The sequence below is a fragment of the Enterobacter sp. 296B2 genome (genome assembly GCF_034106185.1).
In the GTDB taxonomy this organism is placed as follows: domain Bacteria; phylum Pseudomonadota; class Gammaproteobacteria; order Enterobacterales; family Enterobacteriaceae; genus Enterobacter; species Enterobacter cloacae_N.
This window is the reverse complement of the sequence record NZ_JAWNCA010000017.1, coordinates 1-103,427: the sequence shown is the minus strand read 5'-3', so window position 1 is coordinate 103,427 and position 103,427 is coordinate 1. Positions and strand designations below refer to the sequence as shown.

The 103,427-nt window shown below is 54.4% G+C and carries 97 protein-coding genes and 1 pseudogene; 46 read left to right on the top strand and 52 right to left on the bottom strand.

The window, feature by feature from the left end; translation table 11 throughout:
• Window positions 1-257: 257 nt before the first annotated feature.
• The 4 genes from glmM to rlmE all read right to left on the bottom strand — a co-directional run bounded on the left by glmM (window position 258) and on the right by rlmE (window position 5,198).
• Window positions 258-1,595 (bottom strand): phosphoglucosamine mutase, encoded by a 1,338-nt coding sequence (gene glmM / locus URZ40_RS14145; protein ID WP_316379851.1) that lies wholly within the window; start codon window positions 1,593-1,595, stop codon window positions 258-260.
• Complete coding sequence (gene folP / locus URZ40_RS14140) at window positions 1,588-2,436, bottom strand: dihydropteroate synthase (protein WP_163329748.1); 849 nt, start codon at window positions 2,434-2,436, stop codon at window positions 1,588-1,590. Before folP ends, glmM begins: the two co-directional genes overlap by 8 nt.
• A gap of 98 nt (window positions 2,437-2,534) precedes the next feature.
• Window positions 2,535-4,469, bottom strand: coding sequence for an ATP-dependent zinc metalloprotease FtsH (ftsH, locus tag URZ40_RS14135; protein ID WP_013098921.1), 1,935 nt, complete (start codon window positions 4,467-4,469; stop codon window positions 2,535-2,537).
• A gap of 102 nt (window positions 4,470-4,571) precedes the next feature.
• The gene (rlmE, locus tag URZ40_RS14130) at window positions 4,572-5,198 is read right to left on the bottom strand and encodes a 23S rRNA (uridine(2552)-2'-O)-methyltransferase RlmE (protein WP_003861812.1); all 627 of its coding nucleotides are present in this window, start codon (window positions 5,196-5,198) and stop codon (window positions 4,572-4,574) included.
• A 127-nt stretch (window positions 5,199-5,325) separates the two neighbouring features.
• Between rlmE and yhbY the strand changes: the two genes are divergently transcribed.
• Window positions 5,326-5,619, top strand: a complete 294-nt coding sequence (yhbY, locus tag URZ40_RS14125) for a ribosome assembly RNA-binding protein YhbY (RefSeq protein WP_003861814.1) — start codon at window positions 5,326-5,328, stop codon at window positions 5,617-5,619.
• A 151-nt stretch (window positions 5,620-5,770) separates the two neighbouring features.
• On the opposite strand, the gene greA is transcribed toward yhbY, so the two are convergent.
• Window positions 5,771-6,247: a transcription elongation factor GreA gene (gene greA / locus URZ40_RS14120; protein ID WP_006812122.1), complete on the bottom strand. Its 477-nt coding sequence runs from the start codon at window positions 6,245-6,247 to the stop codon at window positions 5,771-5,773.
• Window positions 6,248-6,475: 228 nt separating this feature from the next.
• On the opposite strand from greA, the gene dacB reads away from it, so the two are divergent.
• Window positions 6,476-7,909 (top strand): serine-type D-Ala-D-Ala carboxypeptidase, encoded by a 1,434-nt coding sequence (gene dacB, locus URZ40_RS14115; RefSeq protein WP_192983864.1) that lies wholly within the window; start codon window positions 6,476-6,478, stop codon window positions 7,907-7,909.
• A gap of 43 nt (window positions 7,910-7,952) precedes the next feature.
• On the opposite strand, the gene opgB is transcribed toward dacB, so the two are convergent.
• Entirely contained in the window at window positions 7,953-10,289 is a 2,337-nt protein-coding gene (gene opgB / locus URZ40_RS14110; protein WP_320720709.1) for a phosphatidylglycerol--membrane-oligosaccharide glycerophosphotransferase, read from the bottom strand.
• Between the two features lie 207 nt (window positions 10,290-10,496).
• Here opgB and pmrA point away from each other — a divergent pair, with 207 nt between their 5' ends.
• Window positions 10,497-11,159 (top strand): two-component system response regulator PmrA, encoded by a 663-nt coding sequence (gene pmrA, locus URZ40_RS14105; RefSeq protein ID WP_028014555.1) that lies wholly within the window; start codon window positions 10,497-10,499, stop codon window positions 11,157-11,159.
• Entirely contained in the window at window positions 11,156-12,199 is a 1,044-nt protein-coding gene (pmrB, locus tag URZ40_RS14100) for a two-component system sensor histidine kinase PmrB (RefSeq protein ID WP_116343507.1), read from the top strand. The genes pmrA and pmrB overlap by 4 nt, the downstream gene beginning before the upstream one ends.
• 34 nt (window positions 12,200-12,233) lie before the next feature.
• Here pmrB and cgtA read toward each other — a convergent pair whose 3' ends face one another.
• From cgtA to rplU, 4 genes are all read right to left on the bottom strand, one after another.
• A complete protein-coding gene (gene cgtA, locus URZ40_RS14095; protein WP_014885381.1) occupies window positions 12,234-13,406 on the bottom strand; it encodes an Obg family GTPase CgtA in 1,173 nt (390 codons plus the stop codon).
• Window positions 13,407-13,421: 15 nt separating this feature from the next.
• On the bottom strand, window positions 13,422-14,387 hold the full coding sequence (locus tag URZ40_RS14090) for a DMT family transporter (RefSeq protein WP_116343508.1): 966 nt from the start codon (window positions 14,385-14,387) through the stop codon (window positions 13,422-13,424).
• Window positions 14,388-14,482: 95 nt separating this feature from the next.
• Window positions 14,483-14,740, bottom strand: a complete 258-nt coding sequence (rpmA, locus tag URZ40_RS14085; RefSeq protein WP_004385076.1) for a 50S ribosomal protein L27 — start codon at window positions 14,738-14,740, stop codon at window positions 14,483-14,485.
• A gap of 19 nt (window positions 14,741-14,759) precedes the next feature.
• Window positions 14,760-15,071, bottom strand: a complete 312-nt coding sequence (gene rplU, locus URZ40_RS14080) for a 50S ribosomal protein L21 (protein ID WP_003025032.1) — start codon at window positions 15,069-15,071, stop codon at window positions 14,760-14,762.
• 257 nt (window positions 15,072-15,328) lie between these two features.
• On the opposite strand from rplU, the gene ispB reads away from it, so the two are divergent.
• Together ispB and sfsB are read left to right on the top strand one after the other, a co-directional pair.
• Complete coding sequence (ispB, locus tag URZ40_RS14075) at window positions 15,329-16,300, top strand: octaprenyl diphosphate synthase (RefSeq protein ID WP_028014558.1); 972 nt, start codon at window positions 15,329-15,331, stop codon at window positions 16,298-16,300.
• 229 nt (window positions 16,301-16,529) lie between these two features.
• On the top strand, window positions 16,530-16,817 hold the full coding sequence (sfsB, locus tag URZ40_RS14070; RefSeq protein WP_061096952.1) for a DNA-binding transcriptional regulator SfsB: 288 nt from the start codon (window positions 16,530-16,532) through the stop codon (window positions 16,815-16,817).
• A gap of 61 nt (window positions 16,818-16,878) precedes the next feature.
• Here the strand turns inward: sfsB and murA are convergent, their stop codons facing one another.
• From murA to mlaF, 7 genes are all read right to left on the bottom strand, one after another.
• Window positions 16,879-18,138, bottom strand: a complete 1,260-nt coding sequence (gene murA / locus URZ40_RS14065; RefSeq protein WP_320720708.1) for a UDP-N-acetylglucosamine 1-carboxyvinyltransferase — start codon at window positions 18,136-18,138, stop codon at window positions 16,879-16,881.
• Window positions 18,139-18,188: 50 nt separating this feature from the next.
• Window positions 18,189-18,443 carry a BolA family iron metabolism protein IbaG gene (gene ibaG / locus URZ40_RS14060; RefSeq protein ID WP_008501458.1) on the bottom strand — a complete coding sequence of 85 codons (255 nt, stop codon included), beginning with the start codon at window positions 18,441-18,443 and terminating at the stop codon, window positions 18,189-18,191.
• Between the two features lie 126 nt (window positions 18,444-18,569).
• A complete protein-coding gene (mlaB, locus tag URZ40_RS14055; protein WP_320720707.1) occupies window positions 18,570-18,863 on the bottom strand; it encodes a lipid asymmetry maintenance protein MlaB in 294 nt (97 codons plus the stop codon).
• Window positions 18,863-19,498, bottom strand: a complete 636-nt coding sequence (mlaC, locus tag URZ40_RS14050; protein ID WP_320720706.1) for a phospholipid-binding protein MlaC — start codon at window positions 19,496-19,498, stop codon at window positions 18,863-18,865. The genes mlaB and mlaC overlap by 1 nt, the downstream gene beginning before the upstream one ends.
• A gap of 17 nt (window positions 19,499-19,515) precedes the next feature.
• Entirely contained in the window at window positions 19,516-20,064 is a 549-nt protein-coding gene (mlaD, locus tag URZ40_RS14045) for an outer membrane lipid asymmetry maintenance protein MlaD (RefSeq protein ID WP_041911946.1), read from the bottom strand.
• A gap of 4 nt (window positions 20,065-20,068) precedes the next feature.
• Complete coding sequence (gene mlaE / locus URZ40_RS14040) at window positions 20,069-20,851, bottom strand: lipid asymmetry maintenance ABC transporter permease subunit MlaE (protein ID WP_028014564.1); 783 nt, start codon at window positions 20,849-20,851, stop codon at window positions 20,069-20,071.
• A 7-nt stretch (window positions 20,852-20,858) separates the two neighbouring features.
• Complete coding sequence (gene mlaF / locus URZ40_RS14035; RefSeq protein ID WP_116343511.1) at window positions 20,859-21,671, bottom strand: phospholipid ABC transporter ATP-binding protein MlaF; 813 nt, start codon at window positions 21,669-21,671, stop codon at window positions 20,859-20,861.
• 227 nt (window positions 21,672-21,898) lie between these two features.
• On the opposite strand from mlaF, the gene URZ40_RS14030 reads away from it, so the two are divergent.
• The 11 genes from URZ40_RS14030 (at window position 21,899) to npr (ending at window position 29,818) form a co-directional block, all read left to right on the top strand.
• Window positions 21,899-22,876 carry a calcium/sodium antiporter gene (locus URZ40_RS14030; RefSeq protein ID WP_028014566.1) on the top strand — a complete coding sequence of 326 codons (978 nt, stop codon included), beginning with the start codon at window positions 21,899-21,901 and terminating at the stop codon, window positions 22,874-22,876.
• Window positions 22,877-22,889: 13 nt separating this feature from the next.
• Window positions 22,890-23,876: an arabinose-5-phosphate isomerase KdsD gene (kdsD, locus tag URZ40_RS14025; RefSeq protein WP_163329752.1), complete on the top strand. Its 987-nt coding sequence runs from the start codon at window positions 22,890-22,892 to the stop codon at window positions 23,874-23,876.
• Window positions 23,877-23,890: 14 nt separating this feature from the next.
• Complete coding sequence (gene kdsC / locus URZ40_RS14020; RefSeq protein ID WP_116343514.1) at window positions 23,891-24,457, top strand: 3-deoxy-manno-octulosonate-8-phosphatase KdsC; 567 nt, start codon at window positions 23,891-23,893, stop codon at window positions 24,455-24,457.
• Window positions 24,454-25,029, top strand: a complete 576-nt coding sequence (lptC, locus tag URZ40_RS14015) for an LPS export ABC transporter periplasmic protein LptC (RefSeq protein ID WP_320720705.1) — start codon at window positions 24,454-24,456, stop codon at window positions 25,027-25,029. Before kdsC ends, lptC begins: the two co-directional genes overlap by 4 nt.
• Window positions 24,998-25,552, top strand: a complete 555-nt coding sequence (lptA, locus tag URZ40_RS14010; protein ID WP_028014569.1) for a lipopolysaccharide ABC transporter substrate-binding protein LptA — start codon at window positions 24,998-25,000, stop codon at window positions 25,550-25,552. The genes lptC and lptA overlap by 32 nt, the downstream gene beginning before the upstream one ends.
• Window positions 25,553-25,558: 6 nt before the next feature.
• A complete protein-coding gene (gene lptB / locus URZ40_RS14005; RefSeq protein WP_028014570.1) occupies window positions 25,559-26,284 on the top strand; it encodes an LPS export ABC transporter ATP-binding protein in 726 nt (241 codons plus the stop codon).
• 47 nt (window positions 26,285-26,331) lie between these two features.
• A complete protein-coding gene (gene rpoN, locus URZ40_RS14000) occupies window positions 26,332-27,765 on the top strand; it encodes an RNA polymerase factor sigma-54 (RefSeq protein WP_028014571.1) in 1,434 nt (477 codons plus the stop codon).
• Between the two features lie 22 nt (window positions 27,766-27,787).
• Window positions 27,788-28,075 (top strand): ribosome hibernation promoting factor, encoded by a 288-nt coding sequence (gene hpf / locus URZ40_RS13995; RefSeq protein WP_014171818.1) that lies wholly within the window; start codon window positions 27,788-27,790, stop codon window positions 28,073-28,075.
• Between the two features lie 82 nt (window positions 28,076-28,157).
• Window positions 28,158-28,649: a PTS IIA-like nitrogen regulatory protein PtsN gene (gene ptsN / locus URZ40_RS13990; RefSeq protein WP_116343515.1), complete on the top strand. Its 492-nt coding sequence runs from the start codon at window positions 28,158-28,160 to the stop codon at window positions 28,647-28,649.
• A 45-nt stretch (window positions 28,650-28,694) separates the two neighbouring features.
• Window positions 28,695-29,549 (top strand): RNase adapter RapZ, encoded by an 855-nt coding sequence (gene rapZ, locus URZ40_RS13985; RefSeq protein ID WP_014885397.1) that lies wholly within the window; start codon window positions 28,695-28,697, stop codon window positions 29,547-29,549.
• Complete coding sequence (gene npr, locus URZ40_RS13980) at window positions 29,546-29,818, top strand: PTS phosphocarrier protein NPr (protein WP_003861872.1); 273 nt, start codon at window positions 29,546-29,548, stop codon at window positions 29,816-29,818. Before rapZ ends, npr begins: the two co-directional genes overlap by 4 nt.
• 38 nt (window positions 29,819-29,856) lie before the next feature.
• Here the strand turns inward: npr and mtgA are convergent, their stop codons facing one another.
• The 5 genes from mtgA to lptF all read right to left on the bottom strand — a co-directional run bounded on the left by mtgA (window position 29,857) and on the right by lptF (window position 36,116).
• Window positions 29,857-30,582, bottom strand: coding sequence for a monofunctional biosynthetic peptidoglycan transglycosylase (gene mtgA, locus URZ40_RS13975; protein ID WP_320720704.1), 726 nt, complete (start codon window positions 30,580-30,582; stop codon window positions 29,857-29,859).
• Window positions 30,579-31,232, bottom strand: coding sequence for an isoprenoid biosynthesis glyoxalase ElbB (gene elbB, locus URZ40_RS13970; RefSeq protein WP_166712443.1), 654 nt, complete (start codon window positions 31,230-31,232; stop codon window positions 30,579-30,581). Before elbB ends, mtgA begins: the two co-directional genes overlap by 4 nt.
• A gap of 232 nt (window positions 31,233-31,464) precedes the next feature.
• Window positions 31,465-33,798 carry an aerobic respiration two-component sensor histidine kinase ArcB gene (arcB, locus tag URZ40_RS13965; protein ID WP_163329757.1) on the bottom strand — a complete coding sequence of 778 codons (2,334 nt, stop codon included), beginning with the start codon at window positions 33,796-33,798 and terminating at the stop codon, window positions 31,465-31,467.
• A 135-nt stretch (window positions 33,799-33,933) separates the two neighbouring features.
• Window positions 33,934-35,016: an LPS export ABC transporter permease LptG gene (gene lptG, locus URZ40_RS13960; RefSeq protein ID WP_320720703.1), complete on the bottom strand. Its 1,083-nt coding sequence runs from the start codon at window positions 35,014-35,016 to the stop codon at window positions 33,934-33,936.
• Window positions 35,016-36,116, bottom strand: a complete 1,101-nt coding sequence (lptF, locus tag URZ40_RS13955; RefSeq protein WP_320720702.1) for an LPS export ABC transporter permease LptF — start codon at window positions 36,114-36,116, stop codon at window positions 35,016-35,018. The genes lptG and lptF overlap by 1 nt, the downstream gene beginning before the upstream one ends.
• 266 nt (window positions 36,117-36,382) lie before the next feature.
• On the opposite strand from lptF, the gene pepA reads away from it, so the two are divergent.
• From pepA to URZ40_RS13930, 5 genes are all read left to right on the top strand, one after another.
• Window positions 36,383-37,894 carry a leucyl aminopeptidase gene (gene pepA / locus URZ40_RS13950; protein ID WP_116343520.1) on the top strand — a complete coding sequence of 504 codons (1,512 nt, stop codon included), beginning with the start codon at window positions 36,383-36,385 and terminating at the stop codon, window positions 37,892-37,894.
• An 84-nt stretch (window positions 37,895-37,978) separates the two neighbouring features.
• Window positions 37,979-38,422, top strand: coding sequence for a DNA polymerase III subunit chi (gene holC / locus URZ40_RS13945; protein ID WP_003861884.1), 444 nt, complete (start codon window positions 37,979-37,981; stop codon window positions 38,420-38,422).
• The gene (locus URZ40_RS13940; protein ID WP_163329758.1) at window positions 38,422-41,277 is read left to right on the top strand and encodes a valine--tRNA ligase; all 2,856 of its coding nucleotides are present in this window, start codon (window positions 38,422-38,424) and stop codon (window positions 41,275-41,277) included. Before holC ends, URZ40_RS13940 begins: the two co-directional genes overlap by 1 nt.
• Window positions 41,278-41,399: 122 nt before the next feature.
• Complete coding sequence (locus URZ40_RS13935; protein ID WP_116343523.1) at window positions 41,400-41,903, top strand: GNAT family N-acetyltransferase; 504 nt, start codon at window positions 41,400-41,402, stop codon at window positions 41,901-41,903.
• Between the two features lie 83 nt (window positions 41,904-41,986).
• Complete coding sequence (locus tag URZ40_RS13930; protein ID WP_166712445.1) at window positions 41,987-43,006, top strand: NAD(P)-dependent alcohol dehydrogenase; 1,020 nt, start codon at window positions 41,987-41,989, stop codon at window positions 43,004-43,006.
• A gap of 92 nt (window positions 43,007-43,098) precedes the next feature.
• Here the strand turns inward: URZ40_RS13930 and URZ40_RS13925 are convergent, their stop codons facing one another.
• Complete coding sequence (locus tag URZ40_RS13925; protein WP_320720701.1) at window positions 43,099-44,745, bottom strand: glycerone kinase; 1,647 nt, start codon at window positions 44,743-44,745, stop codon at window positions 43,099-43,101.
• Between the two features lie 137 nt (window positions 44,746-44,882).
• On the opposite strand from URZ40_RS13925, the gene URZ40_RS13920 reads away from it, so the two are divergent.
• Window positions 44,883-46,385: a DUF853 domain-containing protein gene (locus tag URZ40_RS13920; protein WP_320720700.1), complete on the top strand. Its 1,503-nt coding sequence runs from the start codon at window positions 44,883-44,885 to the stop codon at window positions 46,383-46,385.
• On the opposite strand, the gene URZ40_RS13915 is transcribed toward URZ40_RS13920, so the two are convergent.
• Window positions 46,365-47,306 carry a TIGR01212 family radical SAM protein gene (locus URZ40_RS13915; RefSeq protein WP_320720710.1) on the bottom strand — a complete coding sequence of 314 codons (942 nt, stop codon included), beginning with the start codon at window positions 47,304-47,306 and terminating at the stop codon, window positions 46,365-46,367. The two genes, URZ40_RS13920 and URZ40_RS13915, sit on opposite strands and share 21 nt — an antisense overlap.
• Window positions 47,307-47,993: 687 nt before the next feature.
• Here URZ40_RS13915 and gltB point away from each other — a divergent pair.
• Both gltB and URZ40_RS13905 read left to right on the top strand, forming a co-directional pair.
• Entirely contained in the window at window positions 47,994-52,454 is a 4,461-nt protein-coding gene (gltB, locus tag URZ40_RS13910) for a glutamate synthase large subunit (protein WP_320720699.1), read from the top strand.
• 9 nt (window positions 52,455-52,463) lie between these two features.
• On the top strand, window positions 52,464-53,882 hold the full coding sequence (locus URZ40_RS13905; RefSeq protein ID WP_116343528.1) for a glutamate synthase small subunit: 1,419 nt from the start codon (window positions 52,464-52,466) through the stop codon (window positions 53,880-53,882).
• A 187-nt stretch (window positions 53,883-54,069) separates the two neighbouring features.
• On the opposite strand, the pseudogene URZ40_RS13900 reads toward URZ40_RS13905, so the two are convergent.
• The 13 genes and pseudogenes from URZ40_RS13900 to zapE form a co-directional block, all read right to left on the bottom strand.
• A pseudogene (locus URZ40_RS13900) lies at window positions 54,070-54,198 on the bottom strand (transcriptional regulator NanR); the annotation flags it as partial.
• A 147-nt stretch (window positions 54,199-54,345) separates the two neighbouring features.
• Complete coding sequence (locus tag URZ40_RS13895; RefSeq protein WP_316379844.1) at window positions 54,346-55,200, bottom strand: StfH/YfcO family fimbrial adhesin; 855 nt, start codon at window positions 55,198-55,200, stop codon at window positions 54,346-54,348.
• A 1-nt stretch (window position 55,201) separates the two neighbouring features.
• Window positions 55,202-55,738 (bottom strand): fimbrial protein, encoded by a 537-nt coding sequence (locus tag URZ40_RS13890; RefSeq protein WP_316379843.1) that lies wholly within the window; start codon window positions 55,736-55,738, stop codon window positions 55,202-55,204.
• Entirely contained in the window at window positions 55,735-56,217 is a 483-nt protein-coding gene (locus URZ40_RS13885) for a fimbrial protein (RefSeq protein ID WP_316379842.1), read from the bottom strand. Before URZ40_RS13885 ends, URZ40_RS13890 begins: the two co-directional genes overlap by 4 nt.
• Window positions 56,214-56,711, bottom strand: a complete 498-nt coding sequence (locus URZ40_RS13880; RefSeq protein WP_316379841.1) for a fimbrial protein — start codon at window positions 56,709-56,711, stop codon at window positions 56,214-56,216. Before URZ40_RS13880 ends, URZ40_RS13885 begins: the two co-directional genes overlap by 4 nt.
• Before the next feature lie 18 nt (window positions 56,712-56,729).
• Window positions 56,730-57,422, bottom strand: a complete 693-nt coding sequence (locus URZ40_RS13875) for a fimbria/pilus periplasmic chaperone (protein ID WP_316379972.1) — start codon at window positions 57,420-57,422, stop codon at window positions 56,730-56,732.
• A 53-nt stretch (window positions 57,423-57,475) separates the two neighbouring features.
• On the bottom strand, window positions 57,476-60,115 hold the full coding sequence (locus tag URZ40_RS13870) for an outer membrane usher protein (RefSeq protein WP_320720698.1): 2,640 nt from the start codon (window positions 60,113-60,115) through the stop codon (window positions 57,476-57,478).
• Window positions 60,116-60,195: 80 nt separating this feature from the next.
• Window positions 60,196-60,756, bottom strand: a complete 561-nt coding sequence (locus tag URZ40_RS13865; protein WP_316379839.1) for a fimbrial protein — start codon at window positions 60,754-60,756, stop codon at window positions 60,196-60,198.
• Between the two features lie 411 nt (window positions 60,757-61,167).
• A complete protein-coding gene (gene sspB / locus URZ40_RS13860) occupies window positions 61,168-61,665 on the bottom strand; it encodes a ClpXP protease specificity-enhancing factor (protein WP_061099617.1) in 498 nt (165 codons plus the stop codon).
• Window positions 61,666-61,670: 5 nt separating this feature from the next.
• Entirely contained in the window at window positions 61,671-62,309 is a 639-nt protein-coding gene (gene sspA / locus URZ40_RS13855) for a stringent starvation protein SspA (RefSeq protein ID WP_014885418.1), read from the bottom strand.
• A 308-nt stretch (window positions 62,310-62,617) separates the two neighbouring features.
• Window positions 62,618-63,010 (bottom strand): 30S ribosomal protein S9, encoded by a 393-nt coding sequence (gene rpsI / locus URZ40_RS13850; protein WP_003860436.1) that lies wholly within the window; start codon window positions 63,008-63,010, stop codon window positions 62,618-62,620.
• Between the two features lie 15 nt (window positions 63,011-63,025).
• Complete coding sequence (gene rplM / locus URZ40_RS13845) at window positions 63,026-63,454, bottom strand: 50S ribosomal protein L13 (protein WP_003860434.1); 429 nt, start codon at window positions 63,452-63,454, stop codon at window positions 63,026-63,028.
• Between the two features lie 289 nt (window positions 63,455-63,743).
• Window positions 63,744-64,868: a cell division protein ZapE gene (zapE, locus tag URZ40_RS13840; RefSeq protein ID WP_302220237.1), complete on the bottom strand. Its 1,125-nt coding sequence runs from the start codon at window positions 64,866-64,868 to the stop codon at window positions 63,744-63,746.
• Between the two features lie 189 nt (window positions 64,869-65,057).
• On the opposite strand from zapE, the gene zapG reads away from it, so the two are divergent.
• From zapG to degS, 3 genes are all read left to right on the top strand, one after another.
• Window positions 65,058-65,456 carry a Z-ring associated protein ZapG gene (zapG, locus tag URZ40_RS13835; protein ID WP_010436126.1) on the top strand — a complete coding sequence of 133 codons (399 nt, stop codon included), beginning with the start codon at window positions 65,058-65,060 and terminating at the stop codon, window positions 65,454-65,456.
• 170 nt (window positions 65,457-65,626) lie between these two features.
• On the top strand, window positions 65,627-66,994 hold the full coding sequence (gene degQ, locus URZ40_RS13830; protein ID WP_116343530.1) for a serine endoprotease DegQ: 1,368 nt from the start codon (window positions 65,627-65,629) through the stop codon (window positions 66,992-66,994).
• Between the two features lie 92 nt (window positions 66,995-67,086).
• Window positions 67,087-68,154: an outer membrane-stress sensor serine endopeptidase DegS gene (gene degS / locus URZ40_RS13825; RefSeq protein ID WP_116343531.1), complete on the top strand. Its 1,068-nt coding sequence runs from the start codon at window positions 67,087-67,089 to the stop codon at window positions 68,152-68,154.
• A gap of 56 nt (window positions 68,155-68,210) precedes the next feature.
• Here degS and mdh read toward each other — a convergent pair whose 3' ends face one another.
• Window positions 68,211-69,149 (bottom strand): malate dehydrogenase, encoded by a 939-nt coding sequence (gene mdh, locus URZ40_RS13820; protein ID WP_014885422.1) that lies wholly within the window; start codon window positions 69,147-69,149, stop codon window positions 68,211-68,213.
• Between the two features lie 397 nt (window positions 69,150-69,546).
• Between mdh and argR the strand changes: the two genes are divergently transcribed.
• From argR to yhcN (URZ40_RS13805), 3 genes are all read left to right on the top strand, one after another.
• The gene (argR, locus tag URZ40_RS13815; RefSeq protein WP_008502836.1) at window positions 69,547-70,017 is read left to right on the top strand and encodes a transcriptional regulator ArgR; all 471 of its coding nucleotides are present in this window, start codon (window positions 69,547-69,549) and stop codon (window positions 70,015-70,017) included.
• Between the two features lie 374 nt (window positions 70,018-70,391).
• Entirely contained in the window at window positions 70,392-70,655 is a 264-nt protein-coding gene (gene yhcN / locus URZ40_RS13810) for a peroxide/acid stress response protein YhcN (protein ID WP_320720697.1), read from the top strand.
• Window positions 70,656-70,765: 110 nt separating this feature from the next.
• A complete protein-coding gene (yhcN, locus tag URZ40_RS13805; RefSeq protein WP_320720696.1) occupies window positions 70,766-71,032 on the top strand; it encodes a peroxide/acid stress response protein YhcN in 267 nt (88 codons plus the stop codon).
• 62 nt (window positions 71,033-71,094) lie between these two features.
• Here the strand turns inward: yhcN (URZ40_RS13805) and URZ40_RS13800 are convergent, their stop codons facing one another.
• The 5 genes from URZ40_RS13800 to aaeX form a co-directional block, all read right to left on the bottom strand.
• Window positions 71,095-71,367, bottom strand: coding sequence for a barstar family protein (locus URZ40_RS13800; protein WP_116343532.1), 273 nt, complete (start codon window positions 71,365-71,367; stop codon window positions 71,095-71,097).
• Between the two features lie 45 nt (window positions 71,368-71,412).
• A complete protein-coding gene (locus tag URZ40_RS13795) occupies window positions 71,413-72,867 on the bottom strand; it encodes an NAD-dependent succinate-semialdehyde dehydrogenase (protein WP_302220247.1) in 1,455 nt (484 codons plus the stop codon).
• Window positions 72,868-72,955: 88 nt separating this feature from the next.
• Window positions 72,956-74,923 carry a p-hydroxybenzoic acid efflux pump subunit AaeB gene (gene aaeB, locus URZ40_RS13790; protein WP_116343534.1) on the bottom strand — a complete coding sequence of 656 codons (1,968 nt, stop codon included), beginning with the start codon at window positions 74,921-74,923 and terminating at the stop codon, window positions 72,956-72,958.
• Window positions 74,924-74,928: 5 nt separating this feature from the next.
• Window positions 74,929-75,861: a p-hydroxybenzoic acid efflux pump subunit AaeA gene (gene aaeA / locus URZ40_RS13785; protein WP_028014599.1), complete on the bottom strand. Its 933-nt coding sequence runs from the start codon at window positions 75,859-75,861 to the stop codon at window positions 74,929-74,931.
• Between the two features lie 7 nt (window positions 75,862-75,868).
• Window positions 75,869-76,072 carry a p-hydroxybenzoic acid efflux pump operon protein AaeX gene (aaeX, locus tag URZ40_RS13780; RefSeq protein ID WP_003860416.1) on the bottom strand — a complete coding sequence of 68 codons (204 nt, stop codon included), beginning with the start codon at window positions 76,070-76,072 and terminating at the stop codon, window positions 75,869-75,871.
• Window positions 76,073-76,251: 179 nt separating this feature from the next.
• On the opposite strand from aaeX, the gene aaeR reads away from it, so the two are divergent.
• The gene (aaeR, locus tag URZ40_RS13775; RefSeq protein WP_116343535.1) at window positions 76,252-77,178 is read left to right on the top strand and encodes an HTH-type transcriptional activator AaeR; all 927 of its coding nucleotides are present in this window, start codon (window positions 76,252-76,254) and stop codon (window positions 77,176-77,178) included.
• Between the two features lie 100 nt (window positions 77,179-77,278).
• On the opposite strand, the gene tldD is transcribed toward aaeR, so the two are convergent.
• The 8 genes from tldD to csrD all read right to left on the bottom strand — a co-directional run bounded on the left by tldD (window position 77,279) and on the right by csrD (window position 89,543).
• A complete protein-coding gene (gene tldD, locus URZ40_RS13770) occupies window positions 77,279-78,724 on the bottom strand; it encodes a metalloprotease TldD (protein ID WP_320720695.1) in 1,446 nt (481 codons plus the stop codon).
• 84 nt (window positions 78,725-78,808) lie between these two features.
• Window positions 78,809-82,606, bottom strand: coding sequence for an AsmA2 domain-containing protein YhdP (gene yhdP, locus URZ40_RS13765; protein ID WP_320720694.1), 3,798 nt, complete (start codon window positions 82,604-82,606; stop codon window positions 78,809-78,811).
• A gap of 42 nt (window positions 82,607-82,648) precedes the next feature.
• Entirely contained in the window at window positions 82,649-84,118 is a 1,470-nt protein-coding gene (rng, locus tag URZ40_RS13760; RefSeq protein WP_320720693.1) for a ribonuclease G, read from the bottom strand.
• Window positions 84,108-84,701 (bottom strand): nucleoside triphosphate pyrophosphatase, encoded by a 594-nt coding sequence (locus URZ40_RS13755; RefSeq protein ID WP_116343538.1) that lies wholly within the window; start codon window positions 84,699-84,701, stop codon window positions 84,108-84,110. Before URZ40_RS13755 ends, rng begins: the two co-directional genes overlap by 11 nt.
• A gap of 9 nt (window positions 84,702-84,710) precedes the next feature.
• Window positions 84,711-85,199: a rod shape-determining protein MreD gene (mreD, locus tag URZ40_RS13750; protein ID WP_008502849.1), complete on the bottom strand. Its 489-nt coding sequence runs from the start codon at window positions 85,197-85,199 to the stop codon at window positions 84,711-84,713.
• Complete coding sequence (gene mreC / locus URZ40_RS13745; RefSeq protein WP_032650442.1) at window positions 85,199-86,215, bottom strand: rod shape-determining protein MreC; 1,017 nt, start codon at window positions 86,213-86,215, stop codon at window positions 85,199-85,201. The genes mreD and mreC overlap by 1 nt, the downstream gene beginning before the upstream one ends.
• Before the next feature lie 61 nt (window positions 86,216-86,276).
• The gene (gene mreB, locus URZ40_RS13740) at window positions 86,277-87,320 is read right to left on the bottom strand and encodes a rod shape-determining protein MreB (protein WP_000913396.1); all 1,044 of its coding nucleotides are present in this window, start codon (window positions 87,318-87,320) and stop codon (window positions 86,277-86,279) included.
• A gap of 282 nt (window positions 87,321-87,602) precedes the next feature.
• The gene (csrD, locus tag URZ40_RS13735; protein WP_320720692.1) at window positions 87,603-89,543 is read right to left on the bottom strand and encodes an RNase E specificity factor CsrD; all 1,941 of its coding nucleotides are present in this window, start codon (window positions 89,541-89,543) and stop codon (window positions 87,603-87,605) included.
• A 182-nt stretch (window positions 89,544-89,725) separates the two neighbouring features.
• Between csrD and URZ40_RS13730 the strand changes: the two genes are divergently transcribed.
• From URZ40_RS13730 to URZ40_RS13665, 14 genes are all read left to right on the top strand, one after another.
• The gene (locus URZ40_RS13730; RefSeq protein ID WP_320720691.1) at window positions 89,726-90,700 is read left to right on the top strand and encodes an MDR family oxidoreductase; all 975 of its coding nucleotides are present in this window, start codon (window positions 89,726-89,728) and stop codon (window positions 90,698-90,700) included.
• 77 nt (window positions 90,701-90,777) lie between these two features.
• Window positions 90,778-91,779 (top strand): protein-methionine-sulfoxide reductase catalytic subunit MsrP, encoded by a 1,002-nt coding sequence (gene msrP / locus URZ40_RS13725; protein WP_320720690.1) that lies wholly within the window; start codon window positions 90,778-90,780, stop codon window positions 91,777-91,779.
• Window positions 91,780-92,379 (top strand): protein-methionine-sulfoxide reductase heme-binding subunit MsrQ, encoded by a 600-nt coding sequence (gene msrQ, locus URZ40_RS13720; RefSeq protein ID WP_233002699.1) that lies wholly within the window; start codon window positions 91,780-91,782, stop codon window positions 92,377-92,379. It abuts the gene before it with no gap.
• Between the two features lie 234 nt (window positions 92,380-92,613).
• On the top strand, window positions 92,614-93,066 hold the full coding sequence (aroQ, locus tag URZ40_RS13715; RefSeq protein ID WP_163329768.1) for a type II 3-dehydroquinate dehydratase: 453 nt from the start codon (window positions 92,614-92,616) through the stop codon (window positions 93,064-93,066).
• A 21-nt stretch (window positions 93,067-93,087) separates the two neighbouring features.
• Window positions 93,088-93,552: an acetyl-CoA carboxylase biotin carboxyl carrier protein gene (accB, locus tag URZ40_RS13710; RefSeq protein WP_008502856.1), complete on the top strand. Its 465-nt coding sequence runs from the start codon at window positions 93,088-93,090 to the stop codon at window positions 93,550-93,552.
• A 10-nt stretch (window positions 93,553-93,562) separates the two neighbouring features.
• Window positions 93,563-94,912 carry an acetyl-CoA carboxylase biotin carboxylase subunit gene (gene accC, locus URZ40_RS13705; protein WP_003860388.1) on the top strand — a complete coding sequence of 450 codons (1,350 nt, stop codon included), beginning with the start codon at window positions 93,563-93,565 and terminating at the stop codon, window positions 94,910-94,912.
• 109 nt (window positions 94,913-95,021) lie between these two features.
• Window positions 95,022-95,264 (top strand): YhdT family protein, encoded by a 243-nt coding sequence (locus URZ40_RS13700; protein WP_116343544.1) that lies wholly within the window; start codon window positions 95,022-95,024, stop codon window positions 95,262-95,264.
• On the top strand, window positions 95,254-96,705 hold the full coding sequence (gene panF / locus URZ40_RS13695) for a sodium/pantothenate symporter (protein ID WP_192983905.1): 1,452 nt from the start codon (window positions 95,254-95,256) through the stop codon (window positions 96,703-96,705). The genes URZ40_RS13700 and panF overlap by 11 nt, the downstream gene beginning before the upstream one ends.
• 11 nt (window positions 96,706-96,716) lie before the next feature.
• Entirely contained in the window at window positions 96,717-97,598 is an 882-nt protein-coding gene (prmA, locus tag URZ40_RS13690; protein WP_233002698.1) for a 50S ribosomal protein L11 methyltransferase, read from the top strand.
• Between the two features lie 138 nt (window positions 97,599-97,736).
• Window positions 97,737-98,477 (top strand): carbonic anhydrase family protein, encoded by a 741-nt coding sequence (locus URZ40_RS13685; RefSeq protein ID WP_316379833.1) that lies wholly within the window; start codon window positions 97,737-97,739, stop codon window positions 98,475-98,477.
• 330 nt (window positions 98,478-98,807) lie between these two features.
• A complete protein-coding gene (gene dusB, locus URZ40_RS13680) occupies window positions 98,808-99,773 on the top strand; it encodes a tRNA dihydrouridine synthase DusB (protein WP_008502861.1) in 966 nt (321 codons plus the stop codon).
• Between the two features lie 23 nt (window positions 99,774-99,796).
• Window positions 99,797-100,093: a DNA-binding transcriptional regulator Fis gene (gene fis, locus URZ40_RS13675; protein ID WP_000462905.1), complete on the top strand. Its 297-nt coding sequence runs from the start codon at window positions 99,797-99,799 to the stop codon at window positions 100,091-100,093.
• Window positions 100,094-100,272: 179 nt separating this feature from the next.
• On the top strand, window positions 100,273-100,437 hold the full coding sequence (locus URZ40_RS13670; protein ID WP_014885446.1) for a DUF2556 family protein: 165 nt from the start codon (window positions 100,273-100,275) through the stop codon (window positions 100,435-100,437).
• Window positions 100,438-100,578: 141 nt separating this feature from the next.
• On the top strand, window positions 100,579-102,660 hold the full coding sequence (locus tag URZ40_RS13665) for a bifunctional diguanylate cyclase/phosphodiesterase (RefSeq protein WP_320720689.1): 2,082 nt from the start codon (window positions 100,579-100,581) through the stop codon (window positions 102,658-102,660).
• On the opposite strand, the gene envR is transcribed toward URZ40_RS13665, so the two are convergent.
• Window positions 102,576-103,292, bottom strand: a complete 717-nt coding sequence (gene envR, locus URZ40_RS13660) for an acrEF/envCD operon transcriptional regulator (protein ID WP_320720688.1) — start codon at window positions 103,290-103,292, stop codon at window positions 102,576-102,578. The genes URZ40_RS13665 and envR overlap by 85 nt on opposite strands.
• Window positions 103,293-103,427 lie beyond the last annotated feature (135 nt).

Here is a 103,427-nt window from a genome sequence, read left to right as displayed (position 1 = left end):
CATAATAGTCAAACGAAATCTTCTTAATCCCTCTTTAAGAGAAATTAAAATTGATATAATGGGAAAAATAGAAAATGGGTATAAGTTTGAAACACATATTAATAAATATGTGTCTTATTATGAATAGTTACACTTTTTCACAAAGCTTTCAACGTTAATATGTTAAGAATTGAACCGACTTCTCATAAGTATTCCCATTCACAATATAAATAAAAAGGGCGATATTCATCGCCCTTAAAAAAATGAGAGTGGTTTAATTATGCAATTTTCACGGCATCCGCGATACGGTGCGCAAATTCGGTGACCTGCGCTTCGTCTTCACCTTCCACCATCACGCGGATCAGCGGCTCGGTACCTGACTTACGCAGCAGCACGCGCCCACGACTACCCAGAGCCGCTTCAACGTCAGCCATTACCGCTTTCACGTTGTCATTTTCCAGCGGATCGCCTTTACCGGCAGTGAAACGCACGTTCACCAGAATCTGCGGGAACATTTTCATCCCGCTGCACAGATCGTGCAGGCTCATATGGTTGCGCGCCATCGCGGCAACCACCTGCAGCGCGGCTACAATACCATCGCCAGTAGTGGTTTTGTCGAGCAGGATCACGTGACCAGAGTTCTCGGCACCAATACGCCAGCCTTTCTCCTGCAGTTTTTCCAGCACGTAGCGGTCGCCCACTTTCGCGCGAACAAATGGAATACCGAGCTGTTTCAGCGCCAGCTCCAGACCCATGTTGCTCATCAGCGTCCCAACCGCGCCACCGCGCAGCTGGCCCTGGCGCAGGCCTTCACGGGCAATGATGTAGAGGATCTGATCGCCGTCGACTTTATTACCTTCGTGGTCAACCATGATCACGCGGTCACCGTCGCCGTCCAGGGCAATGCCCAGATCGGCTTTTTCCGCCAGCACGCGCGCCTGCAGGGCACGCACGTCCGTCGCCCCGACTTCTTCGTTAATGTTCAGGCCATTCGGCTCGCAGCCGATGGCGATGACTTTTGCACCCAGCTCGCGGAACACATTCGGAGCGATGTGATAGGTTGCGCCGTTTGCACAGTCCACCACAATTTTGAGATGCGCCAGGCTCAGCTCATTCGGGAAGGTGCCTTTACAGAATTCAATATAACGGCCCGCTGCATCAACGATACGGTTCGCTTTACCCAGCTCAGCGGAATCAACGCAGGTGATCTCTTTTTCCATTTCAGCTTCAATGGCCTCTTCCACTTCGTCCGGCAGCTTGGTGCCGTCAATGGAGAAGAACTTGATACCGTTGTCGTAGAACGGGTTATGAGACGCCGAGATCACGATCCCCGCTTCTGCACGGAAGGTGCGCGTAAGGTAGGCAACAGCAGGTGTTGGCATTGGGCCTGTAAAGGAAGCTGAAAGCCCGGCAGCCGCCAGACCTGCTTCCAGCGCAGATTCCAGCATATAGCCCGAAATACGGGTATCTTTACCAATAATGATCTTACGTGAGCCATGACGCGCCAGTACCTTGCCAGCAGCCCAACCGAGCTTCAGAACAAAATCAGGGGTGATTGGAGCATCGCCTACGCGCCCACGGATACCATCGGTACCAAAATATTTACGATTACTCATAGCGTTTGTTTTCCTTCGCTGCCAGTGTGGCTTCCACCACACGCATGGCTTCTACTGTTTCTTTGACGTCATGGACACGGATAATGTGCGCGCCTTGCATCGCCGCAATTACCGCGCAGGCCAGGCTGCCACTCAGGCGCTCCCCCGGTCCTACATTCAGCAATTGGCCGATCATTGACTTTCTCGACATCCCTACCAGCAGCGGCAGGTCAAAATGATGAAATTCCGATAAGCGCGCAAGCAACGCATAATTGTGTGAGAGATTTTTACCGAAACCGAACCCCGGGTCGAGCAGCAATTTCTCTTTTGGGATGCCTGCACGCTCACAGCGTTCAATATGCTCAATAAAGAAGCGATTCACCTCGGCAAAGACATCATCATACTTCGGTGCTTCCTGCATGGTTTTCGGTTGCCCCTGCATGTGCATCAGGCATACCGGCAGGCCGGTTTCTGCAGCGGCCTCGATCGCTCCCGGTTCGGTCAGCGAGCGGATATCATTAATAATGTGAGCACCCACTCTCGCCACTTCACGGATCACTTCTGGTTTGGACGTATCGACGGAGATCCACACCTCGAAACGTTGCGCGATGGCCTCAACCACCGGCACCACGCGCGCCAGCTCTTCTTCCACCGAAACATCTGCCGCGCCGGGACGCGTCGATTCACCGCCAACGTCAATGATGGTGGCACCCGCGTTGATCATTAAATTTGCGTGCTTAACCGCGTCGATAAGCGTGTTGTGCGTGCCGCCGTCAGAGAAGGAGTCAGGGGTAACATTCAGGATCCCCATCACATGCGGATGTGAAAGATCGAGATGCGAGTCCTGGGCGAAGAGTTTCATGGTTAAATCCCTGGTTTTAGTATGGTTTAACGGAAAAGAAAAACCCCGGAGCAAGCTCCAGGGTTTGAGGTACAGACAAACGCTTCAACAGCAGTGACTTACTTGTCGCCCAACTGTTCTGACATGGTGTTGCCCGGGTTTGGCGTACGCGGTTCATCGACCGGACGCGGCGCACGCGGGGTGCCATTATTGTCAGAATTGTTGGAAGCGCCTGGGTCTTCCCAGCCCGCTGGCGGACGCACTTCGCGGCGAGCCATCAGGTCGTCAATCTGCGGTGCATCAATGGTCTCATATTTCATGAGCGCATCTTTCATCGAATGCAGGATGTCCATATTGTCGTTCAGGATCTGACGCGCGCGACCGTAGTTACGTTCAATCAGCGCTTTCACTTCCTGGTCGATGATACGTGCCGTCTCATCGGACATATGTTTCGCTTTCGCCACAGAGCGGCCCAGGAATACTTCGCCCTCTTCCTCTGCATAAAGCAGCGGACCGAGTTTGTCGGAGAAGCCCCACTGAGTCACCATGTTACGCGCCAGGTTTGTCGCCACTTTAATATCGTTCGACGCACCGGTAGACACGTGTTCTGGCCCGTAGATGATCTCTTCTGCCAGACGACCGCCGTACAGGGTCGAAATCTGGCTTTCCAGCTTCTGACGGCTGGCGCTGATCGCGTCGCCTTCAGGCAAGAAGAAGGTCACACCCAGCGCACGACCGCGTGGAATAATCGTCACTTTGTGCACCGGATCGTGTTCCGGCACCAGGCGACCGATAATCGCATGGCCCGCTTCGTGGTACGCGGTGGACTCTTTCTGCGCTTCCGTCATCACCATGGAGCGACGTTCCGCACCCATCATGATTTTGTCTTTCGCTTTCTCGAACTCCACCATGGACACCACGCGCTTGTTACCGCGTGCGGCAAACAGTGCAGCTTCGTTGACCAGGTTAGCCAGGTCCGCACCGGAGAAGCCAGGGGTACCACGCGCAATGATTGCCGCGTCGATATCTGGCGCCAGCGGTACGCGACGCATGTGGACTTTCAGAATCTGTTCACGACCGCGAACATCCGGCAGACCGACCACAACCTGACGGTCGAAACGGCCTGGACGCAGCAGCGCGGGGTCAAGTACGTCCGGACGGTTAGTTGCCGCGATAACGATAATACCTTCGTTACCTTCGAAGCCGTCCATCTCAACCAGCATCTGGTTCAGGGTCTGCTCACGCTCATCGTGACCACCGCCCAGGCCTGCGCCACGCTGGCGGCCTACGGCGTCGATTTCATCGATGAAGATGATGCACGGTGCTGCCTTCTTGGCCTGCTCGAACATGTCACGCACACGAGACGCACCGACACCCACGAACATTTCCACGAAGTCAGAACCTGAAATTGTAAAGAACGGCACCTTCGCTTCACCCGCGATGGCTTTCGCCAGCAGGGTTTTACCGGTACCCGGAGGGCCGACCATCAGAACGCCTTTCGGGATCTTACCGCCCAGTTTCTGGAAACGGCTCGGCTCACGCAGGTATTCAACCAGCTCACCCACCTCTTCTTTCGCTTCGTCACAACCGGCGACGTCAGCAAACGTGGTCTTGATCTGGTCTTCCGTCAGCATACGCGCCTTGCTCTTACCGAACGACATGGCACCTTTGCCACCGCCGCCCTGCATCTGGCGCATAAAGAAGATCCAGACGCCGATAAGAAGCAGCATCGGGAACCAGGAAATGAAGATAGAAGCCAGCAGGCTTGGTTCTTCTGGCGGCTCGCCTACCACTTTGACGTTTTTGGTCAGAAGGTTATCAAGCAGCTTAGGATCGTTCACCGGGATGTAAGTCGTGTAACGGTTACTATCTTTCTTGGTAACGTTGATCTCACGTCCGTTGATACGCGCTTCGCGAACCTGGTCCTGATTGACCTCTTGCAGGAAGGTAGAATAATCCACCTTGCGGCCATTCGACTCGCTGGGCCCAAAGCTCTGGAATACTGACATCAGCACAACGGCAATGACCAGCCAGAGTATTAGGTTTTTCGCCATGTCACTCAAGGGATTAACCTCATATTACAACTGTGTTAAAAACAGCGTCAGGATACTCTATATCCAGTTTCATTCAAACTTTCGCCTGAAATCTACCGGTTATCATTTTCGCCCGGTCGCTACAATATACACTTCTCGGGAACGGGCCCGGGAAGAGTCCGGCTTACGAACTTTAACCTTCGCAAACAGGGAGCGAATTTCCTTAAGATACTCCTCGAAACCTTCGCCCTGAAACACCTTCACAACAAAACTACCACCAGGCGCTAGTACATCACGACACATTTCTAACGCTAGCTCCACCAGATACATGGCGCGGGGGATATCCACCGCCGGTGTTCCGCACATATTTGGTGCCATATCCGACATGACAACCTGGACCTTACTGTCACCAACACGATCAAGTAACGCTTTCAGCACTAATTCATCACGAAAGTCGCCCTGAAGGAAGTCGACACCGACGATGGGATCCATTGGTAAAAGATCGCACGCGATGATGCGGCCCGTTCCGCCGATCTGCGTTACCGCATACTGGGACCATCCGCCCGGTGCCGCACCGAGGTCAACAACCGTCATCCCCGGCTTAAAAAGTTTGTCACTTTGCTGTATTTCATCAAGTTTAAACCAGGCACGGGAACGTAACCCCTTTTTCTGTGCCTGTTGAACATATTTATCGCTAAAGTGTTCCTGAAGCCAGCGGCTGGAACTGGCAGAACGCTTTTTACCTGTCATTTAACATTTCCGTCCTGGTTCATCGTTGCTTGCCTGTGACGTAAATTTCTACGCAGCTATTTGGCGATATAAGGGAGATGGCGGTAGAATGAACCGTTTTCAATCCCAACGTAAGCAAAAATATACGATGAATCTGAGTACTAAACAAAAACAGCACCTTAAAGGTCTGGCACATCCGCTCAAGCCTGTAGTGATGCTTGGCAACAATGGTTTGACCGAAGGGGTGCTTGCCGAGATTGAACAAGCGCTGGAACACCACGAGCTGATCAAGGTGAAAATCGCCTCTGAAGACAGAGACACTAAAAACCTGATCGTGGAAGCCATCGTGCGCGAAACCGGCGCCTGTAATGTACAGGTCATCGGTAAAACGCTGGTGCTCTATCGCCCATCTAAAGAGCGTAAAATCTCGCTGCCACGCTAAGGATATCCTGAATCAATCACATTTTCTGTGTGAAACGAGGGATTTCTTTCAGCAGGCGAGCAAAATGCCATGCTCCTTGAGTTGATAAAAGGCCGCTACGCGGCCTTTTTCTTTTCTTTACAATGTATCAACATCTTAGTAGAGAAGCGAATTACAGGTATTCAACCTTAATAATTTCGTATTCCACTTCGCCGCCAGGGGTGCGGATGGTGACAACATCGTCCTGCTCTTTGCCAATCAGGCCACGAGCAATCGGTGAGTTCACCGAAATCAGGTTCTGTTTGAAGTCGGCTTCATCATCGCCCACGATGCGATAGGTCTGCTCTTCGTCGTTGTCCAGGTTCAGAACGCTGACGGTAGAACCAAAGATCACGCGGCCATTGTTAGGCATTTTGGTGATATCGATAACCTGCGCGTTAGACAGTTTCGCCTCGATATCCTTAATGCGCCCTTCACAGAAACCCTGCTGCTCGCGCGCCGCATGGTATTCAGCATTCTCTTTCAGGTCGCCATGCTCACGGGCTTCCGCGATAGCGGCGATGATTTCGGGGCGACGCACGGATTTCAGGAAATCCAGCTCTTCGCGCAGTTTTTCGGCACCACGTAAGGTCATCGGAATAGCTTGCATTTGTTATACCTCTTAAACATTCCTGTTGGGAGCAGTGTTCCCTGCTCCTGCCCCCCTAAGCGGGCAAGAAGCAAAAAGAAAACCGACCCGGGAGCGACGCCCCAGGTCAGCAGCAATTTTTCAATTTGATACGCATTTTACCGCGAAGTTCACTATGGGTCATCGTTTACTTTGCAGTGCTATGCACCGTAGTATGACGGTTTGTTTTCGGGTTGTTAGCGCGAGATTATGCGATTTTCCAGTTTTATCATCGGATTGACTACCAGTATAACGTTCACCGCCCAGGCCGCGAATGTTGATGAGTACATTAATCAGCTCCCCGCAGGCGCGAACCTTGCCCTGATGGTGCAGAAGGTTGGCGCACAGGCTCCCGAGATTGACTATCACAGTCAACAGATGGCGCTGCCTGCCAGTACCCAGAAGGTGATCACAGCCCTCGCCGCCCTGCTTCAGCTCGGGCCTGACTTCCGTTTTACCACCACGCTTGAAACCAAAGGTAACGTCGAGGGTGGCGAACTGAAAGGCGATCTTATCGCCCGTTTCGGTGGCGATCCCACCTTTAAGCGCCAGGATATCCGCAACATGGTGGCGGTGTTAAAAAAATCCGGTGTGACAAAAATCGATGGCAACGTGCTGATCGATACCTCTATTTTTGCCAGCCACGATAAAGCCCCAGGCTGGCCGTGGAACGACATGACGCAGTGCTTTAGCGCCCCGCCTGCGGCCGCGATTGTTGACCGCAACTGCTTCTCGATTTCCCTTTACAGCGCGCCAAAACCGGACGATTTAGCGTTTATTCGCGTGGCATCTTACTATCCGGTGACCATGTTTAGCCAGGTGCGTACGCTGGCTAAAGGCTCCCCGGATGCCCAGTACTGCGAACTGGACGTGGTGCCTGGCGATCTTAACCGCTACACCCTCACCGGCTGCCTGACGCAGCGCGCCGATCCGCTGCCGCTGGCCTTCGCGATTCAGGATGGCGCAGGCTATGCGGGTGCGATTCTCAAGGATGAACTGAAGCAGGCGGGAATAACCTACTCCGGCACGCTGCTACGCCAGACGCAGGTCAACCAGCCGGGCACGGTCATTGCCAGCAAACAGTCACCGCCGCTGCATGATTTATTGCGGATTATGCTGAAAAAGTCTGACAACATGATTGCCGACACCGTATTCCGCATGATTGGTCACGCGCGCTTCGGCGTGCCGGGAACCTGGCGCGCGGGCTCAGACGCTGTTCGTCAGATCCTGCGCCAGCAGGCGGGGATCGATCTGGGTAACACTATCGCCGTCGATGGTTCCGGATTATCGCGCCATAACTTGATTGCCCCGGCCACCATGATGCAGGTGCTTCAGTACATTGCACAACATGACACAGAGCTAAACTTTATCTCAATGCTGCCGCTGGCCGGACACGACGGTTCGCTACAGTATCGCGCCGGGCTTCACGCTGCGGGTGTGGATGGCAAAGTATCCGCTAAAACAGGTTCACTGCAGGGGGTATATAACCTTGCAGGCTTCATCACGACCGCCAGCGGACAGCGCATGGCATTCGTGCAGTATCTGTCCGGCTATGCCGTCGAACCGACCGACCAGCGCAACCGTCGTATTCCACTGGTTCGCTTCGAGAGCAGGCTTTATAAAGATATTTACCAGAACAATTGATGTTCGCGTTGGCCTGCAGTGGATTGCAGGCCATCCCTCACCGTTACTTCCTGTCGGTGGTCTGAATCACTGGCGTAATCTTCACTTCAATCAGTCCGATACCTATCTTTCGCACCGGGGAAGTAAAGCTTTGCCCTAATATGCTTCCCTCTCGGCTAAGCGTGGGCTCAGGTGGGGTAATTACCAGCAAACGGGAATAGAGATCCCCTGTGTAATGAAGGGTAACCCTGGTCGCCTTCTCACCAAAACGCACATACTGCGTCTGTTCGCCAATTGTTATGGCAACGGGGGCATTGATATTTTTGCCATAGGCTTTCGCTTCAATCTCAACATTAAATTCGCGTGGGAACGGTGACTTATAGAGCAACATTACTGAAGGTGAGGTCAACGCGTCTGACCAACGCCCCCAGGACTCCTGGCGACCGATGCCCATCATATTTTCGATAAACACAGGTCTACCGTCTAAGGCAAATTTGAATGTATTCGAGACATAACGAATGTCATCAGGACTCATTTTCATTAGCCCCTGCTCACGTTGATAACGCGCAGTATCTGTTGGGCTATCATCAATGCTTACCTTGCCTTCATATACATCACCGCCTATTTTATCGACCGTAATCTTTCCTCCGGCCTTACCCTGTGTGACGCACCAGTCTTCAGAAAGCACGAACTCGTTCCGCCAGATAGTTGCAGGACGAAAACATTTATCGACCCAGACAAACCCCTCGCCTTCAGGTAAAAATGCCAGTGATTGCCTCAACGAGATATTTCTACTGCCATCGTCAATAACGGGCAGCACTTGATCAGATTTAATGTCAATCAGGATTGGCAAGCTAACGGTATGACCGCTAAACGTAATTTCTTTTTTCTGTGTATTGATCGTAAAATCGTCGATGTGGTCTGGCATTCCCCAAAGTCCACGTATGCTGTCAGCCCATGCATACAGTTTATTTTTGAAATCAGGCACACTTTCCGAGAGCGATTTTTCGCTGACCGAACTCCGCCCCAGGCCTATTTTCTTTTCGCCACCCAGCAGATCCAGCACAGTTGCCCCATTATCAAGAGTACTTCTTGGCTGCGATTTCAGGCCAGGCTTCACCTGCGGCCCGAGGATGAAAAACAGATCCCGACGCTCCAGTTTGTTGAGGTAATCAACAGAAACCGCTGTACTGGGCATGGCCAAATGATCCGATGAGAGAACAATCAGCGTATTTTTGGCCCAGGGGGATGACTGAATCTTTTGTACAAATCGCGAGATGTCTTCCTGGCTGCATAGCACGGCGCTTAATGCTTCAACAGAACGGCCATCAATGGTGTAATTTTTCTGACGGCATCCGGGGGAGATATACCCCCTCGGTGGATGTGTATCGACCGTCAGTGTAAACAGGGCGAAACGCTGTCCGGAAGCGGAAAGCTCGTTAAATTTTTCCCAGGCTTTGTCCAGCACCACGTTATCATAGAGACCCCAGTTATTTTGTAGTTCAAAATTATCCTGCAAGCCAGATTCCGTTAACCCCCATGTATGCTTTATGCCATGCATTTTAAAAAAAGCATCTTTGTCAGCAAAATGAAGATTTGCACCTTGATAAAAATAGGTGTCGTAACCTGACGCACTCAGTATATCTCCCAGGCAATGGCTCTCCGGGTAGAATGTTCCAACCGTATTTTCACCATTAAACGCTGTGGGTTTGAATAATGGTAACCCGCATTGCGAAGCAACTATACCCGCGATGGTAAAATCAGTGGCTGGCATCTGGAAAGTATTAGAAAAATCGACGCTTTTCTCTTTTAATTCCTTTAAATCTGGTAACAAACCCGGAAAGACTTTTTCATCGAAATAAGTACGTTCCAGACTTTCAGCATAGATGTAAACCAAATTGAACTTAGGCTGTTCAATTTTACTGGGTTCATTAATATAATATTCATTAAAATCTGAACCATCCACTGCTTCTGATAACATCATCGTGCCACTAAGTTGCGAAAAAGCAGGTGAAACAAGCAATGCCAGAACACTACAAAAGGTGGACAACACCGCATAAATCCAGTTTTCTTTATTACCTGCACTGCCACTGAATAATACCTTATGAATAACAACAACAACCGCAACACAGAGGAATACTGCTAATATGGATGGCCAAATGTAATCATTTATTTCTCCGCCCTCCATCGTTGTCGTTAACGTGTAAAGAACAGACTCATTGACCCCATCACCGGTAAAATACTGGCAAACAGTCCAAAAACCATCGAGAAAAACGGCGCCAACAGTCGATACAAAAATGAGTACTGAAATGTAAGCATTTTGTTGAGCTTTATACCGATAAATATAAGTTGCAACAATAATACAAACTATCGAAAGCATTAATAAATAAAGAGATTCCATTCTTTTACTCGTTTATCGCAGTACGTCAATGACAACAACTGTGTCAGAAAAAGACTAACATTATATCTGGCGGCCTATGCCCCCACTATTCAATTAAATTTAATTAGGATTTAATTAAGATTAATGATGCAAAATCGTGCGTGCGCCTGTGCACCGCTTTCTGCCATAATCATGACATCGCAAGGATACTGGACCGAACAAACAGAGATGAAACTCCTTATAGTTGAAGACGATCTGTTATTACAGGAAGGACTGGCGCTGGGGCTGGCCAATGAGGGCTATGCCCTGGACTGTGCTGGCACCGCAGCAGAGGCGGATGCCTTGATCCAGAGCGGCGAATACAGCCTGGTGATCCTTGATTTAGGTTTGCCGGACAAAGACGGCGCGACGCTGCTTACCCAGTGGCGTCGCCGCGGCATCGCCAATCCGGTGTTGATCCTGACCGCACGCGACGCCATTGAAGATCGTATTACCGGCCTTGATGCTGGTGCCGATGATTACCTGGTGAAGCCCTTTGCGCTCGCAGAACTTCAGGCTCGGGTGCGAGCGTTAATACGCCGTTATCAGGGCCATAGTGATAACTTACTAACCGACGGGGACATTACCCTGAATCTGCAAACCCAGCAGGTCCTGCGCCAGTCCCAGCCCGTTGAAGTCACACCAAAAGAGTTCGCCTTGCTCACGCGTTTGATCATGCGAAGCGGACAAACGGTACACAGAGAAACCCTTCAGCAGGATATCTACTCCTGGCAGGACGATCCGGGGTCAAATACCCTCGAAGTCCACATCCATAACCTGCGTCGTAAGCTCGGCAAAGACCGGATTAAAACCGTCCGCGGCGTTGGCTACCGTCTGGAGAGCCAGAAATGAACAGCATGCGTCGGCGATTAATGGTGTTGCTGGCGGTCATTCTGTTATTTTTCCAGCTGATAAGCGTCATTTGGTTATGGCACGAAAGCCGGGAGCAGATTGGTTTCCTGGTGAACGAAACGCTGTCGGCAAAATCACGTAACAACCACGTCGAGAAAGAGATCCGCGAAGCGATTGCCTCGCTGCTGGTTCCTTCTCTGGTGATGGTTGGCTTTACGCTGTTTTTCTCGTTCTGGGCGGTCACCTGGATAACCCGGCCGCTGAACAAACTGCGCGTGAGCCTGGCTAACCGTTCGGCGGATAACTTAACCCCGCTTCCTATGTATTCCGACATGGAAGAAATCGGCGCCGTGACCACCTCGCTCAATCAACTGCTCGCCAGGCTGGACAGTACCATCCAGCAAGAGCGTCTCTTCACGGCGGACGCCGCCCACGAACTGCGAACGCCCCTTGCCGGAATCAGACTTCATCTGGAGCTGATGGCGCAGTCAGGCTCCCCGCAGGCCACGGCCTTAATCAGCCGTATCGACCAGCTGATGCACACCGTTGAGCAACTGCTGATGCTGGCCCGTGCCGGCCAGGCGATGGCGAGCGGCCACTATGAAACCATCAACTGGACGGACACAATCATCACGCCTCTTGGTCTTGAGCATGAAGCCAAAGCGCATACGGTGATATGGCCGGACAAAAGTGCGCTCACGGTACAGGGAGACGCGGTACTGCTGCGGCTGATGCTGCGCAACCTGCTGGAGAATGCCGGGCGTTACAGCCCGACAGGCACCACGATTACCGTGACGCTTACCGAGGTCGAAGGCGGTACGCAGCTCAGCGTTATCGATCAGGGGCCAGGTATCGACGAAGCGCACCGACAGTCGATCACGGAGCCGTTCCGTCGCCTCGATCAGCGTTACGGCGGCAGCGGCCTGGGCCTGAGTATCGTACAGCGCATCCTGCAGCTTCATCACGGTAAGCTGATGCTGGAGAATGGCGCTGAAGGCGGCCTGATAGCAAGCTGCTGGCTTCCCTCAACGCTGGAATGAAAAAAGCCCCCTGGATGGGGGCTTCGGACAGATATTAGTGCTTGTAGATGAACTCGACGCCTTCTTCGTCATCTTCATCCCAGTCATCGTCCCAGTCGTCTTCCTCTTCCGCTTCCAGCTCTTCGAGCTGCTGGCGGTGGTAGTCATCCCACATGAATTCGACTTTTTCTGGCTGTTTCGCTTCTTCAGCCTGAACGACCGGGTTCTCGATGATGAAGGTCATCACATCCCAGCAGAGATCTTTCACGCCAACCTGGCTTGCCGCGGAGATAAGGTAGTATTTATCTTCCCAGCCCATCGCTTCAGCAATCGCTTTGGCTTTCGCTTCGGCTTCCGCTTTGTCCATCAGGTCGATCTTGTTGAAGACCAGCCAGCGTGGTTTACTCGCCAGTTTTTCGCTGTATTTTTCCAGCTCGCCGATGATAATGCGGGCGTTCTCTACCGGATCGGAACCATCGATTGGATCGATATCAATGAGGTGCAGCAGGACGCGGCAGCGCTCAAGGTGCTTCAGGAAGCGAATACCCAGGCCAGCCCCTTCTGCAGCGCCTTCGATCAGGCCAGGGATATCAGCCACGACGAAGCTCTTTTCGTTATCCATACGGACAACGCCGAGGCTTGGCACCAGCGTGGTAAACGGATAGTCCGCCACTTTTGGTTTCGCCGCAGAGACAGCACGAATAAACGTCGATTTACCGGCGTTTGGCATACCCAGCATGCCCACGTCTGCCAGAAGCATCAGCTCCAGCTGCAGATCGCGCTTATCGCCCGGTGTACCCATCGTTTTCTGGCGCGGGGTACGGTTAACGGAAGATTTGAAACGGCTGTTGCCCAGACCGTGCCAGCCGCCTTTTGCGACCATCAGGCGCTGACCATGCTTGGTCATATCACCCATGGTTTCACCGGTGCCCTGATCGATAACGCGCGTACCGACCGGAACCTTAATGGTCACGTCTTTACCGCGTTTACCGGTACAGTCACGGCTCTGGCCGTTCTGGCCGCGTTCAGCGCGGAAGGATTTTTCGAAGCGGTAGTCGATCAGCGTGTTGAGGTTTTCATCCGCCTCCAGCCACACGTCACCACCATCGCCACCGTCACCGCCGTCAGGGCCGCCACGAGGAATATATTTTTCACGGCGGAAGCTTACACAACCGTTACCGCCATCACCTGCCACGACCAGAATCGTCGCTTCATCAACAAACTTCATTTTACTCTCCGTAACTCATTCGCCTGAGCGGGGGACTACTACGACCGCTTCATTTTTGCGCCAACGTCCCCAAAGACGATGACCAATGGCGGAATACATCGCGCCCGCAACCACGACAAACGCACCGAGATAGCCCAACAGGTTGAGCATCGGTCTGACGAAGACATCGGGCCAGGCCATTGATAACAAATCTGAAAATAACAGCGTAAACAGCGGGGTAAGCGTGATCAACGCGCTCACCTGTGCTGCCTGCCAGCGCGCCATCGCTTCCGCCAGCGCGCCATAACCGACCAGCGTGTTAAGCCCACAAAAAATGAGGCACGCCAGTTGCCAGTCGCTCAGCTGGGCAATGACGCCCGGCTTCGCTAACGGCAATAATGCCACTGTACACAAAGTGTACAGCAAAAAAAGGATCTGCTGTGAGGCCAGGCGACGCAATAACACCTTTTGCGCGACGCCATAGCTCACCCAGACCGTTGCTGCTCCCACGCCGAAGATCACGCCCCAGGTGTAGTCCGTAAGCCGGGTAAAAATCTCGATCAGGCTGGTGTTGAAAAACATCACCAGACCACAAAGCAGCATGGTTGCCCCGATAATCTGCGTCCCGCGCATCTTCTCTTTGAGGATGAACACGCTGGCAACCATCATACCCACGGGTGAAAGCTGGCCAATCACCTGAGACGCTGTAGGGCTTAAATACTGCAGGGAAGAGCTGAACAGGATGAAGTTACCGAACAGACCGCCCGTCGCAATGGCCAGTAACACCAGCCAGCGAGGTTTACGGAAGAGTCGCAACGGTGGAAGCTTACCTTTAATTGCAAGGATGGTCCCGAGACCGATGCTTGCCATCAGAAAGCGATAAAAGACCACCGTAGGCGGCTCCATCACTTCCAGTACCTGCTTCATTGCAATTGGCAGCGCACCCCAGCACATTGCGGTCGTGAGCGCCAAAAGAATACCAATGCCGGCCTGCTGCTTCATGCCCGTTTTCCCTACAGAAAATTTTCCGGGTTTCCAATGTAAAAAGCCCCGCAACACGTTGCGGGGCTTTAATCCGTTACCGGACCGAGAAAACCTTACTCAGCAACGATGCTGATGTATTTACGGTTGTTCGGGCCTTTAACTTCAAATTTCACTTTACCGTCTGCTTTAGCAAACAGAGTGTGGTCACGACCGCAACCTACGTTGTTGCCAGCATGGAATTTGGTACCACGTTGACGAACGATGATGCTACCCGCCAGAACGGATTCGCCACCGAAACGCTTAACGCCAAGACGTTTAGCTTCTGAATCGCGACCGTTACGTGTGGAGCCGCCAGCCTTTTTATGTGCCATTTAAATCTCTCCTCAGGTCTTAGGCGCTGATGCCAGTAATTTTCACATCAGTGAACCACTGACGGTGGCCCTGCTGCTTACGGTAGTGTTTACGACGACGAAACTTAACGATTTTAACTTTCTCGCCACGACCGTGTGCAACAACTTCAGCTTTGATAACGCCGCCATCAACGAAAGGAACGCCGATTTTGACTTCTTCACCGTTTGCGATCATCAGAACTTCTGCGAACTCAACAGATTCGCCAGTTGCGATGTCCAGCTTTTCCAGGCGAACGGTCTGACCTTCGCTTACTCGGTGTTGTTTACCACCACTTTGGAAAACCGCGTACATATAAACTCCGCTTCCGCGCACGTCCTCGTATGAATCAGAGTGCGCTATAAATATTCACAATAGGGCGCGAATATTACGCAAAACGCGAGCCTTTGACAAGTGCTACCGTCAATACATGAAGAAAAAAAACACAACACGTACGGTAACGTTTATCTGAGCCGTTTTTTCAGTACAATCAGCACTACTATTGATAAACCGAAACCCTTCGTTACCCCATTGAAGATGGGATCAACAGGATAAAAAGCCCGGCTTTTGCGATGAATTTAGAAAAAATCAACGAGTTAACCGCGCAAGATATGGCGGGTGTAAATGCAGCAATCCTGGAGCAACTCAACTCTGACGTTCAGCTGATCAATCAGTTGGGCTATTACATTGTCAGCGGCGGCGGTAAACGCATTCGCCCGATGATTGCCATTCTGGCTGCCAGAGCCGTTGGCTATCAGGGAAATGCCCACGTGACGATCGCCGCGCTGATTGAATTTATTCACACCGCGACGCTTCTGCATGACGATGTTGTGGATGAATCCGATATGCGTCGTGGCAAAGCCACGGCAAACGCAGCCTTCGGGAACGCCGCCAGCGTTCTGGTCGGGGACTTTATCTATACCCGCGCCTTCCAGATGATGACCAGCCTCGGCTCTCTGAAAGTGCTGGAGGTGATGTCAGAAGCCGTCAACGTCATCGCTGAAGGCGAAGTGCTGCAGCTGATGAACGTCAATGACCCGGATATCACCGAAGAAAACTACATGCGCGTTATCTACAGCAAAACAGCGCGCCTGTTTGAAGCGGCCGCCCAGTGCTCGGGCATTCTGGCTGGCTGTTCCGAGGCGCAGGAAAAAGGATTGCAGGACTATGGCCGCTATCTGGGCACTGCCTTCCAGCTGATTGATGATTTGCTGGACTACAGCGCGGACGGCGAAACGCTCGGCAAAAACGTTGGCGATGACCTGAACGAAGGCAAACCGACCCTGCCGCTCCTTCACGCAATGCGCAACGGAACAGCCGACCAGGCGAAAATGATCCGTGAGGCGATCGAACAGGGAAATGGTCGCCATCTTCTGGAACCTGTACTGGAAACGATGGCAATCTGCGGTTCACTGGAATGGACCCGTCAGCGTGCTGAAGAAGAGGCTGACAAAGCCATCGAAGCTCTCCAGGTTATTCCAGACAGCCCATGGCGCGATGCGCTGATTGGTCTTGCCCACATCGCTGTTCAGCGCGACCGTTAATCTTGCCCCACCTCCCCGCTCCCATCGCGGGGAGGTTCAAAAACGCACCAATAAATTCCGTATTCACGTAAATTCATCGGGTTAGAGCCCGCATGAATAAAGCCATGCCTTATTCTGAATATCCCTTCAAGTAACGCGAACTTTTTAGAACACGAATGTGAAATGGGTATAGTAAGCCAGTCGCTTCAGAAGAAACGGCGTAGGTGAATCCGAACTTAAGGACAGCGTTATGGATACGAAATTTATCGACTGGCATACGGCAGATATCATTGCGGCACTGCGCAAAAGAGGTACGTCACTTGCAGCAGAGTCCCGCCGCCATGGTCTGAGTTCTTCCACCCTGGCCAACGCCCTGACCCGCCCCTGGCCAAAGGGAGAATTAATTATCGCGACGGCGCTGGAAACGCACCCGTGGGTGATCTGGCCTTCACGTTATCACGATCCAGTTACTCATGAATTTATCGACAGAACGCGCATGATGCGCCAGAGAAAAGTAAAAACAGAACCGCAGGAATAACGGCTTTTGTGACAGGAATAGCAACCCCCCGGTCATTTCTGGCAGGGGGCTGCCGGAACGATTACTCGCCCTTCACACGCTCGATATTGGCACCCAGCGCGCGCAGTTTGTCTTCGATACGTTCATAGCCACGATCGATGTGATAAATACGATCCACCACCGTAGTGCCTTCCGCGATACAGCCCGCCAGCACCAGGCTTGCAGACGCACGCAGATCTGTTGCCATTACCTGAGCACCGGACAGTTTCTCAACACCGAGGCAAATCACCGTGTTACTTTCGATCTCAGCATGTGCGCCCATACGGATCAGTTCCGGTACGTGCATGAAGCGGTTCTCGAAGATAGTCTCGGTGATCACACCGGTACCTTCCGCCACCAGGTTCAGCAGGGTGAACTGTGCCTGCATATCGGTCGGGAATGCCGGATGCGGCGCCGTGCGCACGGTTACCGCTTTCGGACGCTTGCCGTGCATATCGAGGCTGATCCAGTCTTCACCGGTTTCAACATCGGCACCCGCTTCACGCAGTTTCGCCAGCACCGCATCCAGGGTATCTGGCTGCGCGTTGCGACATACAATCTTACCGCCAGAGATCGCCGCAGCGACCAGGAAAGTACCGGTTTCGATACGGTCCGGCAGTACGCGATACACACCACCGCCCAGACGCTCAACGCCTTCGATGGTGATGCGGTCAGTACCCTGGCCGGAGATCTTCGCGCCCAGCGCCACGAGGAAGTTGGCGGTATCCACGATCTCCGGTTCACGCGCGGCGTTTTCGATGATGGTGGTACCTTCTGCCAGCGTCGCTGCAGACATAATGGTGACAGTAGCGCCAACGCTCACTTTGTCCATGACAATGTGCGCGCCTTTCAGACGGCCATTGACGGAGGCCTTAACGTAACCTTCTTCCAGCTTGATCTCTGCGCCCAGTTTCTCCAGGCCAAAGATATGCAGGTCAACCGGACGCGCGCCGATAGCGCAGCCGCCCGGCAGCGAAACCTGACCCTGACCGAAACGCGCCACCAGCGGGCCAAGCGCCCAGATAGAAGCACGCATGGTTTTCACCAGATCGTAAGGCGCAGAGAAGTTGTTCACGTTGCTGGCGTCAATCCAGACGGAACCGTTGCGCTCAACTTTAGTGCCCAGTTGGGTGAGCAACTTCATGGTGGTGTCGATATCTTTCAGCTTCGGTACGTTCTGAATTTCTACCGGCTCTTCCGCGAGCAGCGCAGCAAAGAGGATTGGCAGCGCGGCGTTTTTCGCGCCAGAAATTGTGACTTCGCCCTGGAGACGCGTTGGCCCCTGTACACGAAATTTATCCATTGTGTGCTCTCTTATAAATTCAACCGTGCTGCGGGCCTGTCGCCCTCAGCTCAAAAACCGTTTAGTTTGCGATCGCGTGCCCACTCTTGCGGGGTGAACGCTTTGATCGACAGGGCGTGGATGCGGTTATCCGCAATATATTCCATCAGCGGCGCGTACACAGCCTGCTGCTTCTTCACACGGCTCATACCGTCGAACATCTCACCCACAGCAATAACCTGGAAGTGACTGCCATCGCCAGTGACGTGGGCTTCCTGAAGGGAGAGTGCATTCATCAGCACTGTCTGGATTTCATGATTTTCCATGGGCTCTTAATCATCTGATAGTGAAAACAAGCCCAACATCTTAGAGCAAAGTGGCGTCGTCTTAAACAAGCAAAAAGCCCCGACGATGAAACTGTCAGGGCTTTCGGAAGTAACGCACTGAAAATATTAACGAGGCAGTACGTCCTGAGGCAGATTGTAGAGTTGCGCAAGGGTAACGACATTATCGCTCGCGCCATGAAGCATGACGCTTGTTCCCTGCTTTTTCCCCACGGCAACCAGATGGGCAAGCAGCGCAACGCCTGCCGTATCCACCCGCGTGACGTCGGTTAAGTCGATAAGCGTCACGCCCTGCATCGCTTCATGACGTTTGCCCCACAGCGGGTTCAGCAGATCCTGGTCCAGTTCACCGGACAGCTTTAACGTCTCACCTTCACGCGACCAGCGAAGTTGCTGCGACATTACTTCTTCTCGTCCAGAGTAATTTTCTGACGAGAAATAGACTGCAGCTGTGCGGTCAGGCCATCAATGCCCTTGGTGCGCAGCAGGTCGCTCCACTCGTTCTGTTTAGTGGTGATCATGCTCACCCCTTCGGCGATCATGTCATACGCCTGCCAGTGGCCGGTCTGGCTATTTTTACGCCACTGGAAATCCAGACGCACCGGCGGACGGCCGTTAGGATCGTTGATCGTCACGCGGATAGGAATGATGGTGGCATCGCCCAGCGGCTGCTCTGGCGCAATCTCATAGGTCTGACCGTGGTACATCGCCAGCGCCTGGCCGTAGGCCTGTTTCAGGTATTCACGGAATGCGGCAAAGTAGGCTTCACGCTGCGCAGGCGTCGCATCTTTGTAATAACGCCCCAGCACCAGCGCTCCCGCATATTTGATCTGCACATACGGCAGCAGTTCCTGGTCAACCACGTCACGCAGATAATCAGGATTCGCGCGAATTTTTGGCTGTTCGTTTTTGAGACGGTCGAAGGTTTTCTTCGCAGCTTCGTTCATCAGTTTGTACGGGTTGCTCTGATCCGCAGCATGTGCCGCAGTGAGAGGGGCAATGACCAGCATGGCAACCATTAACAGTCGTTTAAACATGAATGACTTCTCCTGAATTAATTCGCAGCACCAGGGGTCGGCGCAACGTTGGTATGGTCTTCACTCTGCGCAGGGGCATCGTCAGACTTTTTATCATCCCCTTTACTGTTGTAAAGGAACTGACCAATCATATCCTCCAGCACCATCGCGGACTTCGTATCCTGGATAACGCTACCGTCTTTAAGGATAGTCGTTCCCAGCTCGGGGTCTTCAAAGCCCACGTTAAGTGCCAGATATTGTTCGCCCAGCAGGCCGGAAGTACGGATAGAAAGGGAGCTGGTGTCCGGAATGTGGTTGTAACGTTCTTCGATATCCATCGCGACGCGCGGCAGATACGTTTTTTCATCAAGCGTAATGTCAGATACGCGGCCTATCACCACACCGCCAATGCGGACCGGCGAACGTGCCTTCAGCCCACCGATGTTGTCGAAGGTGGCATAGATACGATACGTCGGCTCAGTGCGTACTGAGGTGATATCTGCCGCTCGCAGGCAGATAAAGAGTGCCGCCAGCAGCGCCAGCAGCAGGAACACGCCGACCCAAATTTCATTTTTTCTCGTTTGCATGAACTCAATTCCCAAACATCAGTGCGGTGAGCACAAAATCCAGACCCAGTACGGCCAGCGACGAATGTACGACTGTACGTGTAGTTGCACGGCTAATGCCCGCCGACGTCGGGATGGCATCGTAACCATTGAACAATGCAATCCAGGTGACCGTAATGGCAAATACCACGCTTTTAATCAGACAGTTAACCAGATCCATGCGCAGATCGATGGCGTCCTGCATTGCGGACCAGAAGAAACCGGCATCAATGCCTTTCCAGTGGACCCCAACCAGCGAGCCGCCCCAGATACCTACGGCGACAAACAGAATAGTCAGTAGCGGCAGCGAGATCACCCCCGCCCAGAAACGCGGCGAGATCACGCGACGCAGCGGATCGACCGCCATCATCTCCATGCTGGAGAGCTGCTCGGTGGCACGCATCAGGCCAATCTCAGCCGTTAATGCTGACCCTGCGCGCCCGGCGAACAGCAGCGCAGCCACAACCGGCCCCAGCTCGCGTAAAAGCGAGAGCGCCACCAGCATCCCGAGGCTGGTTTCCGCACTGTAGGTTGTCAGGACGAGGTAGCCCTGCAGCCCCAGCACCATGCCAATAAACAGACCGGAAACAATAATGATGAGCATCGACAGCACGCCGACATTATAAAGCTGACGCACCAGCAGAGGGGCGTGCTTGCTAAACTCCGGCTTGCCGACCAGCGCGTTGAATAACATCAATCCGGCACGCCCGAACGTCCTGATGGTTTTTATGCCACGGTGTCCGAGAGCGGCCAACGCATTTAACAGCATGAGTGGCTTAACTCCCTATTCCCAGTAAATCGTCACGATAGTCGCCCGCCGGGTAGCGGAACGGTACGGGTCCGTCAGCAATACCGTCAAGGAACTGCCGCACGCGCGGATCGCAATTTTCCTGCAGCGCCTGAGCGCTACCGTGTGCGACGATCTTTTTGTCCGCCACGATATAGGCGTAATCGGCAATGCTCAATACTTCCGGTACATCGTGAGACACCACGATACAGGTGACGCCGAGCGCGCTGTTCAGTTCAGAGATGAGCTTTACCAGCACGCCCATCGTGATGGGATCCTGTCCGACAAACGGTTCGTCGAACATGATTAAATCGGGCTCTAATGCAATGGCTCGCGCCAGCGCGGCGCGGCGCGCCATCCCGCCGGACAGTTCCGAAGGCATCAGCTTCGCGGCCCCGCGCAACCCAACAGCTTCAAGCTTCATCATCACCGTGCTTTTCAGCAGTTCAGGCGGCAGGCTGGTATGCTCGCGCAGCGGATAGGCCACGTTATCAAAGACGTTCATGTCGGTGAACAACGCCCCCGATTGAAAGAGCATACTCATACGTTTGCGGACAGTATACAGGCGCGAGCGCGACATCTCCGGGACGTTTTCGCCATCGAAGAGGATTTCACCGCTATCCGGTGGGATCTGACCACCTATAAGGCGCAGGAGGGTCGTTTTACCGATCCCGGACGGCCCCATGATGGCGGTGATTTTGCCACGCGGTACGGTCAACGAAATATCATCGAATATCAGACGATTGCCACGTGAAAAACTCACACCGCGGACATCGACTAAATTCGCCATCGTTTGGCTCATTTATAGTTCCTTTCTTACCCTGCTCACGTTAAGGCGTACAGCCTGAATCAGCCCTTAACCCAGCATTTTTACAGAATATTAGCCGTTGAGGTTAGCGAAAGCTGGCATTTGTTTTACTTTTCCGGCGCATAAAGTCAAAATTAGGAATTCGTTACGCCTCAGACCGTATGCAGTCCAGCCATTCCCGCGCGATGGACCGACAAGTATACCTGAAGAAAGGACTTTTGATGCTTTTAGCAACAGCACTGTTAATTATTGGTTTACTGTTAGTGGTCTACAGTGCTGACCGTTTAGTCTTTGCTGCATCTATCCTGTGTCGCCTGACGGGCGTACCGCCTGTTGTCATCGGGATGACCGTGGTCAGCGTTGGCACATCACTTCCTGAAATCATCGTCTCCGTCTCGGCGTCGCTGCATGGTCAGTTAGACCTGGCAATTGGCACCGCGATTGGCTCTAACATCGTCAATATATTACTGATTTTAGGCCTTGCGGCACTTCTCCATCCATTTCGCGTGCATTCTGATGTTCTGCGCCGTGAATTGCCGCTAATGTTAGTCGTAAGCCTGCTGGCAGGGTGCGTATTTTATGACGGCGTACTGAGCTACAGCGACGGCATTTTCCTGCTGGCGCTGGCCGTCATCTGGCTGCTGTATAGTGTTAAAATTGCCCGCCAGGCGGAAAAGCAGGGTCAGGACAGCCTGACGCGTGAGCAGGTTGCCGAACTTCCGCGCGAAGGCACGCTACCGGTCGCCCTGCTCTGGCTTGGCGTCGCGCTGATCATCATGCCAATGGCAACGCGCATGGTCGTGGATAACGCGACGGTGCTGGCAAACTATTTTGCCATGAGCGAGCTGACGATCGGCCTGACGGTTATTGCTATCGGCACCAGCTTGCCTGAGCTGGCCACCGCCATTGCGGGGGCGCGTAAAGGGGAAGATGACATCGCCATTGGTAATATTATCGGTTCCAACATTTTCAATATCGCCATTGTGATGGGCCTGCCGGCCCTGATTACGCCAGGGCCCTTTAATCCCCTGGCGTTCTCGCGCGACTACGGCGTGATGTTATTGGTCAGCGTGATATTTGCCCTGCTTTGCTGGCGGCGGCAACGACAGATCGGCAAAGGCGCAGGCGCACTGCTGACGGGTGGATTTATCGTATGGATGGCGATGCTGTACTGGCTCTCGCCTCTTCTCTCTGGGTAAACGGAAACGCATTATGTCGCAAATAGAATTGCAGCCGGGTTTTGACTTTCAGAAAGCAGGCAAAGAGGTTCTGGAGATTGAACGAGAAGGTCTGGCGCAGTTAGATCAGTACATTAATCAGGATTTTAGTCTGGCATGTGAGAAGATGTTCTACTGTGCCGGCAAAGTCGTGGTGATGGGAATGGGTAAGTCCGGCCACATTGGACGCAAAATGGCAGCAACATTTGCCAGCACCGGAACCTCGTCTTTCTTTGTACACCCTGGGGAAGCCGCGCACGGCGATCTGGGGATGGTCACGCCGCAGGATGTCGTTATTGCGCTGTCCAACTCCGGGGAGTCCAATGAAATTCTGGCGCTGATCCCCGTACTGAAGCGACTGCAGGTCCCCCTGATTTGCATGACCAGCCGTCCGGAAAGTAGCATGGCGCGTGCGGCCGATATTCACCTGTGCGTTAAAGTACCGAAAGAGGCCTGTCCGCTGGGCCTGGCGCCGACGTCCAGCACAACTGCCGCGCTGGTCATGGGCGATGCCCTTGCCGTGGCGCTGCTCGAAGCCCGCGGTTTTACGCCGGAAGATTTCGCGCTTTCCCACCCGGGCGGCGCGCTGGGGCGCAAGCTGCTGCTGCGGGTAAACGATATTATGCACACCGGGGATGAGATCCCTCACGTCAGTAAAGAAGCCTCCCTGCGTGATGCGCTGTTGGAAATCACCCGCAAGAATCTGGGTATGACGGTCGTGTGCGACGATCTGATGAAAATTCAGGGGATCTTCACCGATGGCGACCTGCGTCGCGTGTTCGACATGGGTGTAGATGTCCGCACGCTTGGCATTGCCGACGTGATGACGCCCGGCGGCATCCGCGTGCGTCCGGGAACGTTAGCCGTGGATGTGCTGAACCTGATGCAGTCCCGCCATATCACCTCCGTTATGGTTGCCGATGGCGACCAGTTGCTGGGTGTGGTACATATGCATGATCTGCTGCGCGCTGGCGTAGTGTAATAAAGGATAAGACAATGAGTAATGCGGGTGCATCCCTTGCAACCTGTTATGGTCCGGTCAGTACCCAGATGATGGCAAAGGCGGAAAACATTCGTCTGCTCATTCTGGATGTGGATGGCGTACTTTCCGATGGCCTGATTTACATGGGCAATAATGGTGAAGAGCTGAAAGCGTTTAACGTTCGCGACGGCTACGGTATCCGCTGTGCGCTCACTTCGGGTATCGAGGTTGCTATCATCACCGGACGAAAAGCTAAACTGGTAGAAGACCGCTGTGAAACCTTAGGGATTACCCATCTTTACCAGGGTCAATCCGATAAGATGGCAGCGTTCAACGATTTACTGGGTAAACTGGCTATCGCACCGGAGAACGTGGCCTACGTCGGGGACGATCTGATTGACTGGCCGGTGATGGCTAAAGTCGGTCTCAGCATCGCGGTTGCTGATGCTCACCCGCTACTGATCCCGCGCGCTGACTACGTTACCTGCATCAACGGTGGCCGGGGTGCCGTCCGTGAAGTCTGCGATCTGCTTCTGCTGGCGCAGGGCAAGCTTGATGAGGCCAAAGGGCAATCGATATGAGTAAAACCAGACGTTGGGTTATCATTCTGCTTACGCTTGTCGCACTGGTATTGATTGGCGTGAACCTTGCCGATCGCGACGATACGCAAACGGAAGTGGTCAACAATAACGATCCAACCTATAAAAGCGATCACAGCGACACCGTGGTCTATAGCCCGGAAGGTGCGCTGAACTATCGCCTGATTGCCCAGCATGTTGAATACTTTTCCGATGACGGCGTTTCGTGGTTTACCCAACCTGTCATGACCACATTCGATAAAGACAAAGTGCCGACATGGTCAATTAAGTCAGATCGGGCCAAACTGACAAATGATCGTATGCTTTATCTGTATGGCCACGTTGAAGTCAACGCCCTGACCGCTGACTCGCAACTGCGAAAAATTACGACGGATAATGCCCAGATCAACCTGGTAACCCAGGACGTGACGTCGCAGGATCTGGTCACACTGTATGGCACAACATTTAATTCCAGCGGTTTAAGAATGCGCGGGAACTTACGCAGCAAGAACGCCGAGCTGATTGAAAAGGTTAGAACCTCCTATGAAATTCAAAACAAACAAACTCAGCCTTAAAGTAATTATCGCCAGCGCGATGCTGGCGGCCAGTCTCCCCGCGCTTGCTGTAACGGGCGATACCGACCAGCCGATCCATATCGAGTCCGACACCCAGTCTCTCGATATGCAGGGTAACGTCGTTACCTTCACGGGTAACGTCGTCATGACGCAGGGCACCATCAAAATTAATGCCGATAAGGTGGTCGTTACCCGTCCGGGCGGCGAGCAGGGCAAAGAGATCATTGATGGCTACGGCAACCCGGCCACCTTCTACCAGATGCAGGACAACGGCAAGCCGGTGAAGGGCCACGCCTCGCATATGCACTATGAGCTGGCGAAGGATCTGGTCATCCTGACCGGAAACGCCTATCTGGAACAGCTGGACAGCAATATTACCGGTGACCAGATTACCTATCTGGTTAAAGAGCAAAAAATGCAGGCCTCCAGCGAGAAAGGCAAACGCGTAACCACCGTGCTGGTTCCGTCGCAGCTGCAGGACAAAGGCAAGGGCCAGGCCCCGGCACAGAAGAAGAGTAACTAATTCGCTATGGCAACATTAACTGCAAAAAATCTCGCGAAGGCTTACAAAGGCCGCCGTGTCGTAGAAGATGTCAGTCTGACCGTCAACTCCGGCGAAATTGTGGGCCTGCTTGGCCCGAACGGTGCGGGTAAAACCACCACCTTCTACATGGTGGTTGGTATTGTGCCGCGCGATGCCGGCAACATTATTATTGACGATGAAGACATCAGCCTGCTGCCGCTGCACGCGCGCGCGCGCCGTGGCATCGGCTATCTGCCGCAGGAAGCCTCTATTTTCCGTCGTCTGAGCGTCTTTGATAACCTGATGGCGGTCTTGCAAATTCGCGACGACCTGACCAACGAACAGCGTCAGGATCGCGCCAACGAGCTGATGGAAGAGTTTCACATCGAGCACCTGCGCGACAGCCTGGGCCAGGCATTGTCCGGGGGGGAACGCCGTCGTGTTGAGATTGCGCGCGCGCTGGCCGCCAATCCGAAGTTTATCCTTCTGGATGAACCATTTGCGGGCGTTGACCCAATCTCCGTTATCGACATTAAACGCATTATCGAGCATCTGCGTGACAGCGGGCTTGGCGTGCTGATCACCGACCACAACGTTCGTGAAACGCTGGCGGTATGTGAACGCGCATATATCGTGAGCCAGGGCAATCTGATCGCCCACGGTACGCCGCAGCAGATCCTCGAAGACGATCATGTTAAGCGCGTCTATCTTGGGGAAGACTTCAGACTCTGATAGGGTAGAGGTAACGTAACGCCGAACCGGAGAAAAATGCTCTGAACATGAAGCAAGGTTTGCAATTAAGGCTCAGCCAACAGCTGGCGATGACGCCGCAGCTACAGCAAGCAATTCGCCTGTTGCAGCTGTCCACGTTAGAACTTCAGCAGGAGCTCCAGCAGGCGCTGGACAGCAATCCCCTGCTGGAGCAAGCCGATCTTCATGACGAGGTAGACACCCAGCAGTCACAGGATACAGAAGCGCTCGACACCGCGGATGCACTCGAACAAAAAGAGATGCCGGACGAGCTTCCGCTGGATGCCAGCTGGGATGAAATCTATACCGCCGGCACCCCTTCCGGCACGCGTGCAGACTACCAGGACGACGAGCTACCGGTCTACCAGGGCGAAACCACCCAGTCGCTGCAGGATTACCTGATGTGGCAGGTAGAGCTTACCCCCTTCTCCGATACCGACCGCGCCATTGCCACGTCGATTGTCGACGCCGTTGATGACACCGGTTATTTGACCGTCACGCTGGACGACATTCTGGAAAGCATGGGCGATGAAGAGATTGAGATTGAGGAGATTGAAGCGGTACTGAAACGCATCCAGCGCTTCGATCCGGTCGGGGTGGCCGCGAAGGACCTGCGCGACTGTCTGCTGATCCAGCTTTCTCAGTTCAGCAAAGAGACGCCGTGGCTCGACGAGGCGCGCTTAATCATCAGCGATCATCTGGATCTTCTGGCTAACCACGATTTCCGCACCCTGATGCGCGTGACGCGCCTGAAGGAAGAGGTGCTGAAAGAGGCGGTAAATCTGATCCAGTCTCTCGATCCGCGTCCCGGTCAGTCGATCCAGACCAGCGAACCCGAGTACGTTATCCCGGACGTGCTGGTCAGAAAACACAATGACCGCTGGGTCGTTGAACTGAACTCTGACAGCATCCCTCGCCTGCAAATCAACCAGCAGTACGCCTCTATGTGCACCAGCGCGCGCAACGACTCCGACAATCAATATATTCGCAGCAATCTTCAGGAAGCGCGATGGTTGATCAAGAGCCTGGAGAGCCGGAATGATACCCTGCTGCGCGTGAGCCGCTGCATCGTCGAACAGCAGCAGGCATTCTTTGAGCAGGGCGAAGAGTATATGAAACCGATGGTACTGGCGGATATCGCCCAGGCCGTCGAGATGCATGAATCCACCATTTCCCGCGTCACCACGCAGAAGTATCTGCACAGTCCGCGCGGTATTTTTGAGCTTAAGTATTTCTTCTCCAGCCATGTGAACACCGAGGGCGGCGGCGAAGCGTCGTCAACGGCGATTCGCGCACTGGTGAAGAAGTTGATCGCCGCGGAGAACCCCGCGAAGCCACTAAGTGACAGTAAGTTGACCACCATGCTGTCCGATCAGGGTATTATGGTGGCACGTCGTACTGTTGCGAAGTATCGAGAGTCTTTATCCATTCCGCCGTCTAACCAGCGTAAACAGCTGGTCTGACACAACCGATAAGGAAGACACTATGCAGCTCAATATCACAGGACACAACGTCGAGATTACTGAGGCCTTACGTGACTTCGTGAACGCTAAGTTCGCGAAACTTGAACAGTATTTCGAAAGGATCAACCAGGTCTACGTTGTGTTAAAAGTGGAGAAAGTGACTCATATCTCGGATGCGACCCTGCATGTAAACGGGGGTGAGCTCCATGCCAGTGCGGAAGGGCAGGACATGTACGCGGCTATCGACGGCTTGATTGACAAGCTTGCGCGACAGCTCAATAAACATAAAGATAAACTGAAACAACACTAATTGTCCGGGCAGTTAACGGGTGCAGGACGGCCTGTTGTGAAACACAACAGGCCATTTGTACAGTTAGCGCTTAGGTGAAATTATGATAAACAACGATTCCGCTCTTCAACTGAGCAATGTCCTTAACCAGGAATGTACCCGCAGTGCCGTTCACTGCCAGAGCAAAAAACGTGCGCTGGAGATCATCAGTGAATTGGCTGCAAAACAGCTGGGCCTGCCGCCGCAGGTGGTGTTCGAAGCGATTCTGACCCGTGAAAAGATGGGCAGTACCGGTATCGGCAACGGTATCGCGATCCCGCACGGCAAGCTGGAAGAGGACACCCTGCGTGCCGTCGGTGTGTTTGTGCAGCTGGAAACGCCAATCGCTTTTGACGCCATTGATAACCAGCCCGTCGATCTCCTCTTCGCGCTGCTGGTGCCTGCCGACCAGACCAAGACCCATCTGCATACGCTTTCGCTGGTTGCTAAACGTCTGGCGGATAAAACCATCTGCCGTCGACTGCGCTCGGCCCAAAGTGATGAAGAGCTTTATCAAATTATCACTGAAGCAGAAGGCAATCAGGATGACGCATAACCAGGTGATGGCCTTCACATCTGTTGTCCTGAGGAGAAACGGAACATGGTGCTGATGATTGTCAGCGGTCGTTCAGGGTCGGGAAAATCCGTCGCCCTGCGTGCGCTGGAAGACATGGGTTTTTACTGCGTCGATAACCTGCCGGTCGTGTTATTGCCCGATCTGGCACGCACGCTAGCGGAGAGACAAACCTCCGCCGCCGTCAGTATCGACGTGCGTAACATGCCCGAATCCCCGGAGATCTTCGAACAGGCAATGAGTAACCTGCCTGACGCGTTCTCGCCTCAGCTGCTGTTCCTTGATGCCGACCGCAATACCCTGATCCGCCGCTACAGTGATACCCGTCGTTTGCACCCGCTATCCAGCAAGAATCTCTCGCTGGAGAGCGCAATCGATGAAGAGAGCGATCTGCTGGAGCCGCTGCGCTCCCGAGCCGATCTGATAGTCGACACCTCAGAGATGTCCGTCCACGAGCTGGCGGAAATGCTGCGTACCCGCCTGCTGGGCAAACGCGAGCGCGAACTGACGATGGTGTTCGAATCCTTCGGCTTTAAGCACGGTATTCCGATTGATGCGGACTATGTTTTCGACGTGCGCTTCCTGCCGAACCCGCACTGGGATCCCAAACTGCGTCCAATGACCGGCCTGGATAAACCCGTCGCGGCGTTCCTCGACCGGCACACAGAAGTTCACAATTTTATCTACCAGACGCGAAGCTACCTTGAGCTATGGTTACCTATGCTGGAGACAAACAATCGTAGCTACCTGACGGTGGCGATTGGCTGTACCGGCGGTAAACATCGTTCGGTCTACATCGCCGAACAGCTGGCCGACTATTTCCGCTCGCGCGGTAAGAACGTTCAGTCCCGTCATCGCACGCTGGAAAAACGTAAAACATGACCGTAAAACAAACCGTTGAGATCACCAATAAGCTGGGCATGCATGCGCGCCCGGCGATGAAGCTGTTTGAGCTGATGCAGGGTTTCGATGCAGAAGTGCTGCTGCGTAATGACGAAGGCACCGAAGCGGAAGCCAACAGCGTGATTGCGCTGCTGATGCTGGACTCCGCCAAAGGGCGTCAGATTGAGGTAGAAGCCACCGGTCCTCAGGAAGAGGAAGCCCTGGCGGCGGTAATTGCGCTGTTTAACGCCGGGTTCGACGAAGACTAACGTTCCCCCCTCGGCGGGTGGCGCTGCGCTTACCCGCCCTACATAAGATTATTACGCTGCATAAACCCCTCTCCGCCCAGCTGATTCATCTGGCGCATGATCCACGCCTGACGGCTTCGCACGTACCCTGACGGGGCGCTGGCCTTAAAGCGGATAGGATTAGGCAGAACAGCCGCGAGCAGCGCCGCCTCCGACATGCTCAGCCTGCTGGCTGGTTTATTAAAATAGCGTTGTGATGCAGCTTCGACACCAAATACCCCCTCGCCAAACTCGGCGATATTTAGATAAACGGTCAGAATGCGCTTTTTGCTCCAGACCGTTTCCATTCCCAGGGTGAGCCCCGCTTCCAGCCCTTTTCGCACCCAGCTTCGGCCATCCCACAGGAACAGGTTTTTTGCCGTCTGCTGCGACAGCGTTGATGCACCGCGCACGCGGTTTTCATGACGTTCATTGTGGGCCAGCGCCTTTTCAATCGCGGCCACATCGAACCCCCAGTGCTCCGGGAATTTCTGATCTTCCGCCGCGATAACCGCCAGCCCCATGAACGGAGAGATGTCCTCCATGCTCACCCAGTCAGAATGGGCAACATAGCCGAAATCACCGGAGAACCACGCGCTAAGCTGACGCTCAACCATGACCGCTGAAAACGGTACCGGCAAAATGCTGAACACGGCCAGCCCGCCTCCCCAGAACACCGCCAGCATGAGAAAGGTACGTAGAAGAAGGCGTTTCCCCCATGCGACTGCGGAAAACTGACGCCTCATTCTGTCAGCACCAGCACCCGGGCTACCAGCTTTTCAATGCCCACGGCGGCTTCCGCAATATTCTGCGCCAGCATATACGCGGGCGTGGTGACAACCTTGTTGTCTTCATCCACCACAATGTCATCGACCGGGCACGGAACGTGTTCGCCTCCCATTTCCTCGACGATCTCTGCGGTATCAATATCTGTTCCGATCGTCAGCCGTAACGGGAAATCGAAAATGCTTGGCAGCATGGCCGGTGCGATACAGATAAAGCCCAGCGGCTTGCCCGCCGCATGCATTGCCAGCGTCAGCGCTTTTAAATCAGGGTCCACCCTGCACGCGGCGCCTTCGGCGGCAAAGGTGCTGAGGTTTTTCGCGGCGCCGAAGCCGCCCGGAACAATGAGTGCATCCAGCTCAGCGGCCTCTGCCTGCGCCAGCGGATGAATCTCTCCCCGGGCAATACGCGCGGCTTCAATCAGCACGTTGCGCGTTTCAGCCATCGGCTCACCGGTCAAATGGTTAATCACATCCGCCTGATTTTTATCTGGCGCGAAACAAATAACCTCTGCTTCCTGTTTAGCCAGGGCCAGCAGCGTGATTACGGCTTCATGTATTTCTGAACCATCAAAAACACCGCATCCGCTGAGGACGACACCAATTTTTTTCATCTTGACGATCCTTCTTTGCAACTCGCTGAAGCGCATTAATAATTTTGATTAAAACGCTATGCTTCACACATTTCACTGATTCATGTAACAAACCATTTAAGATTTGCTATCTTATCTGCGTGCGGCCTAAATTTTTCCGGCGGCGCCGATTCGAAAATTACTTTAAAAAACAGGCGCAGCCACGATTTCCCTGGTGTTGGCGCAGTATTCGCGCACCCCGGTCTAGCCGGGGTCATTTTTTTCTGGCGTCCACCCAGGCTTTAAGCACCGCAACGTCGTTCTGCCACTCTTGTTTCATCTCTTCAACCCAATCACCCACGTTATCTTCCCATGCAGGTAAATCAGGCGACTGAATCTGTTGGCCCAGCTGCTGCAGGTGGCGTAATCCGACCGAGCCGGCCGCGCCTTTGATTTTATGCCCTTCTTCGACAATGCCCTTCTGGTCACGCGCCGTCAGGTTTGACTCCAGCACGCTCAGATAGCCCGGCATCATTTTTTCAAACACCGCCAGACCGTCGGTAATCAGTTTCGGGCCCACCAGATCGATGTACTGCTCCAGCATCGCGGTATCGAGTATCGTTTGGGCTTTAGCGCTATCAACAGGCGTCATGGTGCTCTCCTCTTCATCGTGGGTATCCCAGAACTTCTTGATCATGGCGGTCAGAGCAGGCACCGCCAGAGGCTTGCTGAGTACATCGTCCATACCGGCGTCGAGATACTCTTTTTTATCTTTCAGTACGTTCGCCGTCAGCGCCACCAGCGGCGGCAGTTCGTCAGCCGCGTACTGACGCGTCAGCTCACGCGAGATATCCAGCCCGGTCATATCCGGCAACTGGATATCCAGCAGAACGAGGTCATATTCGCCCGGTGTAAACATCTCCAGCGCGGCCTTACCGGTCATCGCGACATCCACGCTGTTGCCCAGTTTTTCCAGCACCGAGCGCGCTACAATCACGTTAAGCTCAATATCCTCCACCAGCAGGACGTGCAGCGCAGGTAGCGGCATATCGTCGTTTTCAAAGGTATCCTCTACCTCTTCCGCCACCGCCGGCGCATGCACCGTCAGCGTGAAGGTTGACCCTTTGCCTGCCTGGCTGGCAACGGTGATGTCACCGCCCATGCTCTTCGCCAGCCGTTTAGACACCGCCAGGCCAATACCGGTGCCGGTGGCCGGTTTTCCGCCGTTGCTGTCCTTCACCTGGTAGTACATCGCGAAAATTTTGTCCTGCTCCTCCTGCGGAATGCCAATCCCGGAATCCTCCACCTCGAAGTGCAGCATGTCACCTTCGTCATAGCGGATACGCACCGCCACCTGCCCCTTCTGAGTAAATTTCACCGCGTTGCTGATGAGGTTCCACAGGATCTGACGCAGCCGCGTGCCATCGGTAACGACCTTATGCGGCAGCGGCAGGGTGGGCTCCATGACAAAATTCAGCCCCTTCTGCTGCGCCTGCAGACCAGATAAGTTTTCCAGATCGGCAAGGAAGCTGGTGAAATCAACCGGCTGGTTATCAAGCTGAACCTTACGGCGCTCCATTTTATCCATATCAATAATATCGTTGAAAATATTACCCAGCGTGACCGCCGAGACATGGATAGTCTTGAGGTATTTTTCCTGCTCTGCGGTCAGGTCGGTGTCGAGCAGAATGCGGCTCAGCCCCACAATGCCGTTGAGCGGCGTACGCAGCTCGTGGCTGATGGTGGAGATAAAGGTGGTCTTGTCTCGGCTGGCGCGCTCCAGCGCGTCCTGATAGCGCTTACGCTCGGTAATATCACGGCCGAAGCCCATCAGGCCGTGGCGCTTTCCGACGCGGTCATAGTACGGTACCTTGCGGATCTCAAAACAGGCTTTGCGCCCGTCCGGGTAATCCAGCCACTGTTCGTAGGTCAGCGAGACGTTATGGCGGAACACTTTTTCGTCCGTCTCCATGACCTTGGCGGCCGCTTCTTCGGAGTAAACGTCCTGCGGCTTCAGGTGAATCAGCTGCTTCTCGCTTTTCCCGGTCAGGAGCTCCATCGCCCGGTTACAGCCGGAAAACTCTTTATCTTCGTTACGGTAGAACACCAGATCCGGCGACGCGTCCAGGAACGAACGCAGGAAGGAGGATTGCTGCTCAAGCTGGATCTGCGTCACCTCGCGCTCTTTCATTTCGATTTTCAGCTGTTCCAGCGTGGCCTGACGCTCGGCCTCCGCCTTCTCACGATCTGAAATTTCCTGATTCAGCTGCGCGATGTTGTCTTTAAGCTGAACGTTGAGCTTCAGGTCACGCTCGCGCATCTCCTCAAGCTTATCGACCAGTTTTGATAAGCGCTGACGGGACTCCTCCAGCTGTTCGACCACCACGGAAAGGAAATAGACCGCCCAGGGGGTAATGAGCAAGCCAAAGAAGATAGAGCGGATGACGTCGATACTCTCGACCTGGCCATGCAGAACCATGGTGACGGCCATTTGCACGACAATGGCCAGAACGACCAGCGCCAGCGCCAGCAGCATGGAGAAACGCACCAGCCCAAGCTTCATCATCAGGTCGACGTAGTACTGGGCAAGCATTCGAATTTGCTTCATAGAGGATCCCTTCACGACTTTATCGCTCAATAATACTCAAATTCGAGGCGGGACGTTGAGGGTTGTGAGAAAAAGTGCGGGATGAAACAGGAGATTAGCCTCGCCTCCGGTTCAGCGGAGGCGAGGAGAGGTCAATCAGGAGCGTTTCAGCAGCAGCCAGAGGCTGATCAGGAGGAAACTGGCGCTCGGCAGCAGCGCACCAATAATCGGTGGGATGCCATAAACCAGCGTCAGCGGACCGAAGATCTGATCAAGAACGTAGAACACAAAGCCGAAGCTGATACCGGTCACGACGCGCACGCCCATCGGCACGCTACGCAGCGGGCCAAAGATAAACGACAGCGCCATCAGCATCATCACCGCCACGGACATCGGCTGGAAGATTTTGCTCCACATGTTGAGCTGATAGCGCCCGGCATCCTGCCCGCTCGACTTCAGGTACTTCACATAGTTGTGCAAGCCGCTGATAGAGAGCGCGTCAGGATCCAGCGCCACAACCCCGAGCTTATCCGGCGTGAGGTTGGTCTTCCAGGTGCCGGACACCGTCTGCGAACCGGTGATCTGCTTTGGATCGGTCAGGTCAGATTCATCAACCTGCGACAAACGCCACTGTTTATGTTCCGCGTCAAACTTGGCCGAAGAGGCGTGTCGGACAGACTCCAGACGGCGCTGGCCATTGAAAGCATAGATGCTCACCCCGCCCAGTTCATCATTACCCTTTACCCGTTCGATATAGACGAAGTTTTTACCGTCTTTCGCCCATAAACCTTGCTGAGTCGAGAGCAGTGAACCGCCGTACATTGCCTGAGCACGATAGTTACGCGCCATCTGCTCACCCTGCGGTGCCACCCACTCGCCAATCGCCATGGTCAACAGCACCAGCGGGATTGCGGTTTTCATTACCGACAGCGCAACCTGCATGCGGGTAAAGCCCGAGGCTTGCATAACGACCAGCTCACTGCGCTGCGCCAGCATTCCCAGCCCCAGCAGCGCGCCCAGCAGGGCCGCCATCGGGAAGAAGATCTGCACATCTTTTGGCACGCTGAGCAGGGTGTACATCCCCGCCCCCATCGCGTCATAGCTGCCCTGCCCGGCTTTTTTCAGCTGATCGACAAATTTGATAATGCCGGAAAGCGACACCAGCATGAACAACGTCATCATGATGGTGGTAAAAATGGTTTTACCGATATAGCGATCAAGAACGCCAAACGCCTGCATTAGATGGCTCCTTTACGCGAGAATCGGGCACGTATGCGGCGCACAGGCACCGTATCCCACAGGTTTAATCCCAGCGCCAGTAAGATGTACAGGCTGTTAACGAACCACGTCCAGACCATCGGTTCCAACTTACCCTTCGCGCCGTTAGAGCGAATCGAGGTTTGCAGCAGGAAATAGATCAGGTAAAGCAGCATCGCTGGCAGCATAGAGAGCACACGGCCCTGGCGCGGGTTCACCACGCTCAGCGGAACGACAATCAATGCCATCATAAACACGGTGAATACGAGCGTAATACGCCAGTGGAATTCAGCACGCGCTCTTTCGGTATCGGTGTTCCACAGCGTACGCATATCCATTTGCTCGGTATCCGTTGGATCGAGCGCTACCGCCTGATGGCCGATAATAGCCTGATAGTTCTGGAAATCCGTAATACGGAAGTCGCGCAGCATCGCGGTGCCTTCGAAACGGGTGCCTTTGTTCAGCGTGACTATCTGAGAACCGTCTTTGCGCTGAGCGAGCTGGCCCGAGTCGGCAACCACCACTGACGGACGCGCGTTACCTTTGGGACGCAGCTGCGCCAGGAATACATCGTTGAATTTACTGCCGTCAACGCTCTCGATAAACAGCACGGAGTTTCCGTCAGTTGCCTGCTGGAACTGACCCTGCGCGAGCGCCGCCATGCCGGGGTTTGCTTTCGCCTCGGCCAGCACTTCGTCCTGATGACGGGAAGACATAGGACCCGCCCACATTACATTCACCGCCGCAACAATGCCCGTGAACAGCGCCAGTATCATCGCCGCTTTCACCAGTACGGCTTTACTCAGGCCGCAGGCATGCATCACCGTGATTTCACTCTCGGTATACAGCTTACCGAGCGTCATGAGCAGGCCGAGGAATAGGCTCAGCGGCAGAATAAGCTGCGCCATTTCCGGGATCCCCAGACCAAGCAGGGAAAGCACCAGATTCGTTGGAATTTCGCCGTCAACGGCCGCACCGAGGATCTTAACCAGCTTCTGACAGAAAAAAATCAGCAGCAGGATGAAGAGGATCGCCAGTTGGCTTTTGAGCGTCTCCCGCACCAGATATCTTATGATTATCACTTTAAATACGCCCGTAAAAACCCGTCTCTTTGCAGGAATTTCGCTTGTTTCATGGCTTAAACGTCATTTATTCTCTTGAGTCGTCGAAATCATCGCTAAGATTAAAACATCCAGCGGATTCACGCTTCAGGACTTTTTCTGACGTGTCGAAACCGTAGTAACGTAAGATTAACACGAAGTCACCACAACAGCGGACATGAGTTACGAAAGGTTTCAATTCTATCTGTAGCAGCCGCCGTTGTCTTTAAGATTCAGGAGCGTAGTGCATGGAGTTCAGTGTAAAAAGCGGTAGCCCGGAGAAACAGCGGAGTGCCTGCATCGTTGTGGGCGTCTTTGAACCGCGCCGACTCTCCCCGATCGCCGAGCAACTCGATAAAATCAGTGACGGCTATATCAGCGCCCTGCTGCGCCGTGGCGAACTGGAAGGCAAACCTGGGCAGACGCTGTTACTGCACCATGTTCCGAACGTCCTGTCAGAGCGTATTCTGCTGATTGGCTGCGGCAAAGAGCGCGAGCTGGATGAGCGCCAGTATAAACAGGTCATTCAGAAAACCATTAATACGCTGAATGATACCGGTTCAATGGAAGCCGTCTGCTTCCTGACCGAGCTGCACGTCAAAGGCCGTAACACCTACTGGAAAGTACGTCAGGCAGTCGAAACCGCAAAAGAGAGCCTGTACAGCTTCGATCAGCTTAAGACCAACAAAAGCGAGCCGCGTCGTCCGCTACGCAAAATGGTCTTTAACGTGCCAACCCGTCGCGAACTGACCAGCGGAGAGCGCGCCATCCAGCATGGCCTTGCGATTGCCGCCGGCATTAAAGCGGCAAAAGATCTCGGCAACATGCCGCCAAACATCTGTAACGCCGCCTACCTCGCCTCTCAGGCGCGCCAGCTGGCTGATTCCTACAGCAAAAACGTCATCACCCGCGTTATCGGCGAACAGCAGATGAAAGAGCTGGGCATGCACTCGTATCTGGCGGTGGGTAACGGCTCGCAGAACGAATCCCTGATGTCGGTCATCGAATACAAAGGTAACCCGTCCGAAGATGCGCGCCCTATCGTTCTGGTTGGTAAAGGCCTGACCTTCGACTCCGGCGGTATCTCCATCAAGCCTGCCGAAGGCATGGACGAGATGAAGTACGACATGTGCGGCGCGGCGGCAGTTTACGGCGTGATGCGCATGGTCGCGGAACTTCAGCTGCCGATTAACGTCACTGGCGTGCTGGCAGGCTGCGAAAACATGCCAGGCGGTCGCGCGTACCGTCCGGGTGACGTCCTGACCACCATGTCCGGGCAGACCGTTGAGGTGCTGAACACCGACGCCGAAGGCCGTCTGGTGCTGTGCGACGTACTGACCTACGTTGAGCGCTTCGAGCCTGAAGCGGTGATTGACGTGGCAACCCTGACCGGTGCCTGCGTGATTGCCCTGGGCCACCACATCACCGGCCTGATGTCGAACCACAACCCGCTGGCGCACGAGCTTATCGGCGCGTCTGAGCAAGCTGGCGACCGCGCATGGCGCCTGCCGCTGGGTGACGAGTATCAGGAACAGCTGGAGTCTAACTTTGCGGATATGGCGAACATTGGCGGTCGTCCTGGCGGGGCTATCACCGCGGGCTGCTTCCTGGCGCGCTTCACCCGCAAGTACAACTGGGCGCACCTGGACATCGCCGGCACCGCATGGCGCTCCGGTAAAGCCAAAGGCGCAACCGGTCGTCCGGTGGCGCTGCTGTCGCAGTTCCTGCTGAACCGTGCGGGTTTTAACGGCGACGAGTAAGCCAAAACGGCAGTAAACCGTAGGCCGGGTAAGGCGAAGCCGCCACCCGGCTTAAGCATTTAAAGTGAGCACAAGAAGCCCCATATGAAGAATGCAACGTTCTACCTTCTGGACAACGACACCCATCAGGATGGCCTCAGCGCCGTTGAACAGCTGGTGTGTGAAATTGCCGCAGAACGTTGGCGCGCAGGTAAACGCGTTCTGATTGCCTGTGAAGATGAACAGCAGGCGATTCGCCTGGATGAAGCGCTGTGGGCGCGCCCGCCGGAGAGCTTTGTGCCGCACAACCTGTCGGGCGAAGGTCCGCGAGGCGGGGCCCCGGTCGAAATAGCCTGGCCGCAAAAGCGCAACAGCAGCGCGCGCGATATTCTCATTAGCCTGCGGACAGACTTTGCAGATTTTGCCACTGCTTTCACAGAAGTGGTAGACTTTGTCCCTTACGAAGAATCCTTGAAACAACTGGCGCGCGAACGCTATAAAGCGTACCGCCTGGCTGGTTTTAACCTGAATACGGCAACCTGGAAATAATGGAAAAGACATATAACCCACGCGATATCGAACAGCCGCTTTACGAGCACTGGGAACAGCAGGGCTATTTCAAGCCTAACGGCGACGAAAGCAAAGAGTCCTTCTGCATCATGATCCCGCCGCCGAACGTCACCGGCAGTTTGCATATGGGGCATGCTTTCCAGCAGACCATCATGGACACCATGATCCGCTACCAGCGCATGCAGGGCAAAAACACCCTGTGGCAGGCAGGAACTGACCACGCGGGTATCGCGACCCAGATGGTGGTTGAGCGTAAAATTGCCGCTGAAGAAGGTAAAACCCGTCACGACTACGGTCGCGATGCGTTCATCGACAAAATCTGGCAGTGGAAGGCAGAATCAGGCGGCACCATTACCCGTCAGATGCGCCGTCTCGGCAACTCCGTGGACTGGGAGCGCGAGCGCTTCACCATGGACGAAGGCCTGTCCAACGCCGTGAAAGAAGTTTTCGTCCGTCTGTATAAAGAAGACCTGATTTACCGCGGCAAACGCCTGGTCAACTGGGATCCGAAACTGCGCACCGCCATCTCTGACCTGGAAGTGGAAAACCGCGAGTCCAAAGGCTCCATGTGGCACATCCGCTACCCGCTGGCCGACGGCGCAAAAACCGCCGACGGTAAAGATTACCTGGTGGTTGCCACCACTCGTCCGGAAACCCTGCTGGGTGATACCGGCGTGGCCGTTAACCCGGAAGATCCGCGTTATAAAGACCTGATCGGCAAATTCGTGGTGCTGCCGCTGGTAAACCGCCGTATTCCAATTGTGGGCGACGAACACGCCGACATGGAAAAAGGCACCGGCTGCGTAAAAATCACCCCTGCGCACGACTTTAACGACTATGAAGTCGGTCGTCGTCACGCCCTGCCGATGATCAACATTCTGACCTTTGACGGCGATATCCGCGAAAGCGCAGAAGTATATGACACCAAAGGCAACGAATCCGACGTCTACTCCAGCGAGATCCCGGCTGAGTTCCAGAAGCTGGAGCGCTTTGCCGCGCGTAAAGCGATTGTGGCTGCCGTCGACGCACTGGGCCTGCTGGAAGAGATCAAACCTCACGATCTGACCGTGCCGTACGGCGACCGTGGCGGCGTGGTTATCGAGCCAATGCTGACCGACCAGTGGTACGTGCGTGCCGACGTGCTGGCGAAACCGGCTGTTGAAGCGGTTGAGAATGGCAGCATTCAGTTCGTGCCGAAGCAGTACGAAAACATGTACTTCTCCTGGATGCGTGACATTCAGGACTGGTGTATCTCCCGTCAGCTGTGGTGGGGTCACCGTATCCCGGCATGGTACGACAACGAAGGCAACGTTTATGTTGGCCGTAGCGAAGACGAAGTGCGTCAGGAAAACAACCTGAGCGCGGACGTTGCCCTGCGTCAGGACGAAGACGTGCTGGACACCTGGTTCTCCTCCGCACTGTGGACCTTCTCCACCCTTGGCTGGCCTGAGAACACCGACGCGCTGCGTCAGTTCCACCCAACCAGCGTGATGGTGTCCGGCTTCGACATTATCTTCTTCTGGATTGCCCGCATGATCATGATGACCATGCACTTCATCAAAGACGAAGACGGCAAGCCGCAGGTTCCGTTCCATACCGTCTACATGACCGGTCTGATCCGCGACGACGAAGGCCAGAAGATGTCCAAATCCAAGGGTAACGTCATTGACCCACTGGATATGGTTGACGGTATTTCTCTGGAAGAGCTGCTGGAAAAACGCACCGGTAATATGATGCAGCCGCAGCTGGCGGAGAAAATCCGCAAGCGCACCGAGAAGCAGTTCCCGAACGGAATTGAGGCTCACGGTACAGACGCCCTGCGCTTCACCCTGGCGGCGCTGGCCTCGACCGGCCGCGACATCAACTGGGACATGAAGCGTCTGGAAGGTTACCGTAACTTCTGTAACAAGCTGTGGAACGCCAGCCGCTTCGTGCTGATGAACACCGAAGATCAGGACTGCGGCTTCAACGGCGGCGAAATGACCCTGTCTCTGGCGGACCGTTGGATCCTGGCGGAATTCAACCAGACGGTGAAAGCATTCCGCGAGGCGCTGGACAGCTACCGCTTCGATATCGCGGCGGGCATCCTGTACGAATTCACCTGGAACCAGTTCTGCGACTGGTATCTGGAGCTGGCGAAGCCGGTAATGAACGGCGGCACTGAAGCGGAGCTACGCGGCACGCGCAACACGCTGATTACCGTTCTGGAAGGTCTGCTGCGCCTGGCGCATCCGGTCATTCCATTCATCACCGAAACCATCTGGCAGCGCGTGAAGGTCATTGCGGGCATCAACGCCGATACCATCATGCTGCAGCCGTTCCCGGCATTCGATGCGGCTAAGGTTGATGAAGCGGCGTCTGCGGATACCGAGTGGCTGAAACAGGCGATCGTTGCGGTACGTAACATCCGTGCTGAAATGAACATTGCCCCGGGCAAACCGCTTGAGCTGCTGCTGCGCGGCTGCAGCGAGGCTGCCGTTCGTCGCGTCACCGAGAACAACACCTTCCTGAAAACCATGGCGCGTCTGGAAAGCATCACCGTGCTGCCTGCGGATGACAAAGGTCCGGTTTCCGTGACCAAAATCATCGACGGCGCCGAGCTGCTGATCCCGATGGCAGGTCTGATCGACAAAGACGCCGAGCTGGCGCGTCTGGCGAAAGAAGTGGCGAAAGTCGACGTGGAAATTGGCAAAATAGAAAGCAAGCTGGCGAACGAAGGCTTTGTCGCCCGTGCACCGGAAGCGGTCATCGCCAAAGAGCGTGAGCGTCTGGTTGCCTTCGCCGATGCGAAGACCAAGCTGATCGAGCAGCAGGCGGTTATTGCAGCCCTGTAATGCTTTACCCCTTACGCTTCAGGGCGTAAGGGGTACCCTTCCTGAAAACTCCTCGCTTGCACTCCCTTTTCTGCGGTGCTATTAACAGCAACTGTGTGTCAATTTTTGTAATGAGTAATGCTATGAGCGTGATTACCCCCGTCGCGGCGACGATGCGTCGGATCACTGAGCAGGACAATCCGGCTATCGCCGCCGTTATCCGCACCGTTTCTGCAGAGTATGGGCTGACAGCGGATAAAGGTTATACCGTTGCGGACCCGAATCTTGATGAACTGTTTAAGCTGTACAGCCAGCCGGGCCACGCCTACTGGGTGATTGAGCAGGACGGCCAGGTTGTGGGCGGCGGCGGCGTTGCGCCACTGAGTTGCAGCGAGCCGGATATCTGCGAGCTGCAGAAAATGTATTTCCTGCCTTCCGTACGCGGGCAAGGCCTGGCGAAAAAGCTGGCGCTGGTCGCCCTGGAACACGCCCGCGCTCATGGGTTTAAACGCTGTTACCTCGAAACCACCGCCTTCCTCAAAGAGGCCATCGGCCTGTATGAACATCTGGGCTTTGAGCATATCGATGCGCCGCTGGGCTGTACCGGCCATGTTGACTGCGAAGTCAGGATGCTGAAAAGTCTGTAATTTTCGTTCCTGCCCTCTTCTGTTAAGCGGCTGTAAACTGAATGCTCTACACTCTCAGTTCACACCACAACGGGGGAAACACGATGTCGAAGATAAAAAGCTACGCCGCACCGCAGGCGGGTGCAGAACTTGAGCTGTACGAGTACGATGCGGGCGAACTAAAAGCAGAAGACGTCGAAGTACAGGTTGATTACTGCGGGGTCTGCCACTCGGATCTCTCGATGATCGACAACGAATGGGGCTTTTCCAGCTATCCGCTGGTTGCCGGGCACGAAGTCATTGGCCGCGTCGTGGCGCTCGGTAGCGCCGCGCAGGACAAAGGGCTGAAAGTGGGCCAGCGCGTAGGCATTGGCTGGACAGCACGCAGCTGTGGTCACTGCGATGCCTGTATCAGCGGCAACCAGATCAACTGCCTTGAGGGCGCGGTACCCACCATCCTGAATAAAGGCGGCTTCGCCGACAAGCTGCGCGCCGACTGGCAATGGGTCATCCCGCTGCCGGACAGCATTGATATCGAATCCGCCGGTCCGCTGCTGTGTGGCGGCATCACCGTCTTTAAGCCCCTGCTGATGCACCATATCACCGCCACCAGCCGCGTGGGCGTGATTGGAATCGGCGGTCTGGGCCATATCGCCATCAAGCTACTGCATGCGATGGGCTGTGAAGTCACGGCGTTCAGCTCGAACCCGGCAAAAGAGAAAGAGGTGCTGGCGATGGGCGCGGATAAAGTGGTAAACAGCCGCGATCCTGAAGCGCTGAACGCGCTGGCAGGTCAGTTTGACCTGATCATCAACACCGTGAACGTCGATCTCGACTGGCAGCCGTACTTTGAAGCACTGGCCTACGGCGGTAACTTCCACACCGTAGGTGCTGTGATGAAGCCGCTGCCGGTTCCGGCCTTTACCCTGATCGGCGGGGATCGCAGCGTGTCAGGCTCCGCGACCGGTACACCGTACGAGCTGCGCAAGCTGATGAAGTTTGCCGGACGCACCAAAGTGGCCCCGACCACCGAACTGTACCCCATGTCGAAAATCAACGAAGCGATCCAGCACGTGCGTGATGGCAAAGCCCGCTACCGCGTGGTGTTGAAAGCGGATTTCTGATGTGACATTGCCGGGGAATCTGCGGCCTGATGCCCTCACCCCAACCCTCTCCCACTGGGAGAGGGCGCAAACACTAAAAACGGTAACGGTGGTTACCGTTTTGCTTCTACCATGGCCTTAAACACCTCTGCCACCGCGACCGCCCCTGGGTCCATTACCCCGTCCAGATTCTCTTTATTCACATACGATGAGCGCCCCGCACCGGCTTTCTGCATTTTCGCCGTTGCCTCTGCCCCCTTCTGTGCCGCCTGCGCCGCTGACTGAAGATCCTTTTTCTGCAATGCCTCCAGCGCCGGCTGCAGCGCGTCGATCAGGGTACGATCGCCGAGATCTGCCCCACCGTACTGCTTCATTTGCGCCAGCCCGCTGAGCAATGCCTCGGGTAGCGACTGACCATCGTGAAGCTTTTGCCCCGCTGCGGTAAAGAAGATCGACATCAGCACCCCGCTCGATCCGCCCATCACCGTGGCCAGCCGCTCGCCCACCAGCAGCAGAAGCTTAGGCACATCATTAAGCGGAAGCGCGTTCTCCTCCAGGCGCTGCGCAATATCCCGCGCCCCTTGCGCAAAGGTGGAGCCGGTATCGCCGTCGCCCACTTTGGCATCCAGCGCGTTCAGGCGATTTTCCAGCTGTATGAGCGTCTTCGTCACCCGTGAAACAGACTCCTTCACCTGCGGGTTTTCAGATGGGGTATATTCCACGCGATCGCGAATAGCGCTTTGCGGAACGGTACGCAGGGGGGCAAACGCCACGGGTTTTTGCCAGCCCAGCGTTTCCACCTCTTCATGCAGCGCTTTCTCGAACAGGTCGTTGAGCTTCAGCAGCGTCAGAGAAAAGCCCTTCATGTCCAGGGCGCTCACCAGCGGTGCCGGGCCAATAAGATAAGCAATGTTCTCTTTCAGCGCCGAGTGAGCCAGCTCTTTGGTCAGCAACGCCATTTCCAGCGCCGAGACGCCGCCGAGGTTGTTAATCAGCACCGCGAAACGCCCCTCGCCCGCCTGCGCTTTGAGCGGGGTAACCAGCGTGTCGATAATCGCTTTGCTGTTTTGCGTATCAACTACCGAGGCCCCCGGCTCCCCGTGGATCCCCAGCCCCAGTTCGACATGGCCCTGCTTGATGCGCCCCTCTTCATCGTCGCTGCCCGGCAGGTTACAGGTTTGCATCGCAACGCCCAGGCTCCAGAGGTTGTCGCAGGCCTGCTGCGCAATATCCCGCACCTCGCTCAGCGATTTCCCGTGCTCCGCCGCATAGCCCGCAATCTTATGCACCAGTGCCGTACCGGCAATGCCGCGCGGCTGTTTGTTATCGGGCAGCGCGATATCGTCCGCCACGATCACCATCTCCACCTTGAGGCCGTAGCGTTTGGCCTTTTCTGCCGCCAGACCAAAGTTCAGGCGATCGCCGGTGTAGTTTTTGACAATAAGCAGACAGCCGCGATCGCCCGTCACCGCCACAATGGCATTCAGTACCGCATCCACGCTCGGGGAGGCGAACAGATCGCCACAGACTGCCGCCGTCAGCATGCCTTTACCGACAAATCCGGCGTGTGCAGGTTCGTGCCCGGAGCCACCGCCGGAGATCACCGCCACGCGGCTTTTATCCCAGTCGCCGCGTGCCACTACGCGGATAGCCGGATCGATATCGAGCTTGACGAGATTCGCGTGTGGCGCAGAAAGGAGTATGCCTTCAATGGCATCGTTGACCAGCTGTTTGCGATCGTTAAAGAAGAATCTGGACATAGTTTCCCACTATTTTGTGAACCGTATGCAAAAGCATAGTCCGCGCTGGATAATGCGCCGCAAAGTCAGGAATTTACTTAACCAAATTGCTATCAGGTTGCCTATACTCCACCCAGGACTAAGAGAGGAAGCGCATCATGAGTACACCATTGTTAATTGCCCGGACGCTGGAAAAAGAGCTGTATCTACTGCCTGCGATGGCGAACCGCCACGGCCTGATCACCGGTGCGACCGGGACGGGGAAAACCGTGACCTTACAGAAGCTGGCGGAGTCGCTTTCAGAGATTGGCGTGCCGGTCTTTATGGCTGACGTGAAGGGCGATTTAACCGGCGTGGCTCAGGAGGGTACCGCTTCTGAAAAACTGCTTGAGAGGCTGAAGAATATTGGCATCACGAACTGGACACCGCACGGCAACCCGGTGGTGGTCTGGGATATCTTTGGTGAGAAAGGCCACCCGGTGCGCGCCACCGTCTCCGATCTCGGCCCGCTGCTGCTGGCCCGCCTGCTCAACCTCAACGACGTGCAGTCCGGGGTGCTGAATATCATCTTCCGCATTGCCGACGATCAGGGGCTGCTGCTGCTTGACTTCAAGGATCTGCGAGCCATTACCCAGTATATCGGCGATAACGCCAAATCCTTCCAGAACCAGTACGGCAATATCAGCAGCGCCTCTGTCGGGGCCATTCAGCGTGGGCTTCTGACCCTGGAGCAACAGGGTGCCGAGCACTTCTTCGGCGAGCCGATGCTGGATATCAAAGACTGGATGCGTACCGACAGCAATGGCAAAGGCATCATCAACATTCTGAGCTCTGAAAAGCTCTACCAGATGCCGAAGCTTTACGCCGCCAGCCTGCTGTGGATGCTCTCCGAACTGTACGAGCAGCTACCGGAAGCGGGCGATCTGGAAAAACCAAAACTGGTCTTCTTCTTCGACGAAGCGCATCTGCTGTTTAACGACGCGCCGCAGGTGCTGCTGGATAAAATTGAACAGGTCATTCGCCTGATCCGCTCCAAAGGGGTTGGCGTCTGGTTTGTGTCGCAAAACCCGTCGGATATCCCGGATAACGTGCTTGGCCAGCTCGGTAACCGCGTGCAGCACGCCCTGCGCGCCTTTACGCCGAAGGATCAGAAAGCGGTAAAAGCCGCGGCGCAAACCATGCGCGCCAATCCGGCCTTTGATACCGAAGCGGCGATTCAGGCGCTGGGCACCGGTGAAGCGCTGATCTCGTTCCTTGATGCGAAGGGCAGCCCCTCCATCGTGGAGCGCGCGATGGTGATCGCGCCCTGCTCGCGCATGGGGCCTGTTACTGACGATGAACGTAACGGCCTGATTAACCACTCCCCGGTTTACGGGAAGTACGAAGACGAGGTGGATCGCGAGTCCGCGTTCGAGATGCTGCAAAAAGGGGTGCAGGAGACAACCGAATCGCAGGATGCGCCTGCCGCTAAAGGGCAGTCTGTCGCCGTGGATGACGGTATTCTCGGGGGGCTCAAAGACATCCTGTTCGGCAGTACCGGGCCGCGCGGCGGCAAGCGCGACGGCGTGGTACAGACCATGGCGAAAAGCGCGGCGCGGCAGGTTACCAATCAGATAGTGCGCGGCATGCTGGGAAGTCTGTTAGGCGGACGTCGCCGGTAGACGGGGGACCCAGGGGCGGCCAAGCGCCGCCCCCTGCACGCCGTTCTCCTGCAGATAGCGGTCGATTTCCACCATCCCCGTCCAGCGGTTCTCGCACCAGAGCGGTGCCAGAAGCGTTGGACGGCGGGCGCTGGCGGAGATACGGTGGTAAACAATCTCCGGCGGTGTGTGACGAATCATCTCCCCCGCCGTCACCGTATAGTCGTCGAGTTCAATACCGCTTAACCGCCCCGCTTCCCAGGCTTTCGCCATTATGCTGCCCTTTACGATGTGCAGCGGATGCAGCTTGATCCCGTCCACGCCGGTCTCAACGACTTTTTCCAGCGTCTCCAGGCCATGCTGCTGCCCTTCTCCGGGCAAGCCGACAATCAAATGCGAACAGACTTTCAGGCCACGCTCGCGGGCGAGACGCGCGGTGCGCTGGTAGCAGGCGAAATCATGCCCGCGATTGATACGGTGCAGGGTTTTATCGTGCGCGGTCTGCAAGCCCAGCTCCAGCCAGATCTCGTAGCCCTTCTCTCTGTACTCGCTAAGTAAATCCAGCACCGCCTCCGGCACGCAGTCCGGGCGCGTACCCACGCACAGCCCGACAATGTTCGCCTGAGCAACCGCCTGCTGATACATGGAACGCAGCACCTGCACCTCCGCCCACGTGCTGGTGTAGGCCTGGAAATAGGCCAGATACTGCTTTGCACGGTTGACCAGGCTGGCCTGGTGCGCGAGTTGTTCCGCGATAGAGTGATGCTGCTGGGCCTCGTCAGCAAAGGACGCAACGTTACAGAAGGTACAGCCGCCGCGCCCGATGGTGCCGTCGCGATTCGGGCAGCTAAAGCCGCCGTGCAGCGTCAGCTTATGAACCTTTTGGCCGTATCGCTGCAAAAGATCCCCACCAAACATATTGACTAATTTCTGTAACTGCATAATCTGATAGACCGTCCCGAAGAAAGGGGACAAGCCTGCCATTTTTAGCCTCTGTCGGCGATGACCTGGATCAATCGCCCTGGACGGCCTTTATCTGTATGAATAAATACTCAGGATTACTGCAATTTCATTCACGCTATCTGTGATTACTTTTCCTTATGTTCTGACTGTTTTTTTCATTTATAGCGGCAACACTGAAAAACAGTGATTTTATGCGGGTTTGAATACGTCACCAGATTATTGTTCTGCTATAAATCAGCATTTCAGCACGCTGCATCAATAATACCGCTTTCATATAGTGAGTCAGATCACACTCCTTCACGGCTCCCCAGACCTTTAGATGGTTATAAAAATAGTTAAATACCCTTTAAAAACAAACAGATGGATATCCCTTAGCACATATTTGTATAAATAAGATTGCCATTTGACCTGTGTACCAATTCCCGATAAGTTGGAAATCCGCTGGAAGCTTTCTGGATGAGCGGCCTGCTCATCATATTTATGCAGTAATTGAGATTCCCTCTGAAGCAAGTCCTCAAACTTGTTTACCTGCGCGAAAGGATGAAAAAGAGGGCGAATGCGAGGTCCGCGTATGAAACGCAAACCCCGTCGCCATGCTCTTTCTGCGCCTGTGCGCCACGGTAAAGTTCAGTGGGAAGCCCGACGAGCCTGGGGAGGTTCACTGATATGTTGTACGATAAATCCCTTGAGAAGGATAACTGTGGTTTCGGCCTGATCGCCCACATAGAAGGCGAACCTAGCCACAAGGTAGTGCGTACTGCTATTCACGCACTGGCCCGAATGCAGCACCGTGGCGCTATTCTTGCCGATGGTAAAACCGGCGACGGTTGCGGCCTGCTGCTGCAAAAACCGGATCGTTTCTTCCGCATCGTGGCGGAAGAGCGCGGCTGGCGTTTAGCCAAAAACTACGCTGTCGGTATGCTGTTCCTGAACCAGGATCCTGAAAAGGCTGCCGCTTCACGCCGCATCGTCGAAGAAGAACTTCAGCGTGAAACCCTGTCGATTGTCGGCTGGCGCGATGTGCCAACCAACGAAGGGGTGCTCGGTGAAATCGCCCTCTCCTCGCTGCCTCGCATTGAGCAGATTTTCGTTAACGCACCTGCGGGCTGGCGTCCGCGCGATATGGAACGCCGTCTGTTTATTGCCCGCCGCCGCATCGAAAAACGTCTCCAGGACGATAAAGAGTTCTACGTGTGTAGCCTCTCGAACCTGGTCAACATCTATAAAGGTCTGTGTATGCCGGCTGACCTGCCGCGTTTCTACCTGGACCTGGCGGACCTGCGTCTGGAATCGGCCATTTGCCTGTTCCACCAGCGCTTCTCCACCAACACCGTGCCACGCTGGCCGCTGGCGCAGCCGTTCCGCTATCTGGCGCATAACGGCGAGATCAACACCATCACCGGTAACCGCCAGTGGGCACGCGCCCGTACCTATAAGTTCCAGACCCCACTGATCCCTGACCTGCACGATGCCGCACCGTTCGTGAACGAAACCGGCTCGGACTCCAGCTCCATGGATAACATGCTGGAACTGCTGCTGGCGGGCGGGATGGACATCGTGCGCGCCATGCGTCTGCTGGTGCCACCGGCCTGGCAGAACAACCCGGACATGGATCCTGAGCTGCGCGCGTTCTTCGACTTTAACTCCATGCACATGGAGCCGTGGGACGGCCCGGCGGGCATCGTCATGTCCGACGGCCGCTTCGCTGCCTGTAACCTGGACCGTAACGGTCTGCGTCCGGCGCGCTACGTTATCACCAAAGACAAGCTCATCACCTGCGCCTCTGAAGTCGGTATCTGGGATTACCAGCCTGACGAAGTGGTTGAGAAAGGCCGCGTAGGCCCGGGCGAGCTGATGGTGATCGACACCCGCGGCGGCCGCATTCTGCACTCCGCCGAAACCGACAACGATCTGAAGAGCCGCCACCCCTACAAAGAGTGGATGGCGAAAAACGTGCGTCGTCTGGTGCCATTTGAAGATCTGCCGGACGAAGAGGTGGGCAGCCGCGAGCTGGACGACGATACGCTTGCCAGCTTCCAGAAACAGTTTAACTACAGCGCGGAAGAGCTGGACTCTGTTATTCGCGTACTGGGTGAAAACGGCCAGGAAGCGGTCGGCTCCATGGGCGACGATACCCCGTTTGCCGTGCTCTCCAGCCAGCCACGCATCATTTACGATTACTTCCGTCAGCAGTTCGCGCAGGTCACCAACCCGCCGATCGACCCGCTGCGTGAAGCCCACGTAATGTCGCTGGCGACCAGCATCGGTCGTGAGATGAACGTCTTCTGCGAAGCCGAAGGCCAGGCGCACCGTCTGACCTTTAAATCGCCGATCCTGCTGTACTCCGATTTCAAACAGCTCACCACTATGACCGAGGAGCACTACCGCGCCGACACGCTCGACATTACGTTCGACGTGACCGAAGCGAGCCTCGAAGAGACGGTGAACGCGCTGTGCGACAAAGCCGAGCAGATGGTGCGTAACGGCACCGTGCTGCTGGTGCTGTCTGACCGCAATATCGCCAAAAACCGTCTGCCGGTGCCTGCGCCAATGGCGGTGGGTGCTATCCAGACGCGCCTGGTGGATAAGAGCCTGCGCTGCGACGCCAACATCATTGTTGAAACCGCAAGCGCGCGCGACCCGCACCACTTTGCCGTGCTGTTAGGCTTCGGCGCGACGGCGATCTACCCGTACCTGGCCTACGAAACGCTGGCCCGCCTGGTGGATACCCGCGCGATCGACAAAGATTACCGCACGGTGATGCTGAACTACCGTAACGGCATCAACAAAGGTCTGTACAAGATCATGTCCAAAATGGGCATCTCGACCATTGCCTCCTACCGCTGTTCGAAGCTGTTTGAAGCGGTCGGCCTGCATGATGAGGTCGCCAACCTCTGCTTCCAGGGCGTGGTCAGCCGCATCGGCGGCGCCGGTTTTGCTGACTTCCAGCAGGATCTGGTGAACCTGTCCAAACGCGCCTGGCTGGCACGTAAGCCGCTGGATCAGGGCGGTCTGCTGAAATACGTTCACGGCGGCGAGTACCACGCCTATAACCCTGACGTGGTGCGCACGCTGCAGCAGGCGGTTCAGAGCGGCGAGTACAGCGATTATCAGCAGTACGCCGAGCTGGTGAACAATCGTCCGGCGGCAACGCTGCGCGACCTTATAGCCCTCAATCCGGGCGATGAAGCGGTCAGCATTGACGAGGTTGAACCTGCATCCGAACTGTTTAAACGCTTTGATACCGCGGCGATGTCCATCGGCGCGCTGAGCCCGGAAGCCCACGAAGCGCTGGCGGAAGCCATGAACAGCATCGGCGGCAACTCCAACTCCGGCGAAGGCGGTGAAGACCCGGCGCGTTACGGCACCAACAAAGTGTCTCGTATCAAGCAGGTGGCATCTGGTCGCTTTGGCGTAACGCCTGCGTACCTTGTTAACGCCGACGTGATTCAGATTAAAGTCGCTCAGGGTGCTAAACCGGGCGAAGGTGGTCAGCTGCCGGGTGATAAAGTCACCCCGTACATTGCCAAACTGCGCTATTCCGTGCCGGGCGTGACGCTGATCTCCCCGCCGCCGCACCACGATATCTACTCTATCGAGGACCTGGCGCAGCTGATTTTCGACCTGAAGCAGGTCAACCCGAAGGCGATGATCTCCGTGAAGCTGGTTTCCGAACCAGGCGTCGGCACCATCGCCACCGGCGTGGCGAAAGCCTATGCGGATCTCATTACCATTGCCGGCTACGACGGCGGCACCGGCGCAAGCCCGCTATCTTCCGTGAAATATGCGGGCTGCCCGTGGGAGCTTGGCCTGGTGGAAACCCAGCAGGCGCTGGTGGCGAACGGCCTGCGTCACAAGATCCGCCTGCAGGTGGACGGAGGCCTAAAAACCGGCCTCGACATCATCAAGGCGGCGATTCTGGGTGCGGAAAGCTTTGGCTTTGGTACCGGCCCGATGGTTGCGCTCGGCTGTAAATACCTGCGTATTTGCCACCTGAACAACTGTGCAACGGGCGTTGCAACCCAGGACGAGAAGCTGCGTAAGAACCACTATCACGGCCTGCCGTTCAAAGTGACCAACTACTTTGACTTCATCGCCCGTGAAACACGCGAGCTGATGGCGCAGCTGGGCGTGAAGCGTCTGGTGGACCTGATTGGCCGCACTGACCTGCTTAAAGAGCTGGAAGGCTTCACGGCGAAGCAGCAGAAGCTGGAGCTGAGCAAGCTGCTGGAAACCGCGCAGCCGCACCCAGGCAAAGCGGTCTACTGCACCGAGAACAACCCGCCGTTCGATAACGGCGTGCTGAACGCGCAGCTGCTGCAGCAGGCGAAGCCGTACGTGGACGACAAGCAGAGCAAAACGTTCTGGTTTGATATCCGCAACACCGACCGCTCCGTGGGCGCATCCCTCTCCGGTTATATCGCGCAGACGCACGGTGACCAGGGGCTGGCTGCCGACCCAATTACCGCGCACTTCAGCGGTACCGCGGGTCAGAGCTTCGGGGTCTGGAACGCAGGCGGCGTTGAGCTGTACCTGACCGGCGATGCCAACGACTACGTCGGTAAAGGCATGGCAGGCGGTCTGCTGGCGGTGCGTCCTCCGGTCGGCTCAGCCTTCCGCAGCCACGAAGCGAGCATCATCGGTAACACCTGCCTGTACGGCGCGACCGGCGGCCGTCTGTTCGCAGCAGGTCGTGCGGGCGAGCGTTTTGCGGTACGTAACTCCGGTGCCATCACCGTGGTGGAAGGCATTGGCGATAACGGTTGTGAATACATGACGGGCGGGATTGTTTGCGTTCTGGGTAAAACCGGCGTGAACTTCGGCGCTGGCATGACGGGCGGTTTTGCCTACGTACTGGATGAAGACGGTGAGTTCCGCAAGCGCGTGAACCCGGAGCTGGTGGAAGTGCTGGATGTTGATACGCTGGCTATCCATGAAGAACACCTGCGCGGCTTGATTACCGAACACGTGCAGCATACCGGTTCTTCGCGCGGCGAAGAGATCCTGGCGAACTGGCCGGCGTTCTCTGCGAAATTCGCGCTGGTTAAGCCGAAGTCCAGCGATGTTAAAGCCCTGTTGGGTCACCGTAGTCGTAGCGCAGCAGAGCTGCGCGTGCAGGCGCAGTAAGGAATTCAGATGAGCCAGAACGTATACCAGTTTATCGACCTGCAGCGTGTTGATCCGCCAAAGAAACCGCTGAAGATCCGCAAAATTGAATTTGTTGAAATCTATGAGCCGTTTTCAGAAGGCCAGGCCAAAGCACAGGCAGACCGCTGCCTGTCCTGCGGTAACCCTTACTGCGAATGGAAATGTCCGGTGCACAACTACATCCCGAACTGGCTGAAGCTGGCCAACGAAGGGCGTATTTTTGAAGCCGCCGAGCTGTCTCACCAGACCAACACCCTGCCGGAAGTGTGCGGGCGCGTGTGTCCTCAGGACCGTCTGTGTGAAGGCTCCTGTACGCTGAACGATGAGTTTGGCGCGGTGACCATCGGCAACATCGAGCGCTATATCAACGATAAAGCGTTCGAAATGGGCTGGCGTCCGGATATGACCGGCGTGCGTCAAACCGACAAGCGCGTGGCCATCATCGGCGCGGGCCCGGCGGGCCTGGCCTGTGCGGACGTCCTGACCCGCAACGGCGTGAAGGCGGTGGTCTTTGACCGTCATCCGGAAATTGGCGGTCTGCTGACCTTCGGTATCCCGGCCTTTAAGCTGGAAAAAGAGGTCATGACCCGCCGCCGTGAAATCTTCACCGGCATGGGCATAGAGTTCAAACTGAACACAGAAGTGGGCCGCGACGTGCAGCTCGACGACCTGCTGAAGGATTACGACGCCGTGTTCCTGGGTGTGGGCACCTATCAGTCCATGCGCGGCGGTCTGGAGAACGAAGACGCGCCGGGCGTATACGACGCGCTGCCGTTCCTGATTGCCAACACCAGGCAGATCATGGGCTACGGTGAAACGGCTGATGAACCATTCATTAGCATGGAAGGCAAACGCGTGGTGGTGCTGGGCGGCGGTGATACCGCGATGGACTGCGTGCGTACCTCCATTCGTCAGAATGCGGCACACGTCATCTGCGCCTACCGTCGTGACGAAGAGAACATGCCGGGCTCGAAACGCGAAGTGAAAAACGCGCGTGAAGAGGGCGTGGAGTTCCAGTTCAACATCCAGCCTCTGGGTATTGAGGTGAATGCCAACGGAAAAGTGAGCGGCGTGAAGATGGCTCGCACGGAGATGGGCGCGCCGGATGCGAAAGGCCGTCGTCGCGCGGAGATCGTGGCAGGCTCTGAGCATGTGATCCCGGCCGATGCCGTGGTGATGGCGTTTGGTTTCCGTCCGCACAGCATGGAGTGGCTGGCGAAGCACAGCGTGGAGCTGGATTCGCAGGGCCGCGTAATCGCGCCAGAAGGTAGTGATAATGCGTTCCAGACCAGCAACCCGAAAATCTTCGCCGGTGGCGATATCGTTCGCGGTTCTGACCTGGTGGTCACGGCGATTGCCGAAGGCCGCAAAGCCGCTGAAGGGATTATGAACTTCCTGGAAGTGTAAGAAACGAGCCGGATGGAAATACCATCCGGCTTTTTTATGCGGTTAACAGGCTGGCGCGGACTCCGCAACACCAAACAGAATCAGCTCTCCACCGGCTCACAGGAGCTGTGATGTCAATATACAGGAAGTGCAGCTCTCCAATCATCATAGCGTGACTACCGTTGCTAACAGCGCCCCGCCCAGCCAGGCGGCGGATCATCTGCTCCAGCTCTTCTTCCACCCTATCTGACAGCTTTTTGCGCGCCAGCAGACGACGTCGCAGGCTGCGGCCAATAGCTTCATCAGACTTTTCAGCTTTAAGATCAAATGGTTTCATTGCAGTCCGGTGTCAGAAAGGGAGAACAATCCATCATAACAAAGGAAATTACAGGTGGAGAAATCGTGCCTGGTGGCCTTCCTGCCCACCTCCTTACTCATTGTCTCGCCCGGTAAAGGCTTTCACCGGGCCTTATCAAACTTCACGCTATAACTGATCAATGATGTAACGGTAGTTACATGTCGATGTAAACTGACCGGCACCGATATTTTCAGTATTAATTTTGACGATAATGTCATGTATTATCATATCGCTTAACGGATGGCGCACGGTGTAGGTCGTCAGTTTTGAATTATCACAGCCCAAAGCCGTTACAGAAATACCCGTCGTAATAACGCGACAATTCGCACCGCGATCGTCCATTAAGCTGTTGTCACAAACGCTTCCGCCTTCCCAAAGGTAGGTATGCAGGGTACTTTCCATTTCGCCACCCGTGGAATTAAACGTTATTTGCTTATCATGCTGTAATATTTTCGGATCCCATGAGATATCTAGTCCGGACGTAGGCGTAAACACACACGCCGTTGTTCGCTCCATCGTGGATGACCAGCCTTCACCTGTGACAGTATTTGTCGAACGAGAGATAAACATCAAAATCCACGGGCATGTTGAGGCTTTATCCCACGGTACCTCGATGTGAATTGTTACCCTATTACAACTCCAACGGGATAAATCAAGCCCTGAGCACCCTGCCGTATTCTTCACTTCAGTTACATATTTAAGTCTCAGTACCTGATAACCCGCAGCATTACCATCCCATGAGACATTCGGAAGGTTACCGTCGCCATCTCTTTTTGTAAGATCCCATACCCCATGGAATATGCCCCCTTTAGTAGTTGTTCCGAGGTTAATGAGAACAGATTCTTTTTCCCCGGATTTCGGCACCGCATAATAAAGACTTATTTCACTCTGGCTGGAGCGTAAGCCACCGCCGGCATAACTGCCGCTACTAAAAAAACTTAAAAAGGCGAAAACCAGTGCGATAAATAATCGTGTTTTCATATTATAAATATTCGAAAATGACGGTTGAAGTTGCTGTGAATGTTCCCGGCAAGACCTCCTGACCAGGAATAACCTGGAGCCAGGCATGCATCACCAGATCGTTACTACCCTCGCTAAGCGGGAAAATCACCCCTTCTGCATCGTTAAAAAGTACGTGTTCGCCCTGCTCTGTTTCCAAACCGATACCGACACCAGAAGCGGGAGAGGAAGTATCGAAGGCCAGAAAACCCGCCATTTCAGCTGTTTCATTTCCGTTAAATGTCACCCGAACACCATTCTTTTGTACCGAAGGCGGACAATCGTATAATTTCAACGTAACGGGTCGACTGACAGAGCGTCCTCGAAGCATTAAATCGCTGGCGGCAATATCAGGAAACGTCACGGTATCAAGCACACCGTTTTCCATTTGCATCTTACAAACACCTCCTAACAAATTGCCGGTAAAGTGCACGTTGTCGTTTTTCGCATTAACGCACTGCGTGGAGAGTAGTAGCATTAAAGGGAGGATTGCCCCTGAACACCTTTTATTAGCCTTCATTGGTAATCCACCTGCAATGTTGCCCACCCTTCAAAATTACCTGAATACATTACGACACCACTTTTCTTAACAGGAACGGCTTTCAGAACGGGTAATGCCTGTTCATTCACTGTTAATGTAGACCCCAGTTGGAAAGGGATACTGTCGTGAAGTATTTCGATCCCCAGCCCTGAAACATCTGTAACAATGGCCGCCGTATTGAAATCCGTAACGTTGCCAGTAAGCGTTAGCGTCATCCCCAGATCGGAATACCTGTCAGGTGAATCACAATCGATCGTATAAGGCAGATCTTGCATAAATTTATTTCCATCGATCTCATCTATCTGAACATCAACAAAATTCACCTCGATGGTTTGATCGTTGCTGATCACACAGGTTGGAGGACGAACCAGATAGCCATGAAACGTGAGATCTCCGGATGCGTGTACGCTGGTTACCAGGAGCATGCTAAGTAAAAAGACTAATGAATATTGTTTCATTGGTAATCCACTATCATGGTCGCTCTGGCATTAAACTCCGCAGCGCTAAGCGTTGTTGAGCTTTCTTTTACCGGGACGACTTCCAGTTCAGGTCCGCTGTTTGCCCACGTAAATGACAGCCAATCGGATGTTCCCGGTTCAATGAGATTTTTGCCGTCTTTTGTTTGCAGACGCAGTCCAAAACCGTCCACGCTTGTCTTTAAGACTTTTTCTCCGTTGATCGTGGTCGAATCACCCTGAATCTGGAGTTTAAGGTAATCTTTAAGGCGATCTTTACAATTAAGACTGTAATTAAGCGGCTTTGTATAACGGGTGCCATCGATTTTAGTGGTATAAACTGTTCCGAATTCAACCGCTCCGCCGGTTACCTGGCATGGCATAGGCACATTCACCACTACAGTCACTGACAAATCCACCTGGGTATCAATTGCCATAGACGGCAATGCCACACTGACCAATCCGAATGCCATTAAGCAGGGTATTTTGCGAAACATAATTCGGCCTCCTGCCTGTTATTTTTTACTGCTTTTTTCCTGATCGACATTACAAGTCGTTCCGTTACATTTAAAATGCAGTGGCATCCGTCCACCATAATCATCGACATAAACAAGAACGGGATGTGGCCCCAAATCTGCTGCTTTCACGTGCATCAGTTCACTGGATTTTGGCGCCAGAACAATCGGATTAAAACCTGCAACGGACGAGGTATTAACGCGGCTGCTGGCATTACTCAGTACGACATAGTAGCTAGATGGGTTATTCACCTGATAATCTCCACCGCTGCGCGTCAATGTGAGTTGATACTGCCAGGGATGAAGAGGATCCATTTTAGGTAAAGACGCAGGTCGGTAAAATAATTTAATGCGCGTTTGCAGGGCAATTTGCAGCGTATTCGGCCGCTTTCCTTTCGGTGGAATCTCTCTTACGTTGAAGTAAAACAGCGATTCACGATCCTGCGGCAATGATGCAAGCCCCGGCATGCCTTGTATTTTCACCTGGCCCGTTTCTTTCGGTTCGATACGCTGAACTGGAGGTAATACGGCGAGCGGGGAGGTAATCTTTTGCCCTTTATTATCTTCAATCCAGGATTGAGCCAGATACGGGCTATCTTGGTTATCATTACGTAGCGTAAGGATAACAGATTTCTCGCTACCGCTAAAAACAACGCGTGTTCTGTCAGGTACAACAGCTGCATGCGCCAGCATTGGCAATAATGTGCATCCTAAAAGGATTTTAGTAGACAAAAAAAGAAAATTTTTCATGTATTTTTTCCTGAATTAATCGAAGCATCCGGTATTCCGGAAAAATCTTCATGTTCCGACTTGGGAATCACGTGTTGTGTTTGCTGCTGAATTGCCGGTATTACTTTATGTGTAACCGGCGTAGTTAATTTTTTTTCACTGCTGCAAGGCAGTAACAAATTATTAAAGAGATCTTTTGGCAACGGATCGGGGAGTGTTATTAAACAGTGTTGACTACCGTTCCAGTTTACCTGCATACTTTCGCCTGGGTTCACCCCAGCCAGATAAACGCTGCCATTGTCATCGACAAGCCCAACCTGTTGCTGGTTCATATTCATGACTTCAGCCCCAAATGGAGGATATTTCCCGTCACTTAAACGCAACGTTGCAACTGCTTTCTCACCCCTTATAATATCGAATTTCCGATAGCCTATCGCACCTTCCGTTAAGGTAATTTGTGCTGTTGACTGCGTTGCTTCCGCATTATCAGGAAGGTTCTTAATGTCGATTTTAATATCATTACGGTAATAATCATTAATATCGGGTATTATGGCCATGCCAAAAGCATTGGTATAGACCGGCGTATTATATCCACCAACGGGTACATCAGGTTGCCCGCTGGCGTCAATCATTAAACGCGATCCGCCAGGAATAGACACACGATGCAGTGCCCCACCCTGAGCAGTAAGCGTAGCCCCACCTTCCATAGAGATACCAACGGAAGAGTAGGCGTTTTCAAGATAGCTGGCGTTAAGGTCAACATCCGTATAGTCACCCGTATGACGGAAATAACCATCCGCAGATTTATCGCTTTGTGAATCTCCAACGCTTACCTGATAGCTATTACGGTCATCAACTCGTTGGTTATATCCAACACGGTTTGAATGATCGTCATGATTAAATGAACCGTTATAGGTCAACGCCCCACTTTCGCCCCACGGAATACTGACCGAAAGATAAAATCCATCGTCGGTTTCATCATCATATTCATTGCGAAACCCGTTCAAGGAAAGGCTAATATTTTTCACGCGCCCCAAATCGAAGTATTTTGAAACCATAATGTTATAGTTATTTTCGTCTGAGCGGTCCCAATACGATCGGCGAGACCAGTTTAAAAAGACGTTTATACCAAGATCAATTACATTCTGGTTGTAGTTAACAGTAAACATTTCCTTGTCTTTTCCGGAACGAAAATGTTCATCGTCCTGAGCGTCAAGGTAATCGTTCATCGTCATAAAGTTTTCTTCAGAGAAACGATATCCTGCAAAAGAGATACGGCTATGCAATTCGTCATAGTCTTTTGAATAACTTATGCGGTACGAGTTCCCTTGTAAATTCTCGTCATCACTATCAGCCGTAATGTGCGCGTGTGAGCGAGTAACATCAAAAGAGATCGCCCCAAGCGCAGCCATATCGCGCCCAATACCCAGTGCGACCGCCTGATAATTTTGTTCACCAATGCCACCACCGTACAAGGACCAGCCGTCAGCAACGCCCCATGAGGCTTCACCTGCGCCGAACATTTCACCTGCCATTTGGTGATCCCAGTCCTGAGGGCGTCCCACCGTGGTTTTGAAACGCACCTGATTGGTTCGCGTAAGGAACGGCACGGATGCGGTACTTACATCGTATTCCTGAACCTGTCCATCCTGCTCTTCGATTCGTACGTGCAAATCACCAGAGACAGACTGGTTAATATCCTGAATACGGAACGGGCCTGCCGGAACCTGCTTTTCATAAAGCACTCTGCCTTGCTGCGTCACCACGACCTTGGCATTGGTTCGCGCAACGCCCGCGATATCAGGTGCATATCCTCTTAAGTTAGGAGGAAGCATTTGGTCGTCTGAATTGACGCTAACGCCCGCATAGTTGAAGGTATCAAAAATGTCCGACAGGAGGGAGGTTCCCCCCAGCAGAAGCTGTGCCCCCCATTTAGGTAAAGCGCGGTAGGCGTAGTAGCGGCTCCAGTCCCAGTTACGCGTGGTCTCGTCATCCTGACGTTGATAATCCGCTTGCCAGTCAGCACGCAGACGCCATGGCCCAACATTGGCACCCATTGTGCCATTACCACTGAGATCGCGATCATTGCCGCCGTCATTTTCGTCATGCTCATGGCTGGCGTTAATATTATAATCAAAAAGAATACCTGAAATACCTTCATCCCAGCGGGCAGGAGGCTCCCAGTTTTCGTCCGAATACTCGAGGTAGGCCTGTGGGATGGCGATACGCAATGCCGTTTGTGACATGTCCGCATCCACGTGCATATCTTTCAGCTGATCTGGTTTTAAACATGCACCGTCTTTTATCCATATAAAATGGTCTGACAGCTCAGGTTTGATACCGAGACGCGAAACAAGATCAGGTGAAAGGCAAGCATAACTGTCATCAGGATCATCTTCTTTAGGATACCAGTTAATGTCATAATTATCAGGAAGTCTGCCTGTATTTATTATTACCTGTAGATTATATTGACCTGGTAAAACATAACCCTTACGAGAAAAACGACTCAGATCATAATTTTCGCTACTGCGGACATCCAAGAATTGAGTATTGAATTCAACAGCATCTTCTGCAAAGGTATCATTACCGGATACTCCACAAAATAGCCCAACCAAAACGGCCAGATGTTTCAGTCGATAATATTTGCTGCACTTCATTATGATACCCTGAAAACGTACACATCCGAGCTGGAAATTAAATGCTGCCCCACGATAATTCGCGGGGCAAATATTAACAATTACAGATAGCTAATCTGGAAACTGGTCAAAGATGAGAACTCACCCGTGTCGATAGTTGTCGCAGCAGTTTCACCCTGAACCCAAGCTTTAAATGCCAGCTTTTGATCGGCCAGGCCTTTACCATCGGCATCAACGGCCAGCGCCTGCGTTGCAGCGTTCCCTAATTTAATTTCAGTACCTTTCGTGTTAGCGATTACAATATGAGAACCTTTCATCTCGCCCTTTGCCCCCATCAGAGCAAGGTAGCCCGGATTTGCCGTGGATTCATCACCACTCGCATTGAAGACAATGTTCATGCTGGTTTCGTCTGTAAATACGCAGTTAACCAGCTGAATATCAAAATCTACTGCCTGAATCAGTCCAGCTTTAAGTGACGCGGTGCCCAGGTTCTCGCCCAGACTAATCGTTTGGTTTTCGTCACCAATTTTAATAGAGCATGGGGAAGTAACAATTTTACCTACAAACGTAACTGTACCATCGTTACCTTCTGCATGTGCAGCCATCGCAGAACCGCCAAAGACTAACATACCAAGAAGCGCTGATTTCGCGAATTTTTTCATTTTCGATCCTTAAAAATATAGATAGATTTAAATCCACTAAATATAGTGAAGCTTTTTTGGGAAATATTCCCAGTTACCTAAAAGGTAATTTTTATATTTGAATAAGAAGAGGCTAACGCTTTGGGGGGGGTTAGTAGATTTACTTTTCTCTAAGTAATTCTCTCTTCATCCATGATTGGCTATATTTAGCCAGATATCATCGACATCCTGTACGATGAGCTCGTTCCCGAAATCCGGTTTCGATATAATATTATTTAAATGAATAATACGCTATTTTACGAACGTGTATATTTAATTAAACTTATTTCTTATTTTAGTTAGATTTAATAATGGGTATATTATTCATTCATAAAAAAAATGACTTGAATAAAAAAGCCCTTTCCATAAGCATATGGTAAGGGCTAATCTTAATTATTTCACAACGCGTAGCGCCGGACGACCACCGCGCGGTGGCGGATCGTCATCAGGATCGTTGTCGTCCTCACGATCGGGCTTGTCGCCATCAATCACGGACATTACCGTTTCGCTTTCGCTGGCGGTGATGCCTTCGTCATCATTCAGGCTGGCAACCTCTTCATCGTATGCCGCTTCCGGCTCGAACATGGTTCCCGCACCGTTTTCACGCGCGTAGATCGCCAGCACCGCAGCCAGCGGTACGGAAACCTGACGCGGCACGCCGCCGAACCGCGCGTTGAAGCGCACTTCGTCGTTTGCCAGCTCCAGGTTACCAACTGCACGCGGGGCAATGTTCAGTACGATCTGTCCGTCACGCGCGTATTCCATCGGAACCAGCACGCCCGGCAACGTCACATCCACAACCAGGTGCGGCGTGAGCTGGTTATCCAGCAGCCATTCATAGAAGGCGCGCAGCAGATACGGACGGCGTGGGGTAAGTTGTGACATTTCCACAGTCATTAGCCTCGGCCGAGACGCATTTCACGTTCCGGTTCAGTTAAAGATGCCAGGAAAGAGTCGCGCTCAAATACGCGAGTCATATAGCCTTTCAGCTCTTTTGCGCCAGGGCCGCTGAACTCAACGCCCAGGGTTGGCAGACGCCACAGCAGCGGGGCCAGGTAGCAATCTACCAGGCTGAACTCATCGCTCAGGAAGAAAGGTTTCTGACCAAACACAGGGGCAATTGCCAGCAGCTCTTCACGCAGTTGCTTACGCGCAGCGTCGGCTTCAGAAGCGGAACCGCTGGTGATGACGTTCATCAGCGAGTACCAGTCTTTTTCGATACGCTGCATGTACAGGCGGCTTTCACCACGCGCAACAGGGTAAACAGGCATCAGCGGCGGATGCGGGAAACGCTCATCCAGATATTCCATAATGATACGGGATTCCCACAGGGTCAGCTCGCGATCCACCAGCGTCGGTACGCTTTGGCTCGGGTTGAGATCGATCAGATCCTGAGGCGGGTTATCCTTTTCCACATGCTCGATCTCAAAACTGACACCCTTCTCGGCCAGTACGATACGAACCTGATGGCTATAAATGTCAGTAGGACCAGAAAACAGCGTCATTACCGAACGTTTGTTGGCAGCGACAGCCATGAAAACCTCCAGGTATATTCAGAATTTTTACTGCTACCAGCCCAACAGGGGCCAGCCAGATGTTGTATCGCCCATCCCAGAGAAAACACATTGTTCAAGAATCGAACAAAAATCGAGTATTCACCGATATTTGGGCAGAAAATTGGATGATAGTTTACCAGATTTTGATGGCTTTGTGGTGAGGGGATTCTGGAAATGTGGAAAAAGAGAAGATATATGAAATGTTACTGTGGATAACCTGCGCATTATCCATAAAAAAACCCGCCGAAGCGGGTTTTTCGCCAATCGTTCTGCGTAAGCAGAATGGATTAACGTTTGGAGAACTGTGGACGACGACGTGCTTTACGCAGACCCACTTTCTTACGTTCAACCTGACGAGCGTCACGAGTAACGAAGCCAGCTTTACGCAGTTCAGAACGCAGGGATTCGTCGTACTCCATCAGAGCGCGGGTGATACCGTGACGGATCGCACCTGCCTGACCGGAGATACCACCACCTTTAACGGTGATGTACAGATCCAGTTTTTCTACCATATCAACCAGTTCCAGCGGCTGGCGAACTACCATGCGGGCAGTTTCGCGACCGAAGTATTGTTCCAGAGAACGCTGGTTGATTACGATTTTACCACTGCCCGGTTTGATGAAAACGCGAGCTGCGGAACTTTTGCGGCGACCAGTGCCGTAGTATTGATTTTCAGCCATTGCCTATAATCCCGATTAGATGTCAAGAACTTGCGGTTGCTGTGCCGCGTGGTTGTGCTCGTTGCCTGCGTAAACTTTCAGTTTACGGAACATAGCACGACCCAGCGGGCCTTTTGGCAGCATGCCTTTAACCGCGATTTCAATCACACGCTCAGGACGGCGGGCAATCATCTCTTCAAAGGTCGCTTCTTTGATACCACCGATGTGGCCGGTGTGGTGGTAGTACATTTTGTCAGTACGCTTGTTGCCGGTAACAGCAACTTTGTCAGCGTTCAGAACGATGATGTAATCACCGGTATCAACGTGCGGAGTGTATTCCGCTTTATGCTTACCGCGCAGGCGACGAGCCAGTTCAGTAGCCAGACGGCCCAGAGTTTTACCGGTCGCGTCAACAACATACCAGTCGCGCTGTACGGTTTCTGGTTTAGCTGTAAAAGTTTTCATTAAAAGCTTACCCAAATAATAAGTTACACGTTGGTGAACACCCAAACGTTTAGTCAGTTGAGGTTCACACGACAAAGTCCGGCAAACCTACCCCTTCGAATAGCACATGCCGACACATAGAAAGTTTCGGGAAAAAAACCTTCTCGTAACGTGGGGTCGCAAGATTATAGAGAAGTTGAGGTCAAAGATCGACCCTTAAATGTGATTTGGAATGGGTTTTTCGGGGGTGGGTATTGTGCGGTCTGGTGCCCCCTCCCCCAGCCCCTCTCCCACAGGGAGAGGGTGGCATTTATGGCATATGCTCCAGCTTCAGGTATTCCTCGCTCTGCATCTCCTGCAGGCGCGACAGGCAGCGCTGGAACTCAAACTTCAGCCGCTCTCCCTGATAGATCTCATATAAAGGTACCTCGGCGCTGACCACCAGCTTGACGTGGCGCTCGTAAAACTCGTCCACCAGCGCAATGAAGCGCCGCGCTTCGCTCTCCATCAGCCGCGTCATCACCGGCACATCCATCACCATCACGGTGTGGAACAGGCGCGATAGCGCAATGTAATCGTGCTGGCTGCGGGCATCCACGCAGAGCGTCGCAAAGGAGACCGCCAGCGTTTGGTTTTCTACGCCAAGGGTTGGCAACGGACGATGGTTAATCTCCAGCGTCGGGGCGTTTTCGCGTGTTGCACCCGCCAGCGCCAGCCAGAGCTTATCCATCTCGCGGGTGGTCTCTGCATTTAACGGTGAGAGCCACAGGTGCGCCTGAGTCAGCGTACGTAACCGGTAATCTACCCCAGCATCAACATTCATAATGTCACAATGCTGTTTGATGGCGTCAATGGCGGGCAGGAAGCGCGCCCGCTGCAGGCCGTTGCGGTAAAGTTCATCTGGCGGGATATTCGACGTGGCAACGAGCGTGATCCCGCGGGCAAATAGCGCCTTCATCAGGCCGCCCAACAGCATGGCATCGGTGATGTCAGAAACGAAAAACTCATCGAAGCAGAGCACGTCCGTTTCAGCCTTGAACCTGTCGGCCACAATCTCCAGCGGATCGCTTTTGCCCTGCAGCGCAGTCAGCTCTTCATGCACCCGCAGCATAAAGCGATGGAAGTGCAGACGCTGTTTACGCTCACCCGGCAGGCTGAGATAAAACAGATCCATCAGCCAGGTTTTTCCGCGCCCGACGCCGCCCCACATGTATAAACCGCGCACCGGAGCCTGATCCTGCGGCGTTTTTTTACCGAGCAACCGCCCAAACGCGGCCTTGAGCCCACCACTCTGTTCTACTTCAGCAGGTTTTGCCGTGAGCGCCTGATAAATCATCTCCAGACGGTTTACCGCCTCACGTTGAACGTCATCAGGCTGATGAGTACCCTCATTCAGGGCCAGTTGATATCGCGATGCAGGGGACAGGTTTTGCATAATCTTATTGTTATTCCTTCAATTAACGCTCACCAGCAGGCGTGACTGATGAAAAAAAGGCCGTTCTACACTACGCGATGATACGTCAGGATTCCACTTCTGCGGAAATAGCGGTTATAGTGGCATTATCAGGCACAGGCAGGAGCCGAGCCAACACCCTACGGAACAACAAGACAACGGGAGAAGTTCATGACCTGGGAATATGCGCTAATCGGTTTAGTCGTCGGCATCGTGATCGGTGCTGTGGCCATGCGTTTCGGTAACCGCAAATTGCGTCAGCAGCAGTCACTGCAGTACGAACTGGAAAAGAACAAAGCAGAGCTGGAAGAGTATCGCGAAGAGCTGGTCAGCCACTTTGCCCGTAGCGCCGAGCTGCTGGACAACATGGCGACCGACTACCGCCAGCTGTATCAGCATATGGCGAAAAGCTCCAGCAGCCTGCTGCCGGAAATGACCGCGGAGACTAATCCGTTCCGCAACCGTCTGGCCGACTCAGAAGCCGGTAACGATCAGGCGCCCGTTCAGATGCCACGCGACTACTCTGACGGCGCGTCCGGCCTGCTGCGCGGTGGCGCAAAACGCGATTAACCGCACAACATAAATATATTTTACGGGCGCATCTCTTGCGCCCGTCCTTTCTTCCCGTCCCCAGCTATTATTTAGTCAAACACCTCATTGTTCAGCGGTATAAAATTCAATAACATCATCATGATTTTGGGCCGTTCTTCTTTCATTCCAGGATACGAGAGTCAGCATCAATGAAGAAAAAAAACCAGCTGTTGAGCGCTTTAGCGTTAAGTGTCGGGTTATCTCTCTCGGCGTCCTTCCCTGTCGGTGCGGCGCTGCCTTCGCAGGTGCCGGGGCAGGCAGCTATTCCCAGCCTCGCGCCGATGCTGGAAAAAGTGTTGCCCGCGGTCGTGAGCGTTCAGGTAGAAGGCACGGCGGTTCAAAGCCAGCGCGTACCGGATGAACTGAAAAAATATTTTGGCGATGAGTCCCCCAATCAGCAGGCTCAGCCTTTTGAAGGCCTGGGCTCTGGCGTCATCATTGATGCGGCCAAAGGCTATATTCTGACCAACAATCATGTCATCAGCCAGGCCGATAAAATCAGCGTCCAGCTGAACGATGGTCGTGAATTTGACGCCAAACTGATTGGCGGCGATGACCAGAGCGACATCGCGCTGTTGCAGGTGCAGAACCCAAGCAACCTGACCCAGATTGCCATTGCGGATTCCGACAAACTGCGCGTCGGTGATTTTGCCGTCGCCGTCGGCAACCCCTTTGGTTTAGGGCAAACCGCCACCTCCGGCATTATCTCGGCGCTGGGACGTAGCGGCCTGAATCTGGAAGGTCTGGAAAACTTCATCCAGACCGATGCCTCAATCAACCGTGGAAACTCCGGTGGAGCACTGCTTAACCTTAACGGCGAGTTGATTGGCATTAACACGGCGATTCTGGCCCCGGGCGGCGGCAGCATTGGGATTGGCTTTGCGATCCCGAGCAATATGGCTAAAACGCTGTCGCAGCAGCTTATTCAGTTCGGTGAAGTCAAACGTGGGCTGCTGGGCATCAAAGGTATGGAGATGAGCGCGGATATCGCGAAAGCGTTCAATATTAACGTGCAACGCGGTGCGTTTGTCAGTGAAGTGCTGCCAAACTCCGGCTCGGCAAAAGCAGGCATCAAATCGGGCGATGTGATCGTCAGCCTTAACGACAAGCCGCTGAGCAGCTTTGCTGAACTGCGTTCGCGTATCGCCACCACCGAACCGGGGGCCAAGGTGAAGCTGGGCCTGATCCGTGACGGTAAGCCGCTGAACGTCGAAGTGACGCTGGATAAGAGCACCTCGTCATCTGCCAGCGCGGAGCTTATCGCCCCGGCGCTGCAGGGGGCAACGCTGAGCGACGGGCAGCTGAAAGACGGTACGAAAGGCATTCGCCTCGACACCGTCGAGAAGAGCAGCCCTGCCGCGCAGGCCGGATTGCACCAGGAAGACGTCATCATTGGCGTGAACCGTAATCGCGTGCAGTCCATTGCCGAACTGCGCAAGGTGCTGGAGAGTAAACCGGCGGTCATTGCCCTGCAGGTCATGCGTGGCAATGAGTCTATCTACATTCTGTTGCGCTAAGCATTTGCGATTCCGGGCATCACCGCTGCGTGTGATGTCCGGATAACTCATGTTATGCTGCAAACCGTTCCTTTTTTCACGACACGCGCATCATGCTTTTAAAGCTCTTACGTTCCACTGTCATCGGTTTGATTGTCGCTGGCCTGCTGCTGCTGGCGATGCCGTCTTTGCGTCAGTTCAATAAGCTGTCGGCTCCCCAGTTTGACAGCACGGATGAAACGCCGGCGACCTATAACCAGGCCGTTCGCCGTGCCGCCCCTGCCGTGGTTAACGTTTATAACCGCGGCCTTAATAGCTCAGCACATAATCAGCTGGAGATCCGCACCCTTGGCTCCGGGGTGATTATGGACGAGCGCGGCTACATTATTACGAACAAACACGTGATCAACGATGCCGATCAGATCATCGTCGCCCTGCAGGATGGTCGCGTGTTTGAGGCGTTGCTTGTGGGTTCAGACAGCCTCACCGACCTGGCCGTGCTGAAGATTAACGCCACGGGCGGCCTGCCGGTCATTCCGATCAACCGCAAACGCACGCCTCACATTGGCGACGTCGTTCTGGCTATCGGTAACCCTTATAACCTCGGACAGACGATTACCCAGGGGATCATCAGCGCAACCGGTCGCATTGGCCTCAACCCGTCAGGACGGCAGAACTTCCTGCAGACGGATGCGTCAATCAACCACGGTAATTCAGGCGGCGCGCTGGTCAACTCGCTGGGCGAACTGATGGGCATCAACACCCTCTCATTCGATAAAAGCAACGACGGCGAGACGCCAGAAGGGATCGGCTTTGCTATTCCGTTCCAGCTGGCGACCAAGATTATGGATAAGCTGATCCGCGACGGGCGCGTGATACGCGGCTATATCGGTATCGGCGGGCGCGAAATTGCGCCGATGCATACTCAGGGTGGCGGTATCGATCAGATTCAGGGCATCGTCGTCAACGAGGTCGCACCAGGTGGACCGGCGGCTAATGCGGGGATTCAGGTTAACGATGTCATCGTCTCGGTCAACGGCACGCCGGCAGTCTCTGCGCTGGAGACGATGGACCAGGTGGCCGAAATTCGCCCTGGCTCTATCATCCCTGTGGAAGTCATGCGTAACGATAAGAAACTGACGCTGCACGTGACGGTTCAGGAATACCCGGCCACTAACTGATAAGCATAAAAAAAACGGAGCGATAAGCTCCGTTTTTTTATCGGGTGGCGTGCGTTTTACTTGTTAACGAACTCTTCACCCAGGGTGATATCTTTCTTCAGCGTGTCCAGCATGCCTTCCATCGCGTTTTGCTCAAACGCGCTCAGCGTACCGATAGACTTACGCTCTTCAATACCGTTTTTGCCCAGCAGCAGCGGCTGAGAGAAGAAGCGGGCATGTTCGCCGTCGCCTTCAACGTAAGCGCATTCAACAACGCCTTTCTCACCCTGCAGGGCGCGAACCAGTGACAGACCGAAACGGGCAGCCGCCTGGCCCATAGACAGGGTTGCAGAACCGCCACCCGCCTTCGCTTCCACCACTTCGGTGCCCGCGTTCTGGATACGTTTGGTCAGGTCAGCCACTTCCTGCTCGGTGAAGCTTACGCCTGGGATCTGCGACAGCAGAGGCAGAATGGTCACGCCAGAGTGGCCGCCGATAACCGGCACTTCTACTTCTGTTGGCTGTTTACCTTTCAGCTCAGCAACGAAGGTGTTGGAACGGATGATATCCAGCGTGGTCACGCCGAACAGTTTGTTTTTGTCGTAAACACCCGCTTTCTTCAGCACTTCGGCTGCGATAGCAACGGTGGTGTTCACCGGGTTAGTGATGATACCGATGCACGCTTTCGGGCACACTTCAGCGATCTGCTGCACCAGGTTTTTCACGATGCCCGCGTTGACGTTGAACAGGTCTGAACGATCCATGCCTGGCTTACGCGCCACGCCTGCAGAAATCAGGACCACATCAGCACCCTGCAGCGCAGGACGCGCATCTTCACCGGAGAAGCCTTTGATTTTTACAGCGGTCGGGATGTGGCTCAGGTCAACCGCCACGCCTGGGGTTACCGGAGCAATATCGTACAGGGAGAGTTCTGAGCCTGAAGGCAGTTGGGTTTTCAGTAGTAGGGCAAGCGCCTGGCCGATACCACCAGCAGCGCCGAGGACTGCGACTTTCATCCTAAACTCCTTATTATGGTTAACTTAAGTATCTGTAAATCCGTTGCCGCGACCTTAAATCAGCAAGTCTTTAATTACAATTTTCGAAGCTAAAGAATTTGAGGTCGCACGACTTTATCTCTCACCAGAAAGCTATCTGACGCCAGATGGCAACGAATTAAGAGGTGGTTACAATACACCCTGCCCCGCCACCAAAACAACATCATTTTGATAACATTTAATTTACTTTTAAGCTTATTTGCGCGGCGTGACCCAGGCATGTTTTCTGATAACGAAATCTGATAAAATCTCTCCCTTTCATAACATTATTTCAGCCTGCCGCTGAGCAGATAATTTGCATAAAAATTCATCCACATGCATAATAATGTTGTTTCTTTCGTCATATTCCGGGTGACTTATGCGAAGCTCGTCTAAGCAAGAAGAATTAGTAAAGGCGTTTAAGGCGCTACTTAAAGAAGAGAAATTCAGTTCTCAGGGAGAAATTGTTCAGGCGCTGCAGGAACAAGGCTTCGATAACATCAACCAGTCGAAAGTCTCCCGCATGTTAACCAAGTTTGGCGCGGTGCGTACCCGCAACGCCAAGATGGAGATGGTCTATTGCCTGCCGGCAGAACTTGGCGTGCCGACCACCTCCAGCCCGCTCAAGAATTTGGTTCTGGATATCGACTATAACGACGCCGTTGTGGTCATCCACACAAGCCCGGGCGCCGCGCAGCTGATTGCTCGCATGCTGGACTCGTTAGGTAAAACAGAGGGTATCCTCGGTACCATTGCCGGTGATGACACCATCTTTACCACCCCGGCTAGCGGTTTCTCCGTAAAGGATCTCCACGAAGCGATTCTGGTTCTGTTCGAACAGGAACTGTAATGCTCTCTCCCCGTAGCGCCGCTGCGGGGATCATTCTGCTCTCGTATCATTTCCCCCCTTATTTCACTACCCCTGCTTTGACGATTAGTGCTTTTTACCACTCATTAACATTCACCCAGTGAATAACAATCCCGCAAATCGCACAAAAAATCAAAATGCGATATCCCTATGATTTACTTATAAATACCAGCACAGATTGCTCATAAAACGCCCAATAATATGCAATTTGGTTATAAAAAATCGGGCGTTTAACACGTAATAACAAGGGAAACCATTAGTCTGGTATTAATTTTTGGCGTTATTAGTGTATACTTGATTTTGTGATGAGGGTCACGAAACAAGACCCCACTAAAAAATTCGACGAGGTAAGAATCATGAAAATCAAAACTACTGTAGCGGCGCTGAGCGTCCTGTCTGTCCTGTCCTTCGGTGCTTTCGCGGCTGACGCTATTAATGCTGACCAGGCGCAGTCCCGTGAGGAAATCGGTACGGTTTCTGTCGGCGCTGTTGGCACGTCTCCAATGGACATGCATGAAATGCTGAACAAAAAAGCGGAAGAAAAAGGTGCCTCATCCTATCGCATCATCGAAGCGCGTTCCGGTGACCACTGGCACGCCACCGCCGAGCTGTACAAATAAGTTTTAGTAATCACTGAAGACGTAACTCTCCACTCAACGGCACCAGGCATAAAAATAGCGGTACAACCCTTCTCGCCGTTGAGCAAAAAAACTGTTCAGGAGTAAAGACTATGAAAACCAAATTGATCATTGCAACCCTGGGTCTGGCATCCGTTCTCTCTTTCGGCGCAAGCGCAGCCGTACAGCAAGTGAATACCGATCAGGCACAAAATCTGCAGCCAATGGGCAGCGTCTCCGTGACGTCAGTCACCGGCTCCCCGATGGACATTCGTCAGGAGCTTGCCGCCAAAGCTGAAAAAGCAGGCGCCAGCAGCTATCGCGTCACCGAACTGAATCAGGGTGACCACTGGCATGCCACGGCTGAACTGTATAAATAAACCCTCGTCGTATCTCATCATACGACTTGCCCCTGGCCTCGTGGTCAGGGGCTTTTTTTCATTCAATGCCGCGCGTTAAAGCGCAACTGCCCTTCAAGCTCTTCTTCTGCTTCATCGAACAGCAATATCAGCGCGCCAAAACGTCTGCGCAGCTTTTCAGGAAGATGAATAAACTCAATCTCCAGCGGTAGCGGCAACATACTGCCGGTGACCACATCCCAAAGCGTATCCAGATTCGTCACGCTTTCCCGTTCAAGATCAAACGCCCGGATAAATTCCCGATAAAAGTCTTCCTGACTGTCGATTTCGTCAAAATCAAACGTATAAGTTTTCATTGCCAGCCACCCAGTCCAGGCGGGCGGCAGATGCCGCCCTGTCTATTATAATCCCCCGATATGCAGGGTTTTAACTTCCAGATACTCTTCCAGCCCCAGCACGGATCCCTCACGTCCAAGACCGGATTCTTTCACGCCGCCAAAAGGCCCCAGCTCGGTAGAAACGGCGCACTCGTTAATGCCAATCATCCCGCTCTCGATTGCCTGCGAAACGCGGAAAACCCGGGAGAGGTTCTGGGTGTAGAAGTAAGCCGCCAGCCCGTAGGGCGTGTTGTTGGCGCGCTGGATGACTTCGTCTTCCGAGGTGAAGCGGAAACAGGCCGCAACCGGGCCAAACGTCTCTTCCTCTGCCAGCTTCATGCCTTCGTGGCAGTCGCCCAACACGGTTGGCATCCAGAAATTGCCGCCCAGAGGATGGGGTTTACCGCCCGCCAGCACGGTCGCCCCCCGTGCGACAGCATCTTCAACGTGCTCGCGCACCTTGTTGACCGCCGCAGGTTCGATCAGCGGCCCAACGACCACGCCCTCTTCAAGACCATTCCCCACCTTAAGAGTATTAACCGCATCAGCGAGCTTATTCACAAACTTGTCGTAGACGGTTTCCTGAATGTAGAAGCGGTTCACGCTGACGCAAACCTGCCCCGCATTGCGGAACTTGTTGGCGATAGCGCCCTTAACCGCTTCGTCAATGTCTGCATCCTCGAAAACGATGTACGGGGCATTTCCCCCCAGCTCCATGGAGACTTTTTTCATGGTTTCCGCGGCGTTACGCACCAGCGTTTTGCCGACGGAGGTTGAACCGGTAAAGGAGATTTTACGCACGTCGTGGCTGGCCATGATCGCATCGCTGATCTCATGGGTGTTTCCGGCCACCGCGTTGAGCACGCCATCCGGCACGCCCGCCTGTTTTGCCAGCGTCAGCAGCGCAAAGGCGCTGAGCGGCGTGTTATTTGCCGGTTTGATGACGCCGGTACATCCGGCCGCCAGCGCCGGGCCTAACTTGCGGGTGAGCATCGCCATCGGGAAGTTCCAGGGCGTGATGGCCGCGACGACGCCGATGGGCTCACGGGTCGCAAGAATGCGCGAGCCGGGCTTGATCGGCGGAATAATTTCACCGTTCGCGCGTTTGGCCTCTTCGGCAAACCACTGGATAAAGCTGGCGGCGTACTCCACTTCCCCTTCCGCCTCTTTCAGGGGCTTACCCTGCTCGGTGGTCATTAACCGCCCGAGCCAACTTTTATTCTCAATAATCAGTTCGTACCAGCGGTAAAGAATGGCCGAACGCTCTTTCGCGGTTTTGGCACGCCATGCCGGGAAGGCTTTGGTGGCCGCTGCAATCGCTTCTTCGGTTTGCGCTTTACCCGCTTTCGCAACTTTAGCGATGACCTCACCGGTCGCGGGGTTCAGCACATCAAACGTTGTGTCCAGCGTTTTCCAGAGGCCGTTAACCAGATAGCCGGTCTGAAAAAGAGTGTTGTCCTGAAGCGCCTGGGTCGTCATGTGTCCTCCCTTCCTGAATGTAAGTACGTGCTGGAATAAGTATAGCCACAAAAAAACCGACGCTTTTGGCGTCGGTTTTTTACGTCGGTCAGTTATCAGTTAGGGCATTCTGGTAGCGATGCAGCATAAACACCAGCCGCCCTACCGGCTCGGTCACCTGTGGCGGCGCCTGCCAGTGTTTGAGCTTTTCCTGATAAATATCGAGTTCTTCAAGCAGTTGGGTAAAGTAACGGCGGCGTTTGTCATCGCTGCTGGCGGAAAGCACATGGTCGGCGGTACGACGCAGCTGACGGTGGAAGGCCGAGAGATCGTCGTTGATCGGCACCGGCGCGTTACGCAGACGCTGGTGCGCAATGATCATGGTTAATGCTAGGCGGAACTTCGCGATATCCCCCGGAAACTTGTTCAGCAGTAAAAACAGCTGCTGATAGAGCGCGGGCAGGTGGTTCTCTTTACGGCGCGCGGTATTGGTGGTCATCGACGACACGGCAGCCGACACGAACTGGTTCAACAGCACGCGCCCCGTCCGGGCCTGCGAGTTATCCCGTACCAGCAGAATCACCATCATCGCCAGGAAACACCCAACCAGCTGGCCTAACGCGCTGTCGAGGAACTGGCTGAAATGGAAGGTCATCGGGTTATCCAGCACGATGATATTAATCGTACTCGCCAGCGCCCCCAGCGATCCCAGTCGCCGCTTTTGTACCTCAATGCCGATAAAGAACGCCATTACCGCCAGGCTGATACAGAGCAGCAGCATGCTCTGCTGCGTCGACGGAATGATGACCAGGAAATAGAGCGCGCCTATCGGCAGAGCGGCAATGGTGCCGTAGAGGAAATCAATGGCGACCATGCGCGGGTTAGGCAGACGCATCGCCAGCGCGGTCACGACGGCAATCATCACCATCGCGCCGCTGCCGGACGTCCAGCCCGTCCACAGCCAGAAAAGCGTGCCGAGCATACAGGCAAGCGTGGTACGCCAGAAGTTGACCATCGCGTGGTGCCGCTCAGCAGATTCCGCCTTGATCACTACTTCGCCCTGGAGCACCTCTTCTTCCGCCGCGCTGATTTTAGTGTTGCTGATTACACCGCGTTTCAGCAGCAGATAGCGCGTCGCGGCGCCGACCCAGGTGTAGATGGTCACCGGCGTGTCGCGCTCCCCGGTCCAGGCAATCACACGGCGCATGCGCTTAAGCTGCTTATGCACGTCCTGTACGGTGTCTACCGGCTCGGCAAACAGTTCGCGGAACGTATCGGTAACCGCTTCCGGTCGAGTGTTCTGGATGAGATAGGTTTCGCACGCCTGGGTAATCAGCGTCAGAGAGACGGTGTTAAGGGCTTTAAGGCGACGATTCGCCCGGGCCCAGCGCGACGACTCCATATTGAGGTTGCTGCGCATCCCTTCCAGGGCCTGCGTACGGCGTACCAGCCCGCTCCACGCTTTATCCACCTCTTCGCTGTCGCCGTGTTTAATGCACAGCTGCATCAGTTGGTACTGGGCAACGATCAGCGCGTCCAGCTCGCGATCCACCTCTTGCTTGATCGAGCGCGGGGAGAAAAGCAGGTCAGCCACGATCGCGCAGACAATACCAATCACAATCTCGCTGCAGCGCTCCACGGCAAACTGCGGCGCGAGCAAGGGTTCGGACTGGATCGTGATAACAATAATTAGCGCGGTATAGCCCGCCAGCCCCCAGGCGTAGGAGTTCTCCACTTTTACCAGAGACGAAATCCAGGTGCAGAAACCCGCCCAGATGCAGCACACCATGAGCATCAGCAGCGGCGTGCGGATCATCAGAATAATAATGGTCAGCGCCGCGAAACAGCCAATAAAGGTTCCGATGATACGCAGCATCCCGCGATAGCGGATCGCACCAGAGTAGGGCTCCCCGCCCGCGGCGAAGGCAGGACCCGCCGCAACAATCGCGGCGGTGAGCACCGCCCAGCGAGGGGTTTCAAGCTGGAAATGGAAGCCGACAAACAGCGCCAGCACAATGGCGCACGCCAGCTTCACGGCGAAGCGAATATGCTGGCTGGCGATGGAAAAGATACCCATGGCGATTAACCAAACTCGCGCAGGCGGTGGGCAATTTTACGGAAGAGCGAATCCTGGCTGGCATCCCGATCTTTTTCGCCGGTGATCACCACCGTCGCGGTAGTGCCCGCTGGCCACAGGTTGCCCTGCTGTTCGTCCAGATGAATACGTACTGGCACGCGCTGTGCCAGACGCACCCACTCCAGGTTGGAGTCCACCGTCGCCATCCCTTTGGCATCGTTAGAGCTGCTGGAGTTGGTTACCCCTGCGGCAACGCTGTCGACGGTGCCCTTAAAGACGCGGTTGCTGCCAAGCGGCGTAACTTCAGCCCGGTAACCCGGACGAACCCCCTCCAGCTTGGTCTCTTCCATATAGGCGAGCACGTAGAAGGAGTTCTGCTTAACCAGCGCCACGGCGGTTGAGCCGCGGGTAATGAACTCCCCGGCATAAACGTTGAGGTTGGTCACCCAGCCATCGGCTGGCGCGCGGATCACGGTACGCTCCAGGTCGAGCTTCGCCAGATCGCGCGTTGCCTGCGCTTTCGCCAGCTGGTGCAGCACGGTTTGCAGCACGTTGTTGGACTGGTCTATCTCTTCGCGGGACATGGCCTGTACGCCCAGCTGGTTACGACGACCCGCCTCGCGGCGTTTCTCCGCGGCCAGCGCCTGGTAATAGGCCACGTCGGCTTCCGCTTCCTCCAGCGCTTTCTGGTAGCGAGGCTGGTCGATGGTGAACAGGACCTGATCTTTTTTCACGAGCTGGTTATCGTGAACGTTGACCGCCGTGATAAGACCGGCCACGTCAGGGGCTATTGCCACCACGTCGGCGCTGAAGCGTGCATCACGCGTCCACGGTGATTCGGTGTAGTAGACCCAGGCACGGAAAATAGCGATGAAGGCGAGGATAACCAGCGCCATTGTGATGGCAGTGCGGGAGATTTTTCTTGTTAGCGTTTTCACATCAACCTCAGACAAACATGCGCGATATCAGGTAAAACAGGCAGCAATACAGCGCGGTATTGAACAATGCAGGGTGCCAGACAAAATCGTAGATCCCGGTAGGGACCAGCACCTTGCGCACCAGCCAGAAGATCGCCAGTGATAAAAGAAGCTCGAAAAATATCGGTGGGAACGACAGACCGAACACCACGATAACGGGAAACAGACTCATGTTAACCTTGATAAGAGAGAGTGCAGGCTTCAGAATTTTTTAGCGCACGCCACCGCAGGAGAGCAAGAAACGCCGGGCGAGAATGGCGCAGCCGTTATGTAATTAATAATATATTAACGTAACTGTTATGCTGTTATCTATAATATGTGATCTAAATCACTTTTAAGCCAGAGTGAACAATGGAACGTTTAAAACGCATGTCGGTCTTTGCCAAAGTGGTTGAACTGGGCTCGTTTACCGCCGCAGCACGCCAGCTTCAGATGAGCGTCTCATCCATCAGCCAGACGGTGTCCAAACTGGAAGATGAGCTTCAGGTTAAGCTGCTCAACCGCAGTACCCGCAGCATTGGGCTGACGGAAGCGGGTAAAATTTACTATCAGGGCTGCCGACGCATGATGCATGAAGTGCAGGATGTTCATGAGCAGCTCTATGCCTTCAACAACACCCCCATCGGCACGCTGCGCATCGGGTGTTCTTCAACTATGGCACAAAATGTTCTCGCTGCCATGACGGCAGACATGCTGAAGGAGTATCCAGGCTTAACGGTAAATCTGGTGACGGGCATTCCCGCGCCGGACCTGATTGCCGACGGGCTGGACGTGGTGATCCGCGTCGGCGCGTTGCAGGATTCCAGCCTGTTCTCGCGCAGGCTGGGCAGCATGCCGATGGTCGTCTGCGCCTCGAAAAGCTATCTGGCGCAGTACGGCGTTCCGGAGAAACCCGCCGATCTCACCAACCACTCGTGGCTGGAGTACAGCGTGCGGCCCGATAATGAATTTGAGCTGATTGCCCCGGAAGGGATCTCTACCAAACTGCTGCCGGAAGGACGGTTTGTCACTAACGATCCAATGACCATTTCGCGCTGGCTGGTGGCCGGTGCCGGGATCGCCTACGTGCCGTTAATGTGGGTGATCAACGAGATCAACAGCGGCGTGCTGGAGATCCTCTTCCCGCGCTACCAGTCCGATCCGCGTCCGGTGTACGCCCTGTATACCGAAAAAGACAAACTCCCGCTCAAGGTACAGGTGTGTATTAATTATCTGACCGAGTATTTTGTGGACGTGGCGGAGCTGTTTCAGGGGATGCGGGGAAGAAGAAAAGAATAGGTCTTTCCCCTCACCCTAACCCTCTCCCCAACGGGGAGAGGGGACTGCTCCGTGCGGTCTTTTCTCCCCGTTGGGGAGAGAGCCGGGGTGAGGGGGGAAATTACGCCGTGCCGCCCACCGTCAGGTTGTCCACTTTCAGCGTTGGCTGGCCCACGCCAACCGGCAGGCTCTGGCCCTCTTTACCGCAGACGCCCACGCCGTTATCCAGCTTCAGATCGTTGCCGACCATGGAGATCTGCTGCATGGCTTCAATACCGGAGCCAATCAGCGTCGCACCTTTGACCGCTTTGGTCACTTTTCCTTTCTCGATCAGATACGCTTCTGACGTGGAGAAAACAAACTTACCGGAGGTGATGTCCACCTGGCCGCCGCCAAAGTTTGGCGCAAAGATACCGTAGTCCACGGATTCGATAATCTCCTGCGGTGTGGATTTGCCCGGCAACATGTAGGTGTTGGTCATGCGCGGCATCGGCAGGTGCGCGTAGGATTCACGACGGCCGTTACCCGTTGGCGCTACGCCCATCAGGCGCGCGTTGAGTTTGTCCTGCATATAGCCTTTCAGCACGCCGTTTTCGATCAGCACGTTGTACTGGCCTGGCGTCCCTTCATCGTCGATAGCCACCGAGCCGCGACGATCGCGCATGGTACCATCATCCACCACGGTGCAAAGCTCAGAGGAGACGAGCTGCCCGATCTGGCCGCTGAACACGGACGTTCCGCGACGGTTAAAATCGCCTTCCAGACCGTGGCCCACCGCCTCGTGCAGCAGCACGCCCGGCCAGCCTGCGCCCAGCACCACCGGGAATGTTCCGGCTGGCGCCGCGACGGCATTCAAGTTCACCAGCGCCATGCGCACGGCTTCTTTTGCCCACGCGTCAGCGCGCGCTTCGCCGTCAACGTCGCCCAGGAACCAGTCATAGCCGAAACGACCGCCGCCGCCGCTTGAGCCGCGCTCGCGTTTGCCGTCGTCATCGACCTGCACGCTGATTGAAAGACGCACCAGCGGACGCACATCGGCCGCCAACGTACCGTCCGTTGCCGCCACCAGAATCAGTTCATACACACCACTCAGGCTGGCGGAGACTTCCTGCACGCGTTTGTCGGCGGCACGCGCCACTTTGTCCACGCGGCGCAGAATGTCCAGCTTCTCTTCACGGCTCATGCTCTGCAGCGGATCGATGCTGGTATAGAGCGCAGAGTGCTGCACTTCACCCAGAGTTTTCACGCGACCATCGCCGGCATCGCGCACAATGGTACGCGCGGCCTGCGCGCTCTGCTCAAGCGCGGCCAGGCTTATCTGGTCGGCATAGGCAAAACCGGTTTTTTCGCCGCTCACGGCACGCACGCCGACGCCCTGGTCGATGTTGTAAGAGCCATCTTTGATGATGCTGTCTTCTAAAACCCAGGATTCGTGATAGCTCGACTGGAAATAAAGGTCGCCGTAGTCGAGACGGCGTTCGGTCAGTTGACCAAGAATGGAGAACAGGTCCTGATGGCTCAGGCCGTTCGCTGCGAGCAAATGTTCACTTACCAGGTTCAGACTCATCGTATTGCTACTCGTTCGTTGCCGCCCGTGGCGGTATAAAGATCGTATTTATTGAGAGTGAGGCAATTACCTGCCCACGTCAAATCATTGCTGTGCATCTTTGCGCGGCTGGCGCAGCACCTCGTTAATCTGCGGTTTATCGACCGGACCGGTAATGCGATAGCGCAAAATGGAGACCTTGCTCCACAGCGGCCCCAGCACTTTACTGGCGGCAAACACCGCCGCCCCGACAATCGGGTTCACCACAAAGGCCGCCGCCACGCCAACGCTCGCGGAAATTTCCGGCGCCACCACGGCTTCCATATCCAGCTCGCGACGCACGAGGTTGACCGAGCCCTTCATGGCGATATCCGCTTCAAGGCCATCCACCAGCGTGTCGTCCGTGTGCAGAACGCCGTCCTTGATCCACGCCGTACTTCTGATGGAATCGTAGTAGAAGCCTTCGCTGAAGGTGTCGCTAAAATCAAAGCGCAGCTTGCGCAGCAGCGCATCAAAACTCAGCAGGCGCAGGATCTGTCCGGCGCGCCCCGTGCTCACGTCGGCGATTTCGCCTTTGCCAAAGTGTGTTTTCAGAATGCCGTTCAGTGACGCTTCGTCTGGCTTCCAGGGGGCATCACGCCAGTGAAGATCGTAATTGATGTTAAATGACGAACCGCGCAGCGGCGTGCTGATGCCAAAGAAGTTGGCTGCCGCATCCAGCTTGTTGCCTTTAATGTCACCCTTCAGGGACGTTCGCTGCTCGCCCGGGTTATTCACCCATTCCCCGCCCGCCGTCATGCGGCCAAAGCCGGTGTCGATCAATCCGCCGGAGAGCTTGAGCGTATTCCCCTGGATGGCAAAATCACCGTCGATACGGCCGTACTTTTGCCCCCACAGCCAGCACTCCGCGCAGCGCAGCTGCACATCGGGCCAGCCGCTAAAATCGACGCGGGAAGTATTACTCAGCGGCGAGGCATTCGCCGGTTTATCTTTACCCGCGGCGGCCGGGTTGTAATAGAGATAGCGAATCGCTGCCTGCCACGGCGCGTTGTTGCGCATGGTCAGCGTGCCGTTGATCTCCCGGCCCTGTGCCTCCACTTTTGAGCCGTTAGCGGTTGGCTGAGAGACAATGCTCAGGTTGTTCCATTGCTGTCCGCCCAGCATCAGCGACGGCGTGCGTACGGTAATGGTCTGCGGGAACTGGGCGGCCTCATCAACGTTTTGCCCAACGCCTTTCTGGAACAGCGCCAGCCACTCCGCGCCGTCCATCGACGGGAGGTTCAGCTCAACGCCCGCATGCTCAGGCAACGGCGGCGTGGTTTTGCTGTCCGTCGTCCAGATGGCTTTGTCGAGGGTGAGCTTGCGGTTAAGCAGCCAGCGGCTGTTGAAGTGGTTTGTTCCGCCCGCGCTTCCGGTCAGCGCGAAGCTGTCCAGATTGCCATCCACGTTAAGCTTCACCGGCAGCGACTGTCCGTCCTGTTTATCCAGCGGCGCAGGCAACTGGCTTCGAATATTCTTCAGGTCACCCGTAATGTCGACCTTATACTGTGCCCCCGCATGATAAGGCAGATCGATTGCCACTTTGCCCTGCCAGGCGACCGCACCCGCCACTGACGCCTCAATCGGCTTCGGCAGGACCTCCATACGCGACGGCTGCCAGTTGCCGTCCAGATTGACGGCCACCTGATAAGCCTTTTGCCCCTCGGCTGTCGAGAAGTCGATATTCACGGGCTGATTAAACCAGCTGGCGGTAAGCGGCTCGCTTTTCAAATTACCGTTCACAAAGCTGAACTGTCCGCTGAGGTTTTTGAGGGTGCTATCAAGCGGTTTAATGTACAGGCTGTTGTTCTTCAGCCGGACGTCACCTTTGGCGGTGGTCATCTCACCGTCCAGCGGGATATCAAGATGTAAGCGAGCATTCACATCGCCATCGAGCTGGAGCTGCTGAAGGGTCGCCGCCAGCGACTCTTTCAGTGGCGTCTCCTCAAAGTACGGTCCCACCGCTTTCCCCGGGCCGTTGATGTCGGCATCAATCAGCAGCTTCTCTTTTGAGTAGTCCGGGATGTTGGCCGTCAGGTTGCTGGCCGTCACGCCGCCCAGCGCCACGCTGTCGGACTTCATCCATAGTCCGTCGTTGAGGAAGTTAAGCTCGATATTCAGGTTTTTCAGCGCGGGCCAGCCCGGCTGGAACGCGAAGGTCGCGTTATGCAGCGGCACCAGCACCTGAAACTGGCCTTCATTATGTTTGTACGGGAAAAGATGCGGGTTACCGCCGTAGACCAGCGTGGCATTGTCCGCCTGACCGCCCTGAATTGCGCCGCTCAGATAGTCGACCAGCGCCTTACCCATCAGGTTTTCCGGGAAGTATCGCCAGGCCTGAGAGCCGTCATCGGTGCTGATCCCGGCCAGAATGCCCAGCCACGGCTCATCACCTTCAGGCTGCAGATAGCGGAAATCGCCGCGCGCGTGAACCGCTTTGGCTTTCACATCGATATGGCGGCCATCAAGCTGGAAACCTTTGTCGTTACGTAGCCAGTTAAGCACAGCGCTGCCCTGTTCAATTTCCAGCGGCGCGCGGAAGGCCGTCTCGTAAGGCATTTTGGCGTTGTGCATATTGGCCGTCAGCCTGCCGTTATCCACGCTGCCTTCCAGCTTGCCGCTGAAATGCTCCGCACCCGGTAGCATCTTCCACTGCTTCCAGGCAAGGTCTTTCCAGGATGCCTGGAAACGGGTTTTTTCCGTCGCCTGGAGCGGGATATCCAGCGCCAGAGAATCAATATTTCCGCTCGGCTGCGTCGCCAGCCAGATCTCGCCCAGGTCCGGAGAGAGTTTTGCGGCCATCGAGCGCAAGCCTTCAATGGCCGCCAGATCCAGGTTACTGGCGCGGATGCGCAGCTCATCGCTGCGTTTGCTGGCCGCGCCGCCCACGTCCTGCTCCGGCATCCAGGCCAGCGTCAGCGCACCGCGCGGCCACGGCTTGCCGTCCATCGTGATACGCGTATCGGGGATGGCAAACTGCCAGCCCTCTTTCTCCTGCGTCACGTGCGCGGTGAGGTTATCGACGGAAAGCTGATGCTGCTGTTTTTCGCCCTTCCAGCTCGCGCCCCCCTGCTTCAGCCAGATATCGCCGCTGGCAAATTTCCCTTTCGTCAGGGTCATCCAGCCCTCAAGGCTGAAACGGGCGGTTTCCAGCTGCATATTTTGCTGTAACCAGTCGCCGAGCCAGGGCTTCACGTCCACATCGTCGGCCTGCAGCCAGACTTTACCGTTGTTTAGCAGGCCATCATCGTCCCGCAGGTCCATACGCACCTGCATGACGCCGTGCTGGCCGTTCAGGCTGGAAAGATTAACCTGCCCCTCGGCGCGGTGCCGATCCTTACCGTTGAGCCAGGTTAGCTGCGGGATCGCCAGCTCGGCGCGCTGGCCGGAAAGTGTAATAAAGCTCACTTCGCTGTCACGGAGATCGAAATGATCGAACTGGCGGAGAAAGAGATCGCTGAAGCGGTTGGCTTCGAGGCCCTGATTGTTATCACCGCCCGTCAGCGGCGTATTGGTCAGAAACTGGAGTTGATAAAAGGTGAGATCGCGAAACTGCCAGCGCAGATGCAGCAGGCTTTGCCAGACGTCCAGCGCCAGGGTGACGCGTTTGATTTTCAGATAACCGCCGTCTTTCAGGCTTGCGTTGATATCCCGGACATCGAGCGTCGGGCCAAAATTCTGCCAGCTGGCGCTGACCTGGCTTACGTCCACCGGCACGCCGGTGGTGGATTCGATTTTCGCCAGCAACTGCGGACGCCAGCTGTCCAGATGCGGTAAAACGAGGCGTAGCCCGCTCACGAGCAACGCGACAATCACGACCAGCGTTGCCCCTGTAAGCAATAAAATCCCCGGCAATCGCCTCACGCATCTCTCCTTGTCAGCTTTTGTCACGCAGCGAACTGCGTTTTACATCATTACGACGTCAAACTGCTCCTGGTTATAGAGCGGTTCAATTTGTACTTTTACCTGTTTGCCGACAAAGATTTCCACTTCCGCCAGCGCGTGCGACTCTTCGCCTTTTAGCGCTTCAGCCACCGCAGGGGAAGCATAGACCAGAAAACGATCGGAGTCGTAGGCATGATGCACACGGACGATTTCACGCATAATTTCGTAACAGACGGTCTCAACCGTCTTTACCGTTCCACGTCCATGGCAGGTTGGGCATTCATTACACAGCACATGCTCAACGCTTTCACGGGTACGCTTGCGCGTCATTTCTACCAGCCCCAGCTGTGAGAAACCGTTGATGCTGGTCTTAACGCGATCTTTACTCAGCGCCTGCTCCAGCGAGTGCAGCACGCGACGGCGATGATCTTCATTACTCATATCGATAAAGTCGATGATGATAATGCCGCCGAGGTTGCGCAGACGAAGCTGGCGCGCAATTGCCTGCGTGGCTTCGATGTTGGTGTTGAAGATGGTGTCATCCAGATTGCGATGGCCGACAAACGCGCCGGTGTTGATATCAACGGTGGTCATCGCTTCGGTCTGATCGATGATCAGGTACCCGCCGGACTTCAGTTCGACCTTTCGCTCCAGGGCGCGCTGGATCTCGTTCTCGACGTCATAGAGATCGAAGATCGGCTGACGCCCGGTGTAATGCTCCAGCAGGCCTGGCATTTCCGGGATGTATTCAGCGGTAAACTCCAGCAGCGCTTCATACGTCAGGCGAGAGTCCACGCGGATGCGGTCGAGCTGCGCATCGGCAAAGTCACGCAGCACGCGCTGCGCAAGCGCCAGTTCACCATAGAGCTGGTAGCGGGTCTGGTTGCGTTTTTTACGCTCCATCACTTTGGTCCAGACGCGCTTCAGGTAAGCCGCATCCGACGCCAGGTCTTCTTCGCTGATCCCTTCTGCGGCAGTGCGGATAATAAACCCGCCCTGTTCATCGCAGTAGGTGCTGACCACTTTCTTAAGACGCTCGCGCTCGCTTTCGCTCTCAATACGCTGCGAAACGCCCACGTGCGACGCGCCAGGCATAAAGACCAGATAGCGGGAAGGTAAAGTGATGTCGGTGGTCAGACGGGCACCTTTGGTACCGAGGGGATCTTTCACCACCTGCACCATCAGATCCTGTCCCTGACGCACCAGTTCAGAAATATCGCGCACGGCAAACTGCTTTTGCTCTTCGCCCGCGACGCACTCGGTGTGCGGCATGATGTCGGAGGCATGTAAAAATGCCGCCTTATCCAGTCCAATATCTACAAAAGCCGCCTGCATACCCGGCAGTACACGACTGACACGACCTTTGTAGATATTGCCTACTATTCCGCGCCGCGCTTCACGCTCAATATGAATTTCCTGAAGAATCCCACCGTCAATATAGGCCACACGGGTTTCCGATGGCGTTACGTTTACCAACAATTCAGCCGTCATAATTATCCCTTCCCTCACGCAGTGAGTTAAAATTGCTCAGCAACTCATACGTTTCCACCAGCGGTAAGCCGACTACGGCGTGATAGCTGCCATTAATCTTCCTGACAAAACAGCCACCCAGCCCCTGAATACCGTATGCACCTGCTTTATCCATCGGTTCACCGCTGGCGATATAAGCGGCGATCTCGTCGTCGGTTAGCACTCTGAACGTGACATCCGTAACTACCAGGCAATCCAGCACGTGCTGGCTGTCCGCCAGCGCGACGGCTGTCATCACCTGATGCGTTTGTCCGGACATTTTGCGCAGCATGCGCGCCGCATCGGCGGCGTCATGCGGTTTCTCAAGGACTTCACCGTTAAGGATAACGATGGTATCTGCTCCCAGCACGGGCAGATCGCGCGGCACGCAGGCCACGCCCGCCTGCGCTTTCTCGCGTGCCAGGCGAGACACGTACTGCTGAGCACTTTCGCCCTCAGCACGTTTTTCTTCAATGCCGGTCACGATGCGTTCAAAAGAGACCCCTAACTGCGTCAGGAGTTCCTGACGGCGCGGGGAGCCGGAAGCAAGATACAGAGACGTCATAGAAACCTTTTATTGCACAGCAAACTGCTGGCGAACCTTACGCATCAGCAGGAATAGCCACGGCCAGAGCACACCGTTTACTACACTACTCCAGAACACTTCCGGTCGGAAAGAGACGTTGATCACTAAAAACTCTGCCCAGAAAACAACGATATCCGCAGCAAGCGACAACAGCATCACGACCAGGGCCTGTTGCCAGAGCGCGAGGTTACGAAAGAGCTGGAATTTCAGTGCGACGAGGTACGCAATAATGCTCATGGACAGGGCGCGCACGCCCAGCGTAGAGCCACTAATGAGATCCAGTATGGCACCCATCACAAAACCCGTGCCGACATTTACGCGGTGCGGCAGGGCAAGGATCCAGTAAAGCAAAATGAGCAAGACCCAGTTTGGCCGGAAAACGAGAATATTATCCGGCCAGGGCATAATCTGCAGCAACAGTGCGATGAGGAACGAGAGCCAGATGACCCAGCGTCCCTGGCTACGATAACTTGCCACTACTGCCCTCCCGAAGAGAGTTTAGGCGGTGGCGGCGCGTCTGGCAGCGGCTGCGTTAAACCGGTTGCCGGCGCGGGCACTGGCGCAGGCGGCCCCATAGAGTCCGCTGGCGGGAGAACTTGCGGCATCATCTGCATCAGGCGTTCGTTCGCCACGCGATGCACCTCTTCAGGCGTCATCGGATTAGCACCGTTACGATCGGCGCCCCAGAGCAGCAGCAGGTAGCGCAGACGCTGTAAACCGGCGGTTGGACGGGCCTGAATCACGGTGTACGCACGCTGAGTATCCAGCTTAACCGAAGAGACCACCGCAACCGGGTAGCCCTCAGGGAAGCGTCCACCCAGACCGGACGTCACCAGCACGTCGCCGACACGGATGTCCGTGTTAGCCGGCAGGTGTTCCAGCTGCAGATCGTCCGTGCAGCCGTTACCGGCCGCAATCACGCGGATATCGTTACGCAGGACCTGGATCGGCAGTGCGTGTGTGGCGTCGCAAATCAGCAGCACGCGGCTGGTCAGTTTGGCGACGGCAACAACCTGGCCTACTACGCCCTTATCACTGATGACGGGCTGACCTTCATACACCCCGTTCACGCTCCCTTTGTCGATCACAACCTGATCGCTGTAGGGGTCGTTCACGGTGGAGATCACCTGGGTAACCATCTTCTGCTCGTCCTGACGCAGCGGCGAGCCGAGCAGTTCACGCAGACGCGCGTTTTCCTGCTTGTATTGCCCCAGCATCAGCAGTTCGCTGTTTTTCAGCAGCAGTTCCTGGCGTAATGCCCGGTTTTCAAGTTCGAGCTGGTCTCGTGAAGACAACGTTTGAGAAACGGAGTCGAGCAGTTCACGGGGACCATTTGATATAAAGTAGAAAGGACTGACGGCGGTATCCATGTACGTTCGGATCTGGCTGAACGTACCGAGGCGGCTATCGGCAATAATGACGCCAAGCGCAACCAGAACCGCCAGAATGAGGCGAAACTGTAGCGATGGGCCACGGCTAAAAATTGGCTTCATAGGCTATGCGTATTCTCGTGTCAGAGAGAAAGGGTAGCGATTCGCTACCCTTTCACCATGACTACTCTTCGCTGAACAAGTCGCCGCCGTGCATGTCGATCATTTCCAGCGCCTTGCCACCACCACGGGCGACGCAAGTCAGTGGATCTTCTGCAACTACGACAGGAATACCTGTCTCTTCCATCAACAGGCGGTCGAGGTTACGCAGCAGCGCACCACCACCGGTCAGAACCATGCCGCGCTCGGAGATATCGGACGCCAGCTCTGGTGGACACTGCTCCAGCGCAACCATTACCGCGCTCACGATGCCCGTCAGTGGTTCCTGCAGTGCTTCCAGAATTTCGTTGGAGTTCAGGGTAAAACCGCGTGGAACACCTTCCGCCAGGTTACGACCACGTACTTCGATCTCACGCACTTCATCGCCCGGATACGCAGAGCCGATTTCGTGTTTGATACGCTCTGCGGTGGCTTCACCGATCAGAGAGCCGTAGTTACGGCGCACATAATTAATGATGGCTTCATCGAAGCGGTCACCACCGATACGTACGGAAGAGGAGTACACCACGCCGTTCAGAGAGATCACGGCCACTTCAGTGGTACCGCCACCGATATCCACCACCATAGAACCGGTAGCTTCGGAAACAGGCAGGCCAGCACCGATGGCCGCAGCCATTGGCTCTTCAATCAGGAACACTTCACGTGCACCTGCCCCCTGGGCAGATTCACGGATTGCGCGACGTTCTACCTGGGTTGCGCCAACCGGCACACACACCAGAACACGCGGGCTTGGGCGCATGAAGCTGTTGCTGTGAACCTGCTTGATGAAGTGCTGAAGCATTTTTTCAGTCACGAAGAAATCAGCGATAACGCCGTCTTTCATTGGGCGAATGGCGGCGATGTTGCCAGGGGTACGACCCAGCATCTGCTTCGCGTCATGACCCACTGCGGCCACGCTTTTCGGCGAGCCTGCACGATCCTGACGAATGGCCACAACAGAAGGCTCATTCAATACGATGCCTTGTCCTTTTACATAAATAAGGGTATTCGCGGTACCCAGGTCAATGGACAGGTCATTGGAAAACATGCCACGAAATTTTTTCAACATACTAAGGGATAATCCTGAAAGCTGGGGCGGAAAACAAAATCCGCTTACTTTACCAACCACACGCAGCAGCGACAAGGCGCAAAAATCATCTGCAACGGTGAAAATTTGTGCAGTACGTTTCCTGATGTTACAAATTCATCCCCTGACTCCCTCAGGGCTGAGTAAACAGTCGTGTTCCTCACTGGCATTTGTAACCCGTTAAAGGTCGTTCACTGGCTTTTTGCTCGACATACTCAAAGCTACAGGCGCGATATTCTACGTGAAAACAACGTAAACGGCAGGTCAAACAGAGTATCTTTGCAAATATTTTTTCACGTTGGTGTCAAGCGGCTGAGAGGCGGCAAAAAAATCGCCCTGACCGCCCGTCACCCCGCGCTCTGTTAACATCTGCCATTCGCCTCTGGAGCGCACGCCTGCGGCAAATACCTGTGTTCGTGTTCCTTTGCACGCTTCAACCAAACTCTGAACCAGCAGCTGGTTTTCCGTGCGCTTTTCAATATTTCTTACCAGCCCCGGATGTAGCTTTAATAGCTCCACATCCAGCTCCTTGATCCAGTTGGTACTAACCAGCGTTAAACCAGCCTGCGTTACCGCGACACGCGCACCGAGCGCGTTGATCAAACGGACCACTGGACGCAACCGGCTGATGTGTTGACCTACATCCGCCTCAGCAAGTTCAAAAATAATGTGTTTGCGTTGCGATTTTTCGCATTGCATTAATGTATCACGCAGCCAGCGCTGAAAACGCGGGCGTATTAATGACTCAACGGTAACCTGTAACGCCAGATTCTCTTCAGGCCAGAATGATAAAAACGGAATCAAGCGTGTAATTTGCTGGCGGTCATACTCTTCGGAGAGCCCAAATTGCAGCACCATTGGCAGATATTCCGCAGAAATAACCTCTTCCGTCCCGTCGAAAATACGGCACATCAATTCCCGGTGATGGACATAGCCGTTTTTCATGACCGCCGGTTTTTGATATATACGTGGCCCACCACGACTCAGCATTTGCTCAATCAACGTACGCCAGCGCACGTTTCCGCGGCCTTTTTCTGGCAGCGAATCATCATAGACAGCCCATCCGTTCGCCCCCTGTAGCACGGCGTTGCGGGTGGCCGCTTCCGCATGCTCCATCACCTGTTCTGTCGACTGCCCGCCACGCCAGGCGCAGATCCCCATGTGGACCATATCGTCCCTGTCGAGCATTTTGCTCTGCGGCAGCGCATCAACCGCCTTCAGCAGCTGGCTGGCAATACTTTCTGATTCCTTCAGCGTGCGGTGCGGCAGCAATACGGCAAAATCGCTGCGGTGGTAGCGGGCCAGCAGCGCCCCCGGGTAGCGCAGAATAAAGGTGGAGAGCAGGTTGATCAGCGTAAAGAGATTTTCTTCCGCCGCCCGCTGCCCCCATGTGTCGCGCAGCAGATCGAAATCAGGCAGGCGAATCATCATCACCACCCCGTGCGTGCCCACTTTCTCCGGGTCGTCGAGCAGCGTGGCGAGTTGGTTGTCAAAGAAAAGGCGGTTGTTAAGGCCGGTTTTATTATCCTGCGCGGCATAAGAGCGGATCAGCGTATCCATACGGCTGCGCTGGTCGCTGGCAAACTGGATTTCTGAGAGCAGCGTATCCAGCGCGCTGCTGGCGCGTGACGGCCATTCATGGACCGAGCCGCGAACCTGCGGGCCGCGTTCACCGTTCAGGATACGTACGGAGCGGATCTCCAGCAGTTCCTGACCAGAGAGCTGGCGGCGCAGCCAGCGGACCGCGAGGAAAACCAGCAAAATAATGAAAGCGACGGCGACAGTGAGCGGCGCGGTGGTCATCATAGAACGGAAATAGCTGGCCATCGGATCGAGGTAGACCATGCGTATGGTCATACCCGGATTTTTGAGGGAGTGCACCGTCACTTCCCGATACTGGCTCACCACACCCGCAGGTCGATAGCTGTCCTGCCGTTCATGGCTTAAAACCGGATGCTTTCCCTGCTGAATGTCGATCTGGATAATATCAACCGGCACCATCAACTCATCCAGCTCCCGGGAAAGCTCAGGAAGTGGAGTGGTCAACAGACGCGTATCAATGACCGACGCAACGGACTGCACCCGGTTGACCAGTTTGTCCTGAATGGCGTTATAAAAGCTCAAAGAGCAACCAAGAAGCGTGACAAAGATAGTAAGCCCCGTCAGCAGGGTGATAAAAGCCGAGAACTTCGTCGTTAATCGCATCCTTGAGATTACTCCGTGGGTTGATGGGGTAGCGAGTAAGCGCTAACTTGCATTTCAAATGCGGCATACTACCAAACCTGGCGTATCTGGCAATTTATTGCGTTAAATCGGCATTGCTTTACCCTGAGCGAGTATAGTCTTCAGGAACTATTTTCCAATCATCTGAGCCGTGAGGACCCCGTATGCAGGCTTTAATCTTAGAACAGCAGGACGGCAAAACGCTTGCCTCAGTACAGGCCGTAGAAGAGACTCGCCTGCCGGAAGGCGAAGTTACCATCGACATCGACTGGTCCAGTTTAAATTATAAAGATGCGCTGGCGATCACCGGTAAGGGTAAAATCATCCGAAATTTCCCTATGGTGCCGGGTATTGATTTTGCTGGCCGGGTTCATAGCAGCGAAGATCCCCGTTTCCATGCGGGCCAGCAGGTGCTGCTCACCGGCTGGGGCGTGGGCGAAAATCACTGGGGCGGCCTGGCAACGCAGGCGCGCGTGAAGGGTGACTGGCTGGTGCCCATGCCGAAAGGCATGGATGGCCGCAAAGCGATGATCGTCGGTACCGCAGGCTTTACTGCCATGCTGTGCGTGATGGCGCTGGAAGAGGCGGGTGTTCGCCCCGAGTCAGGTGAAATTGTTGTGACCGGGGCCAGCGGTGGCGTGGGCAGCACGGCGGTCACGCTGCTGCACAAGCTGGGTTATCAGGTTGCGGCGGTGTCCGGCCGTGAAAGCACGCATGATTATCTGCGTCAGCTCGGTGCCATCCGCATTCTTGGCCGCGATGAGTTTGCCGAGACCCGCCCGCTGGAAAAACAGGTCTGGGCAGGCGCGGTCGATACCGTCGGTGATAAGGTGCTGGCAAAAGTCCTGGCGCAAATGAACTACGGCGGCTGCGTGGCAGCCTGCGGCCTGGCGGGCGGATTTGCCCTGCCAACGACCGTGATGCCATTTATTCTGCGTAATGTCCGCCTGCAGGGCGTGGATTCCGTGATGACGCCTGCGGCTCGCCGTACTGAGGCATGGGAGCGTCTGGTGCGCGATTTGCCGGAATCTTTCTATACGCAGAGCGCCACCGAAATTACGCTCAGCCAGGCACCTGAATATGCCAGTAAGATTATGGATAACCAGTTCCATGGTCGCGCGCTGGTGAAAATCGCCTAATCTTCAAATTTTCGTGACATATTCGCGCGAATCCTTCTCCTCCGTCATGCTTAGGAAAACGCATGATGGAGGATGCCATGAAAAATCGAAAACTGACGGAAGCCGACGTAACGTCTGAGTCTGTCTTTATGCTACAGCGCCGCCAGATTCTGAAAATGCTTGGCATCAGCGCCACCGCCCTGACGCTCTCTCCAGCGGCACACGCCGACCTGCTCGACTGGTTTAAAGGCAACGATCGCCCGAAGGCTCCTTCCGGCGCCCCGCTTACCTTCACCAAACCCGAGCAATGGCAGAACAAACTCGCGCTTACGCCGGAAGATAAAGTCACCGGCTACAACAACTTCTACGAATTTGGTCTGGATAAAGCCGATCCTGCCGCCAATGCCGGCAGCATGAAAACCGATCCGTGGACGCTGAAAATCGACGGCGAAGTGGCAAAACCCCTGACGCTGGATCACCACGATCTGACCACACGCTTCCCTCTCGAAGAGCGTATCTATCGCATGCGCTGCGTAGAGGCCTGGTCGATGGTGGTGCCCTGGGTAGGCTTCCCCCTGCATAAGCTGCTGGCGATGGTTGAGCCCACCAGCAACGCAAAATACGTCGCCTTCCAGACGCGCTTCGCCCCGGACGAGATGCCGGGCCAGAAAGACCGGTTCATTGGCGGCGGGCTGGAGTATCCGTATGTAGAAGGATTACGCCTCGACGAAGCCATGCATCCCCTTACCCTCCTGACCGTCGGCGTTTACGGCAAGGCGCTTCCGCCGCAAAACGGCGCTCCCATCCGTTTAACCGTGCCGTGGAAATACGGCTTCAAAGGGATTAAATCGATCGTCAGCATTAAGCTGACCCGCGAACGTCCGCCAACGACATGGAACCTGGCGGCACCGGGTGAATACGGCTTCTTCGCCAACGTGAACCCACATGTGGATCATCCCCGCTGGTCGCAGGCGACAGAACGCTTTATCGGCTCCGGCGGTGCGCTGGACGTAAAGCGCCAGCCCACGCTGCTGTTTAACGGCTATGCGGATGAAGTGGCCTCGCTGTACCGTGGCCTCAATTTACGGGAGAACTTCTGAGTGCGATTAACGGCAAAGCAGATCGCCTGGCTGAAAGTGCTTCTGCACCTGGCCGGGTTACTTCCTTTTATATGGCTGTTCTGGGCCGCCAGCCAGGGCCTCTTTAGCGCCGATCCGGCAAAAGATATCCAGCATTTTACGGGTCGGATGGCTCTGAAATTTTTGCTGGCCACCTTGCTCGTCTCGCCGCTGGCGCGCTACGCTAAACAGCCACTATTGATACGCACCCGTCGGCTTTTAGGGCTATGGTGTTTTGCCTGGGCGACCCTGCACCTCACCAGCTATGCCCTGCTGGAACTGGGAATTAACAATCTGACACTGCTTGGCCGCGAACTGGTGACTAGACCTTATCTGACGCTGGGTATTGTGAGCTGGGTGATTTTACTGGCGTTAGCGCTGACCTCCACGCAATATGCGCAGCGAAAGCTGGGCCGTCGCTGGCAGCTGCTGCACAACTTCGTCTATCTTGTCGCGATCCTCGCCCCCATTCATTATCTGTGGTCGGTGAAGATCCTCTCTCCGCAGCCGGTCCTTTACGCGCTGGCGGCCGTAGCGCTTTTAGCATGGCGTTACAAGAAGTTCCGCCAGTGGTTGCGATAGTTCGCGAAACTGTGCGTTTTCCCGCAGATTACCTCTCAACCGCAAATCTTTTTTGGATTGCGGTTGATAATCTTCCCTGATAAGACCAGTATTTAGCTGCCAAATGCTACGAAATCGTTATAATGTGCGACCTTGGTTCGCCTGACAGCGGTTTTGGGCCTCTGAAAAGGTGACATTTGCGCTTCGACGGTATATTTTGTTTTTTACCCGAGAATCGCAGGAGATAGCGGCATAATGACTGATAAGTTCCATATCTTAGTTTTAAACGGACCGAACCTGAACATGCTCGGCACCCGTGAGCCAGAGAAGTACGGCACGCTGACATTGAGCGAAATTGTTAACCGTCTGAGCACGGAAGCAGCGTCACTGAATGTGGATTTGGATCATTTTCAGTCAAACGCGGAGTACGCAATCATCGACCGTATTCATCAGGCTAAAGACAATGTGGACTATATCCTGATCAATCCGGCCGCGTTTACGCACACCAGTGTTGCTATCCGCGACGCACTGCTCGCGGTGAGTATCCCGTTTATCGAGATCCACCTGAGTAACGTGCACGCCCGAGAGCCGTTCCGCCACCATTCGTATCTGTCGGATATCGCTGCTGGCGTTATCTGCGGACTGGGCGCAGACGGTTATTCATACGCTTTACAGACAGCGGTAAAACGCTTGTCACAATCACACTAAACAAGAGTACGGAACCCACTCATGGATATTCGTAAGATTAAAAAACTGATCGAGCTGGTTGAAGAATCAGGCATCTCCGAACTGGAAATTTCTGAAGGCGAAGAGTCTGTACGCATCAGCCGTGCAGCCCCAGCCGCTAGCTTCCCGGTAATGCAGCAAGCTTACGCTGCGCCAGTGCAGCAGCCTGCGCTTTCCGCAGCCGTTGCGCCAGCAGCAGCTGAAGCCGCACCTGCCGCTGCAGCAGAAATCAGTGGTCACATCGTACGTTCCCCAATGGTTGGTACTTTCTACCGCACCCCGAGCCCGGACGCGAAGGCGTTCATCGAAGTGGGTCAGAAAGTCAACGTAGGCGATACCCTGTGCATCGTTGAAGCGATGAAAATGATGAACCAGATCGAAGCAGACAAATCAGGTACTGTGAAAGCGATTCTGGTCGAAAGTGGTCAGCCGGTTGAATTTGACGAGCCGCTGGTCGTCATCGAGTAACGAGGCGTACATGCTGGATAAAATTGTTATCGCCAACCGCGGCGAGATCGCACTGCGTATTCTTCGTGCCTGTAAAGAACTGGGCATCAAGACCGTCGCTGTGCACTCAAGCGCGGATCGCGATTTAAAACACGTATTGCTGGCGGATGAGACGGTCTGTATTGGCCCGGCTCCGTCCGTAAAAAGCTATCTGAACATCCCGGCTATCATCAGCGCCGCTGAAATCACCGGCGCGGTGGCAATTCATCCGGGTTACGGCTTCCTCTCTGAGAACGCCAACTTTGCTGAGCAGGTTGAACGCTCTGGCTTTATCTTCATTGGCCCGAAAGCCGACACCATCCGCCTGATGGGCGACAAGGTGTCTGCAATCACCGCGATGAAAAAAGCCGGTGTTCCAACCGTACCAGGCTCTGACGGCCCTCTGACCGACGACATGGATGCTAACCGTGCTCATGCTAAACGCATTGGCTACCCGGTTATCATCAAGGCGTCCGGCGGCGGCGGCGGTCGCGGTATGCGCGTTGTGCGCAGCGATGCTGAACTGGCGCAGTCCATCTCCATGACCAAAGCGGAAGCGAAAGCAGCTTTCAGCAATGACATGGTGTACATGGAAAAATACCTGGAAAACCCACGCCACATCGAAATTCAGGTGCTGGCCGACGGTCAGGGTAACGCGATCTATCTGGCAGAACGTGACTGCTCCATGCAGCGTCGTCACCAGAAAGTGGTCGAAGAAGCGCCAGCGCCGGGCATTACCCCGGAACTGCGTCGCTACATCGGCGAGCGTTGCGCCAAAGCGTGTGTCGATATCGGCTATCGCGGGGCGGGTACCTTTGAGTTCCTGTTCGAAAACGGCGAGTTCTACTTCATTGAAATGAACACCCGTATTCAGGTTGAGCACCCGGTTACCGAAATGATCACCGGCGTTGACCTGATCAAAGAGCAGCTGCGTATCGCTGCAGGCCAGCCGCTGTCCATCAAGCAGGAAGAAGTTGTGGTCAAAGGCCATGCGGTAGAGTGCCGTATCAACGCCGAAGACCCGAACACCTTCCTGCCAAGCCCGGGTAAAATCACGCGTTTCCACGCGCCGGGTGGCTTTGGCGTGCGCTGGGAATCTCATATCTACGCCGGTTACACCGTACCGCCGTACTATGACTCAATGATCGGCAAGCTCATCTGCTACGGCGAAAACCGTGACGTGGCGATTGCCCGCATGAAGAACGCCCTGCAGGAATTGATCATCGACGGTATCAAAACCAACGTTGATCTGCAGATGCGTATCATGAGCGACGAGCACTTCCAGAATGGTGGAACCAACATCCACTACCTGGAGAAAAAACTCGGCCTGAACGAGAAGTAAGAGAGCTGTGTTGCTAAAAGGCCGGATTATCCGGCCTTTTTTTATTTCTGGGGATCGCAAAGCCCCATCATGTACAATCCCCGCTTTCTGCATCCACAAGGGACTAAAAATGGACAAACGTTTTGTTCAGGCCCATAAAGAAGCGCGCTGGGCGCTGTGGCTGACCCTTCTCTATCTTGCCGCATGGTTAGTAACCGCTTACATACCTGATTCAGCTATCGGCATTACCGGCCTCCCACACTGGTTTGAAATGGCCTGCCTGCTGGTACCACTGGTGTTTATTCTGCTGTGCTGGGCGATGGTGAAATTCATCTACCGGGATATTCCGCTGGAGGACGATGATGCAGCTTGAAGTCATTCTGCCGCTTGTCGCATACCTGCTGGTCGTGTTTGGTTTATCCATTTATGCCATGCGTAAAAGAGCGACCGGCGCTTTCCTGAATGAGTATTTCCTCGGCAGCCGTTCGATGGGCGGCGTTGTACTGGCGATGACGCTGACTGCGACCTATATTAGCGCCAGCTCGTTTATTGGCGGCCCCGGTGCGGCCTACAAGTACGGGTTAGGCTGGGTGCTGCTGGCGATGATCCAGCTGCCTGCCGTCTGGCTTTCGCTGGGCATTCTGGGCAAAAAATTTGCCATTCTGGCGCGCCGTTATAATGCCGTGACGCTCAACGATATGCTGTTTGCCCGCTATCAGAGCCGCTTGCTGGTGTGGCTGGCGAGCCTGAGCCTGCTGGTGGCCTTTATCGGAGCGATGACCGTACAGTTTATCGGCGGAGCACGCCTGCTGGAAACGGCGGCCGGCATCCCTTACGAGACGGGCCTCATCATCTTCGGGGTAAGCATCGCGCTGTATACTGCGTTTGGCGGATTCCGCGCCAGCGTGCTGAACGATACGCTGCAGGGAATGGTTATGCTCATCGGCACGATTGTTCTGCTGGTGGGCATTGTCCATGCCGCGGGTGGACTCACTCACGCGGTGGAAACCCTGGAAGCGATTGACCCCAAACTGGTATCACCACAGGGTGCAGATGATATCCTTTCGCCGACCTTTATGACCTCGTTCTGGGTGTTAGTCTGCTTCGGAGTGATTGGTCTGCCGCATACCGCCGTGCGCTGTATCTCCTATAAAGACAGTAAAGCCGTTCACAAGGGCATCATTATCGGGACAATTGTGGTCGCGATCCTGATGTTTGGTATGCATCTGGCGGGGGCATTAGGGCGCGCGGTGATCCCCGATCTTACCGTGCCGGATCTGGTGATCCCGACCCTGATGGTTAAAGTGCTGCCCCCCTTTGCCGCCGGGATCTTCCTCGCCGCACCGATGGCCGCCATTATGTCGACCATCAACGCCCAGTTACTGCAAAGTTCCGCTACGATCATTAAAGATCTCTATCTGAACCTGCGCCCTGAGCAGGTTGAAAATGAACGTCGCCTGAAGCGGATGTCTGCCGTCATTACGCTGGTGTTAGGAGCTTTGCTGATGTTAGCCGCATGGCGTCCGCCGGAGATGATCATCTGGCTGAACCTGCTTGCGTTTGGCGGTCTGGAAGCCGTTTTCCTGTGGCCGCTGGTATTGGGTCTTTACTGGGAACGCGCGAACGCTGCAGGTGCGCTGAGCGCAATGATTGTTGGCGGTGTGCTGTATGCCATCCTTGCGACATTTAAGATTCAGTACCTGGGCTTCCATCCAATTGTGCCTTCGTTACTGCTAAGTTTACTGGCGTTTGTGGTGGGGAACCGTTTCGGTCAGCCCGTCCCACAACCCGCTATGATTTCTCCTGATAAATAAAGAGTTTTGCCATGCCGTGGATCCAACTAAAACTGAACACAACCGGCGCGAACGCCGAAGAGCTGAGCGATGCGCTGATGGAGGCAGGCTCCGTCTCCATTACCTTCCAGGACACGCATGACACGCCGGTCTTTGAACCGCTGCCAGGCGAAACGCGCCTGTGGGGCGATACCGACGTGATTGGCCTGTTCGATGCCGAAACCGACATGAAAGAGGTGGTGGCGATTCTGGAAAACCATCCCCTTCTGGGTGCGGGTTTTGTGCATAAAATCGAACAGCTGGAAGACAAAGACTGGGAACGGGAGTGGATGGACAACTTCCACCCGATGCAGTTCGGCAAACGTCTGTGGATCTGCCCAAGCTGGCGCGAGGTTCCCGATGAAAATGCCGTCAATGTGATGCTTGACCCAGGCCTGGCGTTTGGCACCGGTACCCACCCAACCACGTCTCTGTGCCTGCAGTGGCTGGATGGTCTGGATCTGGAAGGTAAGACGGTGATCGACTTCGGCTGTGGTTCCGGGATCCTCGCGATTGCCGCCCTGAAGCTGGGCGCGGCGAAAGCCATCGGGATCGATATCGATCCGCAGGCCATTCAGGCCAGCCGCGATAATGCCGAGCGTAACGGCGTCTCCGATCGCCTGGAGCTATATCTGCCTGATGCGCAGCCAGAAGCCATGAAAGCCGATGTGGTGGTCGCTAACATTCTCGCGGGCCCGCTGCGTGAACTGGCGCCATTAATCAGCGTGCTGCCCGTTGAGGGCGGTCTGCTGGGACTTTCTGGCATCCTGGCAAGCCAGGCGGACAGCGTTTGCGAAGCCTACGCCGATCTTTTCGCTCTCGACCCTGTAGTGGAGAAGGAAGAGTGGTGCCGTATTACCGGTCGTAAAAATTAAGTATTTGGCGTGGTCCTCTGACCACGCCTTTTCTCCTCGAATATTCCTCCCTCCCTTTGCCTGCCTCCGGTAAAATACCCATACAAATCATATTGATATATTTTGATTTGGATAATAAAAATTCACAGGAAGAATATTATGAAACACGTTTATAGCAAGGCAGCGCTGTTAGCGCTGAGCATGATCTCGGCTTCAGCATGCGCATCACACTGGAGCTACAAAGGTGAAAGTTCACCGGAGCACTGGGGCGAACTGGATGAAGCGTACAAAACCTGTAACAGCGGAATGAACCAGTCTCCCATAAATATTGATTCGACCGCTAACGCCCATCTCACTCCGCTGCAAACGCACTACGTTGACGGCCCTGTAACGCTAACAAACAATGGCCATACCATTCAGGCAAGCGAGCAGGCCGACACCCGCGACAGCATCACTCTGGATAAGCAATCCTGGACGCTACAACAGTTCCATTTCCACGCGCCGAGCGAAAATACCGTGCATGGCAAGCATTACGCGATGGAAATGCATCTGGTGCATAAAAATGAGAAGGGAGAACTGGCAGTGGTTGCGGTCATGTTCGACAAAGGGGCCGAGAATCCGGAGCTTGATAAACTGTGGAACGTGATGCCTCAGCAGGCTGAGCTGAACGTCTCCATCAAACAGGATCTCAACATGAATAAGCTGCTGCCGGAAGATAAAACGTACTGGCGTTTTAGCGGTTCGCTCACCACGCCACCCTGTTCAGAAGGCGTCACCTGGATCGTGCTTAAACATCCTCTGACGGTCTCCGCTGAACAGCTTGAGAAATTCACCCACACAATGCATCACGATAATAACCGTCCGGTACAGTCCCTGCATGGTCGTCTTGTGGTCGAATAACCTGCATTTTTTGCCCTGAGATCATGTTCTAAAATGCGACGTAGATCGCAAACAAGCGGGATAGCCTGCTGCTAAAAACAGCAGATTATCCCGCTCATATGTCGCATTTCTTCAGAATTGATGAGAAGTTACGGGAAATTGTAAGCGCCCATAAAACAACCATTCACGCATAACCTAATGATTTAAATAATGAATAATTTTCAACGTAAAGATTGAGCGGCGATTCCTTGATCTATAACAGTGGATTGTTCAAAGTTTGGCCTTTCATCTCGTGCAAAAAATGCGTAATATACGCCGCCTTGCAGTCACAGTATGGTCATTTCTTAACTCATGCGCATCGGACACCACCAGCTTAGAAATCGCCTGATCGCAGCCCCTATGGCAGGTATTACCGACCGGCCGTTCAGGACGCTGTGCTATGAGATGGGAGCCGGTTTAACCGTATCCGAGATGATGTCGTCTAACCCGCAGGTTTGGGAAAGCGATAAATCCCGCCTTCGGATGGTGCACATTGATGAACCAGGGATTCGCACCGTGCAAATTGCCGGAAGCGTGCCTGAAGAGATGGCAGATGCCGCGCGTATTAACGTGGAAAGTGGTGCCCAGATTATTGATATCAATATGGGTTGCCCGGCCAAAAAGGTGAATCGCAAGCTTGCAGGTTCAGCCCTTCTGCAATACCCCGACCAGGTGAAAGCTATCCTGACGGCGGTTGTCAGCGCAGTGGACGTTCCTGTTACGTTGAAGATTCGCACGGGTTGGTCGCCGGAACACCGTAACTGTGTAGAGATTGCCCAACTGGCCGAAGATTGTGGTATTCAGGCCCTGACCATCCATGGACGCACTCGCGCCTGTTTGTTCAATGGTGAAGCTGAATACGACAGCATTCGGGCAGTTAAGCAGAAGGTTTCCATTCCGATTATCGCGAATGGCGACATAACTGACCCGCTTAAAGCCAGGGCTGTACTCGACTATACGGGAGCTGATGCTCTGATGATAGGACGTGCAGCTCAGGGAAGACCCTGGATCTTCCGGGAAATCCAGCACTATCTGGACACTGGGGAGCTGCTTGCCCCGCTGCCTCTGGCAGAGGTAAAGCGCTTGCTTTGTTCGCATGTTCGGGAACTGCATGACCACTACGGTCAGGCAAAAGGGTACCGAATTGCGCGTAAACACGTCTCCTGGTATCTCCAGGAGCACGCTCCAGATGACCAGTTTCGGCGCACATTCAACGCCATTGAGGATGCCAGCGAACAGCTGGAGGCGTTGGAGGCATACTTCGAAAATCTTGCGTAATGAAATAAAGAGCTGACAGAACTATGTTCGAACAACGCGTAAATTCTGACGTACTGACCGTTTCTACCGTTAACTCTCAGGATCAGGTAACTCAAAAGCCCCTGCGTGACTCGGTTAAACAGGCACTGAAGAACTATTTTGCTCAACTGAATGGTCAGGATGTTAATGACCTGTATGAGCTGGTACTGGCTGAAGTTGAACAGCCACTGTTGGACATGGTGATGCAATACACCCGCGGTAACCAGACCCGCGCTGCGCTGATGATGGGTATCAACCGTGGTACTCTGCGTAAGAAACTGAAAAAATACGGCATGAACTGATACTAATCAGTTAAATGCTTGTTTAAAAAGGCGCTACCTGGCATGGGGATGCGCCTTTTTTATTGCCTTGTTCTGTCACCGTCAACGCTTTGTAAACCTTCGCTTATCCCGCTTTTAAACCGTTTCTTTTCGTGTATATTTCCACCACTTCAGTGGCTCTCTTCACGCGGAATGACATAATGATTCGTAAATACTGGTGGCTGGTTGTCTTTGCAATCTCGGTTTTCCTTTTCGATGCCCTCCTGATGCAGTGGATTGAACTGATGAGCACCGAAACCGACAAGTGCCGCAATATGAACTCCGTGAATCCGCTGAAATTAGTGAACTGTTCAGAACTCGATTAACGACCTGACGCCCCTCCCTCTCCCCCCGTATTACCCACTAAAAACGGGGATTTAAATTCCTTTGAGCCGTTACCTGACGGTGATAATGTCTCGCCCTTCTCAACCTCTCCCGCGTAACGTCACACTCGAGTAGAACCGACCATGCTGGTTAGCCAATACAACCCTATCCTTGTAGTCCTCTCCTTCGTTGTTGCCATCCTTGCGGCTTACACCGCGCTGAATATGGCTGCACGTGTCGCCGGGAGTCAGGGCGTCGCAGCGCGCATCTGGCTGGCGGGAGGCAGTGTTGCAATGGGCATTGGCGTATGGGCCATGCACTTTATCGGCATGCTGGCGATGGATCTCTCCATGAGCATGAGTTACAACGCGGGCCTGACGATGTTATCCATGGTCATTGCCGTAGGGTCATCACTGTTTGCGCTATGGCTAGTCAGCTGTGAACAGCTGCACTTGCGCCGCCTGCTCCCCGGCGCTCTGGTGATGGGAATCGGGATTGTTGCCATGCATTACACCGGTATGGCGGCACTGGAGGTGATGCCAGGGATCATCTGGGACACGTTGTGGGTAGCCATTTCGGTCATGATTGCGCTTGCCGCTTCGCTTGCAGCATTGTGGCTGACCTTCCGCCTGCGCCACGAAGCCGCGCAGGTGGTGCTGATGCGCCTGGGAGCCGCCATCACGATGGGAATTGCCATCGCCGGTATGCACTACGCCGGGATGAAAGCCGCGCAGTTTCCAATGTCCACAATGGTTCACCATGAGGGTATTAACGGCAGCTGGCTGGCCGTGCTGGTCAGCGTCGTCGCGCTCTCTATTCTTGGGATCACCCTGCTGGTGTCGATGCTGGATGCTCGCCTGCAGGCACGTACCGCCCTTCTGGCCTCGTCGCTGGCAGAAGCGAACCGGGAACTTGCGCAACTGGCGCTGCACGATACGCTGACGCGTCTGCCCAACCGTATCCTGATGGAGGACCGGCTCGATCAGGCCATCAGCAAAGCAGACCGTGAAGGTACCCATTTCGCCCTGATGTTCATGGATCTCGACGGTTTTAAAGCCATCAATGACGCCTACGGCCATGATGTCGGTGACAGGCTGCTGGTCGCCGTTACGCAGCGTCTGCTGCATCTCCTGAAGGGCCAGTTTACCCTTGCACGTATTGGCGGTGATGAGTTTGTTCTGCTTGCTGAGGGAGAAGGTCCGGACGATGCAGCCTCGCTGGCAAATTCGCTGGTGCGGGCGATCGATAGCCCGTTCACTCTCGAACCCTACGAACTGGTGGTAACGCTTAGCATTGGTATCGCCCTGTACCCTCACGACGGCAAAACCGAACGTGAGCTGATGTTTAACGCCGACGCGGCGATGTACCACACCAAGCATATGGGCCGAAACGGGTATCACTTTTTCCAGCCCTCTATGAACACGCTGGCGCAGACCCATCTTCAGTTAATGAACGATCTGTGGATGGCCATCGATCGCAATGAACTGCGCCTGCTTTATCAGCCAAAATTTCACGCGCCCGCTGGCCCCCTCCTCGGGTTTGAGGCGCTGCTGCGCTGGCAGCATCCGAAGCAGGGTTTACTGACGCCGGATGTTTTCCTGCCGCTGGCGGAAAAAACCGGGCTTATCATTCCTATTGGTAACTGGGCGATCAATGAAGCCTGTCGCCAATTAAGAGAATGGCATCTTCAGGGGCATCGGAACTGGTCAATGGCGGTAAACCTGTCGACGTTGCAGTTTGAACAGCCCTCGCTGGTTAAAACAGTGCTCGACTGCCTGGAGCGTCATCACCTCCCGCCGGAGATGTTGATCCTGGAAGTCACGGAAACCACGGCAATGAGCAACCCCGATGAGAGCGTTCGGGTGCTGACAGAGCTGACGGATGCAGGTGTGAAAGCTTCGATTGATGATTTTGGGACCGGATATTCGAGCCTGCTGTATCTCAAGCGTTTACCGGCCTGTGAACTGAAGATAGACAGAGCGTTTGTGAAAGAGTTAAGCGGGGAAAGCGAGGATGCCACCATTGTCTCTGCGATTGTAGCCCTCGCGAAAACGCTCAACCTGAAAGTCGTGGCTGAAGGTGTGGAAACCGAAGCGCAGCAGGCCTTTTTGACGGAGCTGGGCTGTCATACCTTACAGGGTTATCTGTTAGGTAAACCCACCAGCGCGCAGACCATCGAGGCGCTTTGCGCACGGGGTGAAATGTTGCCTGGCGCTGAGCTGTAGTCATCACGAGGCGACACTCGCAAGACAGGGAGTGTCGCCAGAATACTGTCGACCAGGGCTGGCGCCTGCTGATAAAGATTAAAACTGTCGGTATTCATTAACCAGTTTTTAATGATGCCGCTAAAGAAACCGTGGAATACGATCATGGTCAGTTCAACGTTTACCTGCGACGAAATAATGTTCTGAGAAATACAATTTTCCAGAGTGACGCGCAAAAAATCATAATTGAACCAAATGCGTTTCCGAATTTCATTTTCTGAAATCATATCGCTAGTAAATTCACACTTATGATACAAGATTTGTAACAGCGCACATTGACGAGGTTCGTGCGCGATATATTGCAGCGCAGTAATAAATTGCTCACGAAGCATTAACAATGGATCATCACTTTCGGAGAAAGAGAGCCTGTCGCGAATGATGTCACGCAGCGGTAATTGCTGTTCCCAAATGGCATTAAATATTTCTGCTTTACTGTTAAAGTGCCAGTAGACAGCACCGCGAGTAACCTTTGCGGCATCTGCGATATCGGTCAACGTCGTGCTGGCTACGCCCCGCGTCGCAAACTGCCCGATAGCCGCTTCAATCAACTGCTGTCGGGTTTGTTGAGCCTCTTCTTTCTTTTTACGCGCCATTGGCAGCTACTCTTAACTCACTGGGTATATATGTAACATCAGGTTCGGATGGCTGGAAGTATTCACTAAAACCCGTTTTATTTTTGCACAAAAAAAGTCAATTTACTTAATCCATAATTAATGCAAATACATTCT

Coding starts and splice junctions, on each gene's coding strand:
- mtgA (WP_320720704.1), bottom strand. CDS start 30,582: ATGAGGCGTCAGTTTTCCGCAGTCGCATGGGGGAAACGCCTTCTTCTA.
- URZ40_RS13895 (WP_316379844.1), bottom strand. CDS start 55,200: ATGAAAACACGATTATTTATCGCACTGGTTTTCGCCTTTTTAAGTTTT.
- URZ40_RS13875 (WP_316379972.1), bottom strand. CDS start 57,422: ATGCTGGCGCATGCAGCTGTTGTACCTGACAGAACACGCGTTGTTTTT.
- URZ40_RS13670 (WP_014885446.1), top strand. CDS start 100,273: ATGATTCGTAAATACTGGTGGCTGGTTGTCTTTGCAATCTCGGTTTTC.
- kdsC (WP_116343514.1), top strand. CDS start 23,891: ATGAGTAATGCGGGTGCATCCCTTGCAACCTGTTATGGTCCGGTCAGT.
- lptC (WP_320720705.1), top strand. CDS start 24,454: ATGAGTAAAACCAGACGTTGGGTTATCATTCTGCTTACGCTTGTCGCA.
- rlmE (WP_003861812.1), bottom strand. CDS start 5,198: ATGACAGGTAAAAAGCGTTCTGCCAGTTCCAGCCGCTGGCTTCAGGAA.
- rpmA (WP_004385076.1), bottom strand. CDS start 14,740: ATGGCACATAAAAAGGCTGGCGGCTCCACACGTAACGGTCGCGATTCA.
- cgtA (WP_014885381.1), bottom strand. CDS start 13,406: ATGAAGTTTGTTGATGAAGCGACGATTCTGGTCGTGGCAGGTGATGGC.
- opgB (WP_320720709.1), bottom strand. CDS start 10,289: ATGGAATCTCTTTATTTATTAATGCTTTCGATAGTTTGTATTATTGTT.
- rpoN (WP_028014571.1), top strand. CDS start 26,332: ATGAAGCAAGGTTTGCAATTAAGGCTCAGCCAACAGCTGGCGATGACG.
- panF (WP_192983905.1), top strand. CDS start 95,254: ATGCAGCTTGAAGTCATTCTGCCGCTTGTCGCATACCTGCTGGTCGTG.
- aaeR (WP_116343535.1), top strand. CDS start 76,252: ATGGAACGTTTAAAACGCATGTCGGTCTTTGCCAAAGTGGTTGAACTG.
- ptsN (WP_116343515.1), top strand. CDS start 28,158: ATGATAAACAACGATTCCGCTCTTCAACTGAGCAATGTCCTTAACCAG.
- rapZ (WP_014885397.1), top strand. CDS start 28,695: ATGGTGCTGATGATTGTCAGCGGTCGTTCAGGGTCGGGAAAATCCGTC.
- envR (WP_320720688.1), bottom strand. CDS start 103,292: ATGGCGCGTAAAAAGAAAGAAGAGGCTCAACAAACCCGACAGCAGTTG.
- gltB (WP_320720699.1), top strand. CDS start 47,994: ATGTTGTACGATAAATCCCTTGAGAAGGATAACTGTGGTTTCGGCCTG.
- yhbY (WP_003861814.1), top strand. CDS start 5,326: ATGAATCTGAGTACTAAACAAAAACAGCACCTTAAAGGTCTGGCACAT.
- mlaF (WP_116343511.1), bottom strand. CDS start 21,671: ATGAGCCAAACGATGGCGAATTTAGTCGATGTCCGCGGTGTGAGTTTT.
- URZ40_RS13880 (WP_316379841.1), bottom strand. CDS start 56,711: ATGTTTCGCAAAATACCCTGCTTAATGGCATTCGGATTGGTCAGTGTG.
- accC (WP_003860388.1), top strand. CDS start 93,563: ATGCTGGATAAAATTGTTATCGCCAACCGCGGCGAGATCGCACTGCGT.
- rplU (WP_003025032.1), bottom strand. CDS start 15,071: ATGTACGCGGTTTTCCAAAGTGGTGGTAAACAACACCGAGTAAGCGAA.
- murA (WP_320720708.1), bottom strand. CDS start 18,138: ATGGATAAATTTCGTGTACAGGGGCCAACGCGTCTCCAGGGCGAAGTC.
- csrD (WP_320720692.1), bottom strand. CDS start 89,543: ATGCGATTAACGACGAAGTTCTCGGCTTTTATCACCCTGCTGACGGGG.
- rng (WP_320720693.1), bottom strand. CDS start 84,118: ATGACGGCTGAATTGTTGGTAAACGTAACGCCATCGGAAACCCGTGTG.
- URZ40_RS14090 (WP_116343508.1), bottom strand. CDS start 14,387: ATGAAGCAGCAGGCCGGCATTGGTATTCTTTTGGCGCTCACGACCGCA.
- holC (WP_003861884.1), top strand. CDS start 37,979: ATGAAGAATGCAACGTTCTACCTTCTGGACAACGACACCCATCAGGAT.
- mlaE (WP_028014564.1), bottom strand. CDS start 20,851: ATGCTGTTAAATGCGTTGGCCGCTCTCGGACACCGTGGCATAAAAACC.
- rplM (WP_003860434.1), bottom strand. CDS start 63,454: ATGAAAACTTTTACAGCTAAACCAGAAACCGTACAGCGCGACTGGTAT.
- ispB (WP_028014558.1), top strand. CDS start 15,329: ATGAATTTAGAAAAAATCAACGAGTTAACCGCGCAAGATATGGCGGGT.
- zapE (WP_302220237.1), bottom strand. CDS start 64,868: ATGCAAAACCTGTCCCCTGCATCGCGATATCAACTGGCCCTGAATGAG.
- pmrB (WP_116343507.1), top strand. CDS start 11,156: ATGAACAGCATGCGTCGGCGATTAATGGTGTTGCTGGCGGTCATTCTG.
- URZ40_RS13755 (WP_116343538.1), bottom strand. CDS start 84,701: ATGACGTCTCTGTATCTTGCTTCCGGCTCCCCGCGCCGTCAGGAACTC.
- elbB (WP_166712443.1), bottom strand. CDS start 31,232: ATGAAAAAAATTGGTGTCGTCCTCAGCGGATGCGGTGTTTTTGATGGT.
- URZ40_RS13700 (WP_116343544.1), top strand. CDS start 95,022: ATGGACAAACGTTTTGTTCAGGCCCATAAAGAAGCGCGCTGGGCGCTG.
- kdsD (WP_163329752.1), top strand. CDS start 22,890: ATGTCGCAAATAGAATTGCAGCCGGGTTTTGACTTTCAGAAAGCAGGC.
- argR (WP_008502836.1), top strand. CDS start 69,547: ATGCGAAGCTCGTCTAAGCAAGAAGAATTAGTAAAGGCGTTTAAGGCG.
- npr (WP_003861872.1), top strand. CDS start 29,546: ATGACCGTAAAACAAACCGTTGAGATCACCAATAAGCTGGGCATGCAT.
- ibaG (WP_008501458.1), bottom strand. CDS start 18,443: ATGGAAAATCATGAAATCCAGACAGTGCTGATGAATGCACTCTCCCTT.
- tldD (WP_320720695.1), bottom strand. CDS start 78,724: ATGAGTCTGAACCTGGTAAGTGAACATTTGCTCGCAGCGAACGGCCTG.
- accB (WP_008502856.1), top strand. CDS start 93,088: ATGGATATTCGTAAGATTAAAAAACTGATCGAGCTGGTTGAAGAATCA.
- URZ40_RS13925 (WP_320720701.1), bottom strand. CDS start 44,745: ATGTCCAGATTCTTCTTTAACGATCGCAAACAGCTGGTCAACGATGCC.
- fis (WP_000462905.1), top strand. CDS start 99,797: ATGTTCGAACAACGCGTAAATTCTGACGTACTGACCGTTTCTACCGTT.
- URZ40_RS13915 (WP_320720710.1), bottom strand. CDS start 47,306: ATGCAGTTACAGAAATTAGTCAATATGTTTGGTGGGGATCTTTTGCAG.
- URZ40_RS13730 (WP_320720691.1), top strand. CDS start 89,726: ATGCAGGCTTTAATCTTAGAACAGCAGGACGGCAAAACGCTTGCCTCA.
- URZ40_RS13935 (WP_116343523.1), top strand. CDS start 41,400: ATGAGCGTGATTACCCCCGTCGCGGCGACGATGCGTCGGATCACTGAG.
- prmA (WP_233002698.1), top strand. CDS start 96,717: ATGCCGTGGATCCAACTAAAACTGAACACAACCGGCGCGAACGCCGAA.
- arcB (WP_163329757.1), bottom strand. CDS start 33,798: ATGAAGCAAATTCGAATGCTTGCCCAGTACTACGTCGACCTGATGATG.
- folP (WP_163329748.1), bottom strand. CDS start 2,436: ATGAAACTCTTCGCCCAGGACTCGCATCTCGATCTTTCACATCCGCAT.
- sfsB (WP_061096952.1), top strand. CDS start 16,530: ATGGATACGAAATTTATCGACTGGCATACGGCAGATATCATTGCGGCA.
- ftsH (WP_013098921.1), bottom strand. CDS start 4,469: ATGGCGAAAAACCTAATACTCTGGCTGGTCATTGCCGTTGTGCTGATG.
- yhcN (WP_320720696.1), top strand. CDS start 70,766: ATGAAAACCAAATTGATCATTGCAACCCTGGGTCTGGCATCCGTTCTC.
- lptB (WP_028014570.1), top strand. CDS start 25,559: ATGGCAACATTAACTGCAAAAAATCTCGCGAAGGCTTACAAAGGCCGC.
- mdh (WP_014885422.1), bottom strand. CDS start 69,149: ATGAAAGTCGCAGTCCTCGGCGCTGCTGGTGGTATCGGCCAGGCGCTT.
- hpf (WP_014171818.1), top strand. CDS start 27,788: ATGCAGCTCAATATCACAGGACACAACGTCGAGATTACTGAGGCCTTA.
- URZ40_RS13800 (WP_116343532.1), bottom strand. CDS start 71,367: ATGAAAACTTATACGTTTGATTTTGACGAAATCGACAGTCAGGAAGAC.
- dusB (WP_008502861.1), top strand. CDS start 98,808: ATGCGCATCGGACACCACCAGCTTAGAAATCGCCTGATCGCAGCCCCT.
- yhcN (WP_320720697.1), top strand. CDS start 70,392: ATGAAAATCAAAACTACTGTAGCGGCGCTGAGCGTCCTGTCTGTCCTG.
- URZ40_RS13905 (WP_116343528.1), top strand. CDS start 52,464: ATGAGCCAGAACGTATACCAGTTTATCGACCTGCAGCGTGTTGATCCG.
- lptA (WP_028014569.1), top strand. CDS start 24,998: ATGAAATTCAAAACAAACAAACTCAGCCTTAAAGTAATTATCGCCAGC.
- URZ40_RS13940 (WP_163329758.1), top strand. CDS start 38,422: ATGGAAAAGACATATAACCCACGCGATATCGAACAGCCGCTTTACGAG.
- degQ (WP_116343530.1), top strand. CDS start 65,627: ATGAAGAAAAAAAACCAGCTGTTGAGCGCTTTAGCGTTAAGTGTCGGG.
- mlaD (WP_041911946.1), bottom strand. CDS start 20,064: ATGCAAACGAGAAAAAATGAAATTTGGGTCGGCGTGTTCCTGCTGCTG.
- URZ40_RS14030 (WP_028014566.1), top strand. CDS start 21,899: ATGCTTTTAGCAACAGCACTGTTAATTATTGGTTTACTGTTAGTGGTC.
- mreC (WP_032650442.1), bottom strand. CDS start 86,215: ATGAAGCCAATTTTTAGCCGTGGCCCATCGCTACAGTTTCGCCTCATT.
- URZ40_RS13930 (WP_166712445.1), top strand. CDS start 41,987: ATGTCGAAGATAAAAAGCTACGCCGCACCGCAGGCGGGTGCAGAACTT.
- URZ40_RS13920 (WP_320720700.1), top strand. CDS start 44,883: ATGAGTACACCATTGTTAATTGCCCGGACGCTGGAAAAAGAGCTGTAT.
- URZ40_RS13665 (WP_320720689.1), top strand. CDS start 100,579: ATGCTGGTTAGCCAATACAACCCTATCCTTGTAGTCCTCTCCTTCGTT.
- URZ40_RS13890 (WP_316379843.1), bottom strand. CDS start 55,738: ATGAAGGCTAATAAAAGGTGTTCAGGGGCAATCCTCCCTTTAATGCTA.
- aaeX (WP_003860416.1), bottom strand. CDS start 76,072: ATGAGTCTGTTTCCCGTTATCGTGGTGTTCGGTCTGTCGTTCCCACCG.
- msrP (WP_320720690.1), top strand. CDS start 90,778: ATGAAAAATCGAAAACTGACGGAAGCCGACGTAACGTCTGAGTCTGTC.
- URZ40_RS13885 (WP_316379842.1), bottom strand. CDS start 56,217: ATGAAACAATATTCATTAGTCTTTTTACTTAGCATGCTCCTGGTAACC.
- pmrA (WP_028014555.1), top strand. CDS start 10,497: ATGAAACTCCTTATAGTTGAAGACGATCTGTTATTACAGGAAGGACTG.
- mreB (WP_000913396.1), bottom strand. CDS start 87,320: ATGTTGAAAAAATTTCGTGGCATGTTTTCCAATGACCTGTCCATTGAC.
- pepA (WP_116343520.1), top strand. CDS start 36,383: ATGGAGTTCAGTGTAAAAAGCGGTAGCCCGGAGAAACAGCGGAGTGCC.
- mlaB (WP_320720707.1), bottom strand. CDS start 18,863: ATGTCGCAGCAACTTCGCTGGTCGCGTGAAGGTGAGACGTTAAAGCTG.
- aroQ (WP_163329768.1), top strand. CDS start 92,614: ATGACTGATAAGTTCCATATCTTAGTTTTAAACGGACCGAACCTGAAC.
- dacB (WP_192983864.1), top strand. CDS start 6,476: ATGCGATTTTCCAGTTTTATCATCGGATTGACTACCAGTATAACGTTC.
- sspA (WP_014885418.1), bottom strand. CDS start 62,309: ATGGCTGTCGCTGCCAACAAACGTTCGGTAATGACGCTGTTTTCTGGT.
- zapG (WP_010436126.1), top strand. CDS start 65,058: ATGACCTGGGAATATGCGCTAATCGGTTTAGTCGTCGGCATCGTGATC.
- mlaC (WP_320720706.1), bottom strand. CDS start 19,498: ATGTTTAAACGACTGTTAATGGTTGCCATGCTGGTCATTGCCCCTCTC.
- lptG (WP_320720703.1), bottom strand. CDS start 35,016: ATGCAGGCGTTTGGCGTTCTTGATCGCTATATCGGTAAAACCATTTTT.
- degS (WP_116343531.1), top strand. CDS start 67,087: ATGCTTTTAAAGCTCTTACGTTCCACTGTCATCGGTTTGATTGTCGCT.
- aaeB (WP_116343534.1), bottom strand. CDS start 74,923: ATGGGTATCTTTTCCATCGCCAGCCAGCATATTCGCTTCGCCGTGAAG.
- URZ40_RS13685 (WP_316379833.1), top strand. CDS start 97,737: ATGAAACACGTTTATAGCAAGGCAGCGCTGTTAGCGCTGAGCATGATC.
- URZ40_RS13870 (WP_320720698.1), bottom strand. CDS start 60,115: ATGAAGTGCAGCAAATATTATCGACTGAAACATCTGGCCGTTTTGGTT.
- URZ40_RS13795 (WP_302220247.1), bottom strand. CDS start 72,867: ATGACGACCCAGGCGCTTCAGGACAACACTCTTTTTCAGACCGGCTAT.
- glmM (WP_316379851.1), bottom strand. CDS start 1,595: ATGAGTAATCGTAAATATTTTGGTACCGATGGTATCCGTGGGCGCGTA.
- greA (WP_006812122.1), bottom strand. CDS start 6,247: ATGCAAGCTATTCCGATGACCTTACGTGGTGCCGAAAAACTGCGCGAA.
- rpsI (WP_003860436.1), bottom strand. CDS start 63,010: ATGGCTGAAAATCAATACTACGGCACTGGTCGCCGCAAAAGTTCCGCA.
- URZ40_RS13865 (WP_316379839.1), bottom strand. CDS start 60,756: ATGAAAAAATTCGCGAAATCAGCGCTTCTTGGTATGTTAGTCTTTGGC.